The organism is Pseudomonas sp. ANT_H12B (assembly GCF_008369325.1).
In the GTDB taxonomy this organism is placed as follows: Bacteria; Pseudomonadota; Gammaproteobacteria; order Pseudomonadales; family Pseudomonadaceae; genus Aquipseudomonas.
Map to the genome: position 1 here is coordinate 287937 of NZ_VOBI01000001.1, position 114013 is coordinate 401949.

The following is a 114013-nucleotide window of genomic DNA, read 5'->3' on the forward strand; positions in this document are numbered from 1 at the left end:
GAGCACCCTGCTCGCCGGGATCCGCCAGCGCTTCGCGGCAACCTCTGGCGACGCTGAAACGTTGATCGCCAACCTGATCGGGTTGTTTTCCCAGACCTATGAGGCCACCGCCGGGCTGATCGGCAATGCGCTGTTGGCGTTAATTCGAAACCCGTCACTGCACAGCGAGTCGACATCCGTTGGCGACTTGATTGCTGAAGTTCAGCGCTTCGATCCGTCGGTGCCGCACACCCGCCGGTTTGTCGCTGCGCCTTGTGAAATCGAGGGGGTAAGCCTGAACCCCGGCGACGTGATTCTGGTGCTGCTGGCTTCGGCCAATCGTGATCCGCGGCTCAATGACCATCCCGACGTCTTTCTTCTGGATCGTCCAGACCGGCGTAGTTTCAGTTTTGGTGCGGGGCGGCATCAATGTCCGGGGCAGTTGTTGGCGTTGAGTATTGCCAGCGCCACGTTGAGGGAGATTCTGGCAATGAAGCCTGCTTTGGATCGCCTGACCTGGCATTACCGGCCTTCGCTGAACGGGCGTATTCCGCTGTTTAGCGATTTGCCGTAAGACCGATCAGCGTCCAGACGTTGCCTTCGTGAATCATGGAGGCATTGCCATCCCGATCCACCGGATAACAGCTGTAGCCATGAGCAATACCGTTGGCCGTGACCTGCTCCAGCAATTCGAAACCCGCCTGAAAAATCCGCTTCCGCAACGGTCACGCCAGTCGCTGCGCAACAAAATCGATAAAGGCTTTCAACTTGGGCAGAGATTTTCGCGAGCGTGGATACACCATCTGTACCGGCTTCGGCGGGGGCGCATAGGCGTCCAGGATCCGCACGAGTTCGCCATTGTCCAAGGCCGCCGACACCAGGAAATCGGGCTGCATCAAAATGCCCTCTCCGGCCACGGCCGCCTGCAGCAGCACTTGGCCGTCATTGCTTTTCAGCACCGCGCCTTCGGGCCAGGGAATCTCGCTGGCGCCGTCTTTCAAAGGCCAGGCAAAACGGTTGTTCCAGGACGTGTGGGTGAGGATTCTGTGTCGGTGCAGGTCTTCGGGGGATTGGGGTTCCTGCCATTTTTCCAGATACCGGGGCGATGCGCAGATCACCATTCGATACGGTGGCAATGGCTTGGCCAGCAGATTCACGCCGATCAGTTCGGAAATCCTGAACGCCAGATCGAATGACGTCTCGTACAGGTCCACCACTTCGTTGCTCAGTATCAGCTCGACCTGGATCTGCGGATAACACTGCATGAACTCGGACACCAGAGGACCGACCAATGACACACCGAGGGTCATCGGCGCGGTGATTCGCAACAGGCCGCTGGGCTCCGGGCTCGACGCCTCCACCCGGCTGAACGCGTACTTCACCTGCTCCAGTGCCCGCTTGGCTTCTTCATAAAACAACCGCCCCTCCCCAGTGATGGATTGCCGTCGGGTAGTGCGCTGAATCAGTTTGGTATTGAGGGTTTTCTCCAGGCTCTGGATATGCCGTCCAACCATGACCGCCGACATCCCGATGTCACTGGCCGCATCGGCAAAGCTGCCCGCCTCGACCACGGCGACGAAAACTTCCATTTGCCTGAGTTTGCTCATGACCATGCCTTGTGAAAGGAGGAAACGGAACGCTTGATTAAATACATCAGGTTAAAGGAGTAATAACCGGCAATGCGTTTATCACGAGGGTCGTTCTCCCTAGAGTCACATTATTAAAGGTGAACAACGAGGCTCCATCGATGCAAACCTTACTGGACACGTCACTGAGTTCTTTTGCGCGAGCAGACCTCCTGCAAGGCCCCACGCCCATTCAGCGCGCCGAACGCCTCGAACAACTGCTGGGCTTGAAGCCGCAGGGAATCGGCCTGTTTCTCAAACGCGACGATCATATGCTGATTGGCGGTGGCGGTAACAAACTGCGCAAACTCGAATTCCATATCGGTGCAGCGCTGGCGGCCGAAGTCGACACGGTGATCACCGTGGGCGGCATTCAGTCCAACCATGCACGCCTGACCGCCGCAGTGTGTGCCCGCCTGGGCCTGGCCTGTGAACTGATCCTGACCCGCGCGGTGCCCAAAAACGATGTGGATTACGAACTCAACGGCAACGTTCTGCTCGACCAGTTGTTCGGCGCACAGCTACAGGTGCTTGCCGAGGGCAGCAACTCACTCGCCGCGGCCGAAACACGGGCCACGCAACTTCGGGATTCGGGGCGCAACGTTCTGGTGATTCCCACCGGTGGTTCAACGCCGTTGGGCAGTCTCGGTTATGCGCGCTGCGCAGCGGAAATCGCACAGCAAGAGACGGAGCTCGGCCTCACCTTCAATCAAGTCGTAGTGCCCAACGGCAGCGCCGGCACCCACGCCGGACTCGCGGCCGGCTTCCAGTTGCTGGGTCGAGGCACCTCGATCGTCAAGTCCTATTCGGTTTTGTCCGATCAAGACACATCAGCGGCCAGAACCCGACAATTGACCCAGGACGCACTGGCGCTGTTGGGCAGCAGCGCCGTCGTTCAGGCTGAAGAGATCGCCATTGACGGCAGTCAGTTGGGTGACGGTTACGGTCTGCCGACGCCAGCCATGCAGGAAGCAGTGCGCCTGATGGCTCGCGCCGAGGGCCTGTTGATCGACCCGGTCTACTCCGGCAAAGCGTTTGCCGGGCTGTTGGCCGATCTCAGGCAAGGACGTTACCGTTCCGGGGACAATGTGCTGTTCGTGATGACGGGTGGAACACCGGGGCTTTATGCCTACAGGGACATCTTTCAGTCTTAGGTTAGGCGTCTTCGTATCATCACATGCACAGACGACGGGTCAGATCATTCAGAAGCCATCGACCTGCTTTCCCTAAAGAGCGATTTTGCATGTGCGCTGCGTAGATCGTAAGTGTGTCTGGTGTGCGCTGAAGTTCGGCGGTTAACTCAAGCGGTATTAAGCGTCCTGACGCCAGATGATCCGCAATCAGATGCTCTGGCATTCGACACCAACCGAACCCGGCGAGCAAAAAATCCAGCCGCCGTGCCAAATCTACAAACCGCCACTGGTGACTGCCCGTCACCCCATAGCTAGGGCCGTCGGGAGAAACCGGATCGGAAAGTACCAGTTGCACATAAGGCTTGAGGTCTGCACTTGTCGCCCGACGGCCTAACATAGCCAAAGGATGTCCGCTGGCTACTACTGGCCTCAAGTCGACGCTGAGCAGCGGCAGTGCGCTGACATCGTCGGGCACTGTCGGAATCAATGTGCATAGCGCCAGTGCCGCATCTCCATTGCGCAATCGGCGCTCTGCGCCGCCTAAGCCTTCGGTAGAAAAACTCACTGCCAGATGCGGAAAAGCCTCACGGAGAGCGCGCAGGCTTTCGATGAGCGGCGCGCTAGGGACTAAAGGGTCTATGGCGAGAGCCAACTCCGGCTCAACCCCGGCTGCCGTACTTGCGGCCATTGCTTCAAACTGGGCAGCGCTTGCCAGCACTGCGCGCGCTTGGACCACTAGCACTCTACCTACCTCAGTGAGCGTTGGACGATGGCCGCTGCGATCAAACAACCTCACACCTTGAATTGACTCAAGTGTGGCAATCGACTGGCTAATGGCAGATTGAGCACGCCGCAGGTGACGTCCCGTCGCCGAGAAACTGCCTGTATCAGCAATGGTTACCAGGATCCGCAACTGATCCAGGCTGAGATTTCCGATCATGACCCATCACTAAAACAGATGAACTCAATCATATTTACATCACTCCTGCATATAGTTCGCATTGGGTAGAGTGTGTCGCACATCGCCGAAAGCGACAACGCAAAACCTATCGCCGCGTCACCGCGCAGGAGTTACATCCATGTCCAGGCTTCTCAGCATTGAAACCAGCTCACGTGGGGATGCTTCAATCTCCCGGCAGCTCACTCGCCGATTTTTGGCCGCGTGGGAAGCTGCACACCCTGGGGGCGCCATCAAAATACGGGATCTAACGGACACTTCGCTTACGTTCGTGACGGCTCCCTGGTTACAGGCTTATTTCACCCCGCAAACCCAGCATTCGCCGGAAATGAAAGCCGTGTTACAGCTATCCAATGAGCTTGCGGCCGAGTTGCTGGAAACCGATCACGTGGTTATTTCAACGCCGGTCTACAACTACAACGTCCCTGCGGCGCTCAAGGCGTGGGTGGATCACGTGGTACGTAAAGGCCTGACCTTGGGCTTTGATGGTAAAGGGCTTGTGACCGGTAAAAAGGCAACGGTGCTGCTCGCTTCGGGAGGTATATACACCAATGACTCCCCGATTAGAGACCGTGACATTGCGACCCAATATTTGAAACTGATCCTGAATGTCCTGGGTATCACCGATGTCACCTTTATTGCGGCCGGCGGCGCTAAAGCTGTAGATCTCGGAGAAATCGGCATGAACGATTTTCTGGATACATTTGATCATCAAATTCAAAAGTCGCTGGTTTAGGCGCTGGATAACATCGATCCGCTGCAATAGCCAATGAACCGTGGCGAGGGGACAAGCGCCAATGCCGGTAAATTAAGCCATAACACTATCCGTAGATACCGTCTTGACCCTCACCGGGCAAGCGCTAGTTTCGGGTCATAGGGTTGGCCCGACTTGAGCACGCCATAAACGAAGTGCAGCAACTTGCGCTTGCCGCCAACCTGCATGCCCATAACTCCCTGCCCCCTTATTTCGGCAATGACAAAGTCAGAGGAAACTGGAACATGGCAACTAGGACATGTCCTACAGCCAGCGTTGGAGCCCGCCTGTAATGTCCCGTAGCCCCAGCCTCACGCTGGAACTTGAAAGGACGCTCATGGCTCGCCATAAAGACATACCGCGGGTGCAAAACCCACCGTCAGGGGACGGACACCACATAACCAGCCGCTACATGACCGCCACTGAATTAGCAGAGCGGGACGCCAGACAAAAATCCTACGACGACATGCTGGCCCGACAACAGGCATATGAAGACCGCTTCGTCAGAAAACCTCAACAACAGGACCCTCCCGGCTCCAGCGGGTGCGTGTTCGCCAAAAGCTGCAACCTCCCGGACGGCGTAATCAATCACGACAACCCAGCCGGGTTTGTCCCAACCGAGAAACTGGCCGATTACGGAAAATTCTCCCTGCTGGGTGGTCGCGAAAGGGATTCAGCGGGAAACATCCCTCTCAAAAAAATCAGTGGTAACGCGTTACCTGCTGCATTGGGAACGCTTCTCTTAGGAGGGGTTGGTGCTGGCACAAGTACTGTTGGTGGTGCAGGCGTAGTAACGGGAGGTGTTGCTGCTGGCGCATTGGCGGGAATGGTTGCACTGCTCTGGCCGTCAAATCTGGGTGACAGTTCCCTGTAATACCGAAGAACAGCTCAAGTCGATAAAGGAAGGCCGTACACGTGTCCGACTGCATATCGAACAACAGACCGATGGCTCCTTGAAGGGATACGGATACAACACCCAGAAGCGCAGCGATTGGGAAATGATTCCTGTAGTGCAGTTCGTAACTCAAGGCACTCAGCAAGTGGCTGACTTCGGCAATGGGACAACGTTGATATGGACGCCAGCCATTGACCCGTCCCGCCATTCGGGAATCCCACCGCTAGAAGGTGCCCCACAAGCCCCGCACATTTGGATTTATCCGCCAACACCAGCGGCTGACAGCATCATTGTTAACCCGATCTACCCGCCTGAGTACAAGGACTTCATACTTGTTTTTCCGGCTGATTCCGGCATCAAGCCTCTTTACATTGTCTTTTCCCTGCGATTCGATGCTGCCAGGTACCATGGAAAGACCGATACACCAGTTAAAAGTAAGGGTCCCGCGAATGGCCAGGAAGCTTTGGATAATTCGCTACAGGTAAAACCTACATCGGAACGCCGGATTGGTATTGATCCCAAAACCAACGAGTTTGTCGTCTTTGATCATACGGGAGGGGACGACTACCACGGACATGTCAGAACATGGAATAAACTCCATCAAGATATGAAAAATGTATTAATCAAGGCAAAAAAAGCCGACATCAAGGGAAACATCCTGGGAGCTAAACAGTGAGTCTTATCTACCACGATCCGTCGATTAGCCATGACGAAGCAGTCGGTCTCTTTGATAGCGGCTTAGAAAAGAACATTATCACCGCGCTGATTTCCATCGGATTAAATGAGCAAGACAGTGTCTGGGCTCAGACCATTTGCCTGAAACATCTCGAGAGTGGCACTCAGTCGGTGGCTGCGGCAGCAATCACCGCACTCGGCCATGTAGCCCGCAGATTCGGTGAGCTTGAAATGCAAGCCGTGATACCCGCCCTTAATACCGTAAAAGGAAAATTCCCTGCACTTGAAGCCACAGTGGCTGACACGCTCGACGATATTGAAATGTACACCTGACTCGCTAAATCAAAACCAGAAATCACCCTCCCCACACATAAAAACCCCCACCATTTCTTCTAACAGAGATGGCGGGGTTCGCCATTTCAATCCACACCCAACAAATCAATCATCCCGCGTCAGCACTTCCAGCAATTCAATCTCAAAGATCAGATTCGAGTTCGGCGTAATCTTGCCCATGGTCCGCTCGCCATAAGCCAGATGCGCCGGCACCAGCAACTTGCGCTTGCCGCCAACCTGCATGCCGATAATCCCGTGGTCCCAACCCTTGATTACCCGACCGGTGCCAATCACGCACTGAAAAGGCTTGCCCCGGCTGTAGGAAGAATCGAATTCGGTGCCGTCTTCCAGCCAGCCACGGTATTGGGTGGTGATCAGCGCGCCTTTGACGGCGGCTTTGCCGTTGCCCGGTTCAAGGTCGATGATTTGTAATTCGTCATTCATGGTTCGTACTCGCTCACGATCGCCCGGTGGTTTGGGCGCGGACGGAGGTTTTCGCAGAAACCGGCGCTGAAGGCAATCCACGGAACCGAAAGGCCGCCAACCGGCTCACATGAATAACAACTTCGTACTCAGGAAAGGATGCTCTGATGACCGACACATCACCGCTGTTCAGTTTCATCCCCCCCTACATTCTCAACCGTATCATCGCCCATGGCTCCGAACGCCAGCGCTCCAGCGCCCAGACCACGCTGACCCATGTCCGCCGCCTGCGACACAATCCCGGCCCGCCCTCGCGACCACCCGCCAAGGCGATCCTGCCGCTGGCCGGGCAACCCGGCGTGGCAAAGCGCAGCATTCACGATGTCCAAGGCAAAATGCTCCTGCCTGGCATGCCCGTGCGGCTTGAAGGCCAGGCGGCAACCGGCGATCCGGCGGTCGACGAAGCCTACGACGCACTGGGTGCCAGCTATGATTTCTTCTGGAAGGTGCTGGGTCGCCACTCCATCGACAACAAGGGGTTTGCGCTGATCGGCAGCGTGCATTACGGCCAGGACTACGAAAACGCGTTTTGGAACGGCGCGCAAATGGTCTTTGGTGACGGCGATGGCGAAATCTTCGAGCGCTTCACCCGCTCTCTGGATGTGATCGGCCACGAATTGACGCACGGTGTGATCGAAAGCGAAGCCGGCCTGGTGTACGCCAACCAGTCCGGGGCGCTGAACGAATCGCTGTCCGACGTGTTCGGCGTGCTGATCAAGCAACACGTGCTGGGGCAAACCGCCGAACAGGCTGACTGGCTGATCGGTGCGGACCTGCTGACACCACGGATCAAAGGCATCGGCTTACGCTCAATGGCCCATCCGGGCACGGCGTATGACGACCCGCTGCTCGGCAAGGACCCGCAACCGGACCATATGCGCAAGTTCGTGATCACCCAGGAGGATAATGGTGGTGTACACATCAACTCGGGCATTCCCAACCGCGCGTTTTATCTGGCAGCCACGGCGCTGGGCGGTTTTGCCTGGGAGAAAGCCGGCCGCATCTGGTACGACACGCTGTGCGACAAACGACTGAGCAGCGAGGCGTCATTCAGTGCCTTCGCGAAACTGACCGTCGAACATGCCCGCCAAGGGTTTGGCGAGCAGGAAGCCAAGGCTGTGCACCGTGGCTGGTCTGAAGTGGGCGTCGACCTGACGCTGGAGGAGCAATGAAAACCCTGCCAACACTGGACGACAACGCTGTGGTACGTGTCTCCCGCCAGGGCGGCGTGGCGGCGATCCACTCCTTGACCCGCCCGCGCGAGATCGAATTCGCCCAATGCGATGTCGACCAGCGTATCCGCATCTGCTCGTTGCTTGAGGGTTGCCTGCTCCTGACGAGTTCATCCTCCGGCCGCGGCGATCAGCGCTTCTATCAAATAGAACTGCGTTACCGCAGCGGCGAACAGGACGACCGAATGGTGATGAAGGTGCCAGAAGATCAGGCACCCGGGGAACTGGTGCATCTATGGGACAAAGGTGAGGTGTTGTAAGCGTGACGCAATAGAGGCTGATCATTTGAGGGCTGTGTGAACTAACATAGACACACCTCTCCCGATACGGCTGATGCGCCCCGATGGCAACCCCTGAATGAATGTGGTCTGGACCAGCGCAGCCATCGCCTCGGTGTTGCTGGCCTTGATCGTCGCGCTGATCTGTCGCGAGCGCTCGCTGCAAAAGCAGCTTGACGAGTATCGCGAGCTGATCGCCAGCCTGACCGAGGGGCAAAATATCCGGCCGGAAGGCGACGCCGAACGCTTCAAACGCAGCCAATACTTCGCCCGCATCGGTACATGGGACTGGGATGTCGACACCGACAAGCTTTACTGGTCGGAAGCGATCTACGGCATGTTCGGCTTCAAGATCGGTGAAGTAACGCCCTCCTACGCTTTATTTTGCTCCTGTGTTCATCCGGATGATCGGGCCAAGGTTCGGGCCGGTGAGCTGCGATGCCTGGAGACCGGGGAAAACCATGACGAGGAATATCGGGTCATCTGGCCCGACGGCACCCTCCGCTGGTTGCGCGAGACGGGCAACGTGGTCAAGAACGACCACGATGCAACGATCAAGATGATGGGCGTGGTACGCGACATTACCGAGGAAAAAGCCTCCGCCAGCTACCTGCAGCACCTCGCCCACTTTGACCCGCTGACGGGTCTGCCCAATCGACTGGTGCTCGAAGAGCGTCTGTCCGAAGCGCTGGAACAGGCACGTGTCAGCGCCACGAGGGTTGCGCTGGTGTTCGTCGATCTCAACGGTTTCAAGGCAATCAACGACCATTACGGCCACGCGGCCGGTGACCGGGTACTGATCACCACCGCCACGCGACTGAAGAGAATCCTGCGTTCAACCGATACCGTCGCCCGAATCGGTGGCGACGAGTTTGTGGTCATCCTTCAAGGCCTGCCCCAAGGCAACAGCCTGCAGGACGAAGCCCGCAGCATCTGCCAGAAAATATTCGTCGAACTGTCGCCGCCGGTGACCATTGGCAATGACCAACGGCACATCGGCACCAGCCTTGGCGTCGCGGTATTCCCGGACCATGCGCCGAGCATGGACCGGTTGATTCATATTGCGGACCTGGCGATGTATGAGGCTAAGCGCAGTGGGAATAATCAGTATCGGTTGGGCACTGAAAGCCCCGTACACGCTCACAGCGAATAGCCATTCGACGGTTTACCGCTCCACCGGCGTGACATCCACAATCGTCCCGTTGGAAATCATCACCATCATGTACTTGTCGTTGATCTGCACCCACTGCGCCTGAGACTTCGGTGCTTTCAGGCCTTTTTGCTTCCAGTTTTTCAGGGCTTTTTCGCTGCGTTGGTAAACGTCCGGGGCGCGGTCGCCGACGACTAGCTCGCGAGAGTTGTCGACCCCGGGCTGGACGGTTTTTTGCGGTGGGTCATCCGCTTGAACGATAGGGCTGATACCGGCAACGCCAGCGGCAATGGCCAGGACGGCGATGAGGGTTTTGCTGTTCATGGGTGAACCTCCGTTGATGTCGTGGTACAGAACTCCGACTGCGGTCGTGAAAAAACATTCCTCATTGTTGCGAGATTCTCACGCCTTTGGCTGACGCATGCGACGGCAGCCTTTATCCTGAGCGCCCCGTCGTACCGAGTTGCTGGAGTAAACCAATGCCCCATGAAGGCAACCTGTTGCAAGCCGCTGTCGTGTTTCTGTTCGCGGCGGTGCTCACCGTCCCTTTGGCCAAACGCCTGCAATTAGGGGCGGTGCTGGGTTATTTGTTTGCGGGCGTCATCATCGGGCCGTCGGTATTGGGCTTGATCGGTAATCCGCAAAGTGTCAGCCACATTTCCGAACTCGGGGTGGTGTTGCTGCTATTCATCATCGGTCTGGAGCTGTCACCGCGACGTTTGTGGGTGATGCGAAAATCGGTGTTTGGCGTCGGCCTGGCGCAGGTAATGCTCACGGGCTCGGTGATTGGTGTACTGGCATTGTTCGTGTTCGGCCAGCCACTGAACAGCGCGATCGTGTTGGGCTTGGGCCTGGCCCTGTCATCCACCGCGTTTGGCCTGCAAAGCCTGGCCGAACGCAAGGAACTGACCAGCCCCCACGGACGGTTGGCGTTCGCGATTCTGCTGTTTCAGGACATTGCCGCGATCCCGTTGATCGCCATGGTGCCGCTGCTGGCGGGCGGCGATCACTCCAGCACCGCGACCGAGGGTGTGAACCACGGTTTGCGAGTGCTGGGCAGCATCGCGGTGGTGGTGATTGGCGGGCGGTATCTGCTGCGGCCGGTGTTTCGGGTGGTGGCCAAGACGGGGCTGCCGGAAGTCTCCACCGCCACCGCGTTGCTGGTGGTGATCGGTACGGCGTGGTTGATGGACCTGGTCGGTGTGTCCATGGCGCTGGGGGCGTTCCTCGCCGGGTTGCTGCTGGCGGACTCCGAGTATCGTCACGAACTGGAAGCCCAGATCGAACCGTTCAAGGGCTTGCTGCTGGGGCTGTTTTTCATCAGCGTCGGCATGGGCGCCAACCTGAGTTTGCTGCTGAGCGCGCCGATCACGGTGCTGGGGCTGACCCTGTTGCTGATCGCCATCAAGTTGCCGCTGCTGTTCGTGGTCGGTCGATTGGCTGGCGGTTTGGGCAAGGTCAGTGCAATTCGCCTCGGCATCGTGTTGGCTGCCGGTGGTGAATTTGCTTTCGTGGTGTTCAAGATCGGCCGCGACCAAGGCCTGTTTGAGCCGCACCTGTACGACTTGCTGGTGCTGACAATCACGCTGTCGATGGCCGTCACACCGTTGTTGTTGCTGATCTGCGCACGACTGGTCAGCCCCAAGGTTCAGCCCGTGGTCGTGCCCGAGAAATTTCGCGAGATCGATACTGACACGCCGCGAGTGGTGATCGCCGGCATGGGCCGGATGGGCCAGATCGTTGCGCGGATTCTGCGCGCTCAAAATATCAAGTTCGTCGCCCTCGACACTTCTGTGGAAACCATCGAACTGTCGCGCAGCTTCGGCGGCGTGCCGGTGTTCTACGGTGACCCGATGCGCCCGGAAATCCTCAGCGCGGCCAAGGTCGAGCAGGCAGAATACTTTGTCATCGCCACCGATGATCCGGACACCAACATCAAGACCGCCGAGTTAGTGCACAAACTCTATCCACACATCAAAATCATCGCTCGGGCGCGTAACCGTCAGCATGTGCATCGGTTGGTAGACGTTGGCGCCGAGGCCATTCGGGAAACTTACTATTCGAGCCTGGAAATGAGCCGGCGCACGTTGGTCGGGTTAGGCCTGACTCAGGCTCAGGCGGATGCGCGGATCAAGCGCTTCAAGCATCACGACGAACAGGTGCTGGAAGCCCAGCATGCGATTTATGACGATGCGGCGAAGGTGTTGCAGACAGCGCAAGAAGCCCGGACGGAACTGGCGCGGTTGTTTGAGTCGGATCAGCTGGAAGAGCAATCCGCGAAGCATTGATCGTTCCCACGCGCAGCAAAGGAATACATCCCGTGACGCTCTGCGTCACATCCCAAGAGCGGACGCAGAGCGTCCATGGCGGCATTCTCACGCAGAGCGTGGGAACGATCATAAGGACATCTCAATGAGCAATGCAGCCCCATCCTCCCCCGCCCTTAAGGAAATCTTCAACGCCGAGCGTCTCAAACACATCGCCGCCGAAATGACGGCGGTCTATCCCGAGTTCAATGCCAGGGCCTTTCTGAAAATGACCAACGACGGGCTCGCTGAATTGTCGATCATGCAGCGCATGGCCCGAGTCAGCGAGTGCCTGCATGCGGTACTGCCGTTGAGTTATGAAGCGTCTCTTGAGGTGCTGCGCGCACTCGCCCCGCGCCTGAACAGCGGCTTCGTCAGCATTTCGTTGCCCCATTACGTCGCGACCTACGGCGGCCATGCGTTCGAACAATCCATGGACGCGCTCAAGTACTTCACCACCTTCGGCTCTGCTGAATTCGCGATCCGCTATTTCCTGCGCAGTGACTTAAAGCGCGCTTTGGCGGTGATGCACGAGTGGTCGCTGGATGAAAACGAACATGTTCGGCGCCTCGCCAGCGAAGGCTGCCGTCCGCGTCTGCCGTGGTCCTTTCGACTGGAGCAGATCCAGGCCGACCCTCGTCTCGCCGCCGCAATCCTCGACAACCTCAAGGCCGACGACAGCCTCTACGTACGCAAGTCCGTGGCCAACCACCTCAACGACATCACCAAGGATCATCCCGACTGGGTGCTGGACCTGATCGAAAGCTGGTCACTGGAAAACAAACACACCGCCTGGATCTCCAAACATGCCCTGCGCAGCCTGATCAAACAGGGTAATCAACGGGCGTTGACGATCATCGGCGCGGGCGGCAAGCCTGAGGTCGAAATCATGGGTGTGAAGGTCGAACCGGAGGTGATTGGTCTGGGGGAGAAAATCACCCTGTCCTTCACCGTGAAGTCCACAGTGGCGGACAGTCAGCGACTGGTGATCGACTACGCCATCGATTACGTCAAAGCCAACGGCAGCACTTCGGCGAAAGTGTTCAAGCTCAAGGCAATGACCCTGCCCGGCCACGCCCTCGAAAATATCGCCCGTGGCCAGCACATCAAGGAACTCACCACCCGCAAGCACTATGCCGGCAAACATGCGGTGCATATTCTGGTGAACGGCGAACGCCTGGCCAGCACGGGGTTCGAGATCATCGCTGACGCTGATTGACCGCGTTGCCGGATCGACTGGGCAGCATGCGCATCAGGGTGTTATCGCGGACCCAATAGTGGTGCAACAACCCTGCCGCCGCGTGCAACCCGATCAGCCAGTAACCGGTGCTGCCGAACAACTCATGCCAATACTTGAACTGTTTGGCCAGGTTTGGATTGACGGCTACCGGCGATGGCAGGGAAAACTCAAACCAGGGCATCGGCTTGCCACCAACCGACAGCATCAGCCAGGCCAGTAGCGGCGTGGCGATCATCAATCCATACAACGCCAGGTGCATTAGATGCGAAACACCAGCCTGCCATTTGGGAAGCGCCGGGGTAATCGGTGGCAGAGGCGTCAAGCGTCCGAGCAAACGCACCCACACCAGCACAAAAATGCTCAACCCGAATAAACCGTGCAGCCCAAGAAACAATCCCTTCAAGGCGTGTCCCTTTGGCAGCAGGCCTTTGATTTCGATGCAGGCATAAACGCCGACAAACAACGTCAGCATCAGCCAGCGCAAGGTGATCGAGAGTTTTCCATACCGATGTGATGCTGAGTCGCGGATCATAAAGGGCCTCGTGAAAGTCATAACCGGCTGCCGAGTCATTCGCGCAGCCTGGATCCGGTTTGTCACCGTATCGACTGGCGCCACCCTGCCCGCCCAGTCTTAAGACAATCTGAAGACAGCCCCGGCCAATCTTTTTGTCACCTTCAGACTCCGTTAAGAAATGCCCCCGATACTCCTCCCAAACTAACCCCGGGAGGCGTCTTCCAATGCCTGACTTTGACTGGAACATTCCTCTGCCTCTGCCCCTGCGCCTCGGCCACGCCAAAACCCCGCAGATGAGTCTGGCCAGAGCGTTGCCGGACGAGCCCCAGCGTCCAGTCTTCGAAGCTTTTATCCAGCAACGTTTCCGCAAGGCGCACGGGGCCGATATCCGCCATTTCATGCCGGAACTATTCGGCATGAGCAACGCGCAGGGTGAACTCTGTGCGGTGGCCGGTGTGCGCCTGGCGAATAGCGGACAACTGTTTCTGGAGCGTTACCTGGACGAACCGATCGATCCGTTGATCAGCGCCGCTGCCGACCGCCCCGTGGACCGGGCCGGCATCGTCGAGGTGGGCAACCTGGCGGCCAGCGACACCGGTAGTGCGCGAATGAGCATCATCGCCATCACTTATCTGTTGGCCATGGGCGGCCTGGAATGGGTGGCGTTCACCGGCAATATCGGTCTGGTTAACAGCTTTCATCGCCTGGGCTTGAAACCCGTAACCCTCTGTGCTGCCGATCCCGAGCGTCTCGGCGACGACCGTCACAGCTGGGGCAGCTACTACGAGAGCAAACCCTGGGTGCACGTTGGCAACATCCGCGCCGGCTTCATTCATTTGCGCAACATCGGGATGTTCAATCGCCTGGGGTTGCCATCGTCCATCGAGGAATCCTGCCATGTCGCCTGAAATGGAACGGTTTAAACAGACGCTGCGCAGCCATGCCGAACGCAAGACCAATGCCATCGCCTTGTGGGGCGATAACCTGAAACTGGACTACGCCACGCTGTACGCCGAAGTGATGTATCGCCAGCAGCGACTGCGCGATGAACAGGTCAAGGTGGTTGCCCTGGCGCTGGACAATGGCGTCGAAGCCATGCTCTGGGACCTGGCCGTGCTGTTCGAAGGCCTGACCTGCCTGACGTTGCCGCCCTTCTTCAGCCCGGCTCAACGCAGCCATTGCCTTGAGCAGAGCCAGGCCGGCCTGGTGATTGCCGAGCCGCAACTGGAAACCGAACTGCAAACGGCCGGCTACAAAAAAACCGGTGAATTCTGGCGCCGCACCTTCAGTGGCCCGAACCGGATGCCCGAAGGCACCGCCAAACTGACCTTCACCTCCGGCACCACCGGCACACCCAAAGGCGTGTGCCTGGGTGCCGAAAGCATGTTGAGAGTGGCCCGCGAGCTGGATCAGGCCAGCAAACCCACCGATCCACAGCACCACCTGGCGATACTGCCGCTGGCGATTCTGCTGGAAAACCTCGGCTGCTATGCCGCGCTGTACGCTGGCGCGAAGTTGAGCCTGCCCAGCCAGAAAACCCTGGGTATTGAGGGTGCCAGCGGTGTGGATGTGCCGCGACTGCTCGGATGCCTGGCCACCCGTGCCCCCGAGAGTTTGATCCTGGTGCCGCAGTTGTTGTTGATACTGGTCAACGCCGCCGAGCAAAAAGCCTTCAGCCCCTACACGTTGCGTTTCGCCGCGGTGGGTGGAGCACGAGTTAGCGAAGAATTGCTGCATCGCGCGCAACGGGCCGGTCTACCGGTTTACGAAGGCTACGGACTGTCCGAGTGCGCGTCGGTGGTGTGCCTCAATCGGCCAGAAGCGCGCCGCCCTGGCAGTGTCGGCCGGCCCCTGCCCCACGTGGACATTCGCCTGGCCGACGACGGCGAAGTGCTGATCAAGGGGTCGACCTTGCTTGGTTACCTGGGCGAAGCGCCGCACACCAATGAATGGTGGCCCAGCGGCGATCTCGGCGAGTTCGACCCCGAAGGTTTTCTCTACCTCAAGGGGCGCAAGAAGCATCAATTCGTCACCAGTTTCGGTCGCAACGTGAACCCGGAGTGGGTCGAGGCCGAATTGACCCAGCGTCGTCATATCGCCCAGGCCTTCGTCTACGGCGAAGCCATGCCGCGCAACCATGCGCTGCTCCGGCCCCATCGCCCGGACTGCACCGACGACGAACTGGCCACCGCCGTGGCCCAGGCCAATGAGGCCTTGCCCGATTACGCCCAGGTCCATCACTGGACCCGTCTGAACCAACCTTTCACACCCGCCAATGGCCTGCTGACCGCCAATGGCCGACTGCGTCGCGACGCCATCGTCGAGCGATACCGGGCACAACTGACTGAAGCTGTCTTTTCAGAGGAATCTGCGTCATGAGTTTTTTCGACACGCTGCAAGAAGCCACTCACCAGGAACGCCACAAGCTGTTCAATCTGCCGATCATTCGCGACGCCCTCGAGGGCAATGTCAGCCTGGAAAGCTATCGGGCGTTCCTGGCGCAAGCCTATTACCACGTGCGCCACACCGTGCCGTTAATGATGGCCTGCGGTGCACGCCTGCCGTTACGCCTGGAATGGCTGCGCGAAGCAGTGTGCGAGTACATCGAGGACGAATACGGCCACGAACAATGGGTTCTCGACGACATTGAAGCCTGCGGCGGTGACAAAGTCGCGGTGCGCGACGGTCGTCCCTCCTTGCCAATCGAATTGATGGTCAGTTTCCTCTACGACCTGATCGCACGGGACAACCCGGTCGGCCTGTTCGGCATGGTCAACGTGCTGGAAGGCACCAGCATTGCCCTGGCTACCCACGCCGCCGACAGCATTCGCGAACGCCTGGAGTTGCCGCAAAGCGCCTTCAGCTACCTCAGTTCGCATGGCTCCCTGGATATCGAGCACATGCAGACCTACCGTCGGCTGATGAACACCCTCGATGATCCGGCCGACCAGGCTGCGGTGATTCACGCCTCCAAAGTGGTGTACTCGCTTTACACCGACATGTTCCGCGGCTTGCCGCGTAGCGGGGAGAACCTGCATGCGCCTGTCTGAGGCTCGGGTGGTACTCACCGGCGCCAGTGGAGGCATCGGCCTGGCGATCACCACCGCCCTGTGTGCCAGTGGTGCCAGGGTATTGGCAGTCGCTCGGCATCGGGAACCGTTGGAGCCGTTGCTCGAACGTTACCCGCAGCATTTGTGCTGGGTCGGCGCCGACCTGACCTTGCTCGCTGACCGACTCAACGTATTGACCGCCGCTGAAGCCATCGACGGCATCAACCTGCTGATCAACGCCGCCGGGGTCAATCACTTCGCCATGCTCGAGCAGCTCGATGACAACGACATCAACGCCATGCTGGCGGTAAACATCAGCGCGCCGATCTGCCTGACCAAGCTATTGCTGCCGCTGCTCAAGCAAGCTGAAAGCGCGATGGTGGTGAACGTCGGTTCGACCTATGGCTCCATCGGTTACCCCGGTTACGCCAGCTATTGCGCGACCAAATTTGCCTTGCGCGGGTTTTCCGAAGCCCTGCGCCGGGAACTGGCGGACACCCGGGTCGGCGTTCTGTATGTCGCGCCACGTGCTACCCGCACGAGCATGAACAGCCCGGCGGCGCAGGCTTTGAATGATGCACTCAAATCCAATGTCGACGACCCGCAAACAGTCGCCTCGGCGGTGATGCACGCCATCGCCGGCGACCGCCGCGACTTGTACCTGGGCTGGCCAGAGCGCTTTTTCGTGCGCCTGAACAGCCTGCTGCCCAACTTGGTGGACCGGGGTTTGCGCAAGCAATTGCCGCTGATCCGCCGCCTGAGTCAGAAGCCCGACAACGAGAATTTCAAACCATGAAAAAAATTGCCGCTTTCCTGTTGCTGGGAGCCTTGAGCCAAAGCGTCTGGGCCTTGGATAACGCCGACCAGCAACGCCTCATCGGCATCCAGCAAAGCTGGGCGCACATTCAATACGAGCTCCCTGCGGAGCAACGCACCGCGGCTTTCGAAAAACTCGCCACCCAAGCCTCGGCGTTCACTCGGGAACGCCAATCGGTGGCCGAAGCCTGGATCTGGTCCGGCATCGTCACCAGCAGTTGGGCCGGTGCCCAGGGCGGGCTCGGTGCGTTAAGCAAGGTCAAGGATGCGAAGGTCGACCTGGAGAAAGCTCTGGCCCTGGACCCAAAAGCCCTGCAAGGCTCGGCCTATACCAGCCTCGCGGCACTGTACGACCGCGTGCCGGGTTGGCCCATCGGCTTCGGTGACTCGGACAAGGCCGAACAGTTGCTCAAGCAGGCCTTGCAACTGAACCCTGACGGCATCGATAGTCTGTACTTCTGGGGCGATCACCTCTACCGTCAAAAACGCTACAGCGAAGCTCAAGGCGCGCTGCAAAAAGCGCTTCAGGCTGGCCCACGACCAGGCCGGGAACTCGCCGACGCCGGGCGCCGCAAAGAGATCGAAGCGTTGCTGGTGGACGTGAACAAGAAACTCGACTGACAGGAGTCCGTGTGCGCTTATTACTGATCGAGGATGACGTGGCCCTGGGCGAAGGTATCCATCAGGCCCTGGGCCGTGAAGGTTATACCGTCGACTGGTTGCAGGACGGCAGCAGTGCCTTGCATTCGCTGCTCAGTGAATCCTTCGACCTGGCTGTGCTCGACCTCGGCCTGCCGCGCATGGACGGGCTGGAAGTGTTGCGCCGCCTGCGTGACAGCGGCTCCAACCTGCCGGTGCTGATTCTCACCGCGCGGGACGCCACCGAAGACCGTATCGCCGGGCTGGATGCCGGGGCCGACGACTACCTGATCAAACCCTTTGATCTGGCCGAACTCAAGGCGCGTCTGCGCGCCCTGTTGCGGCGCAGCGCCGGTCGCGCCCAGGTGCTGATCGAACATGCCGGCGTCAGCCTGAACCCCGGCACTCAGCAAGTCAGCTATCAGGGCGAACCCGTGTCACTGACACCCAAGGAATATCAGCTACTCCACGAATTACTCTCGCCACCGGGCCGGGTCATGACTCGCGATCACCTGATGCAATTGCTCTACGGCTGGAATGAGGAAGCCGAAAGCAACACCCTGGAAGTGCACATCCATCACCTGCGCAAGAAATTCTCCACCGACCTGATCCGCACCATTCGCGGTGTCGGCTACTTGGTGGAGGAGCGTCGATGACCTCGATCCGGCGTCGTACCCTGACGCTGATTATCGGCCTGATGCTCGCAGGGCTGGCAGTGATCAGCGTGCTCAACCTGCACGACAGCAATCATGAAATCGCCGAAGTCTACGATGCCCAACTCGCGCAGAACGCCCGGCTGCTACAGGGTGTTATGCGCATGCCCATGGCGAGCAAGGAACATGCTGATCTGTACCAGGCCTTCAACAAGGCCTTGGGTGAAGCAGTGCCCAGGGTCGATGGCCATCCTTATGAAAGCAAGATTGCCTTTCAGGTCTGGAATCGTCAGGGTGAAGTGCTGGTGCACACCGCCAGCGCGCCCTCCTTTACCACACCGCCGTCCAAACCCGGTTTCAGCGATGTGGTGGACTTGAACAACCGTCACTGGCGCGCGTTTGTCCTCGACGATAAACAAAATGACCTGCGGATCTGGGTCGGCGAACGGGACGACGTGCGCTCGGACCTGGTGGACCGGATCGTGCGCCATACCCTGTGGCCCAATGTACTGGGCAGCCTGATTCTGGCGGCGATGGTCTGGCTGGCCATCGGTTGGGGTCTCAAGCCTCTGGCGAATATGGCGGCGACATTGCGGGCGCGGCATAGCGGTTCGCTGGAACCACTGCAACTGACCCCATTGCCCAGCGAACTGGAACCGATGCAAGCAGCGCTCAATCGTATGCTCGCGCAGATTCAGGAGGTGCTCGGCCGCGAGCGGCGCTTCATCGCCGACGCCGCCCATGAAATGCGCACGCCCTTGGCGGTGCTGCGGGTACATGCGCAAAACCTGCTCGAGGCTGGCACGGAACAGGAGCGTCGGGAATCTCTGGAATTTCTGATCGCCGGTGTCGACCGCGCCAGCCGCCTGGTCAATCAGTTGCTGACCATGGCCCGCCTTGAACCTAAAGCCGTATCGCCAGTGCTGCACAGCATCGACCTGACCGAGACGGTACGCGACAGTCTGGTTCAGCTCACACCCTGGCTACTCAGCAAGAACCTGGAACTGGCGTTCGACGTCAATGATGACCCCGTCAAGGTGGTGACCGACGCGGCAGCCATCGACATCGCCCTGAACAACCTGATCACCAACGCGGCAAATTTCTCACCGGAACATGGCGTGATCACCGTGCAGTTGAGCCAGGCCGAGGGCTTCTATCACCTGAGTGTTGAAGACCAGGGGCCGGGTATCGATGAAGCGGACCGTGCGCGGCTGTTCGAACGATTTTACAGTCGCGGCAACCCACAGGGCGCGGGTTTGGGACTGACCATCGTCAACACTATTGCGACGCGCCTGGGTGGGCGGATCACGCTGGTCAACCGCCCCGAGGGTGGGTTGCAAGCAACCCTGTCGATTCCGGACGGCCAACCGCGCAACCCTTTGCAACGAACCACCCGCGAGCTGCAGCCCAAGGGTTGAGTTATTGCGGGCCCAGTCCCTCAAGGGCAACAGGCCGCTGAACAATCTGTGGCGAGGGAACTTGCTCCCGCTGGGCCGCGCAGCGAGCCCAAAAAAGCGACCACTGCACTGACCAACGCCAGCCCCCCCCTTTCACCACACCAGACCGCACCTACGCAGGCGGATCAAATTGATCCAGCAACCTGTTCGCCGTGATTTCCGCCACCATGATGCTGTTTGAAATGCCCAGCAGGGCGTAGCGCGACCCGCCCTCTAAATGATCCACCAACTGATGGACCATCACATCGACCGAAGCCAGCGTCTCGACCAGATAAACCGCCAGGGTTTCGGTAGTTGCCTGCGGGTCCACGGAAAACAGGGTGCTGGGTGTACGCGCAGTGGCTTTGACGTCGGCCGTCGAGGGGAAGTGAAAGTCGAGAGCCCGCTCGGCGGCTTCGTTGTGCTTTTTTGAATCGGATTCGTACGGGGACACCGGATCGGTGTCCGGCGGATTGGGCGTAACCTTGAACATAAGCTAGTTTCTCTATTTGGGTGCCAACCCTTCTGCTACTAAACAAGAAAGGGTGGCAGCTGTACGCAGGTTAGTAGACCGGGGAATCTAGCAAAGCCGGCGCGCCCAAAGGCGCCCTGCGCACAACTACCATCAAGTGCAGGCATGGAAATGCCTAACTGATAGAGCTTGTGCAACTCACTAAATATCCAGGGCTACTAAACCCGATCACTGATGGGCAGTGACGGGAATCAAGTTACCGAGCGGGTCTAAAGCGCACAAGCCGGCGGATTCTGTCTTAGGTGTAGGGGGTGGCGCAAGGCGTTGTGGGCATTGGGTAGTAACAGCAGGCTTCATTTAAACGTGGTTGGATTTCTTTGTTTAAACAGGCTGTGCGAAGTGTTGCGGATTTGGGTGGCAGGCTTGAAATTTGGCCCTCACCCTGGCCTTCTCCCGAAGGGAGAGGGTACCGATTCGGGGATATTGAAGTGATGTGGCGGGCTGGCGTCTCTTTGGGGAATCCATGATCTGGAGGATCGAGAAAACACGTCAGCCCTCTTCACCCGCCCTATTTGAGCGGCCGGTCGATCACTTTTTAGCGCTCGCTAAATAATGCGCAACCAAAGCATTCGCATGACCATGCCCCATACCATGCTCAGTCTTCAGCCACGCCACCCTCTCCATGTGCTTTTTGTCGCTGACCGTTCCGAGCACATCCAGCCAGTGACTGATGGGCTGGCCATATTTTTTCTCGATTGACGGGAAGTACGACGCCGGGCCTTTCACTTTTGTATCGTCGGTCATGCTGCAAGCTCCCTTTATCACGACGGAGTCGTCGGATAACGCTCCTTGTCGTCCCCCAATAGATTGGATGCCAAACGTTATCCCAGCAACAAGCCCTGCTCCGCCTCACACAACTCCACCACGTAATCCCACAACACCCGCAGCCGCACGGATTTGTGCAGCTCGCGACGGGTGCTGATCCAGTAGCTGCGCTGAATGCTTTCCTCCGGCAACAACGGCACCAGAGCCGGATCGGCGCTGGCCATGTAGCACGGCAGCACGGCGATGCCCAAACCTGAGCGTGCCGCCTGTTGCTGGGCGATGACGCTGGTGCTGTGGAAGACCACTTGCGGATTGCGGCAAAAACTGTTGAGGAACACCAATTCCTGGCTGAACAGCAAATCGTCGACGTAGCCGATCCAGGCATGGCGGCCGAGGTCTTCGCGGCTTAGCAACGGTGGCGAGCGGTCCAGATAATCCTGGCTGGCGTAAAGTGCCAGTCGATAGTCAGTCAGTTTACGGGTGACCAGCATGTCGGCGGCCGGGCGCTCCAGGTGGATGCTGATTTCCGCTTCGCGGTTAAGGATGCTGACGAAGCGCGGCACCGCCACCAGCTCCACTTCAAGGCCAGGGTAACGCTCGAACAAGCCGTTCATGCGACTGGCGAGGAACATGATGCCCAGGCCTTCCGTCACCCCGACACGAATCTTGCCCAGCGGCGCCGAGGATTGGGTGATCTCTTCCTGGGCCAGCAACGCGACGTTTTCCATGGCTTCGGCGTGTTTGAGCAGCGCTTCGCCGGCCGGAGTCAGTTCATAACCCTGAGCGTGCTGGACGAACAGCGCTGTGCCGAGGCTCTTTTCGATGGCCTCGATGTGCCGGGCCACGGTGGCGTGGGTGGTGTTCAAACGGCGGGCAGCGGTAAGCAAACGCCCGCTACGCTGCAATTCGAGAAAAAACCGCAAATCATTCCAATCGAACATGAATCATCCTTGTTGGCTGCCCAGACCCATCGCTGTTTAAAAACGCACAGCGGCTGCGCAAAAACTAACATTCTTTTGACGAAAGCTAACAACTAGGATGTCCGACAACAAGAACAACAACACGAGGTCAAGGATGCAGACTTCCCTTGATGAATACGACTACATCGTGGTCGGTGCCGGACCGGCCGGTTGTTTGCTGGCCAATCGACTGTCGGCCAACCCGCAACACCGGGTATTGCTGCTCGAAGCCGGCGGCCGCGACAACTATGCGTGGATTCACATCCCCGTGGGTTACCTGTTCTGCATCGGCAACCCGCGCACCGACTGGTGCTTCAAGACCGAAGCGCAACCCGGCCTGCAAGGTCGCGCCTTGAGCTACCCGCGAGGCAAAGTGCTCGGCGGCTGCTCCTCGATCAACGGCATGATCTACATGCGTGGCCAGGCGGGCGACTACGACAGCTGGGCGGCGGACGGTAATCCCGGCTGGAGCTGGAACGACGTGCTGCCGCTGTTCAAGAAAAGCGAAAACCACTTTGCCGGCGACTCGGCGTTTCACGGCGCTGCCGGGGAATGGCGGATCGAGCGTCAGCGGCTGTCGTGGCCGATTCTCGATGCCTTCCAAAAGGCTGCCGAGCAAAGCGGTATCGCCAGCATCGATGACTTCAACCAGGGCGATAACGAAGGCTGCGGCTACTTTCAGGTCAATCAGAAGGCCGGGATCCGCTGGAACGCCGCCAAGGCGTTTCTCAAACCGATCCGCCATCGGCCCAATCTCACTGTACTGACCGACGTCGAAGTCGATCGCGTACTGCTGGAAAACGCTCGCGCCTCAGCGGTCAGCGCGCGTTGGCAAGGTCAGGCGAAAACCTTCAAGGCGCGCAAGGAAATCGTTCTGTGTGCCGGCTCTGTCGGTTCCCCGAGCATCCTGCAACGCTCCGGGATCGGCCCTCGCCCGCTGCTGCAACGCCTGGGAATCGGCGTTGCCCATGAACTGCCCGGCGTGGGTGGCAATCTGCAGGATCACCTGCAACTGCGGATGATCTACAAGCTGGAAAACGCCCGCACCCTCAATCAAATCGCCGGCAGCCTGTGGGGCAAGATGGGGATGGGCTTGCGTTACCTGTATGACCGCAGCGGTCCGTTGTCCATGGCACCGAGTCAATTAGGAGCGTTTGCCCGATCGGGACCGGAACAGACGTCGGCGAATCTTGAGTACCACGTTCAACCGCTGTCGCTGGAGCGTTTCGGCGAGCCGTTGCATGCGTTCCCGGCGTTCACTGCATCGGTTTGCGATCTACGGCCGCAAAGCCGTGGTCGGGTGGAGATTCGCTCTACCGATCCGCAGGAAGCGCCGCTGATTCAACCCAATTATTTGAGCCATCCAGAAGATTTGCGAGTGGCCGCGGACGCCATTCGCCTGACCCGCCGTATCGTCACCGCGCCAGCCTTGCAAGCGTTCAAACCGGTTGAATATCTGCCCGGAGACAGCTTGCAGACTGAAGAGCAATTGCACGAAGCAGCCGCCCGGATCGGTACAACGATTTTCCACCCGGTCGGCACCTGCCGCATGGGCAATGACGCGGACGCCGTGGTCGATGCGCAACTTAAAGTCCACGGCATTCCCGGCTTGCGCATCGCCGATGCCTCGATCATGCCGCGCATTACTTCGGGCAATACTTGCTCGCCTACGCTGATGATTGCCGAGAAAGCCGCGCAATTGATCCTGGAAACACCCACAAGGAGTTTTGCACCCGACGAAAAAGCACTGACCGCAGTCTCTTGAGCAAAGGAATAGCGGCGCCAGCCCACAAGGCCGGTGCCGACAGTGGAACAAAAAAAACAATCACTGTGAGGGATACCGATATGTCAGAACATGTTCAACCTCTGGAAGTCGCGCGCACCGCGAGCACCAGCCGCGAAACCCAGAAAGTCATCTTCGCCTCGTCACTCGGGACGGTGTTCGAGTGGTACGACTTTTTCCTCTACGGCGCGCTCGCGGCGGTGATCAGCAAACAGTTTTTCGCCGGGGTCAACGACACCACGGCGTTCATCTTTGCGCTGATGGCCTTCGCTGCCGGCTTCATCGTGCGGCCATTCGGCGCCCTGGTGTTCGGCCGGCTGGGGGACATGATCGGGCGCAAATACACCTTCCTCGCAACCATCGTCCTTATGGGCGTAGCGACCTTCTGCGTCGGGTTGTTGCCGACTTACGCCAGCATCGGTATTGCGGCGCCAATCATCCTTGTGGTGCTGCGCATGCTTCAAGGCCTGGCCCTGGGCGGTGAATACGGCGGCGCGGCCACCTATGTCGCGGAACACGCGCCGATGGGTAAACGTGGCTTCCACACCAGCTGGATTCAGTCCACCGCGACCCTCGGTTTGCTGCTGTCGCTGCTGGTGGTACTCGGTTGCCGCTACTTCACCGGTGACCAGTTCGAAGTCTGGGGCTGGCGGATTCCGTTTCTGTTTTCGATCATTCTGCTGGGCATTTCGACCTGGATTCGCATGAGCCTGCACGAGTCGCCGGCCTTCGTGAAAATGAAAGAAGAAGGCAAGCTCTGCAAGTCGCCGCTGCGCGATTCGTTCGGCAAATGGGAAAACCTCAAAGTCGTACTGATCGCCCTGTTCAGCATCAACGCCGGGCAAGCGGTGACCTTCTACGCGGCACAGTTCTACGTGCTGTTCTTCCTTACCCAGTTCCTGAAAATGGACCCGGCCCTGGCCAACAGCCTGTTGATCGTCAGCGTGATCATCGGCGCGCCGTTCTTCATTTTCTTCGGCTGGCTGTCGGATAAAGTCGGGCGCAAACCGGTGCTGATGATCGGCCTGCTGCTGGCGACTGCACTGTACTTCCCGATCTTCAAGTCCATCGCCCACTACGCCAACCCGGCCATTGACCAGGCCAGCCGTCAGGCACCGATCACCGTGCTGGCGGACCCGGCCACCTGCACCTTCCAGTTCGACCCGGTGGGCAAGGCGAAATTTGATAGCCCTTGCGACAAGGTCAAGACGTTCCTGGTCAAACAAGGCTTGCCTTACAGCAGCGAAGCGGCCCCGGCCGGCAGCGCCGTGCAGGTGAGCGTCGGTGAAGTGAAACTCGATGGTTACGATGAAGCGGCTCTGCGTGGCGCCGTGACATTGGCGGGGTATCCGTCACAAGCCGATACGCAACAGGTCAACAAGACCATGATCGTGGTGCTGATGGTAGCGCTGATCATCATTTCGGCCATGTGCTATGGCCCGCTGGCAGCGCTGATGGTCGAACTGTTCCCGACCCGCATTCGCTACACCTCGATGTCCCTGCCCTACCACATCGGCAACGGCTGGTTTGGTGGGTTCCTGCCGACGGTGTCGTTTGCCTTGGTGGTTTATACCGGGGATATCTTCTACGGGCTCTGGTACCCGGTGCTGATTACCGGGGTGAGCCTGGTGGTGGGGATGATTTGTTTGCGTGAGACGAAGAACGTGGATCTGGATACCAACTGACGTCAATCTTAAACGTGTTGTTGGGTGGGTAGGCGATTGGGGGTATATCCGTTGCTGCGGTAACGGCGGCTATCGGTTCCGCTTTTACAGCGGGCCACTTGGAAAAGCCCCCAGTATCCAAGGGCTTTTGCCCTTTTCGTTCGGTGCCTCGCCATGGCTCGGCATGCCCTCGCTCCGGTCCTGCTCCTTGGGCCCGCCGCCATCGGCCATCCATGGCCGGGGGCGGCCTACCGGCCGGCCTGATTTCGGGTTTGTGTACACCATCAAAAACCAAGTCCACTGACACTAAGCCTTCGCGAGCAGGCTCGCTCCCACAAGGGTTCCAGGATATTCCCGCAAAAACGGGTCGGCTATCAGGCCGCCATCGCAGGCAAGCCAGCTCCCACAATTTTGTCAGCGTCCATCTGCAAAAACAGGTCGACTGTAAGGCTGCCATCCAAGGCAAGCCAACTCCTACACTGGTTTCGGCGAAACATCCGCAAGACCAATCCACCATCCATTTTCTGAAGCAAACAGAATTACCGCAAACGCAGGCCGTTTTCGCTACTCTGACACCACGCAACCATCGCCCCGCCACTCACCCGACCGAGGCTCCATGATCATTTCATCCGCATCCGATTATCGAGAGGCCGCCCGCCGCAAACTTCCCCGTTTCCTGTTTGATTACATTGACGGGGGCGCCTACGCAGAACACACGCTGAGGGCCAACAGCGCCGACCTGACGGGCATCAGCCTGCGCCAACGCATTCTGAAAAACGTCGAAACCCTGAGCCTTGAAACCACCCTATTCAATCAACCTCTTTCAATGCCCATCGTATTGGCGCCGGTAGGCCTGACGGGCATGTTCGCCCGTCGTGGTGAAGTGCAGGCGGTGAAAGCGGCGGAAAACAAAGGCATCCCCCTGTGCCTGTCAACGGTATCGGTGTGCTCGATCGAGGAGGTGGCGAGCCAAAGCCAACAGTCCATCTGGTTTCAGCTGTATGTGTTGAAGGACCGGGGCTTCATGAAAAACGCACTGGAACGTGCGGCCGCCGCCGGGGTGAAGAACCTGGTGTTTACCGTGGACATGCCCACGCCCGGCGCCCGCTACCGGGACGCTCATTCGGGCATGTCAGGTCCCTTTGCATCATCACGGCGAATGCTTCAGGCCATCACCAAACCCGATTGGGCCTTCAACGTCGGCCTCATGGGGCGTCCACACGACCTTGGGAATATATCGAAGTACCTTGGCAAAGCCGTCACGCTCGAAGACTACATGGGCTGGCTGGCCAACAACTTCGACCCTTCGATCAGCTGGAGCGATCTGGAGTGGATTCGTGAGTTCTGGAAAGGCCCGATGATCATCAAAGGCATTCTCGATCCGCAGGATGCCAGGGACGCGGTGAGTTTTGGCGCGGATGGGATTGTCGTGTCGAACCACGGCGGGAGGCAACTGGATGGCGTGCTCTCCACAACCAAGGCATTGCCGCCCATCATGCAGGCCATCGGGGATGATCTGACAGTGCTGGTCGACTCGGGCATCCGCTCGGGGCTTGATGTCGTACGGATGTTGGCGCTGGGCGCGAAAGGGGTATTGCTGGGGCGTTCCATGGCCTATGCGCTGGCCGCCGATGGTCAACGCGGGGTGGAAAACATGCTGGATATTTTCGCCAGGGAAATGCGCGTGGCCATGACCCTGACCGGGGTGACCTCGATTAGTCAGATTGATGAATCCACGCTGGTCGAAGCTGTTCGATGAACTGCACAGGCACATCGAGATGACAGGATGGGCAAGCTCTGCGACCCTTTCCGGAGTTGGAACGCGGAGCATCCCTTGAGGCATTCCCACGCAGAGCGTGGGAATGATCAAAGTGACAAATCAAACGTCTTTAAGCACCTCAAACGTCACTTGATCCGGGTAGAACGCCACGTATTCACGAATCTGCGCTACCGACACCTTGGGGTTCTCATAACTCCATACCGCGTTGGCGCCTTCATGCCCCGGGATTTGTAAGCTGAAATAGCTGGCATCGCCTTTGTACGGGCAGTAACTGGTGTGATCGGTGCGGGCATAGTACTTCTCGTCGATGTCTTCCCGCGGGACGTAGTACACCGGAGGGTAATTGGCCTCCAAAAGCACCAGCGCGCGCGCGGAAGCGGCCACCTGAATACCGTGAAACTTCACCAGCAGGCAGCCGGGTTGCTCTGCAATGGTGATGACAGGGCTGGGGCCGGAGCTTTTCATGGAATACGTTCCTCATGACGGTGATGGACCTGTAGGAGCAAGCTTGCCCGCGATAGGCTGCTCAGCAGCCCTGAAACCTGAGACCACGATTTATCAGGTATAACCCAAGTTTCGCAATCACGACGGCTTCGCAGCCGAACGGAAGCCACTGCCCTTTGTGATGCCAGCAAATACCGTCATCAGCTACAGTGCTCTACCTCGCTACAACAGATCATCCCCTGGAGCGCAAAATGGACATTGCAAACATTCCCTTCGGCACCACCGACTGGTCGCAAATCGAACCCACCGAACACCCGGGCGAAATCGGCAGCGCCCTTTGGCGCACCCAACGGTTCGGGGCGATTCGTGTGCGCATAGTCGAATACACCCCGGGGTACCTGGCGGATCACTGGTGTTCGAAGGGCCATGTACTGTTTTGCCTTGAAGGGGAACTGCGCACCGAGCTGGAGGATGGTCGTCAGTTCGTACTCAAACCCGGCATGAGTTATCAGGTTGCGGACAATGCCGAAGCACATCGCTCTTCCACCACCCTGGGTGCCAGGTTGTTTGTGGTGGATTAAGGTCAGCACCTTGGGTCAGGAACAAGATACCGCTCTGACGCCGCATTCGTCGCCCGTCATCATCGGCAATCTTTTATCTGTATATCCATACAGATAAAGGTTGCTCCAATCTAATTCCCTGCGCATTCTGTTCACCTCTTCAAACCGACTGAACGATGGTGGTTATGCGGCTGTACCTCTGTGAAAAACCTTCCCAGGCCAAAGACATTGCGGCAGTGCTCGGCGCCAAGCGTCGCAGCGACGGTTGCTGGTTGGGAACGGACGTCACGGTGACCTGGTGCATCGGCCATCTTCTGGAAACGGCACCGCCAGATGCCTATGACGCGCGCTACAAGCGTTGGGTGCTGGCGGATCTGCCGATCATTCCAGAGAAGTGGAAGATGATGGTCAAACCGCGTACTGCCAGCCAGTACAAGGCGGTCAAACGCTTGCTCGGCGAGGCCGATGAACTGGTGATCGCCACCGACGCCGACCGTGAGGGTGAGATGATCGCCCGGGAATTGGTGGAACATTGCCGATATCGAGGGCCGATCCAACGGCTTTGGCTGTCGGCGCTGGACGACGCCTCTATTCGCAAAGCCCTCGCCGCGCTCAAACCCGGGGCCGAGACCTTCAGCCTTTATCATTCGGCACTGGGACGTTCCCGGGCTGACTGGCTGATCGGCATGAACATGAGTCGGCTGTTCACGCTGCTGGGGCGACAGTCCGGTTATCAGGGGGTTTTGCCGGTCGGACGGGTGCAAACACCGACCCTGCGCCTGGTCGTGGATCGCGATCGCAGCATTGCCGATTTCGTGCCGGTCGCCTACTGGGCCATCGATGTGCAACTGCTTGCGGACGGCACCGCATTCACCGCCCAGTGGCGAGCGGCATCCGAAGTTTGCGACGACCAGGATCGCTGCCTGAATCAGGCACTGGCACAAAAAGCAGCGGCGGCTATTGGCAACGCGGCGAACGCCCGGGTGATCAAATTGCGGACCGAGCGAATGCGCGAAGTCGCACCCCTTCCGTTCGACCTCGGTACCTTGCAGGAAGTCTGCTCGAAGAAACTCGGGCTCGGTGCCCAGGAAACCCTCGATATTGCCCAGGCGCTCTACGAAACCCACAAAGTCATCACCTACCCTCGCAGCGACTGCGGCTACCTGCCCGTGAGTCAACATAGCGAAGCGCCGAGCATTCTGGCGGCGCTGAGGCAGGCCGATCCGGCCCTGAACACCTTGAATGATCACTTGGAGCCCCAGCGCCGTTCCCGGGCCTGGAATGACGCCAAGGTCAGCGCTCACCACGGCATCATCCCCACCGCAGCGGCGAAAAACCTCGATCGACTGGTGGGCAAGCAGCGGGCGGTCTACACCTTGATCCGTGCGCGTTATCTGGCGCAGTTTCTGCCCAATCATGAATACGACCGAACCCAGGCCGACTTCGACTGTGCTGGCGAAGCCTTGCGCGCCGTCGGCAAGCAGATCGTCGAGCCCGGCTGGAAACGCGCCCTGCCCGAGGCACTGGCCCCGGCCAAGGGCCGCGAAGCACCGGCGCCGCAAACGCTGCCAGCTTTGGCCGAGGGGCTTGATTGCGCGGTGGCCGACGTGAAGCTCAAGGACCTCTGGACGCAACCGCCCAAACCGTTCACCGAAGGCGATCTGATCAAGGCAATGAAGAACGTTGCCAAACTGGTGGAAGACCCACTGCTCAAGCAAAAGCTCAAGGACACCACCGGCATTGGCACCGAAGCGACCCGTGCCTCGATCATTCAAGGTCTGCTAGACCGCGGTTACCTGATCAAGAACGGCAAGGCACTGGCCGCGACCCCCGCGGCTTTCAGCCTGATCGACGCAGTGCCGCGCGCCATCGCCGATCCGGGGACCACGGCCATCTGGGAGCAGGCGCTGGACATGGTGCAGAGCGGGGAAATGAGCCTGGAAGAATTCGTCACCAAACAGGCCGCGTGGATGAGCAAACAGGTCGCCCGCTGCGCCGGCCTGAGCCTGACCATCAGCGGACCAGCAAGCCCGGCCGGTCGCGGCGCCACACCATGGAAGAACAAACGAAAACCGGTCAAGAGCAAGCCATCGACCGCAACAAGGCGCGCCGCGAAACCGGCGTGCAAGGCTTGACGGCACTTCTAGCAGACCAAAAGGGTCTAGTGTTCTTCAAGCCCGGCGACAGTTCCAATTTCTGAAAAGGCATCGATCATGATTATCGTGCACCACCTGAATAACTCGCGGTCCCAGCGGATTCTCTGGCTGCTGGAAGAACTGGCCATACCTTATGAGCTGAAACTCTATCAGCGCGACCCGAAGACCAACCTGGCACCGCCGGAACTGAAGGCGATCAATGCCCTGGGCAAATCGCCGGTCATTGAAGACGGCGCGCAGAAACTGATTGAGTCCTCCGCGATCATCGACTATCTGATTCGTCGTCATGGCCGCAATCGCCTGCAACCCGATCCGTCCACCCCCGCCTACGATGACTACGTGCAGTGGCTGCACTTCGCCGAAGGTTCAGCCATGTTGCCGATGATGCTCGACCTGTACGTGGGGCGTCTCGGTGAAGCCGGCGCGCCGTTGCATCCGCGGATCAATTCGGAAGTCGCCAACTACCTGAGCTACCTCGATGCGGCACTGAGCCAGTCCCATTACCTGCTTGGCGATGAATTCAGCGCCGCCGACATCCAGATGAGCTTTATCGGCGAGATCGCCAGAGCCCAGGGCAAGCTCGGCAACTATCCTCATATAGCGGCGTGGATCGGGCGCTTCCAGGCTCGCCCGGCTTATCAAGCCGCGCTGAAAACGGGTGGCACATACGATTTCGCGCCGCACTGAGTGATCACGCCATGGCCACGGATGGCCTGCGCATCAGGAGCCAGCCAGAATGCCTTCGATAGAACTTCACGCCGCACAGCGTGACGAACTGGAAACCATCGAAAACCTGTTGCAGTTCTACATGTACGACTTCAGCGAGTGGCTGCCGCTGAAACTCGATGAGCATGGGTTCTTCAGCGCCCAGCCTAAACCGGACTACTGGCGCAAACCGGCAACCAGACCGTTTCTGATCAAGGTCGATGGAGAATTGGCCGGTTTCGCGACCGTGGATGACGAAACTCATATCGACGGTGCGGAGCACAACATCGGCTACTTTTTTGTCAGCCGGCGCTTCCGTGGCCAAGGCATCGCGAAATTTGTCGTTTCCACCCTCTTGAGCCGATTCCCCGGTCAATGGCAAATTTTCCACATTGACGCAAACCAGCCTGCGCGGCTGTTCTGGGCCAGAGTAATGCCTGAGCTCACCGGTGGCGAGTTCACCCGGCATCAGCTGCCGGTAGAGGGTTATCCCTGCACCTTTTACCGCTTCCAAACCTCTCAGCCGTCGTCCTGACCGGCGCTCTCAAATCCAGCTTTTTAATTCCAAACAGCTTTGCAGGACAATATGTAGTGCCTAAAAATAATCACTACAAAACGTTGACGCGTCCGATTTTGACTTGCATGATGCAGACATCTCCCCGATCGGGAGACAGGCAACATGTTTGAGCAAGCTCGTCTGACCGCCGAGCTGTTTTTCCCGGATACACGCTGCCCACAAGGCAGATTGAAGAAGCTGACCTGGCCTGAACGTCCAGTACAAGGACGAGAAGCGCTGGCGATCAATCCTCATGAAGCTTGTGGCCGACCCTGAAAACATCGGCAGTGGCCTCCAGGTTTTCGCCGCTTCTCTTCGTTGTGACGCTATTGCGTAGCAGTTATTCAACACGACTACATGCAGCAGACGCGGGGCCCCGCCAAATTGGCGGCCGACCGCTGACGTCCTGGTTTCGGTGCCAGGGATCAACTAACCGATGGGCTACCTGTATTAGCGAATCAACTTTGAAAGATCACCAAATGGTCAAGGGGCTTAATATGAATCTGAACAATCAACCTACTATCGATGAACTGGCTCGTATCTTCGCTGCGCAAAAAGATAGCCACGACAGCCATATCCTGTGGATCAGCAAATCGGGCCAGGTTCATATCGACTGCCTGTCACCCCACGCCCATGAAGCAGAGTTCGACAAGAACAACCAGAACCTGCTCGCCCGACTGAAGATGTACCGTCGTGGCCAGGGTTATGTCGGCAAGAAAGCCGCGGCTGACAAGGACTTCATCGGCAATGTTCTGCAAACGCTGAAACAGGCGTGGGCCTCGATGCAGAACCCGAACGAAGTTCGGGTGATTGACCGGTTCTACTGATTCCCCCCAGCGGTTTTATCCCATCCCACAATAAGAAGGCCCCGCTCGTATTATCGAGCGGGGCCTTTTTGTTTGTCTCGTACTCAGCAAACAAAGCTATCGTTAACCGTATGCGTGGTGGCCCGGGAGACTTGCGATGAAAATAGTCCTGACATGGATACTGTTACTGGTGATGGCAAACGCTGCACATGCCAACAGTCTGACCGGCATGCCCTCATTCATTGTGGAGTGCCCCGGAAAACTCCTCGTCCAGGCCGATCAGGACGGGCCGGTGTTGATCAACAGCAAAGAAGCCGAAACCAAAGCCATCAGCGATCGCAAGTTCGAAGCGAAAGGTGCGGGCGTCACACTCTCGATTCTCCTCGCCGATGACGACTCGGTGGCCGTGAGCTCCACGGGCAAGGCGCCCAATGGTGTGTGCCAGTCAGTGGATGACTGACTACGTTGACTCGACCGCAGTCGCACCTAGCGCCAGGTCCATAAAGGCCAGCGACGCCGCGCTGTGATAGTTGTTTTTGCGCCGAAGCAGCGCAGCCCCCCGTTTGGGCGCCTCCCCCAGCAACGGAATTTTACGCAGTGCGCGGTCCTGGGTGGCGATGGGTTCCGGCAGGATGGTAGCAATGGCCGTGTGCCGAATGACTTCCAGCAAGGTGCTCACCGAATTGACCTCGATCACCACCTTCGGCGTGATCTGTTCCTGGGCAAAGTACTCATTGATGCGGGTGCGGGTCACGAAGTCCTGGGCCAGCAGCGCAAATTCCAGCTGCGCCACTTCTTGCGCAGACAACGCGACCTGGCTTTCGTACAGCGGGTGATCGCGCCCCACCATCACCCCCAATGTCTCGGTAAACGCCGGGATCGACTCGATGTCGGTATTTCTGACTTGGGTAAACGCGATGGCGATGTCCAGTGAGTCATCTACCAGCCCGGCCTCGATGTCGTCCATCGACAACTCGAAAATCTGCAGATGGATGTTCGGAAACCGAGCCACGTAATCGCGCACCAGCGGTCCCACCAGATACGCCATAAACGTTGGCGTCATCGCCAGTCGCAAAGTGCCGCGAGACAAATCCTTCACGTCATGCAACGCACGTTTGCCAGCCTCCAGTTCCACCAACACCCGACGGGCGCATTCGATGTAGGCCTCACCCGCATCGGTCGGCTTGACCGTGCGCGAGGTTCGGTCGAACAGGCTGACACCCAAGGATTCTTCAAGCTGCCGAATTTGTTGGGACAGGGTCGGCTGGGAAACGTGCAGCGCCTCCGCAGCGCGGGTGAAACCGCCGTGGTCGACGACCGCCAGCAGATAGCGCAAATGTCGTAACAGCATGGGCTCACCATCTATAGGCTGTACTTATGCGCTGCATTGTATATGGGTCTTGGACGCTATGGATCAATCGGCAGAAGATTGCCCCACACCCAAGCAAAACCTCCCCCTGACAGGAGAAACCCCATGCAACAGTCCCACGCCTACAACGACCCAAGTCTGGCCCTGACCACTTCGATCCTTGATGCCAAGGCTCGCAAAAATCTGTCCTGGCAGGAACTGACCGACGGCACCGACCTAGGTCTGGCGTACGTCACCGCCGCCCTGCTCGGCCAGCACCCGCTGCCGGAAAGCGCCGCCAAAGTGATCGGCGAGAAACTCGACCTGGACGCCGACTCCGTAGCCCGTTTGCAGATCATCCCGTTGCGCGGCAGCCTCTCGGGCGTCCCGACCGACCCGACCATCTACCACTTCTACGAAATGATCCAGATCTACGGCACCACCTTGAAAGCCCTGGTTCATGAGCAATTTGGCGACGGCATCATCAGCGCGATCAACTTCAAACTCGACATGAAAAAAGTCGAAGACCCGGAAGGCGGCTCCCGCGCAGTGATTACCCTCGACGGCAAGTTCCTGCCACTGCTTCCTTTCTAAGTTGATACCGGCCCGCACTGATGTGCGGGCTAACACCCGACTCACGCATGAGGACATCGCCATGAAAGCGCTCATCGAAGGTTTTTTGAAGTTCCAGAAGGAAGCCTTTCCGCAACGTACCGATTTGTTCAAACACCTGGCCACCACGCAACACCCCGGCACCTTGTTCATCACCTGTTCCGATAGCCGGGTGGTGCCTGAATTGCTGACGCAGCAAGAGCCTGGCGAACTGTTCGTGATCCGTAATGCCGGAAATATCGTGCCCTCCTATAGCCCGCACCCCGGTGGTGTTTCGGCCACGGTCGAATACGCAGTCGCAGTACTCGGCGTCACCGACATCGTGATCTGCGGGCATTCGGACTGCGGCGCCATGACCGCTGTCGCCAAGTGCAAATGCATGGACCACCTGCCGGCGGTCAGCGGCTGGTTGCAACATGCCGAGTCGGCGAAAGTCATCAACGAATCGCGCCCTCACGCCAATGATGCGGCGAAGGTGAGTTCAATGGTTCGGGAGAATGTCATCGCGCAACTGGCCAATATCCAGACGCATCCAAGCGTGCGCCTGGCTCAGGAAAAAGGCCTGCTGAATTTGCATGGTTGGGTCTACGACATCGAGACCGGCTCGATCGATGCCCTGGATGCCAATAGCCACCGTTTCGTGGCGCTCGCCGATTATCCGGACACCTGTGCCCTTCAAGCTCGATCCGTAAAAGCGGCCGCCTGAAGTTTGTATCCACTGGCCACGAGGCGATCGATGCAGCACTCCCGGCTCACGGGAGCGCTGCACTGACACGATCAACAGGGTCACTTATCGTCCATCTTTGTTGACGATTGAGGCCGATTCTCAGTGCTCTCTTCGGCGTTGGGTGGTTCTGGAATACTTCCTGGCGTGAACACGTGTGTCTGCAAGTCTCTGGCATCGACTTCGACGACGCCCGGCACCGAACGGGCCAGACCAACAGCCTGCTCACACTGTTTATGGGTGTTGACGCGACCGCTCAACGCCACCGTGGCGCCGTGGGTTTTAACATGGACTTGCAGGCCAAGGCTGGGTTCGCCCAATGCCAGGGCTGACTTCACCCTGGCGGTAATCCACGTGTCGTGAACGCCTCTTTCCAGATCATGAGAGTAATGTTGAAAGGAATGAAGTTTCATGGTGCAACCCTCGCTCACGAATCAGATGCACTGTCCGTTCCATTTGCCGTGCAGCCCTGTGCCTCTCAGGCGAGCGTTATGGACATCTGATTCGTTTTAGAGTGCTCGCCACGCCAATACAGACGCACATTAATTATAGTGCGCCTGTCGTCGGTGGTCGGGGTGTCGTCTCAGCGTTTGACCGACAGATCCGTCTGAGTCATGCGACTACGAATGGTGAATACGCCATCTCCCGAGAGAATCGCACTTCGGGCAAACAGGCGACCGCTCTCCCAGTTCGAGAGCCCCAGTTCCGGCTTGTTCAACGCGTACTGGCCGTCGACCCAACGGGTAATCCCGTTGCCGACAAAAGGGGCGTTGACCGCGCTGTAGAAACGATCCTGCGCCTCGGTATCTTCACTGATCAGCGACACGGTGAATTGCGGGCTGTAGCGATTGAACAAGGCAATGGCGCTGTCCAGATCGTCGACGATCTTCAGGCTGACTTCCGGGGTTTCTTCCCATTCCCACTCACGGCCCAACTGATCTTCGGGCAGCGGCTCGGCCAATGCTTCGGTCTGATAGCCTTCGGCGCGATACACCTCGACGCTCGCGGTCTGCCAATCCGCCGGCAAGTACTGCTCGCTGCCCTCGACTATGTGCAACTTGCAGCCCTGGCCCCGTGCGGTGCCGGCCTGTTGCAACGCATCGAGAAACAGCGGCACCAGTTCGGTGGCGCGGTCGCGGTGGATGAGACAGACATTCAGGGTGTTGCAGACTTTGCGATCCAGCGAGTTGCGCACCACAGTGGCAAAGCGCTTGGCGTCGGCATCCGCGTTCGCGATCAGCCAGGCGCCGCCGGTGCCGTGCAGGCTGACGGCGGTGCCGGCCTGTTGGGCAATGCTGCCCAGTTGACTGACGGCTCGACCCGAACCACGGGCCACGGCCAACGACAGGCGTCGGTCGGCGAACATCGCCCAGCCAGCCGCGTGATTGACGCTTTCCACCAGCGACACCGCACCGGCCGGCAACCCGGCGTCGGTCAGCGCCGGATTCAGCGCGTGGGTGACGATGGCTTGCGCGGTGCCCAACGCATCACTGCCAATGCGCAGCACTGCGGTGTTACCCGTGCGCAACACACCAGCGGCATCAGCAAAGACATTTGGCCTACCTTCAAAGACGAAAGCGACGATGCCCAACGGCGAAACCACTTGCTCGACTTTCCAGCCGTCATGTTCGACGCAACTGAGCACTTTGCCGCGCGTGGCCGACGCATCGCGCCAGGCCCGCAGGCCCGCAATCATGTCGCGACGCATACGTTCGTCGGCCAGCAGTCGCGTGGTGGAACGTCCGCGCGCCTTGGCCCGCTCGATGTCGGCCAGGTTGGCCGTCTCGATCAAGGCCCAGCAGTCTGTCGTTTCCAGACGTTGGGCAAAGCGATCGAAGAACTCACTGATCGCCTGATCCGAAACGGCGGACATTGCGCTGAAAGCCGCTGCGGCACGTTCGATTGCAACGCTTGCCGCCTGCTGGTCAACCACCGGAATCAACAACAACTCGCCGCTCACCTGCTCCACCAACAGGTGGTCTCCGGGCTGAAAGCGCGCCGCCAGTTCGGGGCTGACCACAGAGACACGGTTACCAGCGAATGGGATTGGCGTGCCAGCGACTAGACGTTCGAGCGCAAGAGACATGAAGCGGTTTCACCATGCAGTGGGCGGGCAGAAAATGTATAGGAAAATCCGCGGAGCGTCATTAACCGCACGCCTGACCGATGATCGAAAACCCGGCGGCCGATTGCCCGGCCCTCCTACGCAAAAAGGGGTAAAGGCAGTAGAAGCCTCCGGCAACGGATTCTTTCCCGACCGCCGTCCGGAAATCCTTTTTGAGCGCCATGTTTTCAGTCGGTTGACCCACCAGACATACGACGCTCAACACCCGGGTATCAGCAGCAACCCCGCAGGTAACTATGGTGCATCGGGGGGCGCATCAATATGAGCGTCTGAACCTGGCCATCGAACTGAACAGTAATGCGGCCTTGCAAAGTACCTCGTGGGGGCTGGGCCAGATCATGGGGTTCAATTTCGCGCAGACGAATTCCGCGGATGTCGAGACGATGATCAAGCGGATGGTCAAGTCTGAAAACGAACAACTGCTGTGTACCGTCGGCACGCTGATCGAAGGCGTCTCGGTGGCGGCGTTACGCGCCAAGGACCGGGCCAATTTTGCACGCCGCTATAACGGCCCCAATTACGCCATCAACAACTACGACTTACGGCTCAGCGCGGCGTATCAGAAGTTCTCTTATGGCGGGACGCCGGACCTGAGAATTCGTATGGCACAAACCTACCTGACGTACCTGGACTGGCATCCCGGGACCATCGACGGCATCGTTGGCAAACAGGCTCGATGCGATGAACCTGTTCCAGGCAAAAGAGTATCTGGACGTCACCACCGTGCTGGACGATGAAACGCTGGAATGTTTGCGCAGCCGAATCGAAGCATTACCGCTCTGACTCGAACCCCTGCCCCGACTGAGAAATTACACGGGTTGCGTATCACAGTGTGTACAGCCGCCCTCTCGACACACCCCGCCCATAAAACCACGCGTTAAAGACACATCGCAGATACACCCGCTTGATGAAATGTGCGTGTCGATTGGCCAAGCCGATCAAAGCGCTCAACTCACTCAACGCACGGAGTATCACCATGTTCAAACTCTCGACTTCTTCCCTGACCCTCGGCCTGATCATCGCTGGCGGCCTGGCCCTGTCCAACATCGCGTCGGCCTCTGAGTCCGAAGCGTTCAGCATGAAGCAACTGACCCACGGCTACAGCCAGGTCCAGGCCGATACCGCCGAGAAACCGGCCGAAGGCAAATGTGGTGAAGGCAAGTGCGGCGCCGGCGAGTAACCCATTGCGTGGGGCACGCCGTTGCCCCACCTCCCTGATTGAACGGAGATCAAGCCCATGAACACCTCAATTTCTTCGGCCGTCAAAGGCCTGCACCTGAACCTCGACCGTGCCGGTAGCTGGATCGCGCCCCTGACCCTAAGGGTGTTTTTGGCCTGGGAATTTTTCGAGTCGGGTCTGGAAAAATTCAATGGCGAAAACTGGTTCGCCGACATCCAGGACAGCTTCCCGTTTCCGTTCAACCACGTACCGGCGACGTTGAACTGGGAACTGTCGATGTGGGCCGAACTGATCTGCGCTCTCGCCATACTGGTCGGCCTGGGAACACGGATTTCGGCCTTCATTCTGATCGTGGTGACCATCGTGGCGACCGCTGCCGTTCACTGGCCAGCCGATTGGTCTACATTGAGTGAGCTTGCCCAGGGTTACGCCATCAGCAACAAAGGTCATGGCAACTTCAAGCTGCCGCTGATCTACCTCGCGGCCTTTATGCCACTGTTGCTCTCGGGTCCCGGCAAGCTCAGCCTCGATGCGCTGCTGGCTCGAGTTTTCTGGCGTCGCGATAACCGCTGAAACGCTTGAGGCTCGATAACGTCCTTCGATTCACTATTGGAGCAATCACTTTTACCTGGCACCGGGTTGTGCCTATATAGCGATGACCAAGGATGCGCCGCAGGTGTTTGCCGTAGACGGACTCGCCGAATGGTGGAAACGTATGCAGGCGCTGCCAAGCTTCAAGGCCTCACAGCCACAGTAAGCTTCATCCCACCTCAATTTTCGCAGACAGGAGCCACCATGAGCGTGACCACCCAATGGATCGAGATCGACAGCCCCGACGGTAAATTCGGTGCATACCTGGCGATTCCGCATACCCGCAAAGGTCCGGGGATCGTGCTGATCCAGGAGATTTTTGGCGTGAATGAACACATCCGCTCTGTCGCCGAGCAATACGCCGCCGACGGCTATTGGGTGATTGCACCGGACCTGTTCTGGCGCAGCGGCCAGCGCATCGAACTGACCTACGACGAAGCTGGCTGGAAACGCGCCATCGAATTAATGAACGCTACCGACGTCGGCAAGGCACAGGCCGACATCGAACTGGCCATCGACGCGCTGAAAGCTCAGCCGGGGCTGGATGGCGGAATCGCCTCGATAGGTTATTGCTTCGGTGGCTTGCTCTCGTACCACACCGCCGCCAATGGGCTGGTGGACGTGGCGATCGCCTATTACGGCGGCGGGATCCAGAATCATCTGGACCGGGCCGATGAAATCGAAGTGCCGCTGCTGATGCACTTTGGCGAACAGGACAGCCACATCTCACTGGACGCCGTAGAGACAATCGCCGAGCGTTTCGAAAACAACGATAACGTGGAAATTGTCGTGTATCCGGAGGCCGAACATGGCTTCAACTGCTCCCATCGCGACAGCTACAACCAGCGCGCAGCAGCTGAGGCGCATGGCAATACGTTGATCTTTTTGGGTCAGGAACTGTAACGCCAGACGAATAAAAGGGGACTTCCATCGTGCCGGTGGAAGTCCCCTTTTTTTGGCGCCTGTGATTGCCTCATCGCGGGCAAGCCACGCTCCCACACTGGAATTCATTTCCCTGTGGGAGCGTGGCTTGCCCGCGATGGGGGCGACACGGCCTCCAGCCGAGGTCGACGATCACCTCGCCTTCGCCTTCTTGCAGGGAACCCAGCACCACGCCATCCGGGCCGATGATCGCGGTGTAGCAACCAACCCGAAATCGGGCCGATCGGGCAACCGGTGTCGGCCATGATCTGCGCCTGTTGCTCCGGGTTCAGCCAGGCCGTGGAGTTGACCACGAAGCACGCCGATTCCAGCGCGTGCTGGCGGATATTGACTTCCATTTGCGAAGGGAACAGCGGCCCGGCAAACGATCCCGGGTACATCGAGGCGTGGATCTGCTCGCCGTCGGCCATCAAGGCGTAACGAGCCAGCGGGTTGTAATGTTCCCAGCAGGCCAATTGGCCGATGCGCCCTACTGCGCTGTCGGTGGCACGCAGGCCGGAGCCATCGCCCATGCCCCAGATCATGCGCTCGTGATAGGTCGGGGAAATCTTTCGGCGGTGCTGGATCAGCGTGCCGTCGGCATCGAACAGCAACTGCGCGTTGTACAGCGTGCCACCGTCACGTTCGTTGACGCCGATAGAGACGACCATCCCGGCCTGCTTGGCAGCACCGCCCCTGTTCCCCTCGCGGAATGAGCGGCGACAACCTCTGCCTGAACCGTCGCGGACTTCTCCTCTTCCAGCTCGCCGTTCAATGCCTTGTGCATTTTCACGGTGTCCAGCGCCCCGACCCATTTGGCGATGGCCATGGTACCGACGCCGGTAAACCCGCAGAGCCTTTAGACGTAAACATCAGCACCGCCAGCACGATCAACTGATCCGTCAGGGTCAGCGGCGTATTCGTCGCCTGGGCGATGAAAATGGCGGCGATGGTGTAGTAGATCGCCTGGCCATCCGGGTTGAAAGTCAAACCGGAGGGAATGATCAGCCCGGCTACCGGTTTGGACACACCGGGATCATTGGGCGCACCGACAGCGCCAAAGAAAATGGCGTCGAAGGTTTTCAGTTCTTCCAGACCACCTTCGGATGTAGTAGCCGTTTTTCAGGTAGTTATCGGAGTTCCAGTCGAAGTGTTTGAAGTCCAGCTCAAAACCGGATTTTTTCGACAGGGCTCGCAGCACCTCGACGCCAGCAGCGATCACTTCCACACCAATACCATCACCGGGTACCGCAGCGATTTTGTATGCGCTCATTGGTCAACTCCACTCTCGTTACGTTCTTGTTGTTCCCGTCGGGCCGGACTCTCCAAGCGGTGTGTGAACGGAGTATATGTAGTGAACAAAGAGCTGTGAGTTACTCCCTGTTTATGCGGTTTATCCGCAACAGTTGCATCTGTCCGCACGGGTGCGCTGCCTGATCGATTTTCTGGTCGAGCGCTTCAAGCACATCGATCATCCGGATGAGCCGCAAACAACACTCGACTGAGCCCGACTTTTCCTACTTCGCAGAACCATCGTGCGGCTTATAGAAAAGAAACTTCGCGGTCTCGGTCGTCTTGATGTATTTCCTGGCCCAGGCGGGTTTCACATTCCTGTCATGGAAATACAAGGCGCCGCGGGTTCGGTCGTTGAGTTGCTTGTTCAACGCCTTGCGTGCAATTTCCTTGGCGATCTCGTACTCGGTTTCCTCCTGTACTTGATCAGAGCGCCCGTCACACCACCATGAAAACTGACAATTGCCGGTTTCAGAACCTTGCTTGACCACGGCGCATACCGTATCGGGAAAGCCTTCATGACCCAGTCGATTCATCACGACGCTGGCGACCGCCTCCATGTCGGCGGATGCCTTGCCCTTGGCTTCCCAGTAAATGGAGCGTGCCAGGCAGGTGATTGCATCGTCCAGTGGCGAGGCGCCTGCCGGATCGACCGCCTGGACTTCAGATGTCGTGATGGCTTCAGCCTTGGGCACAGGCAAGTCGGAGCCCTTCTCCGCGGCTTTCTGTTCCAGGACCTCGGCTTTGTCTTCTGCTGCTTCCTTTTTTTGCTCCTGTTCCGTCGCCAATGCCTGGCCGCCGAGAAGGGTGATTGCCAAGCAGCTAGCTAACCAGATTAATCGCATGATCGACCTTCTGACCGAAGCGGATTCGGGCAATAAACTACGGCGTTGGCGTGCGTCATGTGGGTGACGTTGCTTGATTGTAGTAGCAAGAAGTCTTTCCAACCGTCTGACAATAAACTGTATTTCAGCGCGAAAAGGCATTGCGCTCGCGGGGGTGAAATCGCGCATCATGGGCGCAGTCAGTTCAAGGGAGATTTCCATGCGCGTCCTGTCATCCGTTATGCGTCTTGCCACGTTGTCACTGGGTCTGTTGTTTGCCGTGAATACGCTGGCGGGCGACGAGAAACAACTGATTGACTCGATCAATCTCTACCGCAGCCAGCCGCAGCGCTGCGCGGGTCAGGCATCGCCGGAGTTGCCGCCGCTGGCGGGCGACCCACGGCTGGCGCTGTCCGCCACCAGCATCGGAAATCTGCAGCAGGCGTTGGCAAGCGCGGGTTATCCGATGGTAAACGTGCAGGCGATCAGTTTGTCCGGGCCGCGTGATGCACCATCAGCGATGAAAGCGATTCGGGAGAGTTTTTGCCAGGTGGTGCTGGACCCGCAATTCGTCGATGTCGGCGTCAGCCACCAGGACCGTGATTGGCGCATCGTGCTGGCGCGGCCACTGTTGAGCGGGCGCTTGGGTGACTGGCAGGCAGAAGGCCAGAAGCTCCTGGCCGAGCTCAACATCGCACGCACCCGGCCTACCCAGTGCGGCACGCAATCCTTTGCCGCCACCACACCGCTGGCCTGGAACGCCACGCTGGGGACAGCGGCCGAAGCCCATTCCCGGTCCATGGCCAACAACAACTACTTCGATCACAAGGACCGCGATGGCCGCATGCCGGGCGACCGAGCCGAATTGGCGGGCTATAGCGGCCAGCAGGTCGGCGAGAACATCGCCGCCGGGCAAGACACCGTGCGCAAGGTGGTCGATGGCTGGCTCGCCAGCCCCGGTCACTGCGCGAACCTGATGAACCCGCAGTTCGGGGAGTTGGGCGCAGCGTACGCGGTTGATCCGAAGAGTGATTCGGGGATCTATTGGACGGCGATGTTTGGTGCTCAGTGACTGTTTGAGTGACGACCCAGCGCATCGAGCACCCACTCGATGCGCTGTACAGTCCCCTAGCTATCATTTCTTTCGATCATTTAAATCACGAAGCCGAATTTTTTATTTTTCTCTGACGTGTTCAAGATGGCACCACTTTTAATATTCCGGATGTAGATTTCATGAATCTCAATTTTGCGTTTGCGTGCATGATCGTGGTGTCGTTTGCGATTGCATTGGTCCACGGCTGATCAGCAGCGTCCACTCAATAGAAGTGGTCCCGACATTCACCGACTATCCAAACCGGCCGACCATGGCTACTGTCACTGGCTCAAGGCAAATTTGAAAAGGGAGCACCCGCTTGAGCCTCACACACCCCTCGGCCACGGAACAGCAACTGTCCAAACCCGAAGCCATCAGCCTGCGGGAAGCATTGCGCTTCTGGCTCAAACTCGGCTTCATCAGTTTTGGTGGCCCGGCCGGGCAGATTTCGATCATGCATCAGGAGTTGGTCGAGCGGCGGCGCTGGATATCGGAGCGGCGATTTTTGCATGCCCTCAACTATTGCATGTTGCTGCCCGGCCCCGAGGCTCAGCAGTTGGCGACCTACATTGGCTGGCTGATGCATCGCACGTGGGGCGGCGTGATCGCCGGCGTGCTGTTTGTGCTGCCGTCGCTGTTCATCCTGATTGCGTTGTCCTGGCTGTACATCGCCTTCGGTGAAGTGCCGGTAGTCGCCGGATTGTTCTATGGCATCAAGCCGGCCGTGACCGCGATTGTGGTGCAGGCGGCTCATCGGATCGGCTCCCGAGCGCTGAAGAACAATTGGCTGTGGGGAGTCGCCGCGGCGTCATTCGCTGCCATCTTCGTGTTCGATGTGCCCTTTCCACTGATTGTGCTCAGTGCAGCACTCATCGGTTATGCCGGCGGACGACTGGCCCCGGAAAAATTCAGCATCGGCGGCCAAGGTGCCGCCAAAAAATCATTCGGTCCGGCGCTGATCGATGATGACACTCCTCCTCCCGAACATGCCCGCTTCAGCGGATCGAAACTGCTGCGCCTGGCACTCATTGGCGCAGTTCTTTGGGCGTTGCCGATGGGGATACTCACCGCGCTGTTCGGCTGGGATGGCACGCTGACCCAGATGAGCTGGTTCTTCACCAAAGCGGCGTTGCTGACGTTTGGCGGGGCGTATGCCGTACTGCCGTATGTTTATCAGGGTGCGGTCGGCCATTACGGATGGCTCACGCCGACGCAAATGATCGACGGCCTGGCCCTTGGCGAAACCACGCCCGGGCCGCTGATCATGGTGGTGGCCTTCGTCGGCTTCATCGGCGCTTATGTGCAGCAGGTATTCGGCCCGGACCAGGTATTTCTGGCCGGCGCCCTCGCCGCCACGCTGGTGACCTGGTTCACCTTCCTCCCTTCGTTCCTGTTCATTCTCGCCGGTGGCCCACTGGTGGAGTCGACGCATAACGAACTCAAATTCACCGCACCGCTGACCGCGATCACGGCGGCGGTAGTCGGCGTGATCCTCAATCTGGCGTGCTTCTTCGCCTACCACGTGCTGTGGCCAAACGGCTTCGACGCAAACCTCGACTGGCCTTCGGCGCTGATCGCGATTGCCGCGGCCATTGCGTTGTTTCGCTTCAAGCGCGGGGTGATTGAGGTGCTGATGGGCTGTGGTTTTTTTGGTTTGGTCGTTCATCTTTTGCGTTAAAAACACAAGACCGGACATGTTCGTTCCCACGCGGAGCGTGGGGACGATCAGTGCTCAAAACTTAGGACTGGGTCAGAAACTGCAGCATCCACTGGGCGATCAGCGTGCCGTCCTATGGCGGATAAAACATCGCCATTGCAGGACCGAAGTCAGCTAACTGTCCATGGGCGCCGACGACGTCCGAAATGACTGCAAGGCTGGAATGTGTGACTCAAGTTCAAGCGTCTGCCTGCACCACATCGATTCCCAGCTTGCGGTAGTCCTCTATGTTGCCCGACGCCACATGGCGCTCGGTGATCAGCGTGTGCACACGCGAACACGGCGCAACCACGAACGGCTCTACCGCGCCAAGTTTGTCTGCCGTGGTGACCGCTATCACGTGGGAAGCGCTGTCGAGCATCGCCTGCTTTACCGGCACTTCATCAAAGTGCAAGGAGCTGATGCCGACCTCCGGGTGGATCGCACAAACCCCGGTGAACAGCAGGTCGGCCTTGATGCCCTGAAGCAAGCGAACAGCTTCATGCCCACCGGCCGACATCGTTGCCGGGTTGAGCTGCCCTCCGGCCAGAATCACCGTGATGCCTTTGTACTCGGCCAAGGTAATTGCCGTCATCGGTGAGGCGGTGACCGCAGTGATGCAAATGTCCGTCGGTAGCGACTGCGCGATCTGCAAAATAGTAGTGCCAGAGTCGAACAGCACGATCTGCCCGTCCTCAACCCGATTCGCCGAGAGTTGTGCCAATCGGGTTTTCACCTCATCGGTTTCTCTGATGCGGGTGAAGTAATCCTTGCCGGTGTCTTTGGGTCGCGGCAGCGCTCCGCCATGCACCCGCTGCACCAGGCCAGCACTATCCAGTTCCGCCAGATCGCGGCGAATGGTGTCTTCGGAAACGGCGAAATGCTGACTCAACTCAGAGGCCATGACCTTGCCGTCACGTTCGAGGATCAACAATATTTTCTGCCGGCGCAGATGCGGGAGTTCGGCTGTGGAATGCTGTTGGTGCATGATTTTGCCTGTTTGCGCGTATATATGCGTGTTTCGTCCGAGATTAGCCAAACTGCGAAATAAACACAAACAGCGCTAGGTATCATTTCTTTCGATCTTTCAATTCATGCCCCTGGACTCTTAAGCGTTCAACATCGCATTGGTGCACGCCTGACGGGCACACACATCACGGTCAAACCTGATAGAAGTTGCGATACCATTTCACGAATTCCCCTACCCCGGTTTCAAGTGATACTTGTGGTGTGAAGTCGATCCACTGTTCCAGTGCAGTCGTATCTGCCCATGTCTTGACCACATCGCCAGCCTGTAGCGGCAGCAAGTTGCGCCTCGCCTTCATGCCCAGCGCCGCTTCCAGGCACTCGACAAAATCCAGCAGCGCCACCGGCATGCCTCGGCCAATATTGAAGATGCGCTGGATGCCGTTGCCGGGTTCGTCCGGCACCGGCGGACGTTTACGCAATCGAACGATGCTTTCGACGATGTCATCAATGTAAGTAAAGTCGCGCGCCATCTGACCCTGGTTAAAGACCTCGATCGGCAAGCCCTTGAGCATCGCGTCGGTAAACTTGAACAACGCCATGTCGGGTCGCCCCCAAGGTCCATACACGGTAAAAAAACGCAGACCGGTGGCTTTCAGTCCATACAAATGACAGTAGGCGTGCGCCAGCAATTCATTGGCGCGCTTGCTGGCGGCGTACAGCGAAACGGGTTGGTCGACGGCGTCCTCGACATTGAATGGCATTTTGCGGTTACTGCCGTATACCGAACTGCTCGAGGCGTAGATCAGATGTTCGGGTCGATACTGGCGGCAGGCTTCGAGCACATTCAGGAACCCCACCAGATTCGATTGCGCATACGCATCAGGATTGTCCAACGAATAACGCACGCCTGCCTGAGCGGCAAGATGCACGACCTCGGTGAAACCATTGTCGTTGAACACCTTCATCAACGCAGGCTTGTCGACGATATCCATTTTCTGGAAACGAAACCCCTGCAAAGACGCCAACTCCCTGAGGCGAGCACGCTTGAGTTCCACGCTGTAATAGTGATTCAGATTGTCGATACCGATGACTTCAAGACCTTCCCGGCACAAGCGTCTGGCAGTGTGAAAGCCGATGAACCCGGCGGCGCCGGTGACCAGGACGGTCATGGTGTGTATGCCTGAAGCTTCTTCATACCTTGCTCCATTGTTCAACCAATAGACGTTAGTTGTAGCGCTGGCATTACACTTACCCCAGCGTTCATATCAAGACCCAATAGTAGCGAATTGACAACTGACTTATTACGGTTATGCAGGACTGTAAATAACGAAAAAAGTTTAATCCATTCGGCGGAAAGAAAATCAACTGAAAAAACAATCGGTTGAGTACTGTCAAATTTAACAATGGACAAATGGCGTGTTTTTTGACTAGGAATATTTGACAGCCTGCCCAGACTGACCGATAACTACACCGGTCTATTTGAACAGGGTCCGAGTGTAGGTTTGCTCATTAGACGCTGCTCCTTAGACCCCATCTTAATGACTTACGTTATGGTCCAATGTGCAGACTGTGCGGTAGCTTTGTCTTTGATAAAGTTACGCCGGGCTTATTCTAAATACAACGTACCCTATAACGTCACGTCATAATCTCATGCCCTTTCATGAGGCACTGTGTGATTCATTATTGATACACCGTCTTGATACACCGTCGCACCACCCCATAAAAACTAGAGATATGCTGCTTGACACTTCTTGGACCTCATTTCATTAAAGTCACTGCACTGCCTGCCTAAACTTCTACTCACAGAGTTTATCCGCATGTCAGCCTACAGCCCCGAACGGTCTAATTGGTACCTTCTGCAATGCAAGCCGCGGCAGGATGAGCGTGCCCACATTAATTTGCTTCAACAAAACTACGTGATATTTCACCCCCAGCTTCTCAGTGAACGCGTGCTTCGCGGGAAACGACAACGGGTGCCGGAATCTCTCTTCCCCGGATATTTGTTTATCCATCTCAGCCCTAACGACAATTGGGCGCCCATCCGTTCCACCCGTGGCGTCAGTCGTATTGTCGAATTCAATCACGGTCCTGCGACGGTGGCAGAGCATGTCATCGAGCACCTGCGTGGGCGCTGTTTTGAATCAGCGCAATCGGCCGCAGAAGAGACCATGAAACCCGGCGAACACTTGCAGATCATTCACGGCCCACTGTCGCCACTCGAAGGTATTTTCATCGCCTCGCAGGGCACCGAGCGCGTCATGATCCTGTTGCAGTTCCTTAATCGGGAGCACGTCGTCTGCGTGCCGTTAAGTGATCTGGGTCGTCAGCAGCCCTCGATACACATAAACCGCTAATAACTCGCCTTATTAGGCTTTTCCTCAGGAGCTATAACATGGCCTTGATGTCACGTTGCCCGTTTGCACTGATCATGGCCTCTTTATACCCCGCAATGGCCTGGAGCATTGACCCGCAATCGATCGATGTTTATGGGTTCGATTTCACCCCGTCTTTTTTGTTTTCAGAAAGTTACGACGATAACTTCCGGGAATTGGAAAACAACAAACAGTCATCGATGATCACCAAGCTGGCGCCCTCCTTCGAGCTCAAGGCCGAAGACCGCAACAGCGCCACTCGATTGATCTGGCAGCCCATCCGGTACATTTACCACGACGAATCCGATGCTTCGAACACGGCACAACGCGTACGGGCGGACAGCATCATGGAGTTCACCGACCGGCACCGTCTGAAACTCGAAGCCGAGTACCGTAAGTACCAGCGCACGGAATCGACGGCGGTCGAAGGCGTAAATGACAAGCTCAACAACAAGCGCGTGGGTGGCCTCTACACCTACGGCGCAAAGAGCGCGGACAACCAGATCGATTTTGGCGCCAACTACGCCGAGCTTCGCTACGACAATGCCGATGGAATCAACGACGACAAAGAGCGTAATACCGCGGGCCTGACCAGCACCTGGTATCACCGCATCGGCAGCAATACGCGAGGCCTGCTGGAATACGACCACACTAACTTTGATTACCTGCAATCCAACAGCCCGCGCAGCAGCAAATCCAACGCTGTGCTCGCCGGTGCCGTCTGGGACATCACTGCAAAGACCACCGGTAAAGTCCGGGTTGGTTATGAGAAAAAAGACTTCGACAGCAGCGAATCCAAAGACCTCGACAATCCGACCTGGCAAGTCGACCTGCAATGGAAGCCACGAACTTACTCGACGTTTACCTTTGTCGCTCGCCAGGCCCTCGCCGAGGGCGACGATGGCGCTGATGCCGTGAAGTCGACTTTCACCCAGGTCGGCTGGCGTCATGGCTGGACTGAACGGATCACCACGGTGGCACAAGCCGGGCTCGGGCGTTATGCCTATGAAGGCCAAAGCCGCACCGACAACTTGCAGGACTACCACCTGGCCGTGGTGTACGGGATGCGCCGATGGCTGGATATCGAGCTCGGCTATCGATACCGCGATAACGACTCTGATGCCGACAATGAAAGTTTCACCCGCAACACTGTTCAGATCAGCTTCAACGTAAGCCTTTAAGCAAGGGGGTTTCAATATGAACGCACACACTCTTGGCTTGTTGTTCGCACTGGCGTTTGTACCCCATACGTATGCAGCAGACCCCGGCACCCAATATAAACTGGCCGCGGGCGATGTCTTGCGCATCATCGTGTTTGGCGAGCCGGAACTGAGCCTGAAAAAGATCCGCCTCAGCGATGCAGGCACATTTTCCTACCCGTTTCTGGGAGAGATTTCCGCCAAGGGGCTCACACCCAACCAAGTCGAAAAAATCATCGTCGATGGGCTTAAACAAGGTTACCTGGTCGACCCGAAAGTCAGCCTGAGTCAGATCGAATACCGTTCGTTCTACATCAATGGTGAAGTACAAAAACCCGGCAGTTATCCCTTCGTGCCCGGACTGACACTGGAGAAAGCCATCGCCTTGGGCGGCGGCTTGACCGAGCGGGCTTCAATCAAACGCGTGACCATCCTGCGCGGCGACGGCAGCGCGACCCTCACCGATAACGTCACGCGAAACACCACGATTGCCCCCGGCGACACCATTTCCATTGCACAAGGCTTTTTCTAATCATGGACAACAGCCCTAGCACCTACGTCGAACGTCCTCTTCAAGCGCATCTGCATCAGCAGTACAGCGAAGACAAGGACACCATTGATGTTCTTAAACTCTGGAGGGTGATCTGGCGCGCCAAATGGAGCATCGGATGGCTGGTCCTGCTGAGCGGCGTACTCGCGGCCGTTGTGGTCTCGGCCATTACCCCGCAATACATCGGCAGCACCACCTTGCTGTTCAACGATAAAACACCGCCGCTGATGTCCTTCCAGCAAGTCAAGGATTCGGGCAGCAACGCCACCGAATATTTGCAGACACAACAAGCGCTCCTGCAATCGCGGGACCTTGCCGAACGAGCGGTGAAAAAACTCGGCCTGACGACTAACCCGGTCACCGACCCGCGTCAGCAACCGACGCCATGGTTCACGCCGCGCAAGTGGCTGGCGGATCTTGAGCTTGATCAATGGCTCCCGGGACTGGGCAAGTTGATGCCGGTGAAAGAGGCGCCGAGTGAAGAAGACATCTTCAATCAGGTCACGCAGAACCTGATGCTGCACACCAGCGTCAAGTTCGTCGGCAAGAGCCAATTGCTCGAAATCGAGGTGGAGCTTCCAGATCCGACTCTGGCGGCAGCGGCTGCCAATGCGCTGGCCCAAGGCTTTACCGACAGCCAACTGGACACTAGCGAGAAGTCCTCGCAGACCACCACTGCGTGGATGAACACTCGACTGATCAAGCTGCGCGACAACCTGCGCGTGGCCGAGAAAAAGCTTCAGGGGTACCGGGAAGAGCAAGGTCTGGTCGACGTTGGAGGGGTCGCCACCATCAGTGCCAACGAATTGGAAATGACCGGTAATCGCATGGTTGACGCGCGTCGTAACCGCGCTGAAGCAGAGAGCGAATATCGGCAGGCGAAGGCCTTGAGCAACGGCGATCTGAGCCGACTTTCAAGCGTGCCTGCGGTCTTGAGTAACCCATTGGTCCAGCAATTTCAGGCGGACCGGGCCAAGGCCCAAGCCAAGGTTGAGGAATTGGCGGGGCGCTATGGTTCGAAACATCCCAGTCTGATTTCCGCGCAGTCCGAATTGCGCACAGCCACCACCAGCCTGCAACTGCAGGTGCAGCAGGTGGTGGCCGGTATTGAACGGCAATACCAACTCGCCTCGGCCAGTGAAGCCTCGTTACGCCAATCATTCAACAGCAACAAGGCGCAGATCCAGGACATTGCTCGCAAAGAGTTCCAGTTGCGCGAGTTCCAGCGTGAGGTCGACAGTACCCGCGCGCTGTATGAAACGTTCGTTACCCGCTTGAAGGAAACAGCGGCGACCGCCGACATGGACTCGACCAAAGTGCGCATCGTCGACCCAGCCATTGTCCCAGCCGAAGCAAGCAAGCCCCGCAAAACACTGATCGTGGGGATAGTCGGGTTGGTCGCTGCGGTCATCGGCGTAGCGCTGGCGTTGCTCTTCGAAAGTCTGAGTAATACCTTCAAAACCGACGAGACGATCGAAAGCGCGCTCAACATTCCTCTGCTCAGCGTCGTACCGTTGGTGATGAAGAAAAACCGGCGGCAATTGGCGCGACTGTTTGAAGACAACGACAACCCGCGGTTTTCCGAGACCATTCGCAATCTGCGCACCTGGCTGATGTTGCAAAGCAGTGAAATGCCGTCGCAGGTGGTTCTGGTGACGTCGACCGTTGCCGGAGAGGGTAAAAGCACCATTGCCAACAATCTGGCCAGTTCGCTCACTGCGCTGGAGCGTGTGCTGCTGATCGATGCTGACATGCGCCAGCCAACCCTTTCGCTGAACTTCGATTTTCCACCTGACAGCCCGGGACTGGCCAATGTCATTGCAGGCACTGCCAGGCTCGAAGACTGCATCGTTTCGGTGGGTAATCTGGACATGCTGCCGGCCGGGAAGGTCATGCCCCCTTCGCTCGATCTGTTCGCCGCACCGCGCCTGCCTTCCCCTGCCGATTCGCTTGACCCGGTACGCCAGCCTCCGCCGCAGGATCTGCTCAGCTCGCCGCGCATGGCGCGCATGCTTGAGGCGCTGAGGTCGCGTTACCGCCACATCATTATCGATTCACCCCCTGCGGAGATGATCAGCGACGCGCTGTTGCTGGCCAAGCATTCGGATGCGGTGATCTATGTGGTCAAGGCCGACAGCACGCCGATCAGCCAAGTGCAGAGGGGCATTGCCATGTTGCAGCAGAGCCATGTACCGGTTTTTGGCACGGTGCTAAACCAGGTCGACCTGCGCAAGGCACGCAAGTACGGCTACCTCCATTCCAAGACGTTTTATAACTACGACTTCGCGCCTCGGTAACGCCCTGCGACCCAGCCTGTCGTTACACCTCTTTTTGCCAACACAACCCGCTGCTTCACCTCTGCCGATCCAGGAAAAAGCCTGCGGGAGCCACGCCGTGTCTGCCCGATCAGCGCTGATGCATTACTTCTGTCTTGAGGTTAAGCCCATGACACCGTTCTATACCGCTCAGATGGCGCACCGCCGAGGCCTGACGTTCTGGGGCCAGTGGTTGTGCGCGCTGACGCTGGCCACCTCGCTGCTGATGCTGCTCGTGTATTGGCGCGTCGGCAGTCTGACCAGCGAATACCGCATTCTGATAATTCTGGCTGTGCTCGGTTCAGTGCCGATTTACAGCGTGATGCAGGTCTACCACAAGCGCCATGGCCTGTTGGTCGGGCTCGGCAGATTGCTGGCCAGTTGGTTGATCCTGCTGGCCGTGCTGGCGGCTATTGCCTTCATCACCCAGACCAGTGCGATTTATTCGCGCCAGGTGATTATGGTCTGGGCGGTGCTGGGCTTCGTGGTCCAGGCCGCGAGTTTTCTGCCCCTGCATTACTTCGCCCGATTGCACGCTCGGAGGGTCTGCAACGAGCGTCGTTCGGTGATCATCGGCACATGCCCGACCGCCCATGAGCTGGCAAAAAAACTCTCCAGACCGAACCGTGCGCTGGTGTTGGGTTTTATTGCCGCAGCGGACAACAGCGGCCCGGCCCCCAGCATTCTGCCGCTGCTCGGCCACGTCGACTCGATCCGCGAAATCATCACCCGCCTGGAAGTGCGCCGTGTCTATATCGTCCTGACCATGGCGCATGCCTCAACCATTGAAGCGTTGTACATCGATCTGCTGGACATGAACGTCGACGTGGTGTGGATCCCGGATTTCGGCAGCATGGTGCTGCTCAACCATTCGATCTCGGAAATCGAGCGAATGCCGGCTATTTACCTCAATGAAAGCCTGATCAGTTCTCATCCCGCCAGCCTGTTTTGCAAGGACCTGTTCGAACGCAGCCTGGCCGCTCTGGCGATAATTCTGCTCAGTCCGTTGCTATTGGTGGTGGCGGCCGCCGTCAAGCTCAGTTCCTCCGGCCCGGTGCTGTTCAAGCAAAATCGTCACGGTTGCAACGGTGAAGTGATCAAGGTCTGGAAGTTTCGTTCGATGCGCGTCCACAACGACCGCGAAGTACGCCAGGCCACGCGAGATGATGATCGCGTCACACCGGTTGGACGCTTCCTGCGCCGAAGCTCCATCGACGAGTTGCCGCAACTGTTCAACGTCTTATTCGGCCAAATGGCCCTGGTCGGCCCGCGCCCGCATGCCGTCACCCACAACATTTACTACACCGGAAAAGTGCGCGCCTACATGGCTCGCCATCGCCTCAAGCCGGGCATTACCGGATTGGCCCAGATCACCGGGCATCGCGGCGAAACCGAGACGGTAGAAAAAATGCAGCAGCGCGTCGCTCAGGACCTCAACTACATCAACCAATGGTCGTTGTGGCTCGACATCAAAATCCTCATCAAGACCCCCTTCACGTTGTTTTCGAAAAACATCTACTGACGCCCTGCCCCATCGTTGATGACTGTCACGACGACCCGAGGTTTGACCATGAATGTGAGCGTATTCGGTATTGGTTACGTGGGCCTTGTCCAAGGCGCCGCACTGGCAGAGGTCGGCCACAACGTGCTCTGCGTCGATGTCGACGCTGCCAAGGTAGAGGCGCTGAAGGAAGGCTCGCTGCCCATCTACGAGCCCGGTCTGAAAAGCCTCGTGCGCGACAATTTCCAAAGCGGACGACTGCAATTCGGCACAGACCTGGCCAGCGCTGTTCACCATGGCGATGTGTTGTTGATCGCCGTTGGTACGCCGCCTGACGAAGACGGTTCGGCAGATCTCAAATATGTGTTGAGCGTGGCGCAAACCATCGCGCTGAGCATGGACCGTCACCACATCATCGTCGACAAATCCACCGTGCCGGTCGGCACCGGTGACCTGGTGCGCGCGCGCATCGAGCAGGTGCTGGCCGACAATGATCGCAGCGATCTCACGTTCGACGTGGTCTCCAATCCAGAATTTCTCAAGGAAGGTTGCGCGGTAGAAGACTGCATGCGCCCGGACCGGATCATCATCGGCACCGACAGCCCGCGCGCCGAAGAGGTTATGCGCGAACTGTACGAACCGTTCAATCGCAACCGCGAAAAAATCATCGTGATGGACGTTCGCAGCGCCGAGCTTACCAAATACGCCGCTAACTGCATGCTGGCGACCAAGATCAGCTTCATGAACGAAATGGCCTGCCTCGCCGAAAAACTCGGCGCCGATATCGAGAAGGTGCGCCATGGCATCGGCTCCGATCCGCGCATCGGTTATCAATTTATCTACCCGGGGCCTGGCTACGGTGGTTCGTGCTTTCCCAAAGACGTGAGGGCACTGATACATGCCGCAACCAACGTCGACATCGACGCCCGTGTGCTTAAGGCCGTCGAGTCGCGCAACTACGAACAGAAAGCCAGCCTGTACAGCAAAATTTTCAATCACTTCGACGGCGCCCTTCGCGGCAAGGTCTTTGCCTTGTGGGGGTTGAGCTTCAAACCTAACACCGACGACATGCGCGAAGCCCCCAGCCGGGTATTGATGGAAGCCTTGTGGCACGCCGGTGCCAGCGTCCAGGCGTTCGACCCGAAAGCCATGGAAGAGGCTCAGCGCATTTATGGCTCGCGCGATGACCTGACTCTGGCGGGCACTAAGGAAGCGGCCCTGAAAAATGCCGACGCACTGATCATCGTCACCGAGTGGCAAGCCTTTCGCGCGCCGGACTTCGACCTGCTCAGTCAACAGCTCAAACAACCGCTGATTTTTGATGGACGCAATCTGTTCGATCCGCAGCGTTTGAGCAAACGCGGCTTCACCTACGTATCCGTGGGGCGACAGACCCCCTCCGTCATCTGAAAGGAGTCGCGCCATGTTCACGTTGGAATTAGTCGGGCATTACTCACCGAAGTTACTGGATGCCAACCAGGCATATTCCTTCATTAACTTTGCGTCCATCGGACGTTTATTTGAGCGGACTCCAGGCGCCGTCGCCTATTTTTGCGACGGCATGCTGATGTCGACGTTCATGTCTCGCGTGACCGGCCGTACGATCGGTCGGGTCAGCTTCGACTTCACGTCCATTGCCGACCTTGTACTCAGCAGCGCCGAGCAACAGGGCAAGCGCGTGTATTTCGTCGGTGCCCGGCAAGTTGAACTGGAGCTGTTCGTCAGCAAGATCAAGACGCTCTATCCGCGGCTGATCATCGCCGGTTATCACAACGGCTACTTCGATGCGTCGCAGGCCAAGGGTATTCGGGCGGACATTTGCCACAGCGAAGCGGACATCCTGATCGTTGGTCTGGGCGCCGGACTGCAAGAGCAGTTCGAGCTGGATGCGCTGCGTGCGGGCTTCGGCGGTGTCGCCTTCACCTGTGGCGGGTTCATTCGACAGGAAGCCATGGCCACGCGGCAATACTACCCAACGCTGATCAATCGCCTGCATATGCGCGCGTTTTATCGAATGTATCGCGAGCCCCATACGATCAAACGCTACCTCATCGACTACCCAACCAATTTTTTGTACCTGTTGGCGATGCTCGCTCGGCGCAAAGTCGCCATCAGCGTGGGTGAATGACCATGCACATCCTGTTTATCCTCAAGGATTTCAAATCGGGCGGCGGCGTCGAGCGTGTTCAGCAACGGTTGTCCGAGCAGTTTCTCAAGGACGGCCGGCGTGTGAGTTTTTTCGTTATGAACGGGGATAGGCCCGACACGGAAGGTGTTCAAAGCCTCAACGGCGGCGGCAACGGCATCGTCGGTCTGCTCAAGTCCATCGTATTGTTGCGCCGGCTCATTCGCCGTGATGGCGTCACCCACCTCATCTCCGCCAAGGAGCAGGCCAACCTCTGCACCTGGTTTGCAACCTTGGGCAGTTCCTGCAAAGTCATCTATAGCCGCCACGCGGCACTTGATTGCACTGAACAGAAAACCGGACCCTCAAGCCTGCGCCTGCTTTACACCTTGTACCTCTGCGGCAGCGGCAAGGTAGTGACGGTCTCCACTGCCCTGCGCCAGACCCTCGTCGATTTAATGCCATGGGGTCAGCAGCGAATCCGTTATTGCCCCAATGCAGTCGTCACCGAACGACTGTTTCAAGCCTCACAGGCACCGCTGCTCGCCGGATTACCCAGCGACTATTGGTTGAGCCTGGGTCGTTTGGTGGAACCCAAAGGTTTTCACCTGTTGCTCGATGCCTACGCCTTGGCTTTGCACAGCGAAGCGCTGCCGGATCTGGTGATCGTCGGCGACGGCCCGTTGCTCGACGCACTGACCTCTCAGGCAAGCCGCCTGGGCGTCGCGCATCGGGTGCATTTCACGGGTTTCCTGAATAACCCCTATCCACTGCTCAGGCACGCACGACTGTTCATTCTGAGTTCCGTGCATGAAGGCATGCCGACCGTGCTGATCGAGGCGCTGGCGCTGGGTACGCCCATATTGGCGAGTGACTGCGAAACCGGGCCCAGAGAACTGCTGGACAACGGCCGACTTGGCCTACTGGTCGCCGTCAACGACGTAGCCGCGTTGGCGAGTGGAATGCTGCAAAGCCTGACTTCACAGGGTTACGTTGCGCCAAGCGACAAAATGGTCACTGATGCCATCCACCCGTACACCAGCCAGTACGCCGCGCAGGCGTACTACCAGGTATGGAATCAATGAAAAAGCTGCTGATTATCCTCCATGACCTGAGCGCAGGCGGGGCTGAAAAAATGATGACGCGCCTCGCCGGTGCACTGGTGGACGCGGGCAATGACGTGACATTGCTGATGCTTACCGGCGGCGGCATTAACGCAGCGCACCTCGACCCGCGAGTAAAAAAGGTTGAACTGCAAAGTCCGCGCAGCTCACGTGCAGTGCCGGCACTCGCGCGATTTCTGCGCGCCAATCGCTTCGACGCGCAACTGGCTGCCCTCACCCACGTTAACGTGGTGGCGATCGCCGCCGCAACGCTATCAGGGACATTGGCACGACTACACGTCAGCGAGCGCAACGCGTTTTCCTACGACAAGTACGTTAACCCCGACTTTATGGTGCGGGTGGCCTACCTGGTGGCGCCGCTGTTGTATCGGCTCATTCCCAATCCGGTGATCTGCGTCTCGCAAGGCGTCGCCCAGGACCTGGTCGACACCACCATAGCGCGACATCAGGATGTGACCACTGCCGACAATCCGGTCCTCGATAACGACTTCCGAGACAAGCAACCGGGTCTGCCGAGCCACCGCTGGTTGCTGGAAAAATCCACCCTGGTGGTAGTCGCCGTGGGTCGTCTTTCACCGCAAAAAGGCTTCGACACTTTGATCACAGCCTTCGCGGCCCTACCGGATTGCAGCGTTCGTTTGATCATCTTCGGCGAAGGCGCACTCAGGGGCAGCTTACTTGAGCAGGCACGCATGCTTGGCGTGGAGGATCGCTTCGACCTGCCGGGTTACACCAGTAACCCCATGGCCGAAGTGGCTGCGGCCGATTGTTTTGTGCTGTCGTCGCGGTTCGAGGGCAGTCCCAACGCATTGGTCGAAGCCTTGTCTACAGGGACGCCAGTGATTTCGACCCGCTGCCCCCATGGCCCGCAAGACATCCTCATGGGTGGCCTCGTCGCGCCGCTGGTGGCCGTCGACGACCCGATCGCACTGGCACAGGCGATTGCCCTGCAACTGTCCAGACCGCGAGATTCACACCATCAGGTCCGAATCGATGCCGCCGCCCGTTTCATTAATGCCAGTGCGGTGAAGACCTACCTCGCCGCGTTGCTCGGGAGCCAATCGCCATGAACACACTGGAGATCAGATATTCCACGCTACGCGACGCCTTCACCTTGTTCGGCGTGCTGTTCTACATCCAGGTGATTACGTTTGTCCTCGGTCTGGGTGGCGCATCCAGCTTCGGCGACATCGATAAAGACCTCGAAGGCAGCATCGCCAACCAGGTCTGCGGCCTCATCACACTGTTGGTGCCATTATTCTTCTTCATCCGCAACAAGGTGTTCCTCAGCAAAACCTTTTACCGCAGCAACTTCTTTCTGCTGGTCTTCATCCTCTGTGTCATCGCATCGATCAACTGGTCCCACGACCCGATGTTGAGTCTCAAGCGGTTTATCGCGATGCTCAGCGTGGTGTTTTTTGCCGGTTTCATTGCCTATAACTACCCTCTTGAAAAAATCACCTTCATGCTCGGCTGTGCCATCGGCGTGGCGGCGTTTATCGGGTTGATACTCGCCATCGTCATGCCTGACGTAGCGTTCTTGTCCGGAGGCATTCGCGACGGCGCATTCAAGGGAATTTTTGCCGAAAAGAACGCCGGCGCCCGGCTCAACGCGATCGCCATCCTGCTGTTGCTACCGATGATTCGTCAGCGCAATCGCTGGGCACTCTTCTGTTCGTTTTTCTCGCTGGTCGCCATCTTGCTCGCCAGGTCGGCAACAGGGGTGGTGCTGATTATTTCCGGCACGTTCAGCTATTGGTACTTCCTCACGTTGATCCGCTTGCGCATCAACCACTCGCAGCTGATGTTCCTGGGCAGCACATTCCTCTATCTGCTGATGTGCCTGTTTCTATACAGCAACGTTGCGGTACTGCTGGAAATGTCCGGTCGTGACCCGTCACTGACCGACCGTACATTGATCTGGGAGCTACTCGCGCCCTTTATCGACGGACAGTTTCTCAAGGGTTACGGCTTCGGCGCCTTTTGGTCCAGCCCTGATGCCGCTGCTTTCATTACCCGCTGGGGCTATATCGGCAACGCTCACAGCGGCTACATGGAGACATTGCTCAACGGCGGCGTCATCCAACTGACTGCGCTGGCGCTTTTGCTTGGCGAAGCGCTGCTCAAACAATACCGCGCCGTGACGGCGAACCAGGCGGCACAGTTTCGCGCCAGCGCCCTGGTGATCATCGGCTTGTTCGCCGTCACCAATTATGTGGCGTACGTGATTCCCAACTACCGCTCCGCCGAGTTTTTGGTGTTCTGCACCCTGGCCCTGTCCTTTCGGCGTCACCCCGCAACATACCCCGAATCGTCACCGGCAATCCTGCGTCAGCGTTCGTCTGGCAAGTCATTACCGCGCAAATCAGCCAAAGCGTAAAAAGGAGAAACACCCGTGTCAGACCAAGCCCCCCCTGCACCGCATACGGTGTGCGTCGTGATCCCGATGTACAACGGCGCCGACAGCATTGAGCAAACACTGGCGTCCCTGGTCGGGCAAACCCGACTGCCCGACCACGTCATCGTCGTCGACGATGGTTCCTCCGATGACGGGCCACAACGGGTCAACGACTTCGCGGCGCCGTTTCGCCTGACGCTGTTGCACCAGGCCAACGAAGGTCAGGCCAGCGCCCGCAACCACGGTCTGCGGCATTCGGAAGAGACGTTCGTGGCGTTTCTCGATGCCGATGACCAATTTCGGCCGCAAAAGCTGGAGCTACAACTGGCCCTGTATGACGAACTCAGTCGTCAGGGCCGGCCGGTGGGCCTGATCGACTGCTACACGCAGGTCAATTACAGCGACGGCAGGCGGCAAATGGACAATCGGCGCAAGAACGGCCGGCATTTCTACGATTTCATCCACGCCAACGTCCTCAATGGCGTATCCACCGCGCTGGTCAAGCGCGACGTGATCATGCAATACGGCGGCTTCGATGCCAGCCTGCGTTACTCCGAAGACCGCTTCATGTGGACCCGGATCGCCGAACACTGGGAGGTCCACACCGTGCCGCAGGTGTTGCTGGAGCGCACGGTCAACGGCGGCAACATGACCGCGCAACCGAAAAAGTATTACCAGAACAAGATCAGGTTCATCGACGTCTATCTCGCCCGCTATGGCGCGCAACTGAGCAAGCAGCAACGGATCGATTTCGTGCTGGCCAACCACACCGATTTTCTCAATGCGTTTTCCCGCAGAGCCGAGTATGCCGAAGTGATCGGCGTGTACCGGCGAATGCTGGACTATTCCTGGCAAGCGCTGATCTTCGCCAACGGCAAACCGACTTTGCGCTACCTCTATGCCTGCGCCCGATCCTTGCGCAAGGCAACGGCGTCAACCACCGCTCATTGAACCGGTATCCGCCATGGCCAATCACCGTCTGGCTACATTGATCTGGATCTTCACCGAGAAATTCGGCCTGATCTTCCTGTCGATGATTACCTTTGTCGCGTATGCCAGGCTGCTGTCGCCCGCAGAGCTGGGTGTGGGCATGGTCATCATTGCCATCGTCGAGTTGATCGGGCTGGTTTATTCATCGGTACTGGAAGACCCGTTGGTACGACTCGAACGGTTGGAGGAAAAACACATCAGCACGGCCTTCTGGGCGGCGGTACTCGTCAGCCTGGTGTCCATTGTCGTCATCTCGTGCGCGGTGATGCTGTACACGCCCGACCCGGTGTTGCAATGGATGACGGCGGTGGCCTCGGTGAAAATTCTGTTCACCATGATGGCGCGGGTCTATGTGGCGCAAATGCGCCGTAGCGGCGACTTCAGGACGCTGGCGTCGCGCACGCTGCTGGGCAAGGTATGTGGTGGCGTCGGCGGCGTCGCTGTCGCGCTTTGGGGACTGGGGGCCTGGGCGGTCATCGCCCAGGCACTGATCATGGAGTTCGTCTCCATCATCGTATTGATGCGCGCCGACCCGCGGCGCATTGCCTTTTATATCGACGGCCCGTTCCTGCGCGAACTGTTGAAGGCCGGCGCACCGGTGGCCGTCAACGCGCTGAGTTCGCAAACGCTGCAGCGTGGGGTCAACGTGGTCTTGGGCATGACGGCCGGCACCAACGCGGTTGGCATGTTCAACATGGCGATGCGCATCATCGATCTGCCGCGTACGGCGATCTATCACGGTCTGATCAGCTATGCGCTGCCGGTGTTTGCCCGGCGCAGCGCCGATCCATCACGGTTGCGCGCGATCATCAGCGATTCGACCGCCGTCAGCGGCTTCCTGCTGACGCCCCTGTTCATTGGCATCGCACTCACGGCGCACGACCTGATCCTGTTGATTTTCGGCGCTAAATGGACCGAGGCCATTCCTCTGCTGCAAGTGCTTGCGTGCACGGCAGCCATCGGCAATACCGCCATGTACGCCACGACCGCACTGGTCGCGGTCAATCGCAGCCACCTGACCATCAAGGCCGAAGTCGCAACTACGGTAATGGCACTGGCGTTGGTCTACAGCTTCGGCAGCCTCTATGGCGGCATGGCCGCCGCCCTAGCCCTGCTCGCGCGGATGGTGATCATCACGCCACTGCAAATGCGCGGGTTGAACAGCGCAATCGCCTATGGCTGGCGGCTGTTCTTCGCCACCAACTATCGCAGCGTGATTGCCTCGCTCGTCATGGCCGCCGTCGTCCTGATGGTGTCGTCCAGATCAGGTTTTCAAGGCTACCTGCACATGATCTGCAACATCGTGGTTGGCGCGCTGAGCTATGCCGTGGCGTACAGCGTCATGCACCCGCGCTGGCCGCAAGAATTCAAATCGGTTTTCACCGCTCGCTGAATTCAGTCCCGAGACAGGAACACTCACCATGCGCAAAACTACGCTAATCACTGGCGGGGCCGGCTACATCGGCTCCCATACCGCCCTGGCGTTAATCAACGCCGGACACAATGTGTTGGTGCTCGACAACTTATGTAACAGCTGTCGAGAGTCGATCGTTCGCCTTGAGCATCTGACCCATACCCGGGTCGATTTCATCAACGGCGATATTCGCGACTCGATCTTGCTCGACGATATTTTCAGTCGCTATGACATCGATGCCGTGGTGCATTTTGCAAGCCTGAAATCCGTTGAGGAAAGCCTGCGAAGACCGTTGGATTACTACGCCAACAACTTCGCCGGTACGCTGAGCCTCTGCGGGGCGATGGCCCGAAACGAGGTGTTCAACCTGGTGTTCAGCTCGTCGGCCACGGTATATGGCGATCCCACGCGAATACCGATTGCCGAAGACCTTGGCACTGGCAAACCCGTCAATCCCTACGGCCGAACCAAGCTGATGATCGAAGAGCTGCTGACCGACCTGTGCCACTCCGATCCACGCTGGAACATCGCCTTGTTACGCTACTTCAACCCGATTGGCGCTCACGAAAGCGGCATGATTGGCGAGGATCCCAGGGGCCGACCTAACAACCTGTTGCCGTGCCTGACGCAGGTCGCGATTGGACGGATGCCCGAACTCATGGTGTACGGCTGCGACTACCCCACCGTCGACGGGACGTGCGTTCGCGACTACATCCATGTGGTCGACCTTGCCAATGGCCATCTGAAAGCGTTGCAGGTATTGCAAAACCTCGGCGGCATCCATTGCTGGAATCTGGGCACCGGCATTGGCTACAGCGTGCTACAGATCATCCACAGTTTCGAAGACGTTACGGGCATTTCCATTCCTTACCGCTTCGCCCCACGCCGCCCCGGAGATATCGCCCAATGTTGGGCCGACCCGAGCAGGGCTGGACGGGATCTGGGCTGGAGCGCACAACGCGATCTGGATCAGATGATGGCGGATTCCTGGCGTTGGCAGTCGTGCAATCCGCAGGGGTATCAGTCCTCTTTCGACGTACCGGCATTGACCGCAGTGAAGTAACGGTTGCAAACAATCGCTCCAACGGAAAGGAAAGCACATGCTCAGAGAATGTCTGCTGGCACTGCTGTTGTCGGTTTCGCTGGTTTGCAGCGCCGCGCCAGCGCCTTCCCGTCCGCCAGCCGCCGGGCTGGTGCTGTGGCTGGACGCGGCCGACGCGTCGACCCTGACTATCGATACGCAGGGCCGCCTCCAGCGCTGGAACGACAAGTCCGGCAAAACCAACCACGCCACGGTGGACGATGCCATTGCGTCCTCGCCTCCGCAGCACCTGGCCAACGCAATGCACGGCAATGCGGTGGTGCGCTTCAATGGCGTTTCGGCGTTTCTGGGCAAAACAATCCGCGCCGGCAAAGGTTCGGTGACCCTTCTGATCGTCTCCCGTCGGTTGCCCGAGCAGAGCCCGGCAGACCCTTGGCAGCGGCTGTTCAGCTCGCGCCCACAAAGCGTCGACAACGACAACGTGCTGCCGAACTTCGCCATCAGCCTGCGACAGGCAGACGCCTACGCACCAACCCTTTCCGTCCTCGAACTTCACGACGTGCCGATTGGCCCCTACGCGGTCGGGCGCAACGTGGTCGGCAATTCCGACAATTTCAAAGGCGATATCGCGGAAGTGCTGGTGTACGACCGCCCGTTTGCCTCCCTTGCGCAACAACAAGAGGCGTATCAATACCTGGCGAACAAGTGGTCGATTGCCGTTCCCCGGGAGGCCGATACCTGGACCCGGGTCGGACCGCTGGGCACTTTGCCGACACTCGACGACGCTGGCTTGCCCCTGTCCGATCAGGCCAATGCCGGCAACTGGATATTCGACAGCAAACTGTCTGATGACTTCAATGGCGACGTTCTCGATTCCGTGCGCTGGCACGTCAACAATGCCCAGGGGAATGAATCCTTGGGTCGCAAACCGGCGCTGTTCAGGCCGGCCAATGCGTTCCTGGCCAACGGCAACCTGAATATCGTCTTTCGCAAGGAAACCTTGCCACAGAAGTACGTACAACTGGGTTTCAAGGACTATTCCTCCGCCATGGTGCGCACGATCGAGCGCGGTTTTTACGGTTACTACGAGGCACGCGCCAAACCCATGAACTCGGCGGGTTCCAGCGCGTTCTGGCTCGCGTGGACAGGCATGGTCGACAATGCCACCGAAATCGACATCTTCGAAATCGGCGGCAAGACCAAAGACGCGGCCCTCGACCGTTCGTACAACATGAATGCCCACCTGTGGGCCACGCCGCAAAGCACCGAGCATATCGCCAATGGCAGCACCTGGATCAGCCCTTGGCGCCTGGCAAGCGCCTTTCATGTCTACGGCTTCGACTGGCAGCCCGACACCCTGCGTTGGTACGTCGATGGTGTGTTGGTCAGGGAATCGAAGAACAACCACTTCTTCTTCCCCATGCAGATCGTCTTTGATAGTGAGGCCATGTGGAAATGGTTCGGCGTGGTCGACGATGCTGACCTGCCCTCCACCTTCGAAGTTGACTACGTGAAGATGTGGCAACGCAGTCAATAGCACAAAATTCCTGCCTCATCAGCGCGCCCGATGATTCCCACGCGCGGCGTCTCAACCGGCTCGCGGGCGGCGGTCAAAAAACAAGAGTGGATGATAACGATGAATTGTCTGATCTGTGTCGGCGTGGCGGAACGCACTCAGTGTCGCGGCCCGTGGGAGGAAAGGGATTGCCCGGATTGTGGGCGTTATCGGGTGTGCGATGAGCCCCGTTTGACCTTGATGGATCAGGACCAGATCTTCGATATAAACACCAGAAACTGGCTCGATAGCCGACGCAATGAAGGCATTACACCTTCAATTGAAGTCCATGAGGCGCTACTGCTGCTATAGCGTTCGCCCTGAGTCAAATTTCAATCGGCAGGGTGGTCAGTTTTCAATTAGCGCCAACACGTTTGGAGCGCATAACCATGATCAAACGCCGGCTGAAAGAATTAGATTTACTGCGCTTCCTTGCTGCTTTCGCAGTAGTGATTTTTCACTATGCTTTTCGCGGGTATGCAAAGGGCGACATGTCTACAATGCCCTACCCGCTACTGGCCGAGCCTGCTAAATACGGTTATTTAGGCGTCGAACTGTTTTTTATGATCAGCGGATTCGTCATTCTGATGACCGCTTCGAGCAATGATCTCAAAGTATTTTTTATATCCCGCGTCGTTCGCCTCTGCCCTGCTTTCTGGGTGTGCTGCACCATCACTTTTATCATCACTCTTGCCATCGGACAGCCAAGGTATACGGCTGATTTTTATCAATACATTATTAACATGACATTCTTTGGCGACTTGCTAGGGGTCCCGCCGATAGACGGCGTTTACTGGTCTCTATTTGTAGAAATAAAATTCTACCTAATGATATCCATTCTGTTGGGGTTCAAGAAAATAGAAAAAATAGAGACATACCTCGTGCTCTGGCTACTGATTGCTGCCACAGCAGAAGTATTCACTTTTGAAAAGATGCGCTCGATATTAGTTACCGATTACGCTGCCTATTTCATAGCGGGTGCAACGTACTACATCATCTGGGCCAAGGGCATCACAACAACACGAGTTCTCCTGTTGGCGGGTGCATTGGCATTGGCCAACTTCACCGCAATTGTATGGGCCGAATTGCTCGAAACCAAATATTCAACCGACTACAATCCGCTGATCGTGTGCAGCATAATCCTCCTGTTCTTCATAACGTTTTTTCTGATCGCAACGAACAAAACGGCAGCCATAGGGGCATTGAACTGGACTACATTAGGAGCGCTTACCTACCCACTTTACCTATTACATCAAATGATCGGTTTCATGATCTTTAACATTGCTTATCCGGCTGTGAACCCGCACATACTGCTATGGGGCACCATCGCATTGATGATAGGTGCGTCTTATATCATTCACAAAAAAATTGAAGTCCCCATTGCCAGATCGATTAAAAAACTCCTTTCATTATCCTTCAGCCGTGTCAGAAGCTGATTAGCCCTGACAGAGCGCCTCGTTCAGGACAGCGCTCAATGGCTTCGCCAACAGTTCATCCGTGCCGCCCACTCGCTCAGATCGGTGCTCAGCACGGAAAAACTCATCGATAACTAAACGAAGTAATGATTCAAAGCGTTATAACTCGATGTAACAGCACTGCATGATAAATCACCGTCGGTCGTTAAAAAGCCGATATCGGGAATCTGACGAAACTTCGTGATCTAGGCTGATGGCAAGTTCGGCAGGAGATTGATCAATGCCACTGGCTGAAGAACGCAAACCCGAGCGTCGCAAGGAAACCCGGCTGTTCCTCTTTCTTGTCATCTGCCTCTTTCCGTTGCTGTCGGTGGCGATCGTCGGCAGCTACGGCTTTATCGTCTGGTTTTTCCAGATGCTGTATGGCCCACCGGGACCACCCAACTAGGACCACCCAACTAATAGTCTCTTTTATATCGAGGCCTATTGGAGCCTGCGCATGGACGAAGCCCTGCATATTGCCAGCCTTGTTGTACTTGCCCGGCCTGAATTGTTTGACGCCGTCAAAGCCAACCTGCGCCTTTTGGACGGTCTGGAACTGCATCATGAAAGTGCTGCCGGAAAACTGGTGGTGGTCCTTGAAGCCGTACACGAAAGTCAGATCCTTCAACGCATCGAACAGATCAACAACTTTCCGGGCGTACTCAACGCCGCGTTGATCTATCACGAACTCCTCGAACCCGAAGGAGATATCGAATGAGCATGACCCGCCGACAATTCGTCAAGGCCCAGGCCGCCGCCATTGCAGCCGCCGCTGCCGGCCTGCCGATTGTGACCGACGCCAGTAATCTGGTGACCGAAGCAGACATGGTCACCCTGGACTGGAACAAGGCGCCCTGCCGTTTTTGCGGCACCGGTTGCAGCGTGATGGTCGCGACCAGGGACAACAAAGTGGTCGCCACCCATGGCGACGTCAAGGCAGAGGTCAATCGTGGGCTGAACTGCGTGAAGGGCTACTTTCTTTCGAAGATCATGTACGGCGTCGATCGCCTGACCCAACCACTGTTGCGCATGAAGAACGGGCAATACGACAAGCAGGGCGAGTTCCAGCCCATCAGCTGGGAGAAAGCCTTCGACATCATGGAAGCGAAATTCAAGGAAGCCTTGAAGAGCAAAGGTCCTGAATCGGTTGGCATGTTCGGCTCCGGGCAATGGACGGTGTGGGAAGGCTATGCCGCCAACAAACTGATGAAGGCCGGTTTTCGCAGCAATAACATCGACCCCAACGCCCGCCATTGCATGGCTTCTGCGGTGATGGGCTTTATGCGCACCTTTGGCATGGATGAGCCGATGGGTTGCTACGACGACATTGAAGCCACCGACGCCTTCGTGCTCTGGGGCTCGAACATGGCGGAGATGCACCCGGTACTCTGGAGCCGGGTCACCGACCGCCGCCTGAGTCAGCCTCACGTAAAAGTGGCCGTGCTGTCGACCTTCGAACATCGCAGTTTCGAACTGGCCGACATCCCCATGGTGTTCAAGCCGCAAACCGACCTGATGATCCTTAACTACATTGCCAACCACATCATTGAAAGCGGCGCGGTGAACCAGGACTTCATCACTAAGCACACCCGATTTGCCTTGGGCGCTGACGACATCGGCTACGGCCTGCGCCCGGACGATCCAAGGGAAATGAAGGCAAAAAATGCCGCCAAGGCCAACACCTGGACGGATATCTCCTTCGAACAATTCGCCGCTTTCGTCAAACCCTACACTCTGGAGAAAACCGCCAAGGAAACCGGCGTGACGGCTGAACGGTTAAAAAGCCTGGCCGAGTTGTATGCCGACCCCAAGCGCAAAGTCGTGTCGTTCTGGACCATGGGTTTCAACCAGCACACCCGTGGCGTTTGGGCCAACAACCTGATCTATAACATCCACCTGCTCACGGGCAAAATCAGCGAGCCGGGCAACAGCCCTTTCTCACTGACGGGCCAACCATCGGCCTGCGGTACCGCCCGCGAAGTCGGGACCTTTTCCCACCGGTTACCTGCCGATCTGGTCGTGACTAATCCTAAACACCGCGCCACCGCCGAAAAAATCTGGAAGCTCCCCGCCGGCACCATTCAGGAGAAGCCTGGGTTTCACGCGGTCGAACAGAGCCGCATGCTCAAGGACGGTGTGCTCAACGTTTACTGGACCCAGGCCAGCAATAACATGCACGCCGGGCCGAACATCATGCAGGAAGTGCTGCCGGGGTGGCGCAAGCCCGACAACTTCGTGATCGTCTCGGATGTCTACCCCACCGTTTCCGCCCAAGCCGCCGACCTGATCCTGCCCAGCGCCATGTGGGTAGAAAAGGAAGGCGCCTTTGGCAATGCCGAACGGCGTACGCAATTCTGGCATCAACTGGTGACAGCGCCGGGGGACGCCAAGTCGGATTTGTGGCAGTTGGTGGAGTTTTCCAAGCGCTTCACCACCGATGAAACCTGGCCCGCCGAGTTACTGGCCAAGTCGCCTGAGCTCAAGGGCAAAACGCTGTACGAGGTGCTGTACAAGAATGGCCAGGTCGATCAGTTCCCGGCCGAGCAAATGGAAGCCGGGTACAAAAACGATGAAGCCAAAGCCTTTGGCTTCTATCTGCAAAAAGGCCTCTTCGAGGAGTACGCGCAGTTCGGTCGCGGCCACGGTCATGACCTTGCCGCCTTCGACCGCTATCACAGCGAACGGGGTCTGCGCTGGCCGGTAGTCGAGGGCAAAGAGACCCGCTGGCGTTACCGCGAAGGCCTCGATCCTTACGTGGAGAAAGGCAGCGAAGTGCAGTTTTACGGTTACCCGGACAAGAAGGCGATCATCTTCGCCCTCCCCTACGAGCCGCCGGCCGAATCCCCGGATGCCGATTTCCCGTTCTGGCTGTGCACCGGACGCGTCCTCGAACACTGGCATACCGGCACCATGACCCAACGCGTCGAGGAACTGTACAAAGCCGTGCCCGACGCGCTGGTCTACATGCACCCCGAAGATGCCAAGGCAATGGATGCGCGGCGTGGCAGTGAAGTGAAGGTGATCAGCCGGCGTGGTGAAATCCGTGCGCGCATCGAAACCCGCGGGCGTAACAAACCACCACAAGGGCTGGTATTCGTGCCGTTTTTCGATGCCAACAAACTGATCAACAAGGTCACGCTTGATGCCACTGACCCGATCTCCAAGCAGACCGACTACAAAAAATGCGCCATACGCATCGAGTTGATCAGCGTGGCCTGAGGAGAACCGTCATGCCTTTGCGAATCCTGCCGTTGCTCTTGCTCGCTGCCATTGGCGTGGTGATCGCTGCAGAAGTCGATTACCCACTCGATGCGTCAGGGCCGGACGGACGCCGGCCCGGCGGTACCTTGACCCAGAGCATTCCGGCTCCGCCCATTGCCAACGAAGAAAACAAAGACCTCAAGCGCGAACGCAATTACCCGGACCAACCGCCGACCATCCCCCATACCATCGTCGGCTACCAGGTCGACAAGTACGGTAACAAATGCCTCTCTTGCCACAGCCGTGCCAATAGCGCACAAACCCAGGCCACGGCGATCAGCATCACTCACTACATGGACCGCGACGGCCAGGCCCTGGCGGCGGTATCACCGCGTCGGTACTTCTGTAACCAATGCCACGTGCCACAAACAGAAGTGCTGCCGCTGGTGGGCAATACGTTCGAGACCATCGACAAAATACTGCAAGACGACGCCAACGCTGAGCAGAAACCCTGAGGAGGCAACATGAAAGCGCTGTTCGCCCTGCTTAAGGAATACTGGGGCATCCTGCGTCGGCCGAGCATCTACTACAGCCTGGGCTTTCTGACGTTGGGGGGCTTCATCGCCGGGATCATTTTCTGGGGCGGTTTCAACACGGCGCTCGAGCTGAGCAATACCGAGAAGTTCTGCGTTTCGTGTCATGAAATGCGTGACAACGTATTCGTCGAATTGAAGGACACGATTCACTACAGCAACCGTTCCGGTGTGCGCGCCAGTTGCCCGGACTGCCATGTGCCCCACGAATGGACCCACAAGATCGCGCGCAAGATGCAGGCATCGAAGGAAGTCTGGGGCAAGATCTTCGGCACCATCGAGACCCGCGACAAATTCCTCAACCTGCGCCGCGAACTGGCCGAACATGAGTGGGCCAGACTGAAGGCCAACGACTCTCGCGAATGCCGCAACTGCCACAACTTCCAGTTCATGGACTTCACCCGCCAGAGCAAGCGTGCTTCTGCCATGCACTCCACGTCCCTGGCCAACGGTGAAGCCACCTGCATCGACTGTCACAAAGGCATTGCGCACAAGCTGCCCGACATGAGCGGGGTCAAGGGTTGGTAGCAGAGGTCGTTCAATGTTTGCTGGCGAGAGGGGAACCGAACGCTAGCGTCTAAAGCTTGTAGGTCACAAACCGGCCGCGCCCGGTATTCTTCGCTTGGTACATGACTCGGTCGGCGGCCAGCAAAAGCGTATCGGCAGGACTCTGCCCGTTACCTAACGCTATACCAATCGAAACACCCACCATGCACACCGTGCCGGAGATAAAAAAGGGCGCCCGCAGAGCGTCTATGCATTGAGTCGCCACGCTGCTCAAGGTCTCTTCGGCATTGGCCCCAAGGTCACTCAGCAGCACAACAAACTCATCCCCGCCAATGCGCGCCAGGGTATCGCTCTCTCGGACGACCGTGGAAAAACGCCGCGCGACCTGACGCAGCACCTCGTCACCAGCCTCATGCCCAAGGGAATCGTTGATGTGTTTGAAACCATCAAGGTCCATAAACAACAAGCCCACCTGCGACTCTCTTCGTTGTGCCAGGGCCAATACTTGGCGCAGTTGGCCAGTGAGATGATGGCGGTTAGACAAGCCCGTCAGCGTATCGTGATGAGCAATTTTTTTAAGCTCATCCTGCTTGTCATTCAACTTGACCAACAATCGATTGAACGCCGAAATCAAATGACCGACTTCATCGTTGCGAACAACCGGTAAGGGCGCGAGTGGCGTCTCATCTCGCGTCATGCGGTCAGCCTGTTCGGCGGCACGAAACAGATGACGAAAGACAAAGTACAGCCCGATGGAGGCGAACGTGGCAAAAAACAAAATAGATAACACCGCCCCCCGGATCAACAAACGCTGGGTTCGATCCACCGTTGCAAACGCCTCGCGGGTCGGCAAACGGGCCACGATGAACCAGCCAGTGCTGGGAACAGAGGCCATTGCCGCAACCACCTCGACACCTTTGGAATCAACCGTCAGCCCTGCCCCGCGAAATCCGGCCATGGCCCGATCATGAAGTGCATTGACGCCTGGAGGTGGCGTAGGCTTGAGTGCCAAACCCAGCGGCGAGGGTTCGACCAACAACTTACTGGCCGGAAAAACCAGCAGGAAGCCGCCTTCGGCATCACCTGCGCGACTTTGCAGTAACGAATAAAGAACCCCTGAAGTATCGAGCGCGACGACGCCAACCAGCACAGCCTGGACCTCTCCGACGGCATTCTTTATGGGAACAGACATGGGCAGGATTGGCGTTTTGGTTGTACTGCCCACCATCGGTTGACCGACGAATGAACGCCCGGCCAGGCTCGCTTGAATGTAATCACGCTCGGCGTAATCGGTCGCCGCCCGCGTCGACGGATCGGGATAGTGGGTGAGTAAACGCCCATGAGTGTTCACGATAAATAAATCTGTCGTGAACAACGTCTGGTACTCGTAATGCTCTTTCAGCCACACCTGCAGCTGCTCAGGCTTAGTCAGCAGGCCCATCGGGACGGCTGCGGCAAGGTGCTCCAGCAAACGCTGGCGCTGAACAATCTTGTTATCGATATCGTGTGCGACATACGTCGCCAACGCTGACTGCTGGCCTTCCACGACGGCGCTCAAATCTTCACGCAGAAAGTTGGTTAATACGTAATAGCGCACCAAAACCCCAAAAATCACCATGCACAGCGCCAGTAACAGCAGTCGCGTCACAATGCTGTTGCCGATGCGGGAGAGACTCAGGGAGGTGTGATGTGTTTTTGGCATCACGCGAGTGTATCCGAGCGCGCTGGGCTTTGGGCTGATTTCCGGTAGCGACGTTTGCGCCGAAAACAGGCCGATGTATTTGGGGCCAACAACGCAGACTTTAAAACGATGCCTGCGTTTTACACCGCCTGGGACGTCAGCTGCCGTTTTTGGCCGAAAGCGCCCCCATCACCGCCCCCCCATCAGAAGTTAGCCGGTGTGTTAGCACTAATAATCTCCGCCTCATCCGCCCCAATATTGCGAAACCGATGCGGCAACGTCGTCGGAAAGTAATACCCATCCCCAGCATTCAACACACTAATCTGCCCATCCACCGTCAACTCAACCGTCCCCCGCGTAACCAGCCCACACTCCTCCCCTTCCGAATGCACAATCGGCTCTTCCCCCGAGCTCGCCCCAGGCGCGTATTGCTCGCGTAACAAGCGCATCTGCCGACTCGGCACCGAAGCGCCAATCAGCAGCAGCCGTAGCCCATGACGCCCGAGATCCGGCTGTTCATTGGCACGGAATACGTATTGGTGCTCGCGCGGCGGCTGGTCGAAGGTGAAGAAGTCCGCCAAGGACATGGGGATGCCTTCGAGCAGTTTTTTCAGGGAGCTGACGGAGGGACTGACGCGATTTTGTTCGATCAGGGAGATGGTGGCATTGGTGACGCCGCTACGCCGGGCCAGCTCACGCTGGGAGAGTTTGTAGCTTTCGCGTACTAATTTGAGTCGTGAGCCCGTGTCCATGACAGCCTTATGCGAAGAATACTTAAGGGTTATGGGGGTGGATGGCGGGCGACTTTTGGCCGCGAAAGTACCGCTTCCCTGTCCCGGAAATGTGAAAGGCGGGTATTAAATCACGTTTGGTGGTGTTGCTCAGCAGGTTCGATGGGTGGGTGGGTGAAAAGGTTGTTTCACCCTGAAGTCGGGTGGTTCGGCTGTGCAAAATATAGATGCGATTGCTGGGTGTCAGGTGAAATTGATAGCGACTGATATGGCCTCATCGCGAGCAGGCTCGCCCTCACAGGTATTGTGGCTTCCAGAGATTGATTACTGGGCCTCAGAACCGGCGGTACCTTTTGGGGGTGGCCGCCGGTTGGGTTCAGTTAGATGCCGAAACGGTCACGCAGTGCGTAGTACGCGGCGCCCATGGCGGTGAGTGGGGCCTGGAAGGTGCGGCCGCCGATCATGGGCATGTGTGGGAGCGAGGCGAAAGCATCGAAGCGTTCGGCGTCGCCGCGGATCATTTCCGAGATGAGTTTGCCGGCCAGGTGCGAGCAGGTGACGCCGTGGCCGCTGTAGCCTTGCATGTAGTAGGCGTTTTTTTCGATGCGGCCGAATTGCGGCATGCGGGACATGGTCAGCAGGAAGTTGCCGGTCCAGCGGTAGTCGATTTTCACGTCCTTCAGTTGCGGGAAGGTCTTGAGGATTTTCGGTTTGATCAGTTGCTCGATGTCGTCCGGTTCGCGGGCGCCGTAGACCACGCCGCCGCCGTACAGCAAGCGGTTGTCGGCGGTGAGGCGGTAGTAGTCGAGCAGGTAATTGCAGTCTTCAACGCAGTAGTTGTTTTTGATCAGGCTGCGCGCAACCTTCTCCGACAACGGCTCGGTTACGACAATTTGCGAACCACACGGCATGCTTTTACGCGTGACGCGGTTGTCGAGGTCTTGCGGCAGGTAGGCGTTGCCGGCGATCAGCAGGTACTTGGCGCGGACCACGCCTTTGGCGGTGCGCACGGTGATCGGTTCGCCGTAGGTGATTTCCACTGCGGCGGATTGTTCGTAGATTTTGCCGCCCAGGCCGATGATGGCCGAGGCTTCGCCGAGGGCCAGGTTCAGCGGGTGGATGTGGCCGCCCTGCATGTCCAGCAGGCCGCCGACGTAGTTGTCGCAACCCACTTCGCGCTTGATGTCAGCCGCGTCGAGCATTTTCAGGTTTTTGTTGCCGTAACGTTCCCAGCTGCTTTTCTGCTCGGCCAGGCCTTTGAGTTGCTTTTTGTTCAGCGCGGCGAAGAGGCCGCCCGGCTTGTAGTCGCACTGGATGTCGTAGTGTTGTATGCGCTGACGGATGATGTCGGCGCCTTCGAAAATCATGCTGCCGAGGACTTCGGCAGTCTTGTCGCCGTAGCGTTCTTCGATGACATCGACGTCGCGGCTATAGGAGTTGACCAGTTGGCCGCCGTTGCGACCGCTGGCGCCGAAACCGACTTTGGCGGCTTCGAGCACGGTCACGCTGTAGCCCGCTTCGGCGAGGAACAGCGCCGAGGACAAACCGGTGTAGCCGGCGCCGATCACGCAGACGTCGCAGTCCACCGCTTGTTCCAGCACTGGGAAGTCGCCGGTGAAGTTGCGGGTGGCGGCGTAGTAGCTGTTTACATGTGTTGTTTGTTTCATACGTTTCTCCGATGGCCGCCGATACGATTCGGCAGCCGCCGCTGTAGAGGTGTTAGAGCTTGATCCAGGTCGCTTTGAGTTCGGTGTATTTGTCGAACGCGTGCAGCGATTTATCCCGACCGTTACCCGACTGCTTGTACCCGCCGAACGGCGCGGTCATGTCGCCGCCGTCGTACTGGTTGACCCAGACGCTGCCGGCGCGCAAACCGCGCGCGAAGGTGTGGGCCTTGCTCAGGTTGCTGGTCCAGACGCCTGCGGCCAGGCCGAAGATGCTGTCGTTGGCGATCGCCAGCGCTTCATCGAAGGTGTCGAAGGTGATCAGCGACAGCACCGGGCCGAAGATTTCTTCCCGGGCGATGGTCATGGCGTTGGTCACGCCGTCGAAAATCGCCGGTTCCACGTACAGGCCGCCGGTGGCTTCAAGGGTGCGGCTGCCGCCGGCGATCAGTTGCGCGCCCTGGTCTTTGCCGACCTGGATGTAGCGCAACACGTTGTCCAGTTGACGCTGATCAACGACCGCGCCGACGGTGGTTTCTGGATCGAGGGCATGCCCCGGTTTCCAGGCTTGCAGCGCTTCCACCAGCAGTGGAATGAACTGCTCGCGAATCGAACGTTCCACCAGCAAACGTGAGCCGGCGGTGCAGACTTCGCCCTGGTTGAAGGCAATCGCACCCGCCGCCGCTTGGGCTGCCGCGCGCAAATCCGGCGCGTCGGCGAACACCACGTTCGGGCTCTTGCCCCCTGCTTCGAGCCAAACGCGTTTCATGTTGCTTTGGCCGGAATAGATCAGCAATTGCTTGGCAATCGCGGTCGAACCGGTGAAGGCCAGCACGTCGACGTCCATGTGCAACGCCAGCGCCTTGCCGACGGTGTGACCGTAGCCTGGCAGGACGTTGAACACTCCTTTGGGGATGCCCGCTTCCAGCGCCAGTTGGGCGATGCGAATCGCGGTCAGTGGCGACTTTTCCGAAGGCTTGAGGATGAACGAGTTACCCGCCGCCAGGGCCGGGGCGAACTTCCAGCTGGCCATGATCAGCGGGAAGTTCCACGGCACGATGGCGGCGACTACACCGGCAGGTTCGCGGGTGATGAGGCCGAGTTGGTCGTGCGGTGTGGCGGCGACTTCGTCGTAGATCTTGTCGATGGCTTCGGCGCTCCAGCGGACCGCGTTGGCGGTTGCCGGGATGTCTATGTTCATCGAGTCGTTGATCGGCTTGCCCATGTCGAGGGTTTCGAGCAGGGCGAGTTCTTCCTGGTTGGCCAGGATGAGATCGGCGAAGCGAATCAGGATGCGCTTGCGCTCGGCAGGGGCGAGATTGGCCCAGATGCCGGAGTCGAAGGTGCGGCGTGCGACGGCGACCGCCGCATTGGCGTCGGCTTCGTCGGTGCTGGCGACGTTGGCCAGGAAGCGGCCGTCGACCGGGCTCATGCATTCAAAGGTGTCGCCGCTGAGTGCCGGGCAGTATTGACCGTCGATGAATGCGCGGTCTTCGATTGTTAGGGACTGGAAGCGTTGTTCCCAGTCGCTGCGAGTGTTTGTCATGGTTGTGACTCGACGCAGAGGAATAGTTGATCGTCAGTTAAAACTTGAAATGCAATCCCCTGTGGGAGCGAGCCTGCTCGCGATAGCGGTGTGTCAGGCGACATCAATGCTGACTGATCCATCGCTATCGCGAGCAGGCTCGCTCCCACAATTGATCGGTGGTGTCTGCAGAGAATGCGTACACCACTTGGCCCATCAAACCGTGTGCAAATACCAGTTGTACTCAAGGTCCGAGATGGAGTTCTCGAACTCGGCCAGCTCGCTTTCCTTGCACGCCACGAACACGTCGATGTACATCGGGTCGATGTAGCGCGACATGACTTCGCTGTCGTCCAGCTCACGCAGTGCATCGCGCAGGTTGTTCGGCAGGCTCTGCTCGTTCTGCTCGTAGCTATTGCCTTCGACCGGTGCGCCCGGCTCGATTTCGTTGGTCAGGCCGTGGTGAATACCGGCCAGCACCGAAGCCATCAGCAGGTACGGGTTGGCATCGGCGCCCGCTACGCGGTGTTCGATGCGCACGGAGTCCGGCGAACCGGTCGGCACACGTACCGCAACGGTACGGTTGTCGATGCCCCAGCTCGGCGAGTTCGGTACATAGAACTGCGCGCCGAAACGACGGTACGAGTTGACGTTTGGGCACAGGAACGCCATCTGCGCCGGCAGGGTCTCGAGCACACCGCCGATCGCGTGACGCAATGCGGCGTTCTGCTCGGGATCCTCGCTGGCAAAGATGTTGTTGCCTTCTTTGTCGAGAATCGAAATGTGCACGTGCAAACCATTGCCCGCCTGGCCCGGATACGGCTTGGCCATGAAGGTGGTGTCCATCTCGTGGTCGTAGGCGATGTTCTTCACCAGACGCTTGAGCAACACCGCGTAGTCGCAGGCCTTGATCGGGTCATTGACGTGATGCAGGTTCACTTCGAACTGCGCCGGGGCGCTTTCCTTGACGATGGCGTCAGCAGGAATGCCCTGCTCTTTCGCGCCTTCGAGGATGTCTTGCAGGCAATCAACGTATTCGTCGAGGTCATCGATCAAATACACCTGAGTCGACATCGGACGTTTGCCGGAGACCGGCGAGCGTGGCGATTGCGGACGACCGTTCACGTTGTCCTGGTCGATCAGGTAGAACTCGAGTTCGAACGCGGCGCAAATGGTCAGGCCCATTGCATCGAACTTGCTCACGACCTGACGCAGCACTTCACGAGGGTCAGCGAAGAACGGCTGGCCTTCGAGTTCGTGCATGGTCATTAACAATTGCGCGGTTGGGCGCTTCTGCCATGGCTCGATGCTGAGGGTATCGGGGATGGGGAAGCAGATTCGGTCTGAGTCACCGATGTCCAGACCCAGGCCGGTGCTTTCCACCGTAGAACCGTTGATGTCCAGAGCAAACAATGACGCCGGGAGGTTAATGCCTTTTTCGTAGACCTTATGAAGACTGGTGCGCTCGATGCGCTTGCCGCGCACCACACCGTTCATATCCGCAATCAGAAGGTCGACGTACAAAACCTCAGGATATTTCTTAAGGAATGCGTTTGCTTCGTTGAGTTGAACGGTACGCAGAGGGACCGACATTTTGCACCTATTAGCTGTTAATTATTATGTTCACTACCTTGTTGCGAGCCCAGTCAATCCGAAAGCCAAATTGAAGTCAATAGCGAACACTTGACCTTTAAACCTTTATTTTTTGGCCTCTTATGGGCACGAGAGTGCCAATTAAGCCGCGGACTACGCACAAACTCTTAAGATCGGACGCACGGCGTTTAGAATTTTTTACATGAGAGTTGTTAATTAAAATCAACAAGGCTAAGCTCCGGAAAAGCTCGTTCAAGTGTGAAACTTCGAGGTGATAAAAATGGCACTCAAGCCATTGATCGGCGTTACTGCGTGCGTCAAACAGATTGGCCTGCACCCCTACCATGTCAGCGGCGACAAGTACTTGCGTGCTGTCAGCGTTGCGGCTCTGGGGCTGCCGGTGGTCATTCCTTCCCTGGGCGACCTGACTGAAATCGAGGACCTGCTCGCGCAGCTCGACGGTCTGTTGCTGACCGGCTCGCCCTCGAATGTGGAACCCTTCCACTATCAAGGCCCGGCCAGCGCTCCCGGCACGGATCACGATCCGGCGCGGGACGCCACCACCCTTCCTTTATTGCGTGCAGCCATTGCGGCGGGCGTTCCGGTGCTCGGCATCTGCCGCGGCTTTCAGGAAATGAACGTGGCGTTCGGGGGCAGCCTGCATCAGAAGGTCCACGAACTCCCGGGCATGCTCGATCACCGCGAAGCGGACAGTCCGGAGTTGGCGGTGCAGTACGCACCGGCTCATGCGGTGACTGTGCAACCGGGCGGCGTGTTTGAAGCGCTGGATCTGCCACAGGTGTTCCAGGTCAATTCGATTCACAGCCAGGGCGTCGACCGACTGGCCCCTGGCCTGCGCGCTGAAGCTGTTGCGCCGGATGGTTTGATCGAGGCGATCTCGGTCGAGCACAGCAAGGCCTTCGCCGTCGGCGTGCAATGGCACCCGGAATGGCAGGTGCTTTCAAATCCGCCCTACTTGAGTATTTTCCAGGCGTTTGGCGATGCGTGCCGGCAACGGGCGGCGTCGCGTAATACGCGCTGACTTCAAACACGACTAATCAATTTACTGCTCCGTGAGTCAGGCGGGCGTGCCTTTGCGCGTCGGTTGCTCACGTAAAAGATCAACCGCAATAACAACAAGCACGAACAGGCAGCCAGGACGGCGGTGCCGAATAAGCCCAAGCCGGGCGATGCCAGTGAAGTAAGCGCAAATCCCACTGTGGGAGCGAGCCTGCTCGCGAATGCAATGTGTCATGCGACATCAATGTTGACTGATCCACCGTTTTCGCGAGCAGGCTCGCTCCCACAGGGGATCGCCGCAGAATTCACTGACACCGTACGGCTCGGGCTTGCAATCAACTATTAAGTCAGGCCGCGTTGGCCCGACGACTGAAACCTGTTGGGAGTTTCACATGGCAAATGCCTCCAGCATCTACAGGAAGGCTCTTGAAGGTCACCAGTCACCGAATAAGGTGCTGGTGAAAGTCGATCGCGTCACCAAGAAATTCGACGAAACCACTGCGGTGGACGATGTCTCGCTTGAGATCCATCAAGGGGAAATCTTCGCCCTGCTCGGCGGTTCCGGCTCCGGCAAATCGACCCTGCTGCGCATGCTCGCCGGTTTCGAGCGCCCGACCGAAGGGCGGATTTTGCTCGACGGTGTCGACATCACCGACATGCCGCCGTACGAACGGCCGATCAACATGATGTTCCAGTCCTACGCGCTGTTCCCGCACATGACGGTGGCGCAGAACATTGCGTTCGGGCTGAAGCAGGATCGTCTGTCCACCAGCGAAATCGACGCCCGCGTTGAAGAGATGCTGCGACTGGTGCACATGACCCAATACGCCAAACGCAAACCGCATCAACTGTCTGGCGGTCAGCGTCAACGTGTGGCCCTGGCTCGCTCCCTGGCCAAGCGTCCGAAGCTGTTGCTGCTCGACGAACCGATGGGCGCGCTGGATAAAAAGCTGCGCTCGCAGATGCAACTGGAGTTGGTCGAGATCATCGAACGGGTCGGCGTGACTTGTGTGATGGTGACCCACGATCAGGAAGAGGCCATGACCATGGCCCAACGCATCGCCATCATGCACCTCGGCTGGATCGCACAGATCGGCAGCCCGGTGGACATCTATGAAGCGCCGGTCAGCCGCATGGTTTGCGAATTCATCGGCAACGTGAACGCCTTCGACGGCACCGTGGTCGAGGACCTTGAAGGTCACGCGATCATTCACAGCCCGGACCTGGAGCAGAAGATTTACGTCGGTCACGGCGTCAGCACTTCGGTGCAGGACAAGTCGATCACCTACGCCATCCGCCCGGAAAAACTGCTGGTCAGCACCACCCAACCCGAGACCCGCTACAACTGGTCCAGCGGCAAGGTGCATGACATCGCCTATCTCGGCGGCCACTCGGTGTTTTACGTGGAATTGCCTGGCGGCAAAGTCGTGCAGTCGTTCATGGCCAACGCCGAACGCCGTGGCGCAAGACCGACCTGGGACGACAAGGTCTACGTGTGGTGGGAAGATGACAGCGGCGTGGTACTGCGCTCATGAAAACACTCAATCAGCGGTTTATACGGCTGATGCCGAGTGGTCGAAAGCTCGTCATCGGGATTCCTTTCCTGTGGCTGTTCCTGTTCTTCATGCTGCCGTTCTTCCTGGTGATGAAGATCAGCTTCTCGGAAGCGGCCCTGGCCATTCCTCCTTACTCAGAGATCTACACCTTCGCCGAGCAGAAATTCCAGCTGCTGCTGAACCTCGGCAACTACACGCTGCTGACTCAGGATGAGCTGTACATCTCGGCGTATTTCGGCTCGTTGAAGGTCGCGTTTTTAAGCACGCTGATGTGTCTGGTGATCGGTTTCCCGATGGCCTATGCAATCACCAAAGCGAACAAGGAAACGCAAAACGTTCTGCTGTTGTTGATCATGATGCCGACCTGGACCGCGATCCTGATCCGCGTCTATGCGTGGATGGGCATCCTCAGCAACAACGGTCTGCTCAACGGATTTTTGATGTGGACCGGGCTGACTGATCACCCAATCGAGATCCTCAACACCAACACGGCCGTGTATATCGGCGTGGTTTACGCCTACTTGCCGTTCATGGTGTTGCCGTTGTACGCCAACCTGGTCAAGCATGACGACAGCCTGCTGGAAGCCGCGTCTGACCTGGGTTCGAGCAACTTCAACAACTTCTGGAAAATCACCGTGCCGCTGGCCAAGAACGGGATCATCGCCGGTTGCATGCTGGTGTTCATTCCAGTGGTCGGTGAGTTCGTGATTCCGGAATTGTTGGGCGGCCCGGAGACCCTGATGATCGGTCGCGTGTTGTGGCAAGAGTTCTTCAATAACCGCGACTGGCCGGTGGCGTCTGCCCTGGCGGTGGTGATGCTGTTGATTCTGATTGTGCCGATTCTGCTGTTCAACCGCAGCCAGGCCAAAGAGATGGAGGCACGGGGATGAAACGCTTCGGATTTTCAAAGTTCATGCTGATTTTCGGCCTGTCGTTTATCTACCTGCCGATGTTGATTCTGGTGATCTACTCGTTCAACGCCTCGAAACTGGTGACCGTGTGGGGCGGCTGGTCGTTCAAGTGGTACGCCGGCCTGCTCGATAACTCGCAACTGATGGGCTCGGTGGTGCGCTCGCTGGAAATCGCCTGCTACACCGCGATTGCCGCGGTGGCGCTGGGGACGTTGGCGGCGTTTGTGCTGACGCGCGTCACACGCTTCAAGGGCCGCACGTTGTTCGGTGGTTTGGTGACGGCGCCGCTGGTGATGCCGGAAGTGATCACCGGTCTGTCGCTGTTGCTGCTGTTCGTGGCGATGGCGCAGATGATTGGCTGGCCGATGGAGCGTGGCATCGTCACCATCTGGATCGCCCACACCACATTCTGTGCGGCTTATGTGGCGGTGGTGGTTTCGGCGCGCTTGCGTGAGCTGGACCTGTCCATCGAAGAGGCGGCCATGGACCTCGGGGCGAAGCCGTTCAAGGTGTTTTTCCTGATCACCATTCCGATGATCGCGCCGTCATTGGCGGCTGGCGGCATGATGTCGTTTGCCCTGTCGCTGGATGATCTGGTGCTGGCGAGCTTCGTATCGGGTCCGGGCTCAACGACCCTGCCGATGGAAGTGTTCTCGGCGGTGCGTCTGGGTGTGAAGCCTGAGATCAACGCTGTGGCCAGCCTGATTCTGTTGGCGGTATCGATTGTGACCTTCATGGTCTGGTACTTCAGCCGCCGTGCCGAAGCCACGCGCAAACGTGCGATTCAGGAAGCGATGGACCAGACCGCCAGTGAATCGTGGCAGCAACCTAAAAAGCAAATGGTAGAAGCGACGGCCTAGGCTGTTGAGTTAACTGTGGCGAGGGAGCTTGCTCCCGCTGGGCTGCGAAGCGGCCCCAACAACTTTGTGAGTGCTGCGCACTCAAGCGGGAGCAAGCTCCCTCGCCACAGGTTTTATGTTCTATAAAAAAGAATTGGAGTTGTACCGATGAAAATGTTTGGCAGGACTCTGCTGACACTGTCCTTATTGGGCGCGATCGCCACCGGCGCCCAGGCCAATGACAAGGTACTGCGTGTCTACAACTGGTCGGATTACATAGCGCCGGACACCGTCAAGAAGTTCGAAGACGAGACCGGCATTCGCGTGACCTACGATGTGTTCGACAGCAATGAAACCCTTGAGGCACGCCTGCTCGCGGGCAAATCCGGCTACGACATCGTCGTGCCGTCCAACAGTTTCCTGGCCAAGCAGATCAAGGCTGGTGTCTATCAGGAACTGGATAAGTCGAAGCTGCCGAACTGGAAAAACCTCAACCCGGTCCTGCTGAAAAACGCTTCCGCCAGCGACCCGGACAACGGTCACGCCTTCCCCTACATGTGGGGCTCCATCGGCATCGGTTTCAATCCGGACAAGGTCAAGGAAGTGCTGGGTGCCAACGCGCCGACGAATTCCTGGGATCTGCTGTTCAAACCGGAAAATGCTGAAAAACTGAAAGCGTGCGGTATCAGTTTTCTTGATTCACCGACAGAAATGCTGCCGGCTGCCCTGCACTATCTGGGCTACCCGGTGAATTCTCAGGACAAAACGCAGATCGCTGAAGCGGAAGCGTTGTTCATGAAGATTCGCCCTTCGGTGGCGTATTTCCATTCGTCGAAGTACATCTCGGATCTGGCCAACGGCAACATCTGCGTGGCGGTCGGTTACTCCGGCGACGTACTGCAAGCCAAGGCTCGCGCCAAGGAAGCCGGCGACACCGTGAAGATCGACTACAGCATTCCGAAAGAAGGCGCCGGCAGCTTCTACGACATGGTCGCCATTCCACGTGACGCTGCCAATGTCGAGAACGCCTACCTGTTCATGAACTTCCTGATGCGCCCGGACATCATCGCCGAGATTACCAACAACATCGGCTACAGCAACGCCAACGCGGCGGCCACGCCGTTGGTGGATGAAGCGATTCGTAATGATCCGGGTTCTTACCCGTCGCAACAGGTGATGGCGACGCTGTATGCCATTCCTGATCTGCCGATTGGCGTTCAGCGGGTGATGACCCTTGGCTGGACGCGGGTAAAACTCGGTAAGTAATTCACTCGACACTGATCGTTCCCACGCTCCGCGTGGGAACGATCAGTTACCGGTGCCGAAGATTTCCGTTCACGCAGCGCCTTACCACCGCTGCACTCCTATCTGCAGAACGGCCTCACCTGGCTTCCTCGGTTAAGGTGAATTTGGGCGCCCTCCTCGGGCGCCTTTTTTTATGATGCAACGAGCGGCCACTCGGCCAACGCCCGGTAGCGGCCCTTATGGGATTCGAATAGGGTGAAGTGATCGGCTCGCAGATAGAACTCGGGCGGCGTCGCGGACTCTGGCACCGGCACTCGGTAATCACGCATCAGCGTCAGATGCGGGCGGAACTCCTTGGGTGAATCTTCAAAGCCAAATGGCAGCATTGCCTGCTCCAAGGCATAAACCAACCGAAGCAACTCCGGTGATGCCTGCTCCGGAGCGAGCACCAACACCCCTGCCCTGCGCCAGACATCCAGCCGATCAAGCGCAACCCTCAAAGGCACACCCGGCGTTCGAATATTAGCGGCGGCCGTGCAGATATCGGCGATTTTCGCCACCTCGACAGCACCCAAAAACATCAACGTCAGATGAAAGTTTTCCACCGGTACCGGGCGTCCGCTCCTGAGCTCAAGTGCGCTACGCCATTGGGCAATGGCCCGACGTTGCTCGGGGGCGCAGTTCAGAGCAAAAAACAGTCGCTTCAACGGTTCATGGGATTCGTCGCTCATACGTGGCACCTCCGGACATCCAAGTTATAGTTCATGCAAACGAAACAACTGGAGGGGGCCATGCGCGAGATCATCAGCAAAGAGCCATGGTGGGCGGTGCCACCGAAACCCGGTCAGGATGAGTCCGAGCTGGAATGGGGGTGGCTGGTTCATTACAACGAAGGTGAGCCACGCTTCGAGTTCGTCAAAGAGCGGCCAACGGACAGCGAGATTCGCAATCGTAAGAGTTGCAGGATCACCCCCTCGCCGGAGTAATCCTGCGGTGGGTTATCAAGCCTTCACGATCATTTCGAAACCGCCGAAGATCATCCTCTGGCCATCGAATGGCATCGCGTTCATGTCCGGTTGTATCCGCGGATCGGACATCACCTTTTCCATCCCGGTATCACGGGTGGCCTTATCGGGCCAGATGATCCACGAAAACACCACGGTTTCGTCGTCCTTGAGTTTCACGGCCATGGGAAACGACGTCACCTTGCCATCAGGCACGTCGTCACCCCAGCATTCGGCAAGGCTGAGCGCACCGTGCTCGATGAAAACGGCGGCGGCGGATTCGGCGTGTTGCTTGAACTTTTCGCGATTGGCGGTGGGTACGGCAATAACAAAACCATCTACATACGACATGGTCGTTCTCCTTGGGTTATGGGGCGATCTGCTGGGTAGTCGATTCGGTAGGGGTCCAATCGACCGCTCCGCTGCTCGAACTGACCGACGGTACTTCGGCGCTCCCGGCCAGATTGCCTTCGATCTGCGCCGCCAGGTACAGCGTCCCCGCCATTACGCCGGTCGTCGGGTTTTGCACCAGTTTCGTCCAGGCCTTGTCGAACGTATTGCCCAGGCTGCTGCGAATCAGCGCCTCGCTGTCAGGCCGGTCATTGGCCTGGATAATCGCGCGAATCCCCGCCACCCCCACGGAAATCAAGCCACCGGCCAATTTGCCCGCTGCGGCGGCCACTGCACTGGCCGCACCTCGCGGGACCATTTCGGCTTCCATTCGTTGGCTGGCGCGCTTGGCCACCGGCGCCATGGCGGTGTCTGTCGAGTCAACGCCCCTGTCGCCACCCGCCTTGTGGATCTTGTCGATCAACGCCGCATACGCCGGCAACGTGTTCAGAGGCTGGGTGTGCACGACCTGATAAAGCGACGCGTCCCTGGCGGGAGGCGGTCCCAGGGCGATGGCGGGGATTTTCTGGATCCGGCCGTTGAGCTGAGCCATCGGCACGCCGTGGCGCTGGGAGATTTTCTGCAGTTCTTCCTGAAGAATGTCCACGTAGAACGCCGTTGCGAGGCCGAGAATCGCGTCGGGATCGATCTCCACCGCAACCGGCGCCAGCACGCGCTGTTGGTATTGCTCCAGCAGATAAGCCGCCAGGCGCTTGGCCGAGGCATCCTGCTCACCCTTGGCGCTGAGGGTGTACCAGCTGACCTTCATCGATAGCCATTCCTGGGTCCAGTAGCTGCTGAACCATGGAATGAAGTTCTCTTCGGTCAATTGATAAACCCGTGTTCGCCAGTAATCCATGGCACCGCGCGCGTAGATTTTAGTTTGCTCGGTGGCCGATTGCGACGCTGCGACAATCTCCCGGTCCACCTGCTGCCAGGTGCTCTGGGAAATCACCACCGGCGCCACTTCCACCGGCGCACGCGCAGGCGTGACGCAGCCCGCCAACACCACCAACACGGCGACGATCAGCGAACGCAGGTTCAAGATCGTGGTGTCCTACAGTTTTCCCGAACGGAATGTTCGGCGCTAAAAAGACTTCTGATTTGAGTATAGGTGGCGGTAATTGCCCGTTCGTCTGGATGTTGGTGGCGCGGCTCAGGGCCTCAAAAACGCTGAAAGACCGACCATCACTTCTGTCGATATTCACCATCGCCGTGAATGCCTTCCGCTCAAAAACCGTCTGGCGCAGGATCCATCTCAACCCAAGACAGAACCCCGAAACGGAGGGGCGAATCATGATTATCCATCTCCTGACCTGCCTGGCCCTGACGGCCGTCACACTGAGCATTTTTTCCTGGTACGTCCTGACCGAGGAGCGCCCGTCATGATCCACACCGTTACCCTGGCCGTGAGCTTTCCGGTGTTCGGCACTAACTACTATTCCCAGTCATTCGTTTCCCGCAAAACGCTCGAACTGGTGTTCGACAAAGACTTCGAGGCGTTGCTGATGCCGGCCGCAGCAAACCACTTCAACAACGAAGTCGTTGGACTGAACGATCAGTTTCGGTTTTTGAACGATGTGCTGGTCGAACATTTGCTGGAGACTGAGATGGCGCAGGCCCCGTCACGGTCGGCGCGTCGGTTCACGTTTTGATCAGGTTTGGTCCTGCGCGCACACTTCCCGAAGGCACCCACGCAACCAGCGATGCACGGGATCGGCATCCTGCCGCGGATGCCAAAGCATGGCGACAGTGAACGCCGGCAAAGACAACGGAAGCGCAAAACTGTGCATTCCGGTGCGCAGGTTTGCGGTGTGCCGTTCAGGAACAGTGGCAATCAGATCGGTCGCCCGAGCGAGCGCTAAAGCCGTCGAGAAACCGGCGACGATGATCACTATCTGCCGCGTCAGCTCAAGCGGTTCCAGGGCTTCATCAACGGGCCCTTTGTCGAGCCCCCGCCGGGACACGCTGACGTGAGCTCCCGCCGCATAACGGGCGGACGTAATCTCCCCTTCACTCAATGGGTGGCCGATTCGCACAACACCGATGAAACGGTCCCGAAACAAGCCCTGGGTGCGCAGCTCCGGGCCAGCAGCCTTGCCCACCACACCGGTTTCCAGATCGACAGTTCCGTCGCGAAGTGAGGTGCTGTCCTTATCCGGTTTGTGCAGGAAGCGCAGACGCACACCTGGGGCTTGTTCGGCGATGCGCGCAATCAGGTCCGCGCCGAAGTTCTCCACAAAACCTTCACTGGTGCGCAGCGTGAATGTGCGGACCAGTTGTTTGAGGTCGGGCTGTTCGGCCGGGCGTAGAACTGCTTCGGCATCCTGCACCAGTTGACTGACCCGCTCGCGCAGTTCGAGCGCTCGCGGGGTTGCAACCAACCCTCGCCCCGCCCTGACCAGCAGCGGATCGCCAGTCGTTTCACGCAACCGTGCCAACGCCCGACTCATCGCCGACGGACTTAGCCGCAAGCGTTTGGCGGCGCGCGCCACGCTGCCTTCGGCGAGCAGCACATCGAGGGTGATCAGCAAGTTCAGATCGGGAGTAGACATGCATCGCTCCGCGCAAAAGTGATATGGCGTTCAACGCACGAATAAACTGCAAATGGTGCGTCTTCCGCCATGTTAGGCGCGGGCGTAGATTTCTGACAGCTCCACTTCGCGAGTTGCCAGAAACAGAGAGACAGGATGAAGCCAACTATCGCAGTAGCAGAGCGTGCGCAACCCACAACTTCCGTTCGGTGGGCGATGGCCAGCCTTTCATTCTCAATGCTGCTGTCCTCGCTCGGTACCAGCATCGCCAATGTGGGCTTGCCGACGTTTGCCCAGGTTTTCGACGCCTCTTTCCAGCACGTGCAATGGGTGGTACTCGCGTATCTGCTGGCCATCACCACACTGATCGTCAGCGTCGGCCGGCTCGGTGACATCACCGGCCGGCGGCAGTTGCTATTGATCGGTATCGGCGTGTTCACACTGGCTTCGGCCCTGTGCGGCTTCGCCCCCTCCCTCCCGCTGCTGATTGCCGCCCGGGCGCTGCAGGGTCTCGGTGCGGCAATCATGATGGCGCTGACCATGGCTTTTGTCGGCGAGACCGTCGCAAAGGCAAAAACCGGTAGCGCCATGGGTTTGCTGGGCACGATGTCGGCGATCGGCACCGCGATGGGGCCGTCGCTTGGCGGCATGCTGATCGCGGGGTTCGGCTGGCAGGCGATCTTCCTGATCACTGCTCCATTGGGTCTGTTGACGTTGCTGCTCGCCCATCGCTACCTGCCTGCTGATCGGCAGAAACCCAAACCTGGGCGAACCGGTTTCGACCCGCTGGGTACGTTGCTGCTGGCGCTGACGCTTGCGGCGTATGCGCTCGCCATGACCATTGGGCGAGGCAGTTTCGGGTTACTCAACATCGCCCTGCTGATGGCCGCTTTCCTGGGTCTGGGCGTGTTCTTGGTGACCGAGGCGAAGGTCGCCTCACCGCTGATTCGGCTGGCGATGTTTCGCGACCCAATGCTGAGCGCCAGCCTCGCCATGAGTACGCTCGTCGCGACCGTGATGATGGCGACACTCGTGGTCGGGCCGTTCTATCTCTCACAGGCGCTGGGATTTGATGCCGTCAGGGTCGGGCTGGTGTTGTCGGTCGGGCCGTTTGTCGCGGCGCTGACAGGTGTGCCTGCCGGGCGCATCGCCGACCGATTTGGCGCGCAACGCATAACCCTCGCTGGGCTCATCGCAATGGCGACCGGTTGCCTCATGCTTTCGCTGTTGCCGCTGACGTCCGGCATCGGTGGCTATATCGCCCCGATGGTCGTCATCACCCTTGGCTACGCCTTGTTCCAGACGGCCAACAACACGGCGGTCATGGCAAACGTCGTGCCCGATCAGCGAGGTGTGATCTCCGGCATGCTCAACTTGTCGCGAAACCTCGGGCTCATCACCGGGGCATCCGCGATGGGGGCGGTGTTCGCGCTCGCCTCAGCAGCCGCTGACATCACCACGGCACGGCCGGAAGTCGTTTCCGGCGGTATGCGGATCACGTTTGCCGTTGCGCTGGTGCTGATCGCCTCTGCCCTAGCCATCGCGATGGCAAGCCGGGTTCTGGCGATGCGGCGGTACATGACCTGCGATCCCGTGAATCAGCGCCATTGACTTTAGATGCATGCCGATTGCAGCGAAAGTGGCAGGTACAGCGAAAAAACACGGATCAGTCCAGGTCAGTAGATGAAAACCTCTTTGTGCATCCACCGGTCATTGAAGCCCTAACACTGAGGGGCGTGTTTGGCAAACAGCCGGGCATCTTCCACCGAGGTGTACTCATCCCATTCACCGTTGACTAACAGCAGCGGGATGTCGATGGCATCGGCACAGGCGACGTAGCAGTGGGTGTCCTGGGTCAGCACCTCATTGACGTGGAAATGCATCTGCCGGTATTCATGCTCGGCCAGGCTGCTGACATGGCGGTAATTAAAACGTTTGAACAGTGATGGCAGGTGCTTGCCGATCGTGCTGTTGATCAAGCGCCCGACATTGAGGCGATCGCAGCCCTGCAGATAGTTCAGGCCGCTCTCCAGATAATCACGCATCGGCGTACTGATCCGCGCCGAGAATGAATTGATCACCGCCTTCTCGATTCGTCTCGGCTGCTGAGCCAGTGCCAGCAAAGTCGCCGCCCCGCCCCAGGAAAAGGACAGCACATGGTCCACGCTAAAGTGCTCGATCAATTCCAGCAGGATCTGCGCCTCGTCTTCCTTGCGGATTGGCTGATCGTGGCGGTTGTGCAGTCTAGATTGCCCGGCGTAGGGCTGATCGTAGAGAACCACGTTGAATCGTGGTTGCAGGTAACGCACCGTTTTGGCAAAAAGGACGCGGTGGTTGCCAGCGAGCCGTTGACCAGAATGATGGTCTTGTCAGAGGCGGTGTTGAGATAGTGCTCGGTATAAACCTTGTACTTCTCGCAAATCTCGATAATCGCAGTTTGCGGCATCATGTCTTTCTTCCCTGAACCAATTGGACTGAACGCACAGCGTAAAGCGTGCCCGTATGGCTCCCTTGACCGATCAGGCACTGACTGGCCGGACGCTCAGAGTTAAGCAGGGGTTTCCCCGTCTGCAAGAAAAACAGCCGCAAAAAAAGCCGCCCGAAGGCGGCTTGGTTTTCTTGTCCGACAGCTCTCGTTATCAGACAGTCGATTGCACAACCGTCGGCTGCCGCCCCTTGAACGTCAGCGAAAAACAGAAAAAAATCGCCAGAGCAAAACCTGCGGGAAACAACCAGATGCTTTTCCAGTCATGGCTGTCCGCTGAGGCGTAGTGGTCGGTCACCTGCCCTGCCACCCAAAAGCCGATCAGCATGCCCAGGCCGTAAGTCGCCAGGGTGATCAAGCCTTGGGCCGAGCTTCTGAAACGTTCCGAGGCTTTGGCGTCGGTGTAGATCTGGCCCGAGACGAAGAAAAAGTCGTAGCAGATGCCGTGCAGGGCGATGCCGGTAAACAACATGATGGCCAGATCGCCATTGTTGCCGTAGGCGAACAACAGGTAGCGCAAGGCCCACGCCAGCATCCCCACCAACAGTGCGATTTTGATCCCGAAGCGATGAATGAACAGCGGCAGAAGCAGCATGAACAGTACTTCGGAGACCTGACCGATGGCCATTTTCGCCGTAGGGTTGGTCACGCCGATTTCCGCCAGAAACGGATTGGCATTCTGGTAATAAAACGCCAGCGGAATGCAGATCAAGATGGAGGCAATGAAGAACACCAGATAGCTGCGGTCTTTGAGCAAACCCAGGGCGTCCAGCCCGAGCATTTGCTTGAGGCCGCCGCTGCCCGCCTCAGGCTTCAGCGGTGCGGTGCGTGGCAAGGTGAAGCTGTAGAGCCCCAGAACGAGCGATGCAATCGCCGACATCAGAAAGGTATTGCGCAGCCCGCCTGACGAAATCGCGGCCTGGGAGTCCCAGGCAAACACAAAACTGATCACCACGCCGGCGACAATCCAGCCAATGGTGCCCCACACGCGGATGCGGGAAAACTCCAGGGCCGGGTCGCTCATTTGCCGGAACGCAACGGAATTCACCAATGCCAGGGTCGGCATGTAGATCATCATGTAGGCCAGCACGAACGGATAAAACGTGCTGAAGTCAGGCGCTCGATACAGCTGATACAGCAACACCGCGCCCACCAGGTGCAGCACCGCGAGGATGCGCTCGGCATTGAAGAAACGGTCGGCGATCAAACCGATCACGAAGGGCGCAATGATCGCACCCCAGGACTGTGTCGAGAACGCCATGCCGATCTGCCCGCCACTGGCGCCCAGGTTACTGGCAAGGAAAGTACCGAGGGTGACGAACCATCCACCCCAGATAAAGAACTGCAGGAACATCATTGCGCTCAGTCGCGCAGTCATCGTGGTCATAACAGTCACCGTCTTATTGTTTTTCTTTTTTGGAGAGAGGGCCAAACAAGGTTGAATTCAGGCGTCGGGCAACCCCAGCAGTCGTCGATTGAAGCCTTCGTCGGACGACACGCTGGCGAAATCGTCGAAGGCCTTTTGGGTCTTGGTGATCATGTGCTGCTCAATGAACGCCGCCCCTTCTGCTGCGCCCTGCGCCGAATCCTTCAGGCAACATTCCCACTCAAGCACCGCCCAACCGGCGAAGTCGTATTGGGTGAGTTTGCTGAAGATCGATTTGAAATCAATCTGGCCATCGCCCAGAGAACGGAAGCGCCCCGGCCGCTCGACCCACCCCTGATAGCCGCCATAGACACCCGAACGCGCATCGGGCCGGAACTCGGCGTCCTTGACGTGGAACATGCGGATGCGGTCGTGGTAGCGATCGATGAAGCCCAGGTAGTCCATTTGCTGGAGCAGCAGATGACTGGGGTCATACAGGATGGCGGCGCGAGGATGATGATCGACAGCCTCCAGAAAACGCTCGAACGAAGCGCCGTCGTGCAGGTCTTCGCCAGGGTGGATCTCGTAGCACAGGTCGACGCCCGCCTCTTCGAAACAATCGAGGATCGGCAACCAGCGCTTGGCCAGTTCTGCAAAGCCTTGCTCGACCAAACCACTCGGCCTCTGCGGCCACGGGTAGATGTAGGGCCAGAGCAGCGCGCCGGAGAAGGTCGCGTGCGCCTTCAATCCCAAGCGCTGACTGGCGCGGGCCGCCAGCTTCAATTGATCGATGGCCCACTCGGTGCGCGCCTGAGGCTGGCCGCGCAGATGGGCCGGTGCGAAGTCGTCGAACAGCGTGTCGAACGCCGGGTGCACCGCCACCAGTTGGCCTTGCAGATGCGTCGACAGCTCGCTGATTTCGACGCCTGCTTGTGCGCAAACGGCGTTCAATTCATCGCAGTAACGTTGGCTTTCGGCGGCGCGCGTCAGGTCGATGAACTGGTTGCCAAGCGTCGGCAGTTGAATGGCTTTGTAGCCTTGCGACGCCGCCCAATGGGCAATGTTGGCCAGGGTATCGAAAGGCGCTTCGGCGGACATGAACTGCGCGAGGAAAATCCCCGGGCCACGCGGGCCTGATGAGGTTGTGGCGTTTTCGTTCACGGCAGGGTTCTCCAGAGTCATGGGGTGCAGACCAGTTCGGTCCACTTGGCGTCGCCGCAATGGTTGGCGATCACGGCCTCGATGAAGGCCATGCCGCGCAGCCCGACCTCGATTCCGGGTACGCCGGGAGCACCGTTGCCCACGACTTCACCGCGAATGGCGTTGGCAAAATCGCCGTAGAGGTTGGCCATGGCCTCGAGATAGCCTTCGGGGTGTCCGGCGGGCAAACGCATGCGCTGACTGGCGGCCTCGCACAACCAGGGCTGGCCGACACCGGAACGCAAGATGCGCATGGGTTGATCGAGGGCGCGATGGATCAGGCTGGCGGGTTCTTCCTGACGCCACTCCAACCCGCCCTTGTCACCGTAGACGCGAATCTTCAGCGGGTTTTCTTCGCCGGCGCAGACCTGGCTGGCGATCAGCACGCCGCTTGCGCCGTCGGCCATCTTGAACAGCATCGCGGCGTCATCGTCCAGTTGACGGCCAGCGATGTGCGTACTCAACAGGGCGCACAGGTGCTGGACGGGTTGATCCGCCACGAACTCCGCCAGGGAAAACGCATGCGTACCGATATCACCAATGCAACCACCCAATCCGGACAGCTCGGGCCGGTCTCGCCATTCAGCCTGCTTGTTGCCCTGTCCGGCCACGTCCTGGCTGAGCCAGCCTTGCGGATACTCGACAATCACCTTGCGCACCGCGCCGATCACCCCGCTGCGCACCATCTCGCGCGCTTGCCAGACCATCGGGTAACCCAGGTACGTGTGGGCCAGGCCATAAAGACGATTGCTGCGGCTGAGCACGCCTTTCAGCGCCAGCATCTCGGATAAATTCAGTGCCGCGGGTTTTTCGCTGAACACGTGAAAACCCGCGCTCAGTGCCTGGCTGGCAACCGGCGCGTGCAGGTGATTAGGGGTGACGATCACCACCAGTTCCATGCGCTGCTCTGCGGGTAGCAGGCGCTCCGCCTCGATCATGTGCTGCCAGTCGCTGTAGCAGCGCGAAGCGGGCAAGCCCAGCGCCGTGCCGGTGTTCTGATTGTTTTGTGGGTCTCGGCTGAACGCGCCGCACACCAGTTCAAAACGACCATCGAGCCCGGCGGCCTGACGGTGGGCCTTGGCGATAAAAGCGCCCTCGCCGCCCCCGACAAAGCCGATTCTTATTTTTTGTACTGCAACATTCATCGCAACTGTTCTCTGATTGAGGTGGTTTTCAGGCTTAAAACAGGGCCATGATGTAACCGGTTACATCGTGACTGAAATTTAGGCCCAGTTGTGCGAGGTGTCAAACCCCCGATTAAAATCCACAGGCATTTCAGGGCATGGCCGACCTGCGGTAAGCTCGCCGGCCGCGCTGTTCGATAACGAGGTGGTCTTGTCCAATATCCGTGAAGTAGCCCGGCTTGCCGGCGTCTCGGTGGCCACGGTGTCCAGAACACTGAAGTCGCCTGAGCGCGTGCTCCCCGACACCCGGGACAAGGTCAATGCCGCCGTGGAAAAGGCCGGTTACCGGCCGAACCTGATGGCGGTGCAGTTTCGCTCGCGCAAAACCGGCAACCTGGTGATTCTGGTGCCGGCCATCGCCAACACATTTTTCGCACGGGTCATCAGCGGCGCCCAACAGGCGGCCCAGGCGGCCGGGTACCGGCTTCTGCTGTGCGACACCCAGGGTCGCGAGGAAATCGAACGGGAATTCGCCGAATTGGTGTACGCGCATCAGGCCGATGGCGTGATCCAGTTGCGCGCCTACGACCCTTTCGAAGCGCCCTTCCCCAGCGCCGAAATACCGCCCATCGTCAATGCCTGCGAGGTGATTCAAGGCGGCCGCCATCCCACCATCAGCCTCGATAACCGCGCGGCAGCCAAGGCCATGACCGAGCATCTGATCGAACTGGGCCACCGCCGGATCGGCCTGATCAAAGGCCCGAAAAGCAGCCCGCTGACCCGCGATCGCGTGGCCGGTTATCAGGATGCATTGCGCCAGACCGGCATCGCGTCCGACCCCGCATTGATCTGCCACGGTGACTTCAGTTTGAAGGCAGGTCTCGACGGTGCGGCAGCGATGCTGGAGCTGCCCGACCGTCCCACCGCGCTGTTTTGCGAAAACGATGAAATGGCCATCGGCGCATTGAAACGAATCAAGCAACAGGGCTTGCGCGTACCCGAAGATATTTCACTGGTAGGTTTCGACGACATCCCCTTCGCGGCGTATTGCGACCCGCCGCTGACCACTATCGCCCAACCCGCCGAAGCTTTTGGCCAGAAAGCTGTCGAGATGTTGATTGCCCTGATTGAGAAAAAACCGATTGCACAGCGTCATGTGGTGTTGCCGTTTGAGTTGACGTTGCGCAATAGCACGGCGGTGGCCAACGACCGTTAACTGCAAGCAGCCGTGTTGAGAGCCACGGCCGCGTGAATGAGCGCCTTCAATGCTTTTTCATCAATGCTGTCGCCCTCATGAACATCAATCGCACGTCGGATATTGCCTTCCAGGCTGGAGTTGAAAAGACCCGAAGGGTCCTCCAGCGAGGCGCCCTTGGCGAACGTCATCTTCACGACACTCTTGTAGGTCTCACCGGTACAGATGATTCCGGCGTGCGACCACACCGGCACCCCTCTCCACTTCCACTCCTCGACCACGTCGGGGTCGGCCTGCCTGATGAGCATGCGGACCCGACCGAGCGTTTCGCCCCGCCAATCATTCAGCTCCTTGATTCTCGCGTCTATCAACTCAGAGGCAGAGCTTGCCGCCCCTTCATCTTTGGAACCGGTGTTTTCCTTCTTCATGACGGTCGTCGTCCTCTTCAGGGCGATTGCTGCTCGCGCGCACTTGAGTATAGGGGCCCGCTTCGCCAATGAGCGTGGCGCCTCGGTGCTTGCCCTCTCCTTCACGGGAGAGGGCAAGTGCCCACCTTATGTGTGATGAATGTCCCGGTCCTTGGTTTCCGGCAGGAAGAAGGTGCCAAGAATCGCCGTCATCACCGCGATGACGATGGGGTACCACAGCCCATAGTAGATATCACCCGTGGCCGCGACCATGGCGAATGCCACCGTGGGCAGAAAACCGCCGAACCAGCCATTGCCGATGTGGTACGGCAGCGACATCGAGGTGTAGCGGATGCGCGCCGGGAACAGTTCCACCAGCCAGGCGGCGATCGGGCCGTAGACCATGGTCACGTAGATCACCAGGATGGTCAGGAGCAGCAGCACCATCGGGTAGTTGGTCTTGGCCGGGTCGGCCTTCTCGGGGTAGCCAGCGTCCTTGAGCGCGGTGCCGAGGGTGGCGGTGAAGGCGTCGTTGCGGGTCTTGAAGTCGGCGGCCGGCATGCCGGTGCCTTCGAAGCTCGCGATCACCTTGTCGCCGATGCGCACCTGCGCGACCGTACCGGGCTCGGCCTTCTCGTTTTTGTAGGGTATGGCCCTCTTCGCCAGCACAGTCTTGGCGAGGTCACAGGAGCTGGTGAATTTGGCCTTGCCCACCGGGTCGAACTGGAACGAGCACTGATTGGGATCGGCGATCACCGTGACCGGGTTTTTCTCCTGCGCGATGAACACATCGGGGTTACCGTATTGGGTCAACGCATGGAAGATCGGGAAGTAGGTCAACGCCGCGAGGATGCAGCCGGCCATGATGATCCCTTTGCGGCCGATGCGGTCGGACAGGCTGCCGAATATGACGAAGAACGGCGTGCCGATCAGCAGGGAGCCGGCAATCAACAGGTTGGCGGTCTGCGGTTCGATCTTGAGTGTTTGCAGCAGGAAGAACAGCGCATAGAACTGCCCGGTGTACCAAACCACCGCTTGGCCGGCAGTCCCGCCGAGCAACGCCATAATCACTATCTTCAGGTTGTCCCAACGGGCGAAGGATTCGGTCAGCGGCGCCTTGGAGGACTTGCCTTCAGCTTTCATTTTCAGGAACACCGGCGACTCGCTGAGTTGCAGGCGGATGTACACCGAGACGATCAGCAGCAGGATCGACAGCAGGAACGGTATCCGCCAGCCCCAGGCCTCAAAGGCTTCGGTGCCGAGGATGGTGCGGCAAGCGAGGATCACCAGCAACGAAAGGAATAGACCGAGGGTCGCGGTGGTCTGGATCCACGAGGTGAAGTAACCGCGTTTGCCTTTGGGCGCGTGCTCGGCCACGTAGGTCGCCGCCCCGCCGTACTCACCGCCCAGCGCCAGGCCTTGCAACAGGCGCAGGGTGATCAGGATGATCGGCGCTGCCACCCCGATGGTCGCGTAGCCGGGCAGAAAGCCCACTATGGCCGTCGAGATACCCATGATGACAATGGTGATGAGGAAGGTGTGCTTTCGCCCGATCATGTCGCCCAGTCGGCCGAACACAATGGCGCCAAAGGGGCGTACGGCGAAGCCCGCGGCAAACGCGAGCAGTGCAAAGATGAAGGACGTTGTCTCATTGACGCCGGCGAAGAAGTGCTTGGCAATGATCGCGGCGAGAGAGCCATAGAGATAGAAGTCGTACCATTCAAACACGGTGCCCAGGGAAGAGGCGAAAATGACCTTGCGCTCCTCCTTGGTAATCCCGTGGTGGGGCGCACTGCCCGAGGTTGTGTTGTCGATTGCGGCCATGAGTCTTCTCCGTCGTTCTTGTAATAGGCCGGAGTACCTCACTACCTCTTTGCCGCACCCAGGCCCTTGGGCTGATGTCGTCGGATTACGGATTGCGCGAAGCATGCACACAGGCTGACGGCCTCGCATCGCTGCAAGGTTTCTTGAAGCATAATCGGCTTCGCGCAGATATCCACTCGCCACCCGCTCAAACCCACGCAGGCGGGCCTTTGAATAGCTATTCAGGCCTGCGAAATCTCAAAAACGGCAGAAAAACCTGATGCGATGGACCGCGATTAACGCGCAGGATTTCCCGCCGCGACACCTAAAACGGTCTAATCCTTCGGGAGTGCTCAGGTCTACACTGGACCATGGGCTCCGCCAACTCAGTTCAAGGGGCCCGTCCAGCGCCTACATTTTTTGAGGTTTCTGCACTCCCGTTCTGACAAAAGTCATTTGGCTGACTCCCGTCAAGGTACGTCGCCATGTTATCGACACTCGAACTACGCCATCTCGTTGAACAAAGCTTCCTCCCCACCCGCTGCAAATGTACGGTCGACCCGGCAGCCGCTCTGACAGTGCGCTTTTATCAAGGCACCTCCAATCAGGAAGTTCTCACTGTCACCGGGATCCCGGTTGCACAACTCAACAGCAATTATGCAATCACGAGCCTTATCGCTGATCTGCGCTCCGACCTCGAACGTGTCACCCCGCCGGGTTCCGGCGGATTCGTTGTCAGTCCGCGCTGAATACCGACGACTCTATGGTGCTTCCTGGGGCCGCTGAATCCTGTTCCGGTGGTTCCCCAGGATGATCGTCCTGGCCTGCGCCCGCGACTATCTGCTGCGACGAAGCCTCACAGCGTTCTTTGGCCGTTGCCGATGCCTCTCGCATTTTCGATTGCCCAATCCAGGGCGGCCTCCATGTCCAACAGATGGGGTTTTGGATCGTGATCCTCAAGGATCGCCGAACCGTCCGGCCGGTAAACACCGATGAACATCTGCAGTGAGCCGTCCCTCAATATTTCGGCTTTGACCTCGATCTTGCATCCATTCGACAGCGTTTCCTTGTGGACCATATGGCGCTCAGTCATTGTTGCACTCCTCTTGTTGTCGACGCCCGGGTAACGCCTGAATCTATTGGCCATATTAGCCCAGCGAGGCCAGCCCAAAGCGCTCATTCACGAGAAAGACAGCCCAACAGGACAGCGGCGTAATGCCACCTATACTAGAAGCCACCGCCCCCTCGGGGTCTGCATTCCCAACAATAAAAAGCAGAGGTGGAACATGGTCTGGCAGCAAATCTACGATCCGTTCGGTAACCCGGTGCTTTCCACCATCATGGCAGCAGTGCCAGTCGTGGTGATGCTGGCAGCCCTGGCGTTTTTCCATGTCAAGGCGCATCTGGCCGCATTGATGGCCCTCGCATCTGCGCTGGTGATTGCGATCTTCGCCTTCGGCATGCCGGCGAACATGGCGGGCTCGGCCGCGCTTTACGGCGCCGCCAACGGCTTGCTGCCCATTGGCTGGATCGTGCTCAACATCATCTTCCTGCACCGACTGACGACCGAAAACGGCTCGTTCAAAGTGCTGCAAGATTCTCTGGCGCGCATCACCGACGATCGACGCCTGCAATTGCTGCTGATTGCCTTCTGCTTCGGCGCCTTCTTCGAAGGGGCCGCCGGTTTCGGCACACCCGTGGCGGTGACCGGGGCGATTCTGATCGGGCTGGGCTTCTCGCCTCTGGCAGCGTCTGGCCTGGCGTTGATCGCCAACACCGCGCCCGTGGCGTTCGGCGCCTTGGGTACGCCGATCATTACACTCGCCAAGGTGACCGGGCTGGACGAGATGGAACTGTCGATGATGGTCGGCCGGCAATTACCGTTCTTCTCGGTGATTGTGCCGTTCTGGTTGATCTGGGCCTTTGCCGGCTGGCGCAAGATGCTGGAAATCTGGCCGGCGATTCTGGTGGCCGGTGTCAGCTTCGCGGTGCCGCAGTTCCTGGTGTCCAACTACCACGGCCCGATGCTAGTGGACGTGATCGCCGCGCTGGTTTCCATGGCCTGCCTGACCGGTTTCCTCAAGGTCTGGAAGCCGGCCACCATCCATACCTCCGCAGCCCTCTCAGGTCGCGTCGACAACTCCAAAATAGCTGAGGAGCATGACGAAAAACCGGTCGCCAGCGCCACCTTTGCCAGCGATGCAAAACCTGCGGTGATGCGTGCGTGGATGCCGTGGATCATCCTCACGGTTTTCGTTTTCGCCTGGGGCACCCAGAGCTTCAAAAACATGTTCGATACCCGCCCGGCGATTGATCCGGTCACCAACTCGGCCAAGCTCGACCCACAGGGCAAGCCGATGCGCGAAGCAAACCCGATCTTCGCCCCGGTCGTGACGTTTGGCACGATTCACCAGCAAATCGAGAAAGTCCCGCCGGTGGTGCCTACGCCGAAAACCGAGGAAGCGGTCTACAAGTTCACCTGGCTCACCAGCACCGGTAGCGGCATCCTGCTGGCGGCGATCCTCGGCGGGTTGCTGATGGGCTATTCCATCCCGCAACTGATTCACCAATACCTGCGAACGATCTGGGTCGTGCGTTACTCGCTGATCACGATCGTCGCGATGCTCGCCCTGGGCTTCCTCACCCGATATTCGGGACTCGATGCAACGATGGGCCTGGCCTTCGCTGCGACAGGGATCTTCTACCCCATGTTCGGCACCCTCCTCGGCTGGCTCGGCGTAGCCTTGACCGGTTCGGATACGGCGTCCAACGTCCTGTTCGGCGGCTTGCAACGGGTGACCGCCGAGCAATTGGGGATCAGCCCGGTGTTGATGGCCGCTGCCAACAGCTCCGGCGGGGTCATGGGCAAGATGGTCGATGCCCAATCGATCGTGGTGGCATCCACCGCCACCCGCTGGTACGGGCATGAAGGGGAAATCCTGCGTTACGTGTTCTTCCACTCGATCATCCTGGCGATTCTGGTCGGTGGGTTGGTGACGTTGCAGGCATATGTGGCGCCGTTCAGCAGTATGGTCGTCGGCGGGCATTGATCGATAACGCCGCGCTTTCTTCCTCGTAACCCATTCACCATGCCCGGGTTTACCACCCGGGCCATGGCGGGGTCTTACGCCCACCCCTCAAGCCGCAGCGTGGCCCGCACCAGCCGTTGTTCCTCGCCTTCAATTTCCTTGAGGTTCTCGCAGATGCTCTGGATGTGTGCGATGGCCGCCTTGCGCGCCTGCTCCGGCATGCGGCCGGTCACGGCGTTGTAGAGGCGCGCATGGTGGCGGTCAATCTGCTTTTTTTGCGTTTCGCGGTGGTAGAGATTGTTGACCGAGGCAAAGACTGTGTTGAGCAGCAAGTCGGTCAGCGAGCGCAAGGTCTGCACCAGCACCGGGTTGTGCGAGGCTTCGCAGATTGCCAGGTGAAACGCATGATCGAGCCGGGCATGAGCGCAGGCATCCAGCGAACGGCTATGGGCATCGAGCAACGCCTCATAGGCGCGGGTGATCAGGACAAAATCGGCTTCCGTGCCACGCAAGGCTGCCAGGCGCGCGGACTCGCCCTCGAGCAGGCTACGGACCTCGAATAAATCGTAGAGCGTGCGTGGCTGCGAGCTGAACAAATGCATCAGCGGTGACGCGCCACCATGCCCCGAAAGATCGGCAACGAAGGAGCCCTTGCCCTGCTCCGTCTTGATAATTCCCCGGGCACGCAGCAGTTTCAGCCCTTCGCGAAGTGCGGTGCGCGACACGCCGAGTTTTTCGGTCAGCCGGCGCTCTGAAGGCAGCAGTTGCCCGGTCTTGAGCACGCCATCCACGATCAGCCGCTCTATCCGCTCGCACACCACGTCGGCTACTTGCGGGTTACGGCCTGTTTCCACCCTTTCCATCAAACCTCCAACTGGTACGACCAGTTCCATCGCCAAAATCAGACACGTCCCCTCAAGAACTTAACCATCTGTTTTTTATGACCTTTAAACGTTTATAAAAAAAATAGCGATTAAAAAACTGGTTCGACCAGTCAAACAACGCATAGACAGTAGAACGCCTCAGGCCAATGATGCAAGTGAGCAGTATCCGGATAACAGACCTCTTATAAAAACAAGCGAGTGTCGTGCACCGATGAACATTCTCTACGACGAACGCGTTGACGGCGTCCTGCCTGACGTCGACAAGAACGCGCTGTTGCAGGCCCTGCAAACGCAGTTGCCCGACCTGGAAATCCTGCATCAGAAAGAACAACTCAAACCGTACGAATGCGACGGACTCTCCGCTTACCGCACCACGCCGATGTTAGTGGTGCTGCCGCGCCACATCGATCAGGTCCAGGCCGTGCTTCGGGTCTGCCACGAACGGCAGGTGCCTGTCGTCGCACGCGGTGCGGGCACTGGTTTGTCTGGCGGTGCGTTGCCACTGGAAAAAGGGGTGCTGCTGGTGATGGCGCGCTTCAACAACATTCTGCAGATTGACCCCGCCGCCCGCACAGCAAGAGTCCAGCCAGGCGTGCGCAATCTTGCTATCTCCCAGGCGGCAGCACCGTTTGACTTGTACTACGCGCCGGACCCCTCCTCCCAGATCGCCTGCTCCATCGGCGGCAATGTGGCGGAAAACGCCGGTGGCGTGCATTGCCTCAAATACGGTCTGACCGTGCACAACCTGCTCAAGGTCGACATCCTGACCGTCGACGGCGAACACCTGACCCTGGGCTCCGAAGCGCTCGATTCGCCCGGCTTCGATCTGCTGGCGTTGTTCACCGGTTCCGAAGGCATGCTCGGGGTGATCACCGAAGTCACGGTCAAACTGCTGCCCAAACCGCAGACCGCCAAGGTGCTGCTGGCAGCGTTCGATTCCGTGGAAAAAGCGGGTCGTGCCGTGGGTGACATTATTGCCGCCGGCATCATCCCTGGCGGTCTGGAAATGATGGACAACCTGGCCATTCGTGCCGCCGAAGACTTCATCCACGCGGGGTATCCGGTGGACGCCGAAGCCATTCTGCTGTGCGAACTCGATGGCGTTGAAGCCGACGTCTCTGATGACTGCGACCGCGTGCGCCAGGTGCTGGAACACGCTGGCGCCACCGAAGTGCGCCTGGCCCGTGATGAGGCTGAGCGCGTGCGCTTCTGGGCCGGGCGCAAGAATGCCTTCCCGGCGGTGGGCCGCCTCTCACCGGATTACTACTGCATGGACGGCACGATCCCGCGCCGCGAACTGCCCGGCGTATTGCACGCGATCGCCGCGTTGTCGGCCGAGTACGACCTGCGGGTGGCCAACGTTTTCCATGCCGGCGACGGCAATATGCACCCGTTGATTCTGTTCGATGCCAATCAACCCGGTGAACTCGATCGCGCCGAAGCGCTGGGCGGCAAGATCCTCGAATTATGCGTGAAAGTCGGCGGCAGCATTACCGGTGAACACGGCGTGGGCCGCGAGAAAATCAATCAGATGTGCGCGCAGTTCAATAGCGATGAACTGACCGTGTTCCATGCCGTTAAGGCCGCGTTTGACCCCAGCGGTTTACTCAACCCCGGCAAGAACATTCCCACCCTGCACCGCTGCGCCGAGTTTGGCGCCATGCACGTCCATATGGGTCAGATGCCCTTCCCTGAACTGGAGCGTTTCTGATGCGCAGCGAACACGGTATGGATGATAGCGGCCCGCTGCTGGAGCAGGTCAACCAGGCCCTGCAAAACGCCACGCCGTTGCGCATCCAGGGCTCCAACAGCAAGGCGTTCCTGGGGCGCATCGTGGCGGGTGAAGTGCTCGACACGCGTTCCCATCGGGGCATCGTCAGCTACGACCCGACGGAACTGGTGATCACCGTCCGCTGCGGCACGCCACTGGCAGAATTATCCGAAGTGCTGGACGCGGCCCAGCAGATGCTCCCTTGTGAACCGCCCTCCTTCGGTGAAAACGCCACGGTAGGCGGCATGATCGCCAGCGGACTCTCGGGGCCGCGACGCCCGTGGTCAGGCTCCGTGCGCGATTTCGTCCTCGGGACGCGCGTCATCACTGGACACGGCAAGCATTTGCGCTTCGGCGGCGAGGTCATGAAAAACGTCGCCGGCTACGATCTGTCGCGACTGATGGCCGGCAGCTACGGTTCGCTTGGTGTGATTACCGAAGTCTCGCTCAAGGTCCTGCCCAAGCCGCGTCAAACCTCAAGCATCAGCCTGGACATCGACAGCGATCGCGCTTTGTTGCGCCTCGCAGAATGGGGTCAGCAACCGTTGCCAATCAGTGCCGCGTGCCACGATGGCCGGCAATTGCACCTCAGATTTGAAGGTGGCGAAGGCTCGGTGGCTGCGGCTCATGACCGTTTGGGTGGCGAGCTGCTGGACGCTTCGTACTGGGCAGATCTCAACGAGCAGCGCTTGAGTTTCTTCGATGAAGATCAGCCGCTTTGGCGCCTGTCCTTGCCCAACAACACCGCAAAACTGTCCTTGCCCGGCCGCCAACTGATCGATTGGGGCGGCGCCCAGCGCTGGCTCAAATCCAATGCCGAAGAAGCGTTTATTCGTAAAGTCGTGGAAGAGGTCGGCGGACACGTGACCTGCTACAGCCACGGACTGATCGACAGCCCTTTCCAACCGTTACCCGACGCACTGATGCGTTACCACCGGAACCTGAAGCAACAACTTGACCCCCGGGGCATCTTCAACCCCGGTCGCCTGTACGCGGAGCTTTGACCCATGCAGACCACCTTGAGCGAACAAGCACGCCAGCTGCCCCGCGCCGAAGAAGCCGAAAGCATCCTGCGTACGTGCGTGCACTGCGGTTTCTGCAACGCCACTTGCCCGACCTATCAATTGCTCGGTGATGAACTGGATGGACCGAGGGGCCGCATCTATCTGATCAAGCAGGTGCTGGAGGGTAATGAGGTCACTCAGAAAACCCAGCAGCATCTGGATCGTTGCCTGTCGTGCCGCAATTGCGAAACCACCTGCCCGTCCGGCGTCGACTACCACAACTTGCTGGACATCGGCCGGGCGGTGGTCGATGCGGCGGTGCCACGGCCACTCGGCCAGCGCCTGTTGCGCGAAGGATTGCGCAGCGTCGTGCCCAATCCGCAGTTGTTCAAAGGGCTGGTCAGCAGTGGCCAGGTTTTCCGCGCCTTAATGCCCGACATGCTGCGCGTCAAACTGCCGCGCAACGTGTATCCGGCAAAACCGCGACCGACCGCCCGTCATTCCCGGCAAGTGCTCATGCTCGAAGGTTGCGTGCAACCGAGCCTGTCGCCCAATACCAATGCGGCCGCCGCGCGTGTACTGGATCGACTGGGGATCAGCATCACTCCGACCCGCGAGGCAGGGTGCTGCGGCGCCGTGGACTATCACCTGGACGCTCAGGCGGCCGGCCTTGATCGCGCCCGCCGCAACATCGATGCATGGTGGCCGAGCATTGAAAAAGGTGCCGAGGCCATTGTGCAAACCGCCAGCGGCTGCGGTGCCTTCATCAAAGATTATGGCCACCTGCTCAGCGCCGATCCGGCGTATGCCGCCAAGGCGCAAAGGGTCAGCGCGCTTGCCAGGGATCTGGTTGAAGTGCTGCGCGACGAGCCGCTGGACAAGCTCGGCGTACACGGTAACCAGCGCCTGGCGTTCCATTGCCCCTGCACCTTGCAGCACGCACAAAAACTCGGCGGGGCCGTTGAGTCGGTGCTGACCCGCCTGGGTTACAACCTGACGCCGGTTCCTGACAGCCACCTGTGCTGCGGCTCGGCGGGCACTTATTCGCTGACCCAACCCGAACTGTCGCGACAACTGCGCGACAACAAACTCAATGCGCTGGAAAGCGGACATCCCGAAGTCATTGTCACGGCCAATATCGGCTGTCAGTCCCACCTCGACGGCGCGGGCCGAACCCCTGTCAGGCACTGGATCGAACTGGTCGAAGCCGCGTTGCCTTAACCGAACCCTGGAGAATCCACATGAAAAGCAAAGCCGTACTGAGCCAGACCGAAGTCAGCCAAATTCTCGCAGCCGCACGGACCGAAGCGCAGAACAACCAATGGGCGGTGACCATCGTGATCGTCGATGACGGCGGCCACCCATTGGCCCTTGAACGCCTCGACGGGTGCGCGCCGATTGGCGCCTACATCGCCACCGAAAAGGCCCGCACTTCCGCCCTCGGTCGACGTGAATCCAAAGGCTATGAAGAGATGGTCAATGGTGGGCGTCACGCGTTTTTGTCGGCGCCATTACTGACCTCCCTTGAAGGGGGTGTGCCAATCATCGTCGACGGCCAGGTGATCGGTGCGGTCGGCGTGTCCGGGGTCAAAGCCGAGCAGGACGCACAAGTGGCCAAAGCCGGCGCGCAATGCCTGAACTGAACCTGACGCTGTCAGCGCTCGAAAAACACCGTTTGATGGAGATGCAAAAAGTGACCGATTTCGTGAACTGCCATGGCCTCAAGGTCGCGCCTGTCCTGCACCGTTTCGTTGAGACAGACGTGTTGCCGGGAACCGGTCTGGACGCACAAACGTTCTGGAGTGGTTTCGCCAGACTGGTGCATGAATTGGCGCCTATCAACCGCGCGCTGCTGGCTGAACGTGATCGCCTGCAAACCAAACTGGATACCTGGCACCGTGCCTATCCTGGGCCGGTCACCGACATGCCGGCTTATCGCGACTTCCTCAGCGGCATCGGTTACCTGCAACCGCAACCCGTGAACGTCAAGGTCAGCACCCGCAACGTCGATACAGAGATCAGCCTGCAGGCCGGACCGCAACTGGTCGTTCCGGCAGTCAACGCTCGTTACGCGCTCAACGCCGCCAATGCTCGCTGGGGTTCGCTATATGACGCACTCTACGGCACCGACGTGATCGCCGATGACGGCGGCGCCGAGCCGGGATGGACTTACAACCCCGTACGCGGGGCGAAAGTCATCGCGTTTGCGCGGGCGTTTCTGGATCAGGCATTCCCTTTGGGCAACGGCTCGCATGTTGCAGCGTCCCGTTACCAGATCGAAGGCGCAACCCTGCAAGTCACCTTGAATGACGGCAGCCAAACCGCTTTATCGAACGCCGCGCAGTACATCGGCTATCAAGGTTCGCTAACGGACCCCACGGCGATTTTGCTGAAGAACAACGATCTGCATGTAGAGATCCAGATCGATCGACAGAGCGTCATCGGTCAGGCCGACGCTGCCGGCGTCAAGGACTTGCTGATTGAAGCCGCCCTCTCGACCATCATTGATTGCGAAGACTCGGTGGCGGCGGTCGACGCCGATGACAAGGTGCAGGTGTATCGCAACTGGCTGGGCTTGATGAAGGGCGACCTCAAGGAAGACCTGGAGAAAAACGGCAAAACCATCACTCGACGCCTGAACCCGGACCGCGAGTACACGGTTGCCGATGGCACCTCACTGACGCTACACGGGCGTTCGTTGCTGTTCATCCGCAACGTCGGGCATCTGATGACCAGCCCCGCCATTCTCGACAGTGGCGGACTGGAAATCCCGGAAGGCATTCTTGATGGCGTCATCACCGGCCTGATTGCCCTCCATGACCTGCAACGCCGCGGTAACTCCCGGACCGGCAGTGTCTATATCGTCAAACCGAAAATGCACGGCCCTACCGAAGTAGCGTTCGCCGAGCAGTTGTTCAGCCGCATCGAAGACCTGCTGCAACTCGAACGTCATACCCTGAAAATGGGCATCATGGACGAGGAGCGGCGCACCAGCATCAACCTCAAAGCCTGCATCGCGGCGGCATCCTCACGGGTAGCGTTCATCAACACAGGCTTCCTCGATCGCACCGGCGACGAGATGCACACGGCCATGGAAGCAGGGCCGATGCTGCGCAAGGGCGACATGAAAAGCACGCCGTGGATCGAGGCCTATGAGCTCAATAACGTACTCGTCGGCCTTGACTGCAACTTACGCGGCCGTGCCCAGATCGGTAAAGGCATGTGGGCCATGCCGGACCGAATGGCCGACATGCTGAAACAGAAAGTCGCCCACCCCAAAGCAGGTGCGAATACCGCGTGGGTGCCCTCGCCTACCGCCGCCACCTTGCACGCACTGCATTACCACCAGGTTAATGTGCGGTCCGTGCAAGAATCCCTTGAAAGCACCCACTTCAGTGACGTCAGCCAGACACTGCTGGATGGATTGCTCCGCGTGCCCGTCGTGATTGACAGGGCGTGGTCGGCGGATGAAATTCGTCAGGAAGTCGAAAACAATGCCCAGGGCTTGCTGGGCTATGTGGTGCGGTGGGTCGAACAAGGGATCGGCTGCTCGAAGGTTCCCGATATCCATAACGTGGGCTTGATGGAAGATCGTGCGACCTTGCGCATCTCCAGCCAGCACATGGCCAACTGGCTGCGGCATGGCGTGATTACCAAGGAACAGGCAATCGAAATATTGCAGCGCATGGCGCGAGTCGTCGATGAGCAAAATGCTGGCGACACTCTCTACAAGCCCATGGCACCGGACTTCGAACAGTCAGTTGCCTTTCAAGCGGCGTGCGCACTGGTATTCGAAGGGTGCGCACAACCCAACGGTTATACCGAGCCGCTGTTGCATAAATTCCGCCTCGCGTACAAGCAGTCGAGGGCGTAAATAGAAGGAAACAAATGAAGAGGCTCAGGCCTCTTTTTTTGTGAGCAGCTACTCTCGATGGTTATCGCTCACGCTGTCGCACCGGCAGAGCAACGACCCGCCCAAGAGGAAGCGCACAGATGACCCGTCTCACTGCGAAAGACTTTTCCCCGCAACTGCTCGAACTGTACGACTACTACGCCCACGGCAAGATCAATCGGCGCGAGTTTCTCGACCGTGCGGCGCTGTTTACACTGGGTGGTTTGACGGCGAGCGCCCTGCTCGCCGCACTGAGTCCGAACTATGCGCTGGCCGAGCAAATTGAATTTACCGATCCGGACATCATCGCCGAGTACATCACCTATCCCTCACCCAAGGGCAACGGGCAGGTTCGTGGTTACCTGGTGCGCCCGGCGAAAGCCACCGGCAAGACGGCTGCCGTGGTCGTCGTGCATGAAAACCGCGGGCTCAACCCTTACATCGAGGATGTCGCCCGGCGCTTGGCCAAGGCAGGCTTCATTGCTCTCGCCCCTGACGGCCTGACCTCGGTTGGCGGCTATCCCGGCAACGATGACAAAGGTCGAGAGCTTCAGATGACGGTCGATCCTGAAAAGCTCATGAATGACTTTTTCGCTGCCATCGAGTGGTTGATGAAGCATGACGCAACCACGGGGAAAGTCGGCATCACCGGCTTCTGCTACGGCGGCGGCGTCACCAATGCCGCAGCCGTCGCCTATCCGGAGTTGGGTGCTGCCGTGTCCTTTTATGGGCGACAACCCGAGACTAAAGACGTCGCCCGAATCAAGGCGCCGGTGATGCTTCACTACGGCGAACTGGATGCGCGCATTAATGAAGGTTGGCCGGCCTATGAGAAGGCGCTGAAAGCAGCGGGCAAGACGTATGAAGCCTACATCTATCCTGGCGCCAACCATGGTTTCCATAACGACTCCACGCCTCGATACGACGAGGCCGCGGCCAAACTGGCGTGGGATCGGACGCTGGGGTGGTTTCGGCGGTACCTGGTTTAGTGCTAAGGATGAATGTCTTCGCGGGGCGATTTGTGCAGTCTGGTAGCGGCCGCTCGCTGAGCAAGGCCGCCGGAAAAAACTGCGAACTCAGCCCTTGGCCGCCATCGCGGTGACTTCCACGCGCATGCCTTCGACCGCCAGGGCGGCCACGCCAACGGCGGCGCGAACCGGCCATGGTTTGGCAAAAAAGCGCTGGTAGACCTCGTTGAAAGCAGCGCGGTCAGCCATGTCGGTGAGGTAGATGGTCAGATGCAGAACCCGGTCCATGGAACTGCCGGCGCGTTCCAGCGCGACCTTCAACGCCTGCAAGGTGCATTCGCTTTGCAGGGTGATGTCGCCCAGCTCCAGGCTGCCGTCGGCGTGGGTCGGGACCTGGGTAGAGACCAGCAGGCCGCCGAAACCGGCGACGTCGCTGGAAATGGATTCCGAGTCCGGATCGGGGATGAAGGTGAGGTCGTGGTTTGCCATGAGGATCTCTTGCTTGAGGTAGTAAGGAGGGCGGCCAGTTTACCTCGTAACAACGCCTTCGCACCGTTCATGCCGCCTACTCTTCAAAGCGATCCATGGGGTCCCGATCGCGCTCGTATCGTCTTGTGAGCGGAAACGGCGGCAACCAGGACTCGCGACGCACGATCCAGCTTTCGTAGGTTGGCATCAGTTGATCAGGGGCATCCAGGGAGCCCAGGTTCACTTCGATTTCGTCGGCGGTGCGGGCGAAAACGGACGAGCCGCAACGGGGACAGAAAAACCGCCCGGCGTAGTCACGCGTTTCGCCAATGATCGTCACCGCATCCTGAGGGAATATCGCGGAGGCGTGAAACAGCGCCCCATGATGCTTGCGGCAGTCCAGGCAGTGACAAAGGCCGACCCGGTATGGGAGCCCCGAGGCCTCAATCCGGACGTTGCCGCACAGACAACCACCCGTGAACCGTTCCATGCTGCGTCTCCTCTAGAATCAAGCATTCGCAATGTTTACGACGAACCCCGTCGGTCGTTTTGAAAATAGCAGCTAAACGACCGCCATGAGTCGGATTCAGCAGGAATCAGCCACAGCGTCCATTGCGCAACGACCAGATATTTTCTCCCTCGACATTCTTATGGGAGGATGAGGTTTCTCTATCTTTCAGGAAGGTCATGGAAATTCGATTGATGGAAGCCAAGGACTGGATGCTTTTGAAGAAGATCCGACTCGCTGCGCTTTTGGACACGCCGACAGCGTTTGGTGTGAGTTACCAAACGGTAGCCAATTACAGTGACGAGCAGTGGAAAGAACGAGCCTCGTCAGCGACCGGACCGGAATTCTGGTTGGCCATCAAGGAAGATAAGCCGGTGGGAATGATTGGTGGCGGGGTCAGTCAAGCGAATCGCTACAACCTGATCGGAATGTGGGTTGAACCAGAAGCACGTGGCTCTGGCGTGGCGACCCGACTGGTAGAGGCGGTGAAAGCCCGCGCGACAGCCAGAGGACATGATCGCGTTTTTCTGGACGTATCCCCCGACAATGCAAGAGCCTCGAACTTCTATTTAAACCAGGGTTTCTCTTTCATAGATGAATGGGAACCCTTGGCAAGTCATCCGCATATCACGGTTCAGACAATGCTCTGGACTATACGGAACTGACTCACAGAGGTGGCGGTTTGGTCATTTCTACCCATTGAGCGCGCGGGGATTGCTCAACTTGGTCAGACGATGTCCGCCCCGATACAAGTGCATTTGTCACTGCTTCGTCGAGCGACGCTCCAGCAACATCTACTGAGTGTTCTCATGTACCGCCGTTGCTGGCGGCTGCCGCTCCTTCACACAGGAGTGCGCGTTCAACCGCAGCCTTATCAATGACTGACCACACGCAGGCAATTTTCTCTTCGTAGAAGGTGTAAAACACATTCTCGGAGAATGTTAGCCGTTGGCCGTGTGTATCCAGCCCCAGGAATCGCCCTTGTGGTGAGCAATCAAACAACAGACGGCTCGCGACTTGCGGCGCCTCGACAACCAGCATGTCAATCTTGAAGCGCAGGTCTGGAATGATCCTTACGTCGTTCTCCAACATCGCCTGATAGCCTGCCAGGCCCACCAGCTCTCCATTGTATTGCACGCTGTTATCGACGAAGTTGCCCAAGTCATGCCAACGACGTGCATTGAGGCAGGCAATATAAGCGCGGTATTGCTTGGCCAGGTCCACGTTTCGCTCTCCTGTCGTGGGGGTACTTGAGGCAGCAAGTTCGTCTGTTGCGGCGTCAGAAACCCGTTTTCCGACGTGCAACATGTCCATTCAGAGATACTCGTTAATCTTTCACTCATTGCTGCCGACGTTTCTAGCTTAGGGCATAGGAGTAATACAGATGAGAAACAACCAACCGGTTACACAGCGAGAGGTTGCCCTTAGACCTCAACAAAAACTCATCTCGACAACGGACGCACGTGGCGTCATTACATACTGCAATGACGCCTTCGTAGAGATCAGCGGTTTCAACAAGTCGGACCTGATAGGCGCGCCTCAAAATATCGTTCGGCACCCCGATGTACCCTCCGCCATATTTGCACACATGTGGGCCGCGCTTAAACAAGGCAAGCCCTGGATGGGTATCGTCAAGAACCGCGCAAAAAATGGCGACCACTACTGGGTCAATGCCTACGTCACGGCTATTTTCGAAGGTAACCAGGTCGTTGGTTACGAATCGGTCAGAGTCAAGCCTACGGCCGAACAGATCCGCCGCGCCGAAGTCCTCTACAAGCGCATAAGCCTCGGAAAGTCAGCCGTCCCCGGCAGCGATAAATGGCAACCCGCCCTGTTGAGTTGGCTGCCGGTTCTGGCAATGGGTTTAGTGGGCACTGCAGGCGGTGTCTGGCTCAGCGCTCCTGAGGCAATCATCCTGGCTGCAGGGATATCGGTTCCGATCGGTTTGATTGTTTCGCGCCGACAAAATCAGGGCGCGCTGCATCTGCTGGAAATGGCTGAATCTTCGACCTCAGACTCACTTCTCGCCAAAATGTACAGCGATGAACGTGGTCCCCAGGCACGCCTTGAAACCGCTTTTGTGAGCCAGGCATCGCGCCTCAAAACTTGCCTTACGCGGTTACAAGACACCGCAGAGCAACTTACCAGCCTGGCCGGGAGATCGGACGGCCTCGCCGCCGATAGTTCTCGCGGACTTGAACGCCAACGAGTCGAGACCGAGCAGGTGTCGGCAGCGGTCAATCAGATGGCGGCGACCACACAAGAGGTGGCAAGCCACGTCCAACGTACCGCCGACGCCACGCAAGAAGCCAATGTGCTGACGGAACGTGGACGCGATGTGGCCCGAGATACCCGAGAAGCCATCCAGCGCCTCTCCGTCGTAGTGGGTGAGACAGGACTGACGGTCGCGCAGTTAGCCAAAGACAGCAATGAAATAGGGACAGTTGTCGACGTCATCAAGGGCATTGCCGATCAGACCAACTTGCTGGCTCTGAATGCCGCCATCGAAGCCGCGCGCGCGGGAGACATGGGTCAAGGCTTCGCTGTGGTCGCGGATGAAGTGCGTCAGTTGGCACTACGCACGACTCACTCCACCACCCAGATCCATAGTCTGATTTCCAAGCTGCAGGTCTCCTCCAACAATGCCGTGAAGACAATGGAAAGCGGACATCGACAGGCCGAAGAAGGCGTGGCGTGGGTGCTTGAGGCAGACAAGGCGTTGATCGGTATCAGTGAAGCCGTAGCGCACATTACAGATATGAGCACCCAGATTGCCGCGGCGACCGAAGAACAAACCGCCGTTGCAGAGGAAATCAGCCGCAACATCACGACCATCGCGAATCTGGCAGATCAAACGTCTGAACAAGCCAGGCATTCGGCAGAGCTCAGCAAGGAGTTAACCCAGACAGCTAAAACGCAGTATTCATTGGTCGAGCGATTTAACCGATAGCCCATCAAACTTCCCTGAATAGGAGCGGCTCCGTGCGCCAGGGCAAATTGCGATTGAGTAACGGAGCGATGGGTGTTGTCGAATGGAATTGAAGGCAAAGGTGCACTACCTTCTATTTGCAACACCCTCGAATCGCTATCCTTTTCAGGTTGAGAGGTGGACTTCATGAACAACATCATCTACATCGTCGGCGTAGTTGTCATTGTCGTGGTTATCCTGTCGTTCCTCGGGTTTGCATAGATTCGAAGACCGTCTGGATTCATCGTTTGGGCCAATACCTGCCTCTCGCGGACGACAGTCATCGGCGCTGTTTGCACGTTACGGGGCCTGCGGTTACAAGACTGTTTTCCGACCCTGGAGCGCAGCGCATGTCCAGAATCCTCTTCCTTACGTTCACCGGCCTGGTCCTCTGCGCCAGCCAGGCTATGGCGGACGTCCTTAAGATCAGCGTGATCGGTGCCGGTAACTTCGGCGGTACGCTCGGCACGCTATGGGTGAAGGCTGGCCACTCGGTGATGTTTTCGTCACGCCACCCCGAGGAACTGACGGACCTGGTCAACAACGCCGGCCCCTCCGCTCGGGCGGGGTCGGTAAGCGAAGCCGCGGCATGGGGTGACGTGATCGTGCTGAGTGTTCCCTACGGGGCAATGCCGGTATTGGCCGAACAGCTGAAGGGCAAGCTGGAAGGCAAGGTGGTGTTTAGCACCAGTAACCCGATCAGCGGCCGTGACGGAGACGTCGGGCACAAGGCGCGGGAACAGGGCGTCGCCTTGGCGGACCAAGCCTATTTTCCCGGGGTACACCTGGTGCGCGCATTCAACGCCATAGGCTACGCATCAATGAAAAGCCTGTCTGGCAAAGACAAGGCGATTCCCGTCTTCGCCGACGACGCCCAGGCCCGGGACCTGGGGAGTTGGCTGGTACGCGACGCCGGGTTTATACCGGTACTTCTACCGCTGGCGCGAGCTAATGAAGGTTTGCCGGGCGGCCCGCTCAGCGGCGTTTGGAGTGAAGCCGAACTCAAGCAAAAGCAAGGTCTCTAGCGAATGCAGCTGTCTGTTCTCTCTGGGCCACCAGCTTGTCATCCAGCAGGTTGCGTGCGGAAATGTTCACGGCAACCGGTATGCATATCCCGGCATCGGCCCAGACCCGCACCTGAGACAGTGCCAGGTTCAGCACGTATTGAGTCAGGGAGCCGATGATTCCGGTGAGTTCGGCAAACGGAATGAACTCGTTCGGGTTCACCAGGCCGCGCACCGGATGCCGCCAGCGCACCAAGGCCCCGACCCCGGTGACGTCTTCTGTGCTCAGCCTGACCTTGGGCTGGTGCTCCAGGAACAATTCGCCGCGATCCAGACCTCGCCGCAGTTCGTCGAGCATAAGTGAGCGCTATCAACGGGTTGGCACTACAGCGCGATATGCATGTTTCTGTACTGCGCATTAAACGTTGCTTTTAATACCTGTACTTTCTCTGATGCCCACCAAAGCATTGAACGCGCCAGTATCAAGCGGCCGGCTCAAGAAATAGCCTTGACCTTCGTCACACGACACCGCTTTGAGCAACTTCAGATGCTCGGCTGTTTCAATGCCCTCAGCAGTAACAGTGAGCGATAACGCGCAGCCCAAGCCCACGATGGCCTGAATGATCGACTCGTCGCCCTCACTGTCACCCAGTCGGTTTAAAAAGC

110 protein-coding genes and 8 pseudogenes (2 of these 118 only partly in view) are annotated in these 114013 nt (G+C 58.4%); 77 read left to right on the top strand and 41 right to left on the bottom strand.

Features of this window, described 5'->3' with window-relative positions; translation table 11 throughout:
* Positions 1–553, top strand: the end of a protein-coding gene (locus tag FQ185_RS01335) for a cytochrome P450 (RefSeq protein ID WP_149415875.1). Its footprint begins 569 nt before the window's first position; 553 of the gene's 1122 nt are visible here — the last part of the coding sequence; the start codon falls outside the window, past its left edge; its stop codon occupies positions 551–553.
* A gap of 4 nt (positions 554–557) precedes the next feature.
* Here the strand turns inward: FQ185_RS01335 and FQ185_RS30120 are convergent.
* Positions 558–668: pseudogene (locus tag FQ185_RS30120) on the bottom strand (MEKHLA domain-containing protein); the annotation flags it as partial.
* A 36-nt stretch (positions 669–704) separates the two neighbouring features.
* Complete coding sequence (locus tag FQ185_RS01340) at positions 705–1586, bottom strand: LysR substrate-binding domain-containing protein (protein ID WP_149415876.1); 882 nt, start codon at positions 1584–1586, stop codon at positions 705–707.
* Between the two features lie 140 nt (positions 1587–1726).
* Between FQ185_RS01340 and FQ185_RS01345 the strand changes: the two genes are divergently transcribed.
* Positions 1727–2758 (top strand): D-cysteine desulfhydrase family protein, encoded by a 1032-nt coding sequence (locus FQ185_RS01345; protein WP_149415877.1) that lies wholly within the window; start codon positions 1727–1729, stop codon positions 2756–2758.
* A 19-nt stretch (positions 2759–2777) separates the two neighbouring features.
* Here the strand turns inward: FQ185_RS01345 and FQ185_RS01350 are convergent, their stop codons facing one another.
* Positions 2778–3677, bottom strand: a complete 900-nt coding sequence (locus FQ185_RS01350) for a LysR family transcriptional regulator (RefSeq protein ID WP_149415878.1) — start codon at positions 3675–3677, stop codon at positions 2778–2780.
* Between the two features lie 139 nt (positions 3678–3816).
* Here FQ185_RS01350 and FQ185_RS01355 point away from each other — a divergent pair, with 139 nt between their 5' ends.
* The 3 genes and pseudogenes from FQ185_RS01355 (at position 3817) to FQ185_RS01365 (ending at position 6352) form a co-directional block, all read left to right on the top strand.
* Positions 3817–4431, top strand: a complete 615-nt coding sequence (locus FQ185_RS01355; protein ID WP_149415879.1) for an FMN-dependent NADH-azoreductase — start codon at positions 3817–3819, stop codon at positions 4429–4431.
* A 355-nt stretch (positions 4432–4786) separates the two neighbouring features.
* A pseudogene (locus FQ185_RS01360) lies at positions 4787–6020 on the top strand (S-type pyocin domain-containing protein).
* The gene (locus FQ185_RS01365) at positions 6017–6352 is read left to right on the top strand and encodes a hypothetical protein (RefSeq protein WP_149415880.1); all 336 of its coding nucleotides are present in this window, start codon (positions 6017–6019) and stop codon (positions 6350–6352) included. Before FQ185_RS01360 ends, FQ185_RS01365 begins: the two are co-directional and overlap by 4 nt.
* A 105-nt stretch (positions 6353–6457) precedes the next feature.
* Here FQ185_RS01365 and FQ185_RS01370 read toward each other — a convergent pair whose 3' ends face one another.
* A complete protein-coding gene (locus FQ185_RS01370) occupies positions 6458–6796 on the bottom strand; it encodes an FKBP-type peptidyl-prolyl cis-trans isomerase (protein ID WP_149415881.1) in 339 nt (112 codons plus the stop codon).
* Between the two features lie 146 nt (positions 6797–6942).
* On the opposite strand from FQ185_RS01370, the gene FQ185_RS01375 reads away from it, so the two are divergent.
* From FQ185_RS01375 to FQ185_RS01385, 3 genes are all read left to right on the top strand, one after another.
* Positions 6943–8007, top strand: a complete 1065-nt coding sequence (locus tag FQ185_RS01375) for a M4 family metallopeptidase (protein WP_149415882.1) — start codon at positions 6943–6945, stop codon at positions 8005–8007.
* Positions 8004–8327: a protealysin inhibitor emfourin gene (locus tag FQ185_RS01380; protein WP_149415883.1), complete on the top strand. Its 324-nt coding sequence runs from the start codon at positions 8004–8006 to the stop codon at positions 8325–8327. The genes FQ185_RS01375 and FQ185_RS01380 overlap by 4 nt, the downstream gene beginning before the upstream one ends.
* 97 nt (positions 8328–8424) lie before the next feature.
* On the top strand, positions 8425–9498 hold the full coding sequence (locus tag FQ185_RS01385) for a sensor domain-containing diguanylate cyclase (protein WP_149415884.1): 1074 nt from the start codon (positions 8425–8427) through the stop codon (positions 9496–9498).
* 12 nt (positions 9499–9510) lie between these two features.
* On the opposite strand, the gene FQ185_RS01390 is transcribed toward FQ185_RS01385, so the two are convergent.
* Entirely contained in the window at positions 9511–9819 is a 309-nt protein-coding gene (locus tag FQ185_RS01390; protein WP_149415885.1) for an RcnB family protein, read from the bottom strand.
* Between the two features lie 155 nt (positions 9820–9974).
* Between FQ185_RS01390 and FQ185_RS01395 the strand changes: the two genes are divergently transcribed.
* A complete protein-coding gene (locus FQ185_RS01395) occupies positions 9975–11783 on the top strand; it encodes a monovalent cation:proton antiporter-2 (CPA2) family protein (protein ID WP_149415886.1) in 1809 nt (602 codons plus the stop codon).
* Positions 11784–11907: 124 nt separating this feature from the next.
* Positions 11908–13020, top strand: coding sequence for a DNA alkylation repair protein (locus tag FQ185_RS01400; RefSeq protein ID WP_149415887.1), 1113 nt, complete (start codon positions 11908–11910; stop codon positions 13018–13020).
* On the opposite strand, the gene FQ185_RS01405 is transcribed toward FQ185_RS01400, so the two are convergent.
* Positions 13001–13573 (bottom strand): cytochrome b, encoded by a 573-nt coding sequence (locus FQ185_RS01405; protein WP_149415888.1) that lies wholly within the window; start codon positions 13571–13573, stop codon positions 13001–13003. The two genes, FQ185_RS01400 and FQ185_RS01405, sit on opposite strands and share 20 nt — an antisense overlap.
* Positions 13574–13779: 206 nt before the next feature.
* On the opposite strand from FQ185_RS01405, the gene FQ185_RS01410 reads away from it, so the two are divergent.
* The 7 genes from FQ185_RS01410 to FQ185_RS01440 are packed head-to-tail and all read left to right on the top strand — an operon-like array spanning position 13780 to position 20131.
* Positions 13780–14463, top strand: coding sequence for a thermostable hemolysin (locus FQ185_RS01410; RefSeq protein WP_149415889.1), 684 nt, complete (start codon positions 13780–13782; stop codon positions 14461–14463).
* Complete coding sequence (locus FQ185_RS01415) at positions 14453–15934, top strand: AMP-binding protein (protein ID WP_149415890.1); 1482 nt, start codon at positions 14453–14455, stop codon at positions 15932–15934. Before FQ185_RS01410 ends, FQ185_RS01415 begins: the two co-directional genes overlap by 11 nt.
* Positions 15931–16605: a TenA family transcriptional regulator gene (locus FQ185_RS01420; RefSeq protein ID WP_149415891.1), complete on the top strand. Its 675-nt coding sequence runs from the start codon at positions 15931–15933 to the stop codon at positions 16603–16605. The genes FQ185_RS01415 and FQ185_RS01420 overlap by 4 nt, the downstream gene beginning before the upstream one ends.
* Entirely contained in the window at positions 16592–17401 is an 810-nt protein-coding gene (locus tag FQ185_RS01425; RefSeq protein ID WP_149415892.1) for an SDR family oxidoreductase, read from the top strand. The genes FQ185_RS01420 and FQ185_RS01425 overlap by 14 nt, the downstream gene beginning before the upstream one ends.
* Entirely contained in the window at positions 17398–18042 is a 645-nt protein-coding gene (locus tag FQ185_RS01430; protein ID WP_149415893.1) for a tetratricopeptide repeat protein, read from the top strand. Before FQ185_RS01425 ends, FQ185_RS01430 begins: the two co-directional genes overlap by 4 nt.
* A gap of 11 nt (positions 18043–18053) precedes the next feature.
* Positions 18054–18716, top strand: a complete 663-nt coding sequence (locus FQ185_RS01435) for a response regulator (RefSeq protein ID WP_149415894.1) — start codon at positions 18054–18056, stop codon at positions 18714–18716.
* Positions 18713–20131, top strand: a complete 1419-nt coding sequence (locus FQ185_RS01440) for an ATP-binding protein (RefSeq protein WP_149415895.1) — start codon at positions 18713–18715, stop codon at positions 20129–20131. The genes FQ185_RS01435 and FQ185_RS01440 overlap by 4 nt, the downstream gene beginning before the upstream one ends.
* Before the next feature lie 151 nt (positions 20132–20282).
* Here FQ185_RS01440 and FQ185_RS01445 read toward each other — a convergent pair whose 3' ends face one another.
* The 3 genes from FQ185_RS01445 to FQ185_RS01455 all read right to left on the bottom strand — a co-directional run bounded on the left by FQ185_RS01445 (position 20283) and on the right by FQ185_RS01455 (position 22387).
* Positions 20283–20642: a DUF6124 family protein gene (locus FQ185_RS01445; RefSeq protein ID WP_149415896.1), complete on the bottom strand. Its 360-nt coding sequence runs from the start codon at positions 20640–20642 to the stop codon at positions 20283–20285.
* 567 nt (positions 20643–21209) lie between these two features.
* Positions 21210–21425, bottom strand: coding sequence for a DUF4287 domain-containing protein (locus tag FQ185_RS01450; RefSeq protein WP_149415897.1), 216 nt, complete (start codon positions 21423–21425; stop codon positions 21210–21212).
* Positions 21426–21502: 77 nt separating this feature from the next.
* Positions 21503–22387: a LysR family transcriptional regulator gene (locus tag FQ185_RS01455; protein WP_149415898.1), complete on the bottom strand. Its 885-nt coding sequence runs from the start codon at positions 22385–22387 to the stop codon at positions 21503–21505.
* A gap of 133 nt (positions 22388–22520) precedes the next feature.
* Here FQ185_RS01455 and FQ185_RS01460 point away from each other — a divergent pair, with 133 nt between their 5' ends.
* From FQ185_RS01460 to lldD, 3 genes are all read left to right on the top strand, one after another.
* A complete protein-coding gene (locus tag FQ185_RS01460; protein ID WP_149415899.1) occupies positions 22521–24170 on the top strand; it encodes a GMC family oxidoreductase in 1650 nt (549 codons plus the stop codon).
* A gap of 80 nt (positions 24171–24250) precedes the next feature.
* A complete protein-coding gene (locus FQ185_RS01465; RefSeq protein ID WP_149415900.1) occupies positions 24251–25873 on the top strand; it encodes an MFS transporter in 1623 nt (540 codons plus the stop codon).
* Between the two features lie 595 nt (positions 25874–26468).
* The gene (lldD, locus tag FQ185_RS01475) at positions 26469–27611 is read left to right on the top strand and encodes an FMN-dependent L-lactate dehydrogenase LldD (RefSeq protein WP_149415902.1); all 1143 of its coding nucleotides are present in this window, start codon (positions 26469–26471) and stop codon (positions 27609–27611) included.
* 120 nt (positions 27612–27731) lie between these two features.
* Here the strand turns inward: lldD and FQ185_RS01480 are convergent, their stop codons facing one another.
* On the bottom strand, positions 27732–28097 hold the full coding sequence (locus tag FQ185_RS01480; protein ID WP_149415903.1) for a DUF427 domain-containing protein: 366 nt from the start codon (positions 28095–28097) through the stop codon (positions 27732–27734).
* 230 nt (positions 28098–28327) lie between these two features.
* On the opposite strand from FQ185_RS01480, the gene FQ185_RS01485 reads away from it, so the two are divergent.
* From FQ185_RS01485 to FQ185_RS01510, 7 genes are all read left to right on the top strand, one after another.
* Entirely contained in the window at positions 28328–28657 is a 330-nt protein-coding gene (locus FQ185_RS01485) for a DHCW motif cupin fold protein (protein WP_149415904.1), read from the top strand.
* A 164-nt stretch (positions 28658–28821) separates the two neighbouring features.
* Positions 28822–30771 carry a DNA topoisomerase III gene (locus tag FQ185_RS01490; protein ID WP_149415905.1) on the top strand — a complete coding sequence of 650 codons (1950 nt, stop codon included), beginning with the start codon at positions 28822–28824 and terminating at the stop codon, positions 30769–30771.
* A gap of 78 nt (positions 30772–30849) precedes the next feature.
* Entirely contained in the window at positions 30850–31479 is a 630-nt protein-coding gene (locus tag FQ185_RS01495; protein WP_149415906.1) for a glutathione S-transferase family protein, read from the top strand.
* Positions 31480–31528: 49 nt separating this feature from the next.
* A complete protein-coding gene (locus tag FQ185_RS01500; protein ID WP_149415907.1) occupies positions 31529–32032 on the top strand; it encodes a GNAT family N-acetyltransferase in 504 nt (167 codons plus the stop codon).
* A 144-nt stretch (positions 32033–32176) separates the two neighbouring features.
* A complete protein-coding gene (locus tag FQ185_RS30125; protein WP_007946257.1) occupies positions 32177–32329 on the top strand; it encodes a hypothetical protein in 153 nt (50 codons plus the stop codon).
* 221 nt (positions 32330–32550) lie between these two features.
* The gene (locus tag FQ185_RS01505) at positions 32551–32880 is read left to right on the top strand and encodes a hypothetical protein (protein WP_149415908.1); all 330 of its coding nucleotides are present in this window, start codon (positions 32551–32553) and stop codon (positions 32878–32880) included.
* Positions 32881–33016: 136 nt separating this feature from the next.
* A complete protein-coding gene (locus FQ185_RS01510) occupies positions 33017–33319 on the top strand; it encodes a hypothetical protein (RefSeq protein ID WP_149415909.1) in 303 nt (100 codons plus the stop codon).
* On the opposite strand, the gene cynR is transcribed toward FQ185_RS01510, so the two are convergent.
* Positions 33320–34210 carry a transcriptional regulator CynR gene (gene cynR / locus FQ185_RS01515; protein ID WP_149415910.1) on the bottom strand — a complete coding sequence of 297 codons (891 nt, stop codon included), beginning with the start codon at positions 34208–34210 and terminating at the stop codon, positions 33320–33322. It abuts the gene before it with no gap.
* A 123-nt stretch (positions 34211–34333) separates the two neighbouring features.
* Between cynR and cynS the strand changes: the two genes are divergently transcribed.
* A complete protein-coding gene (cynS, locus tag FQ185_RS01520) occupies positions 34334–34801 on the top strand; it encodes a cyanase (protein ID WP_149415911.1) in 468 nt (155 codons plus the stop codon).
* 61 nt (positions 34802–34862) lie between these two features.
* Complete coding sequence (locus tag FQ185_RS01525) at positions 34863–35525, top strand: carbonic anhydrase (protein WP_149415912.1); 663 nt, start codon at positions 34863–34865, stop codon at positions 35523–35525.
* Positions 35526–35605: 80 nt separating this feature from the next.
* Here FQ185_RS01525 and FQ185_RS01530 read toward each other — a convergent pair whose 3' ends face one another.
* Positions 35606–35956 (bottom strand): BON domain-containing protein, encoded by a 351-nt coding sequence (locus FQ185_RS01530; protein ID WP_149415913.1) that lies wholly within the window; start codon positions 35954–35956, stop codon positions 35606–35608.
* A 170-nt stretch (positions 35957–36126) separates the two neighbouring features.
* Positions 36127–37629, bottom strand: coding sequence for an aldehyde dehydrogenase family protein (locus tag FQ185_RS01535; protein WP_149415914.1), 1503 nt, complete (start codon positions 37627–37629; stop codon positions 36127–36129).
* Positions 37630–37663: 34 nt separating this feature from the next.
* Here FQ185_RS01535 and FQ185_RS01540 point away from each other — a divergent pair.
* The 4 genes and pseudogenes from FQ185_RS01540 (at position 37664) to FQ185_RS01560 (ending at position 40342) form a co-directional block, all read left to right on the top strand.
* Positions 37664–38405, top strand: a pseudogene (locus FQ185_RS01540) (N-acetylmuramidase family protein).
* A gap of 239 nt (positions 38406–38644) precedes the next feature.
* On the top strand, positions 38645–38848 hold the full coding sequence (locus FQ185_RS01545) for a hypothetical protein (RefSeq protein WP_149415915.1): 204 nt from the start codon (positions 38645–38647) through the stop codon (positions 38846–38848).
* A 57-nt stretch (positions 38849–38905) separates the two neighbouring features.
* The gene (locus FQ185_RS01550; RefSeq protein ID WP_149415916.1) at positions 38906–39421 is read left to right on the top strand and encodes a DoxX family protein; all 516 of its coding nucleotides are present in this window, start codon (positions 38906–38908) and stop codon (positions 39419–39421) included.
* A 222-nt stretch (positions 39422–39643) separates the two neighbouring features.
* Positions 39644–40342, top strand: a complete 699-nt coding sequence (locus FQ185_RS01560; RefSeq protein ID WP_149415917.1) for a dienelactone hydrolase family protein — start codon at positions 39644–39646, stop codon at positions 40340–40342.
* 160 nt (positions 40343–40502) lie between these two features.
* On the opposite strand, the pseudogene FQ185_RS01565 reads toward FQ185_RS01560, so the two are convergent.
* From FQ185_RS01565 to FQ185_RS01575, 3 pseudogenes are all read right to left on the bottom strand, one after another.
* A pseudogene (locus FQ185_RS01565) lies at positions 40503–41055 on the bottom strand (nitrilase-related carbon-nitrogen hydrolase); the annotation flags it as partial.
* Positions 40947–41392: pseudogene (locus FQ185_RS30420) on the bottom strand (cation:dicarboxylate symporter family transporter); the annotation flags it as partial. The pseudogenes FQ185_RS30420 and FQ185_RS01565, both read right to left, overlap by 109 nt.
* A pseudogene (locus FQ185_RS01575) lies at positions 41393–41633 on the bottom strand (isocitrate/isopropylmalate family dehydrogenase); the annotation flags it as partial. It lies immediately after the preceding pseudogene.
* 109 nt (positions 41634–41742) lie between these two features.
* On the opposite strand from FQ185_RS01575, the pseudogene FQ185_RS30425 reads away from it, so the two are divergent.
* Positions 41743–41865 (top strand): annotated as a pseudogene (locus FQ185_RS30425) (LysR family transcriptional regulator); the annotation flags it as partial.
* 12 nt (positions 41866–41877) lie between these two features.
* On the opposite strand, the gene FQ185_RS01580 reads toward FQ185_RS30425, so the two are convergent.
* Positions 41878–42498: a cell wall hydrolase gene (locus FQ185_RS01580; RefSeq protein WP_149416142.1), complete on the bottom strand. Its 621-nt coding sequence runs from the start codon at positions 42496–42498 to the stop codon at positions 41878–41880.
* 199 nt (positions 42499–42697) lie between these two features.
* Between FQ185_RS01580 and FQ185_RS01585 the strand changes: the two genes are divergently transcribed.
* A complete protein-coding gene (locus FQ185_RS01585; RefSeq protein ID WP_149415918.1) occupies positions 42698–43549 on the top strand; it encodes a CAP domain-containing protein in 852 nt (283 codons plus the stop codon).
* 340 nt (positions 43550–43889) lie between these two features.
* Positions 43890–45248, top strand: a complete 1359-nt coding sequence (gene chrA / locus FQ185_RS01590) for a chromate efflux transporter (protein WP_149415919.1) — start codon at positions 43890–43892, stop codon at positions 45246–45248.
* 217 nt (positions 45249–45465) lie between these two features.
* On the opposite strand, the gene FQ185_RS01595 is transcribed toward chrA, so the two are convergent.
* Both FQ185_RS01595 and FQ185_RS01600 read right to left on the bottom strand, forming a co-directional pair.
* A complete protein-coding gene (locus FQ185_RS01595) occupies positions 45466–46254 on the bottom strand; it encodes a DeoR/GlpR family DNA-binding transcription regulator (protein ID WP_149415920.1) in 789 nt (262 codons plus the stop codon).
* Between the two features lie 172 nt (positions 46255–46426).
* Complete coding sequence (locus tag FQ185_RS01600) at positions 46427–47404, bottom strand: NAD-dependent epimerase (protein WP_149415921.1); 978 nt, start codon at positions 47402–47404, stop codon at positions 46427–46429.
* Positions 47405–48052: 648 nt separating this feature from the next.
* Here FQ185_RS01600 and rfaH point away from each other — a divergent pair.
* The 20 genes from rfaH (at position 48053) to FQ185_RS01705 (ending at position 70599) form a co-directional block, all read left to right on the top strand.
* A complete protein-coding gene (gene rfaH, locus FQ185_RS01605) occupies positions 48053–48589 on the top strand; it encodes a transcription/translation regulatory transformer protein RfaH (RefSeq protein WP_149415922.1) in 537 nt (178 codons plus the stop codon).
* 38 nt (positions 48590–48627) lie between these two features.
* The gene (locus FQ185_RS01610; RefSeq protein ID WP_149415923.1) at positions 48628–49788 is read left to right on the top strand and encodes an outer membrane beta-barrel protein; all 1161 of its coding nucleotides are present in this window, start codon (positions 48628–48630) and stop codon (positions 49786–49788) included.
* Positions 49789–49804: 16 nt separating this feature from the next.
* Positions 49805–50338, top strand: coding sequence for a polysaccharide biosynthesis/export family protein (locus tag FQ185_RS01615; RefSeq protein WP_149415924.1), 534 nt, complete (start codon positions 49805–49807; stop codon positions 50336–50338).
* 2 nt (positions 50339–50340) lie between these two features.
* Entirely contained in the window at positions 50341–52653 is a 2313-nt protein-coding gene (locus tag FQ185_RS01620; RefSeq protein WP_149415925.1) for a GNVR domain-containing protein, read from the top strand.
* Between the two features lie 148 nt (positions 52654–52801).
* Positions 52802–54193, top strand: a complete 1392-nt coding sequence (locus FQ185_RS01625) for an undecaprenyl-phosphate glucose phosphotransferase (protein ID WP_149416143.1) — start codon at positions 52802–52804, stop codon at positions 54191–54193.
* 48 nt (positions 54194–54241) lie between these two features.
* Positions 54242–55582, top strand: a complete 1341-nt coding sequence (locus tag FQ185_RS01630) for a UDP-glucose/GDP-mannose dehydrogenase family protein (protein WP_149415926.1) — start codon at positions 54242–54244, stop codon at positions 55580–55582.
* 13 nt (positions 55583–55595) lie between these two features.
* The gene (locus FQ185_RS01635) at positions 55596–56300 is read left to right on the top strand and encodes a WecB/TagA/CpsF family glycosyltransferase (RefSeq protein ID WP_149415927.1); all 705 of its coding nucleotides are present in this window, start codon (positions 55596–55598) and stop codon (positions 56298–56300) included.
* Positions 56301–56302: 2 nt separating this feature from the next.
* Positions 56303–57382 carry a glycosyltransferase gene (locus tag FQ185_RS01640; protein ID WP_149415928.1) on the top strand — a complete coding sequence of 360 codons (1080 nt, stop codon included), beginning with the start codon at positions 56303–56305 and terminating at the stop codon, positions 57380–57382.
* Positions 57379–58491 (top strand): glycosyltransferase, encoded by a 1113-nt coding sequence (locus FQ185_RS01645; protein ID WP_149415929.1) that lies wholly within the window; start codon positions 57379–57381, stop codon positions 58489–58491. Before FQ185_RS01640 ends, FQ185_RS01645 begins: the two co-directional genes overlap by 4 nt.
* Positions 58488–59801: an O-antigen ligase gene (locus tag FQ185_RS01650; RefSeq protein ID WP_149415930.1), complete on the top strand. Its 1314-nt coding sequence runs from the start codon at positions 58488–58490 to the stop codon at positions 59799–59801. The genes FQ185_RS01645 and FQ185_RS01650 overlap by 4 nt, the downstream gene beginning before the upstream one ends.
* Before the next feature lie 15 nt (positions 59802–59816).
* On the top strand, positions 59817–60770 hold the full coding sequence (locus FQ185_RS01655; protein WP_149415931.1) for a glycosyltransferase family 2 protein: 954 nt from the start codon (positions 59817–59819) through the stop codon (positions 60768–60770).
* 13 nt (positions 60771–60783) lie between these two features.
* Complete coding sequence (locus FQ185_RS01660; protein WP_149415932.1) at positions 60784–62202, top strand: oligosaccharide flippase family protein; 1419 nt, start codon at positions 60784–60786, stop codon at positions 62200–62202.
* Positions 62203–62230: 28 nt separating this feature from the next.
* Positions 62231–63286, top strand: coding sequence for a UDP-glucose 4-epimerase GalE (gene galE, locus FQ185_RS01665; RefSeq protein WP_149415933.1), 1056 nt, complete (start codon positions 62231–62233; stop codon positions 63284–63286).
* A gap of 37 nt (positions 63287–63323) precedes the next feature.
* On the top strand, positions 63324–64802 hold the full coding sequence (locus FQ185_RS01670) for a family 16 glycosylhydrolase (RefSeq protein WP_149415934.1): 1479 nt from the start codon (positions 63324–63326) through the stop codon (positions 64800–64802).
* A gap of 407 nt (positions 64803–65209) precedes the next feature.
* Positions 65210–66256 (top strand): acyltransferase, encoded by a 1047-nt coding sequence (locus tag FQ185_RS01680; RefSeq protein WP_149415936.1) that lies wholly within the window; start codon positions 65210–65212, stop codon positions 66254–66256.
* Positions 66257–66515: 259 nt separating this feature from the next.
* On the top strand, positions 66516–66683 hold the full coding sequence (gene napE / locus FQ185_RS01685; RefSeq protein WP_149415937.1) for a periplasmic nitrate reductase, NapE protein: 168 nt from the start codon (positions 66516–66518) through the stop codon (positions 66681–66683).
* Positions 66684–66734: 51 nt separating this feature from the next.
* Positions 66735–66995, top strand: coding sequence for a chaperone NapD (locus tag FQ185_RS01690; protein ID WP_149415938.1), 261 nt, complete (start codon positions 66735–66737; stop codon positions 66993–66995).
* Positions 66992–69496, top strand: a complete 2505-nt coding sequence (napA, locus tag FQ185_RS01695) for a nitrate reductase catalytic subunit NapA (RefSeq protein WP_149415939.1) — start codon at positions 66992–66994, stop codon at positions 69494–69496. The genes FQ185_RS01690 and napA overlap by 4 nt, the downstream gene beginning before the upstream one ends.
* Positions 69497–69507: 11 nt before the next feature.
* Positions 69508–69993 carry a nitrate reductase cytochrome c-type subunit gene (locus tag FQ185_RS01700; protein WP_149415940.1) on the top strand — a complete coding sequence of 162 codons (486 nt, stop codon included), beginning with the start codon at positions 69508–69510 and terminating at the stop codon, positions 69991–69993.
* A 9-nt stretch (positions 69994–70002) separates the two neighbouring features.
* Positions 70003–70599, top strand: coding sequence for a cytochrome c3 family protein (locus FQ185_RS01705; RefSeq protein ID WP_149415941.1), 597 nt, complete (start codon positions 70003–70005; stop codon positions 70597–70599).
* Positions 70600–70648: 49 nt separating this feature from the next.
* Here the strand turns inward: FQ185_RS01705 and FQ185_RS01710 are convergent, their stop codons facing one another.
* The 5 genes from FQ185_RS01710 to FQ185_RS01735 all read right to left on the bottom strand — a co-directional run bounded on the left by FQ185_RS01710 (position 70649) and on the right by FQ185_RS01735 (position 77772).
* Positions 70649–72280, bottom strand: coding sequence for a sensor domain-containing diguanylate cyclase (locus FQ185_RS01710; protein ID WP_149416144.1), 1632 nt, complete (start codon positions 72278–72280; stop codon positions 70649–70651).
* Positions 72281–72462: 182 nt separating this feature from the next.
* A complete protein-coding gene (locus tag FQ185_RS01715) occupies positions 72463–73011 on the bottom strand; it encodes a cupin domain-containing protein (protein ID WP_007895886.1) in 549 nt (182 codons plus the stop codon).
* Positions 73012–73370: 359 nt separating this feature from the next.
* On the bottom strand, positions 73371–74657 hold the full coding sequence (locus FQ185_RS01720; protein WP_149415942.1) for an FAD-binding oxidoreductase: 1287 nt from the start codon (positions 74655–74657) through the stop codon (positions 73371–73373).
* Positions 74658–74709: 52 nt separating this feature from the next.
* A complete protein-coding gene (locus tag FQ185_RS01725; RefSeq protein WP_149415943.1) occupies positions 74710–76200 on the bottom strand; it encodes an aldehyde dehydrogenase in 1491 nt (496 codons plus the stop codon).
* Positions 76201–76395: 195 nt separating this feature from the next.
* On the bottom strand, positions 76396–77772 hold the full coding sequence (locus FQ185_RS01735) for a glutamine synthetase family protein (protein ID WP_111448612.1): 1377 nt from the start codon (positions 77770–77772) through the stop codon (positions 76396–76398).
* A 280-nt stretch (positions 77773–78052) separates the two neighbouring features.
* On the opposite strand from FQ185_RS01735, the gene FQ185_RS01740 reads away from it, so the two are divergent.
* From FQ185_RS01740 to FQ185_RS01765, 5 genes are all read left to right on the top strand, one after another.
* Positions 78053–78814, top strand: coding sequence for a gamma-glutamyl-gamma-aminobutyrate hydrolase family protein (locus tag FQ185_RS01740; protein WP_149415945.1), 762 nt, complete (start codon positions 78053–78055; stop codon positions 78812–78814).
* Between the two features lie 370 nt (positions 78815–79184).
* Positions 79185–80327 carry a polyamine ABC transporter ATP-binding protein gene (potA, locus tag FQ185_RS01750; RefSeq protein ID WP_149415947.1) on the top strand — a complete coding sequence of 381 codons (1143 nt, stop codon included), beginning with the start codon at positions 79185–79187 and terminating at the stop codon, positions 80325–80327.
* Between the two features lie 29 nt (positions 80328–80356).
* A complete protein-coding gene (locus FQ185_RS01755) occupies positions 80357–81238 on the top strand; it encodes an ABC transporter permease subunit (protein ID WP_178113486.1) in 882 nt (293 codons plus the stop codon).
* Positions 81235–82119, top strand: coding sequence for an ABC transporter permease subunit (locus FQ185_RS01760; RefSeq protein WP_149415949.1), 885 nt, complete (start codon positions 81235–81237; stop codon positions 82117–82119). Before FQ185_RS01755 ends, FQ185_RS01760 begins: the two co-directional genes overlap by 4 nt.
* A gap of 147 nt (positions 82120–82266) precedes the next feature.
* The gene (locus tag FQ185_RS01765) at positions 82267–83364 is read left to right on the top strand and encodes a polyamine ABC transporter substrate-binding protein (protein WP_149415950.1); all 1098 of its coding nucleotides are present in this window, start codon (positions 82267–82269) and stop codon (positions 83362–83364) included.
* 170 nt (positions 83365–83534) lie between these two features.
* On the opposite strand, the gene thpR is transcribed toward FQ185_RS01765, so the two are convergent.
* The gene (thpR, locus tag FQ185_RS01770) at positions 83535–84074 is read right to left on the bottom strand and encodes an RNA 2',3'-cyclic phosphodiesterase (protein ID WP_149415951.1); all 540 of its coding nucleotides are present in this window, start codon (positions 84072–84074) and stop codon (positions 83535–83537) included.
* Positions 84075–84134: 60 nt separating this feature from the next.
* Between thpR and FQ185_RS01775 the strand changes: the two genes are divergently transcribed.
* Positions 84135–84329, top strand: coding sequence for a hypothetical protein (locus FQ185_RS01775; RefSeq protein WP_149415952.1), 195 nt, complete (start codon positions 84135–84137; stop codon positions 84327–84329).
* Positions 84330–84344: 15 nt separating this feature from the next.
* Here FQ185_RS01775 and FQ185_RS01780 read toward each other — a convergent pair whose 3' ends face one another.
* Both FQ185_RS01780 and FQ185_RS01785 read right to left on the bottom strand, forming a co-directional pair.
* Positions 84345–84698 carry a DUF1428 domain-containing protein gene (locus FQ185_RS01780; protein WP_149415953.1) on the bottom strand — a complete coding sequence of 118 codons (354 nt, stop codon included), beginning with the start codon at positions 84696–84698 and terminating at the stop codon, positions 84345–84347.
* 16 nt (positions 84699–84714) lie between these two features.
* Entirely contained in the window at positions 84715–85782 is a 1068-nt protein-coding gene (locus FQ185_RS01785; RefSeq protein ID WP_149415954.1) for a hypothetical protein, read from the bottom strand.
* Between the two features lie 32 nt (positions 85783–85814).
* Between FQ185_RS01785 and FQ185_RS01790 the strand changes: the two genes are divergently transcribed.
* Positions 85815–86126 (top strand): hypothetical protein, encoded by a 312-nt coding sequence (locus FQ185_RS01790; RefSeq protein WP_149415955.1) that lies wholly within the window; start codon positions 85815–85817, stop codon positions 86124–86126.
* On the top strand, positions 86123–86392 hold the full coding sequence (locus FQ185_RS01795; RefSeq protein WP_149415956.1) for a hypothetical protein: 270 nt from the start codon (positions 86123–86125) through the stop codon (positions 86390–86392). The genes FQ185_RS01790 and FQ185_RS01795 overlap by 4 nt, the downstream gene beginning before the upstream one ends.
* On the opposite strand, the gene FQ185_RS01800 is transcribed toward FQ185_RS01795, so the two are convergent.
* Positions 86393–87292, bottom strand: coding sequence for a LysR family transcriptional regulator (locus FQ185_RS01800; protein ID WP_149415957.1), 900 nt, complete (start codon positions 87290–87292; stop codon positions 86393–86395).
* Positions 87293–87427: 135 nt separating this feature from the next.
* On the opposite strand from FQ185_RS01800, the gene FQ185_RS01805 reads away from it, so the two are divergent.
* Entirely contained in the window at positions 87428–88882 is a 1455-nt protein-coding gene (locus tag FQ185_RS01805; protein WP_149415958.1) for an MFS transporter, read from the top strand.
* 125 nt (positions 88883–89007) lie between these two features.
* On the opposite strand, the pseudogene FQ185_RS01810 reads toward FQ185_RS01805, so the two are convergent.
* The 4 genes and pseudogenes from FQ185_RS01810 to FQ185_RS01825 form a co-directional block, all read right to left on the bottom strand.
* A pseudogene (locus FQ185_RS01810) lies at positions 89008–89720 on the bottom strand (alpha/beta fold hydrolase); the annotation flags it as partial.
* A gap of 190 nt (positions 89721–89910) precedes the next feature.
* Complete coding sequence (locus tag FQ185_RS01815) at positions 89911–91143, bottom strand: nucleoside permease (RefSeq protein WP_149415959.1); 1233 nt, start codon at positions 91141–91143, stop codon at positions 89911–89913.
* A gap of 57 nt (positions 91144–91200) precedes the next feature.
* Positions 91201–92304: a sugar phosphate isomerase/epimerase gene (locus FQ185_RS01820; RefSeq protein WP_149415960.1), complete on the bottom strand. Its 1104-nt coding sequence runs from the start codon at positions 92302–92304 to the stop codon at positions 91201–91203.
* Positions 92301–93467, bottom strand: a complete 1167-nt coding sequence (locus tag FQ185_RS01825; RefSeq protein ID WP_149415961.1) for a Gfo/Idh/MocA family protein — start codon at positions 93465–93467, stop codon at positions 92301–92303. The genes FQ185_RS01820 and FQ185_RS01825 overlap by 4 nt, the downstream gene beginning before the upstream one ends.
* Positions 93468–93657: 190 nt before the next feature.
* On the opposite strand from FQ185_RS01825, the gene FQ185_RS01830 reads away from it, so the two are divergent.
* Positions 93658–94662: a LacI family DNA-binding transcriptional regulator gene (locus FQ185_RS01830; protein ID WP_149415962.1), complete on the top strand. Its 1005-nt coding sequence runs from the start codon at positions 93658–93660 to the stop codon at positions 94660–94662.
* On the opposite strand, the gene FQ185_RS01835 is transcribed toward FQ185_RS01830, so the two are convergent.
* Both FQ185_RS01835 and FQ185_RS01840 read right to left on the bottom strand, forming a co-directional pair.
* The gene (locus tag FQ185_RS01835; protein ID WP_149415963.1) at positions 94659–95069 is read right to left on the bottom strand and encodes a DUF1801 domain-containing protein; all 411 of its coding nucleotides are present in this window, start codon (positions 95067–95069) and stop codon (positions 94659–94661) included. The two genes, FQ185_RS01830 and FQ185_RS01835, sit on opposite strands and share 4 nt — an antisense overlap.
* Before the next feature lie 126 nt (positions 95070–95195).
* Positions 95196–96872: an MFS transporter gene (locus FQ185_RS01840; RefSeq protein WP_149415964.1), complete on the bottom strand. Its 1677-nt coding sequence runs from the start codon at positions 96870–96872 to the stop codon at positions 95196–95198.
* 464 nt (positions 96873–97336) lie between these two features.
* On the opposite strand from FQ185_RS01840, the gene FQ185_RS01845 reads away from it, so the two are divergent.
* Positions 97337–97600, top strand: coding sequence for a DUF1652 domain-containing protein (locus FQ185_RS01845; RefSeq protein ID WP_149415965.1), 264 nt, complete (start codon positions 97337–97339; stop codon positions 97598–97600).
* A gap of 107 nt (positions 97601–97707) precedes the next feature.
* On the opposite strand, the gene FQ185_RS01850 is transcribed toward FQ185_RS01845, so the two are convergent.
* Entirely contained in the window at positions 97708–97944 is a 237-nt protein-coding gene (locus FQ185_RS01850; protein ID WP_149415966.1) for a hypothetical protein, read from the bottom strand.
* Positions 97945–98137: 193 nt separating this feature from the next.
* Here FQ185_RS01850 and FQ185_RS01855 point away from each other — a divergent pair, with 193 nt between their 5' ends.
* Positions 98138–99901 (top strand): L-lactate permease, encoded by a 1764-nt coding sequence (locus FQ185_RS01855; protein WP_149415967.1) that lies wholly within the window; start codon positions 98138–98140, stop codon positions 99899–99901.
* Between the two features lie 74 nt (positions 99902–99975).
* Here the strand turns inward: FQ185_RS01855 and glcC are convergent, their stop codons facing one another.
* Positions 99976–100743: a transcriptional regulator GlcC gene (glcC, locus tag FQ185_RS01860; protein WP_149416145.1), complete on the bottom strand. Its 768-nt coding sequence runs from the start codon at positions 100741–100743 to the stop codon at positions 99976–99978.
* A 232-nt stretch (positions 100744–100975) separates the two neighbouring features.
* On the opposite strand from glcC, the gene glcD reads away from it, so the two are divergent.
* The 6 genes from glcD (at position 100976) to yghX (ending at position 108420) form a co-directional block, all read left to right on the top strand.
* Positions 100976–102475, top strand: a complete 1500-nt coding sequence (gene glcD / locus FQ185_RS01865; protein WP_149415968.1) for a glycolate oxidase subunit GlcD — start codon at positions 100976–100978, stop codon at positions 102473–102475.
* Positions 102475–103539, top strand: coding sequence for a glycolate oxidase subunit GlcE (gene glcE, locus FQ185_RS01870; protein WP_149415969.1), 1065 nt, complete (start codon positions 102475–102477; stop codon positions 103537–103539). Before glcD ends, glcE begins: the two co-directional genes overlap by 1 nt.
* 3 nt (positions 103540–103542) lie before the next feature.
* Positions 103543–104760 (top strand): glycolate oxidase subunit GlcF, encoded by a 1218-nt coding sequence (glcF, locus tag FQ185_RS01875; protein ID WP_149415970.1) that lies wholly within the window; start codon positions 103543–103545, stop codon positions 104758–104760.
* 20 nt (positions 104761–104780) lie between these two features.
* Entirely contained in the window at positions 104781–105182 is a 402-nt protein-coding gene (locus tag FQ185_RS01880) for a heme-binding protein (RefSeq protein WP_008157093.1), read from the top strand.
* Positions 105183–105232: 50 nt separating this feature from the next.
* Positions 105233–107413, top strand: a complete 2181-nt coding sequence (locus tag FQ185_RS01885; RefSeq protein ID WP_149416146.1) for a malate synthase G — start codon at positions 105233–105235, stop codon at positions 107411–107413.
* A gap of 119 nt (positions 107414–107532) precedes the next feature.
* The gene (yghX, locus tag FQ185_RS01890; protein ID WP_149415971.1) at positions 107533–108420 is read left to right on the top strand and encodes a YghX family hydrolase; all 888 of its coding nucleotides are present in this window, start codon (positions 107533–107535) and stop codon (positions 108418–108420) included.
* Positions 108421–108507: 87 nt separating this feature from the next.
* On the opposite strand, the gene FQ185_RS01895 is transcribed toward yghX, so the two are convergent.
* Positions 108508–108888 (bottom strand): RidA family protein, encoded by a 381-nt coding sequence (locus tag FQ185_RS01895; protein WP_149415972.1) that lies wholly within the window; start codon positions 108886–108888, stop codon positions 108508–108510.
* A gap of 76 nt (positions 108889–108964) precedes the next feature.
* Positions 108965–109357 carry a GFA family protein gene (locus FQ185_RS01900; RefSeq protein ID WP_149415973.1) on the bottom strand — a complete coding sequence of 131 codons (393 nt, stop codon included), beginning with the start codon at positions 109355–109357 and terminating at the stop codon, positions 108965–108967.
* A 197-nt stretch (positions 109358–109554) separates the two neighbouring features.
* Between FQ185_RS01900 and FQ185_RS01905 the strand changes: the two genes are divergently transcribed.
* Entirely contained in the window at positions 109555–110040 is a 486-nt protein-coding gene (locus FQ185_RS01905) for a GNAT family N-acetyltransferase (RefSeq protein WP_178113481.1), read from the top strand.
* 142 nt (positions 110041–110182) lie between these two features.
* On the opposite strand, the gene FQ185_RS01910 is transcribed toward FQ185_RS01905, so the two are convergent.
* Positions 110183–110599 carry an ester cyclase gene (locus FQ185_RS01910; RefSeq protein WP_149415974.1) on the bottom strand — a complete coding sequence of 139 codons (417 nt, stop codon included), beginning with the start codon at positions 110597–110599 and terminating at the stop codon, positions 110183–110185.
* Positions 110600–110759: 160 nt separating this feature from the next.
* Between FQ185_RS01910 and FQ185_RS01915 the strand changes: the two genes are divergently transcribed.
* A complete protein-coding gene (locus FQ185_RS01915; RefSeq protein WP_149415975.1) occupies positions 110760–112325 on the top strand; it encodes a methyl-accepting chemotaxis protein in 1566 nt (521 codons plus the stop codon).
* A 368-nt stretch (positions 112326–112693) separates the two neighbouring features.
* Entirely contained in the window at positions 112694–113368 is a 675-nt protein-coding gene (locus tag FQ185_RS01920) for an NADPH-dependent F420 reductase (protein ID WP_149415976.1), read from the top strand.
* Here the strand turns inward: FQ185_RS01920 and FQ185_RS01925 are convergent.
* Together FQ185_RS01925 and FQ185_RS01930 are read right to left on the bottom strand one after the other, a co-directional pair.
* Positions 113346–113705, bottom strand: a complete 360-nt coding sequence (locus FQ185_RS01925; RefSeq protein ID WP_149415977.1) for an EAL domain-containing protein — start codon at positions 113703–113705, stop codon at positions 113346–113348. The two genes, FQ185_RS01920 and FQ185_RS01925, sit on opposite strands and share 23 nt — an antisense overlap.
* A gap of 60 nt (positions 113706–113765) precedes the next feature.
* Positions 113766–114013: the final stretch of an EAL domain-containing protein gene (locus FQ185_RS01930; RefSeq protein WP_149415978.1), read on the bottom strand. Its footprint extends 2338 nt past the window's final position; only the last 248 of its 2586 coding nucleotides appear in the window; its start codon lies off the right edge, out of view — the gene reads right to left on this strand; the stop codon is at positions 113766–113768.

Coding starts and splice junctions, on each gene's coding strand:
- FQ185_RS01340 (WP_149415876.1), bottom strand. CDS start 1,586: ATGAGCAAACTCAGGCAAATGGAAGTTTTCGTCGCCGTGGTCGAGGCG.
- FQ185_RS01345 (WP_149415877.1), top strand. CDS start 1,727: ATGCAAACCTTACTGGACACGTCACTGAGTTCTTTTGCGCGAGCAGAC.
- FQ185_RS01350 (WP_149415878.1), bottom strand. CDS start 3,677: ATGATCGGAAATCTCAGCCTGGATCAGTTGCGGATCCTGGTAACCATT.
- FQ185_RS01355 (WP_149415879.1), top strand. CDS start 3,817: ATGTCCAGGCTTCTCAGCATTGAAACCAGCTCACGTGGGGATGCTTCA.
- FQ185_RS01370 (WP_149415881.1), bottom strand. CDS start 6,796: ATGAATGACGAATTACAAATCATCGACCTTGAACCGGGCAACGGCAAA.
- FQ185_RS01375 (WP_149415882.1), top strand. CDS start 6,943: ATGACCGACACATCACCGCTGTTCAGTTTCATCCCCCCCTACATTCTC.
- FQ185_RS01380 (WP_149415883.1), top strand. CDS start 8,004: ATGAAAACCCTGCCAACACTGGACGACAACGCTGTGGTACGTGTCTCC.
- FQ185_RS01385 (WP_149415884.1), top strand. CDS start 8,425: ATGAATGTGGTCTGGACCAGCGCAGCCATCGCCTCGGTGTTGCTGGCC.
- FQ185_RS01390 (WP_149415885.1), bottom strand. CDS start 9,819: ATGAACAGCAAAACCCTCATCGCCGTCCTGGCCATTGCCGCTGGCGTT.
- FQ185_RS01395 (WP_149415886.1), top strand. CDS start 9,975: ATGCCCCATGAAGGCAACCTGTTGCAAGCCGCTGTCGTGTTTCTGTTC.
- FQ185_RS01400 (WP_149415887.1), top strand. CDS start 11,908: ATGAGCAATGCAGCCCCATCCTCCCCCGCCCTTAAGGAAATCTTCAAC.
- FQ185_RS01405 (WP_149415888.1), bottom strand. CDS start 13,573: ATGATCCGCGACTCAGCATCACATCGGTATGGAAAACTCTCGATCACC.
- FQ185_RS01410 (WP_149415889.1), top strand. CDS start 13,780: ATGCCTGACTTTGACTGGAACATTCCTCTGCCTCTGCCCCTGCGCCTC.
- FQ185_RS01415 (WP_149415890.1), top strand. CDS start 14,453: ATGTCGCCTGAAATGGAACGGTTTAAACAGACGCTGCGCAGCCATGCC.
- FQ185_RS01420 (WP_149415891.1), top strand. CDS start 15,931: ATGAGTTTTTTCGACACGCTGCAAGAAGCCACTCACCAGGAACGCCAC.
- FQ185_RS01425 (WP_149415892.1), top strand. CDS start 16,592: ATGCGCCTGTCTGAGGCTCGGGTGGTACTCACCGGCGCCAGTGGAGGC.
- FQ185_RS01430 (WP_149415893.1), top strand. CDS start 17,398: ATGAAAAAAATTGCCGCTTTCCTGTTGCTGGGAGCCTTGAGCCAAAGC.
- FQ185_RS01440 (WP_149415895.1), top strand. CDS start 18,713: ATGACCTCGATCCGGCGTCGTACCCTGACGCTGATTATCGGCCTGATG.
- FQ185_RS01445 (WP_149415896.1), bottom strand. CDS start 20,642: ATGTTCAAGGTTACGCCCAATCCGCCGGACACCGATCCGGTGTCCCCG.
- FQ185_RS01450 (WP_149415897.1), bottom strand. CDS start 21,425: ATGACCGACGATACAAAAGTGAAAGGCCCGGCGTCGTACTTCCCGTCA.
- FQ185_RS01455 (WP_149415898.1), bottom strand. CDS start 22,387: ATGTTCGATTGGAATGATTTGCGGTTTTTTCTCGAATTGCAGCGTAGC.
- FQ185_RS01460 (WP_149415899.1), top strand. CDS start 22,521: ATGCAGACTTCCCTTGATGAATACGACTACATCGTGGTCGGTGCCGGA.
- FQ185_RS01465 (WP_149415900.1), top strand. CDS start 24,251: ATGTCAGAACATGTTCAACCTCTGGAAGTCGCGCGCACCGCGAGCACC.
- lldD (WP_149415902.1), top strand. CDS start 26,469: ATGATCATTTCATCCGCATCCGATTATCGAGAGGCCGCCCGCCGCAAA.
- FQ185_RS01480 (WP_149415903.1), bottom strand. CDS start 28,097: ATGAAAAGCTCCGGCCCCAGCCCTGTCATCACCATTGCAGAGCAACCC.
- FQ185_RS01485 (WP_149415904.1), top strand. CDS start 28,328: ATGGACATTGCAAACATTCCCTTCGGCACCACCGACTGGTCGCAAATC.
- FQ185_RS01490 (WP_149415905.1), top strand. CDS start 28,822: ATGCGGCTGTACCTCTGTGAAAAACCTTCCCAGGCCAAAGACATTGCG.
- FQ185_RS01495 (WP_149415906.1), top strand. CDS start 30,850: ATGATTATCGTGCACCACCTGAATAACTCGCGGTCCCAGCGGATTCTC.
- FQ185_RS01500 (WP_149415907.1), top strand. CDS start 31,529: ATGCCTTCGATAGAACTTCACGCCGCACAGCGTGACGAACTGGAAACC.
- FQ185_RS30125 (WP_007946257.1), top strand. CDS start 32,177: ATGTTTGAGCAAGCTCGTCTGACCGCCGAGCTGTTTTTCCCGGATACA.
- FQ185_RS01505 (WP_149415908.1), top strand. CDS start 32,551: ATGAATCTGAACAATCAACCTACTATCGATGAACTGGCTCGTATCTTC.
- FQ185_RS01510 (WP_149415909.1), top strand. CDS start 33,017: ATGAAAATAGTCCTGACATGGATACTGTTACTGGTGATGGCAAACGCT.
- cynR (WP_149415910.1), bottom strand. CDS start 34,210: ATGCTGTTACGACATTTGCGCTATCTGCTGGCGGTCGTCGACCACGGC.
- cynS (WP_149415911.1), top strand. CDS start 34,334: ATGCAACAGTCCCACGCCTACAACGACCCAAGTCTGGCCCTGACCACT.
- FQ185_RS01525 (WP_149415912.1), top strand. CDS start 34,863: ATGAAAGCGCTCATCGAAGGTTTTTTGAAGTTCCAGAAGGAAGCCTTT.
- FQ185_RS01530 (WP_149415913.1), bottom strand. CDS start 35,956: ATGAAACTTCATTCCTTTCAACATTACTCTCATGATCTGGAAAGAGGC.
- FQ185_RS01535 (WP_149415914.1), bottom strand. CDS start 37,629: ATGTCTCTTGCGCTCGAACGTCTAGTCGCTGGCACGCCAATCCCATTC.
- FQ185_RS01545 (WP_149415915.1), top strand. CDS start 38,645: ATGTTCAAACTCTCGACTTCTTCCCTGACCCTCGGCCTGATCATCGCT.
- FQ185_RS01550 (WP_149415916.1), top strand. CDS start 38,906: ATGAACACCTCAATTTCTTCGGCCGTCAAAGGCCTGCACCTGAACCTC.
- FQ185_RS01560 (WP_149415917.1), top strand. CDS start 39,644: ATGAGCGTGACCACCCAATGGATCGAGATCGACAGCCCCGACGGTAAA.
- FQ185_RS01580 (WP_149416142.1), bottom strand. CDS start 42,498: ATGCGATTAATCTGGTTAGCTAGCTGCTTGGCAATCACCCTTCTCGGC.
- FQ185_RS01585 (WP_149415918.1), top strand. CDS start 42,698: ATGCGCGTCCTGTCATCCGTTATGCGTCTTGCCACGTTGTCACTGGGT.
- FQ185_RS01595 (WP_149415920.1), bottom strand. CDS start 46,254: ATGCACCAACAGCATTCCACAGCCGAACTCCCGCATCTGCGCCGGCAG.
- FQ185_RS01600 (WP_149415921.1), bottom strand. CDS start 47,404: ATGACCGTCCTGGTCACCGGCGCCGCCGGGTTCATCGGCTTTCACACT.
- rfaH (WP_149415922.1), top strand. CDS start 48,053: ATGTCAGCCTACAGCCCCGAACGGTCTAATTGGTACCTTCTGCAATGC.
- FQ185_RS01610 (WP_149415923.1), top strand. CDS start 48,628: ATGGCCTTGATGTCACGTTGCCCGTTTGCACTGATCATGGCCTCTTTA.
- FQ185_RS01615 (WP_149415924.1), top strand. CDS start 49,805: ATGAACGCACACACTCTTGGCTTGTTGTTCGCACTGGCGTTTGTACCC.
- FQ185_RS01620 (WP_149415925.1), top strand. CDS start 50,341: ATGGACAACAGCCCTAGCACCTACGTCGAACGTCCTCTTCAAGCGCAT.
- FQ185_RS01625 (WP_149416143.1), top strand. CDS start 52,802: ATGACACCGTTCTATACCGCTCAGATGGCGCACCGCCGAGGCCTGACG.
- FQ185_RS01630 (WP_149415926.1), top strand. CDS start 54,242: ATGAATGTGAGCGTATTCGGTATTGGTTACGTGGGCCTTGTCCAAGGC.
- FQ185_RS01635 (WP_149415927.1), top strand. CDS start 55,596: ATGTTCACGTTGGAATTAGTCGGGCATTACTCACCGAAGTTACTGGAT.
- FQ185_RS01640 (WP_149415928.1), top strand. CDS start 56,303: ATGCACATCCTGTTTATCCTCAAGGATTTCAAATCGGGCGGCGGCGTC.
- FQ185_RS01645 (WP_149415929.1), top strand. CDS start 57,379: ATGAAAAAGCTGCTGATTATCCTCCATGACCTGAGCGCAGGCGGGGCT.
- FQ185_RS01650 (WP_149415930.1), top strand. CDS start 58,488: ATGAACACACTGGAGATCAGATATTCCACGCTACGCGACGCCTTCACC.
- FQ185_RS01660 (WP_149415932.1), top strand. CDS start 60,784: ATGGCCAATCACCGTCTGGCTACATTGATCTGGATCTTCACCGAGAAA.
- galE (WP_149415933.1), top strand. CDS start 62,231: ATGCGCAAAACTACGCTAATCACTGGCGGGGCCGGCTACATCGGCTCC.
- FQ185_RS01670 (WP_149415934.1), top strand. CDS start 63,324: ATGCTCAGAGAATGTCTGCTGGCACTGCTGTTGTCGGTTTCGCTGGTT.
- FQ185_RS01680 (WP_149415936.1), top strand. CDS start 65,210: ATGATCAAACGCCGGCTGAAAGAATTAGATTTACTGCGCTTCCTTGCT.
- napE (WP_149415937.1), top strand. CDS start 66,516: ATGCCACTGGCTGAAGAACGCAAACCCGAGCGTCGCAAGGAAACCCGG.
- FQ185_RS01690 (WP_149415938.1), top strand. CDS start 66,735: ATGGACGAAGCCCTGCATATTGCCAGCCTTGTTGTACTTGCCCGGCCT.
- napA (WP_149415939.1), top strand. CDS start 66,992: ATGAGCATGACCCGCCGACAATTCGTCAAGGCCCAGGCCGCCGCCATT.
- FQ185_RS01700 (WP_149415940.1), top strand. CDS start 69,508: ATGCCTTTGCGAATCCTGCCGTTGCTCTTGCTCGCTGCCATTGGCGTG.
- FQ185_RS01705 (WP_149415941.1), top strand. CDS start 70,003: ATGAAAGCGCTGTTCGCCCTGCTTAAGGAATACTGGGGCATCCTGCGT.
- FQ185_RS01710 (WP_149416144.1), bottom strand. CDS start 72,280: ATGCCAAAAACACATCACACCTCCCTGAGTCTCTCCCGCATCGGCAAC.
- FQ185_RS01715 (WP_007895886.1), bottom strand. CDS start 73,011: ATGGACACGGGCTCACGACTCAAATTAGTACGCGAAAGCTACAAACTC.
- FQ185_RS01720 (WP_149415942.1), bottom strand. CDS start 74,657: ATGAAACAAACAACACATGTAAACAGCTACTACGCCGCCACCCGCAAC.
- FQ185_RS01725 (WP_149415943.1), bottom strand. CDS start 76,200: ATGACAAACACTCGCAGCGACTGGGAACAACGCTTCCAGTCCCTAACA.
- FQ185_RS01735 (WP_111448612.1), bottom strand. CDS start 77,772: ATGTCGGTCCCTCTGCGTACCGTTCAACTCAACGAAGCAAACGCATTC.
- FQ185_RS01740 (WP_149415945.1), top strand. CDS start 78,053: ATGGCACTCAAGCCATTGATCGGCGTTACTGCGTGCGTCAAACAGATT.
- potA (WP_149415947.1), top strand. CDS start 79,185: ATGGCAAATGCCTCCAGCATCTACAGGAAGGCTCTTGAAGGTCACCAG.
- FQ185_RS01755 (WP_178113486.1), top strand. CDS start 80,357: ATGCCGAGTGGTCGAAAGCTCGTCATCGGGATTCCTTTCCTGTGGCTG.
- FQ185_RS01760 (WP_149415949.1), top strand. CDS start 81,235: ATGAAACGCTTCGGATTTTCAAAGTTCATGCTGATTTTCGGCCTGTCG.
- FQ185_RS01765 (WP_149415950.1), top strand. CDS start 82,267: ATGAAAATGTTTGGCAGGACTCTGCTGACACTGTCCTTATTGGGCGCG.
- thpR (WP_149415951.1), bottom strand. CDS start 84,074: ATGAGCGACGAATCCCATGAACCGTTGAAGCGACTGTTTTTTGCTCTG.
- FQ185_RS01775 (WP_149415952.1), top strand. CDS start 84,135: ATGCGCGAGATCATCAGCAAAGAGCCATGGTGGGCGGTGCCACCGAAA.
- FQ185_RS01780 (WP_149415953.1), bottom strand. CDS start 84,698: ATGTCGTATGTAGATGGTTTTGTTATTGCCGTACCCACCGCCAATCGC.
- FQ185_RS01790 (WP_149415955.1), top strand. CDS start 85,815: ATGTTCGGCGCTAAAAAGACTTCTGATTTGAGTATAGGTGGCGGTAAT.
- FQ185_RS01795 (WP_149415956.1), top strand. CDS start 86,123: ATGATCCACACCGTTACCCTGGCCGTGAGCTTTCCGGTGTTCGGCACT.
- FQ185_RS01800 (WP_149415957.1), bottom strand. CDS start 87,292: ATGTCTACTCCCGATCTGAACTTGCTGATCACCCTCGATGTGCTGCTC.
- FQ185_RS01805 (WP_149415958.1), top strand. CDS start 87,428: ATGAAGCCAACTATCGCAGTAGCAGAGCGTGCGCAACCCACAACTTCC.
- FQ185_RS01815 (WP_149415959.1), bottom strand. CDS start 91,143: ATGACCACGATGACTGCGCGACTGAGCGCAATGATGTTCCTGCAGTTC.
- FQ185_RS01820 (WP_149415960.1), bottom strand. CDS start 92,304: ATGACTCTGGAGAACCCTGCCGTGAACGAAAACGCCACAACCTCATCA.
- FQ185_RS01825 (WP_149415961.1), bottom strand. CDS start 93,467: ATGAATGTTGCAGTACAAAAAATAAGAATCGGCTTTGTCGGGGGCGGC.
- FQ185_RS01835 (WP_149415963.1), bottom strand. CDS start 95,069: ATGAAGAAGGAAAACACCGGTTCCAAAGATGAAGGGGCGGCAAGCTCT.
- FQ185_RS01840 (WP_149415964.1), bottom strand. CDS start 96,872: ATGGCCGCAATCGACAACACAACCTCGGGCAGTGCGCCCCACCACGGG.
- FQ185_RS01845 (WP_149415965.1), top strand. CDS start 97,337: ATGTTATCGACACTCGAACTACGCCATCTCGTTGAACAAAGCTTCCTC.
- FQ185_RS01850 (WP_149415966.1), bottom strand. CDS start 97,944: ATGACTGAGCGCCATATGGTCCACAAGGAAACGCTGTCGAATGGATGC.
- FQ185_RS01855 (WP_149415967.1), top strand. CDS start 98,138: ATGGTCTGGCAGCAAATCTACGATCCGTTCGGTAACCCGGTGCTTTCC.
- glcC (WP_149416145.1), bottom strand. CDS start 100,743: ATGGAAAGGGTGGAAACAGGCCGTAACCCGCAAGTAGCCGACGTGGTG.
- glcD (WP_149415968.1), top strand. CDS start 100,976: ATGAACATTCTCTACGACGAACGCGTTGACGGCGTCCTGCCTGACGTC.
- glcE (WP_149415969.1), top strand. CDS start 102,475: ATGCGCAGCGAACACGGTATGGATGATAGCGGCCCGCTGCTGGAGCAG.
- glcF (WP_149415970.1), top strand. CDS start 103,543: ATGCAGACCACCTTGAGCGAACAAGCACGCCAGCTGCCCCGCGCCGAA.
- FQ185_RS01880 (WP_008157093.1), top strand. CDS start 104,781: ATGAAAAGCAAAGCCGTACTGAGCCAGACCGAAGTCAGCCAAATTCTC.
- yghX (WP_149415971.1), top strand. CDS start 107,533: ATGACCCGTCTCACTGCGAAAGACTTTTCCCCGCAACTGCTCGAACTG.
- FQ185_RS01895 (WP_149415972.1), bottom strand. CDS start 108,888: ATGGCAAACCACGACCTCACCTTCATCCCCGATCCGGACTCGGAATCC.
- FQ185_RS01900 (WP_149415973.1), bottom strand. CDS start 109,357: ATGGAACGGTTCACGGGTGGTTGTCTGTGCGGCAACGTCCGGATTGAG.
- FQ185_RS01905 (WP_178113481.1), top strand. CDS start 109,555: ATGGAAATTCGATTGATGGAAGCCAAGGACTGGATGCTTTTGAAGAAG.
- FQ185_RS01915 (WP_149415975.1), top strand. CDS start 110,760: ATGAGAAACAACCAACCGGTTACACAGCGAGAGGTTGCCCTTAGACCT.
- FQ185_RS01920 (WP_149415976.1), top strand. CDS start 112,694: ATGTCCAGAATCCTCTTCCTTACGTTCACCGGCCTGGTCCTCTGCGCC.
- FQ185_RS01925 (WP_149415977.1), bottom strand. CDS start 113,705: ATGCTCGACGAACTGCGGCGAGGTCTGGATCGCGGCGAATTGTTCCTG.